We start from the raw sequence: 115,343 nt of genomic DNA, 5'->3' as shown, positions 1-115,343 counted from the left end.
CGAGCATGCCGAGGCCGGTGAGGCGGCCCTCGTCGCTGGTGCGGTACTTGCCGGTGAGGAAGCCGCCGCCGAGCGGCGACCACAGGGCCGCGCCGAGCCCCAGCGCCTCGGCCATCGGCAGCAGCTCGCGCTCCCCGGTGCGCTCGACCAGGCTGTGCTCGATCTGCACGCCCGCGAGCGGGGTCCACCCGCGCAGCTCGGCGATCGCGTCGCCTCGCGCGACCCGCCAGGCGGGGAAGTTCGAAAGGCCGCCGTAGAGGATCTTGCCGGCCCGCGCGAGGTCGTCGAGGCCGCGCACGATCTCATCGATCGGGGTCAGGCCGTCGGGGAAGTGGACCCAATACAGCTCGATGCGGTCGGTCTTGAGCCGGCGCAGGCTGGCCTCGAGCGCGGCGATCATGGTCTTGCGGCTGTTGCCGGTGGCGTGCAGGCCGCCCCCGACGCCGAGGGTGTACTTGCTGGCGACGACGAAGCGGTCGCGCTCGGCCGCGAGGAACTCGCCGAGCAACTGCTCCGACTGGCCGACCTGGTAGGTGTCGGCGGTGTCGATGAAGTTGCCGCCCGCCTCGGCGTAGGCGTCGAAGATCCGCCGCGCCTCGGCGGGCTCGCTGCCGTGGCCCCAACCAGTGCCGAAGTTGCCGGTGCCGAGGGCGAGCTCGGAGACGCGTAAGCCTGTGCGACGACCGAATGTCCTGTACCGCATCGTGTGCTCCTGAGGTGATTTTTAGATTATGGACGTCATATGGAATCGGCAAGGGGATGGCGCGTGAGTTCGGTTGAATCGGGTCGGGCGGATCCGCGCGGCGAGGGCTTGCGATCCGGAAATTATTCGTTCAATGATTGAACGCATGGAGATGCGTCTGTCCCCGTTGGTCGTGGCCAGCCTGGCCGTGTTCGCGGTGTTCCTCGACACGACTGTGCTGTTCGTGGCGTTCCCGTCGATCGCGGCGACGTTCCCGGCGGTGCCGACAGCCGAGCTGTCGTGGGTGCTGAACGCGTACACGATCGTGTTCGCGGCCGCGCTGGTGCCGTTCGGGCGGCTCGCCGATCGCTGGGGGCATCGGGCGATGTTCCTGGCCGGGTCGATCGGATTCACCCTGGCGTCGCTGCTGTGCGCGGCGGCGCCGACTCCGGGGCTGCTGGTGGCCGCGCGCGTGCTGCAGGCGGCCGGCGGCGCGGCGCTGGTGCCTTCGTCGCTGGCGCTGGTGATGCGGGCGACGCCGCGCGAGAAGCTGCCGGTGGCGCTGGCGGTGTGGGGCGCGACGGGGGCGGTGGCCGGGGCGGTCGGGCCGACGCTCGGCGCGGCGCTGATCGAGGCGTGCGGCTGGCGCTGGGTGTTCGCCATCAACCTGCCGGTCGGGCTGGTGACCGTGCTGCTCGGGCGCCGACGACTGGCCGAGTCACGCGACCCCGACAGCGTGCTGCCGGCGCCGCTCGGGGTGGTGCTGCTGGTGCTCGCGGCGGTGTTGATCACTCTGGCGCTGGTGCTCGGCGAGGCGTGGGGCTGGACGTCGCAACGGACCGCGGCGACTCTGGTGGCCGGCCTGGCGACCCTGGCGGTGTTCGTGCTCCATCAGGCGCGCACGCGGGCGCCGACGATCGATCTGTCGCTGTTCGCGGCGAGCAACTTCCGCTGGGCCAACGCGGCGACGCTGACGTTCGGCGCGGCGTTCACTGCGATGTTCCTGGCCAGCGTCCTGTTCCTCACCGCGGTGTGGGACTGGTCGATCCTCGCGGCGGGCTTCGGCGTGGCGCCCGGGCCGCTGCTGGTGGCGGTGCTGTCACCGCGGTTCGGGCGGCTGGCGGCGCGGATCGGCCAGCGACCGCTGCTTATCGTCGGCGGGCTGTCGTTCGCGCTCGGAGGGCTGTGGCGCCTGCTGATGCTGTCGGCCGAGGTCGACTACGCGATCGACTATCTGCCGTCGATGCTGCTGACGGGGACGGGGGTGGCGCTGTGCCTGCCGCAGCTGTCGAGCGTGGTCGGCCAGGCGCTGCCGGCCAATCGCCTCGGGGTCGGCGGGGCGGTCCACCAGGCGCTGCGCCAATTCGCGGGGACGCTCGGGGTGGCGCTGGCGATCGGGCTGACTGCCGGGGCGAGCGGGCCGGCCGACGCGCTGGCGCGGTTCGACCGGGTGTGGTGGGTGATGATCGCCGGCGGCTTGGCGACCGCGCTGTGCTCGCTGCCCCTTCGGACAGGTCCGGCCCGGGCGTGATACAACGGGCCTCGTGCGGCGCAAGCGACTCGACCGGATGCAGTGCTCGATCGCGCGGGCGCTCGACGTCGTCGGTGACCCGTGGACGCTGCTGCTCGTGCGCGACGCGCTGCTCGGGGTGACGCGCTTCGAGGCGTTTCAGGCGCGGCTGCAGATCCCGCGGGCCACGTTGACGGCCCGCCTGGAGCACCTGGTCGCCGCGGGAATCCTCGAGCGCCGGTCCTATCAGGATCATCCGCCGCGCGAGGAGTACGTGCCGACGGCGAAGGGCCGGGGGCTGCGGCCGGTGATCGTGACTCTGATGCAGTGGGGCGACGAGTTCGCCCGCGAAGACCCACCGCCGACAGTGCTCGAGGACGCCGCCACGGGGCTGCCGATCGAGCCGGTGCTGGTCGACCGCGTCAGCGGGGCGCCGCTCACCGCGCTGCGGGTGCGCGCGGTCGGACCGGTGGTGCCGCGGCGAGGTTGAGGGAGCATGCTCGTTCGAGCATGTCCTCGAGTGCATGAAGGATGGGGCATGTCGGAGGAGACATGCGCGAAAGGTCAGGAGACTGCGAGCTCGCGGCCGCGCCAGCGGCGGAGGGCGAGCTCGCCGAGCAGGGCGACGAGGCCGAACAGCAGCAGGCCGAGCAGGGTGGCGGTGAAGATCGCGGCGAACAGGTAGGCGGTCTGCAGGCGGCCGGAGGTCTGGAGGATGAGGGCGCCGAGGCCGAGCTCGTCGGCGCCGAAGCCGGCGAAGAACTCGCCGACGATGGCGCCGATGACCGCGAGGCCGCCGCTGATCTTGGCGCCGGCGACGAAGTAGGGCAGCGAGCCGGGCAGGCGCAGCTTGAGCAGCAGCTGCAGGCGCGAGGCGTCGCTCATGGCGAACAGCTCGAGCAGCTGCGGGTCGACGCGGACGAGGCCGGTGGTGCCGTTGGTGATGATCGGGAAGACGCTGAGGATCGCGGCGGTGAGGACGACGCTCTGCAGGCCGGTGCCGAACCACACGACGATCAGCGGGGCGACGGCGACGATCGGGACGGTCTGCAGGAAGATCGCGTACGGGTAGAGGCTGCGCGCCGCCGTCTGCGACTGCGAGAACAGGACTGCTACCAGGCCGCCGACGACGAGGCTGGCCCCGAGGCCGCCGAGCGCGCCGAGGGCGGTCAGCAGCGCGGCCTGGGCGAGCTCGCCGACGTGGGCTGCGGCCTCGCGTGCGACCTCGGCCGGGGTCGGCACGAGGTAGGCCGGCAGCGCCAGGGCGCTGCAGGCGAGCTGCCACAGGCCGAGGAGGGCGAGGAAGACGAGGAGCGGCGGGAGCGCGGCTCGAGCGGCCGATGCGAGGGACATGCGAGGAGGCAGAGAGGAGAGGAGGAGGCGAGGTGCCGGCGCCAGGCGAGGGAGCGGGGAGATGTGGGGAGGAGGAAGGCCGGCTGCGGCGGCGGGGCGGGGATCGGCCGGGAGAGCTGTCCCGAGGGACTTGTGTGGAGGGACAGGTGCGAAGGGACAGGCGGAGAGGTCAGGTCCGAACAGGCAGGTCCGAAGGGTCAGGCGGGGCGGCGGCGCGCAAGTGGGCGCGGACGTCGGCGGCGATCGCCGCGAACTCGGGGCTGCCGATCAGGGCGGCGCGGCGCGGGCGCGGCAGGGCGATCGGGATGTCGGCGACCACGCGGCCGGGGCGGCCGGAGAGGACGATGACGCGGTCGCCGAGCAGGACCGCTTCGGCGACGCTGTGGGTGACGGCCAGGGCGGTGAAGCGGTCGCGCTCCCACAGGCGCAGCAGCTCGTCGTTGAGCCGCTCGCGCGTGAGCTCGTCGAGGGCGCCGAACGGCTCGTCGAGCAGGAGCAGCTCGGGCCGGGTGACGAGGGCGCGGGCCAGGGAGGCCCGCATCTTCATGCCGCCCGAGAGCGCAGTCGGCGGGGCGGCGGCGAACTCCGACAGGCCGACGAGCGCGAGCGCGGCGTCGGCGGCGGTGGTCTGCTCGGCTTTCGGGGCGCGCGCGAGCTCGAGCGGGAGGCGGACGTTGGCGTGCAGGCTGCGCCACGGGAGCAGGGTCGGATCCTGAAACACGAAGGCGACCGCGCGGCGCGCCCGGGCCCGCTCGGGGGCCTCGCCCGCGACTGTGATGGTGCCCGCGCTGGCGGGCGCGAGGCCGGCTGCCACGCGCAGGAAGGTCGACTTGCCGCAGCCCGAGGGGCCGATGAGGGCGAGCAGCTCGCCGCGGCGGACGACGAGGTCGAGGCCGCTCAGGGCCTGCACGCCGCCCGCGAACTGCACGCCGAGGCCGCGGGCCTCGATGTGCGGGGCTGGGGCCGGCTCGGTCACGCGGCGGACGCTAACACAGCAGCGGACGCGACGCACAGGCAGCCGGACGGCTTCGTGGTGACGGCGATCGGCGACACGGCGCGACGGACGAGCGAGGCGCTCGGCGTCCGGGTGGCGGCGTCAGGCCTTGCGGGGGCGCGAGCGGCGGGCGCGGGCGGGCTTGGCCGGGGGCGCTGGGGGCTCGGGCTCGGGCTCGTCTGCCTCTTCGGGCATGTCCTCGAGGTCCGGTGCTTCCGCACCTGTCGTTTCGGACATGTCCTCGGAGCCCTCCTCGGCCTCGGGCTCGGGCCCGGCCTCGGGCGGGTCGGACGGGGCCGCCTCGAGGCCGCTGTTGCGGAGGGTGCGGGGCGGCAGCAGCTCGGGCTCGCTGACGACCTTCTTGGCCAGGAAGATGGCGGCGTCGATCTGGGAGAAGCTGCGGGCGCGGTAGAACTGGAGCGCGCGCTTGTTGTTGGCGGCGACCTCGAGGACGAGGTGCGTGCAGCCGCGCACGCGGGCGAGGTGCTCGAGCTGCTCGATGACGAAGCTGCCGATCCCGCGGCCCTGGAAGTCGGGGTGGATGGCGATCTCCTCGACGAACAGCGGGCGCATGTCGCGGCTCTCGAAGTAGCGCTCGTTGATCCAATTGTCGGAGCCGATGACCTCGTAGGCGCACTCGGCGTAGCCGACGATCACCGGGGCGTCGCCCTCGTGGATCTCGAACAGCAGCTGCTCGATGCCCTCCTCCTCGTAGATCTCGAGGAAGCGGGTCTTGGTGCGGGGGCGCTGGTACTCGACGGTCTCGCGGTTGACCGAGCGGAACACGCGCTTGAGGAACTCCCACACCTTGTTGAGGTCGCGGCGGTGGATCCGGCGGACACGGATGGTCGGCTCCGTGACGGCGGGCGCGGGCTTGCGGGAGGCCACGGCCGAAGTCTAGCACCGCCGAAGGGCCGCTCGTCCGCCTTGCGTGTCTGCGCACGTGCGTGGCATGCTCGGCCGATGCGTCCCCGCGCCGCTGCGTCCGCTGCCGAGCCCGCGCGCCGGCGTGGCCGACGTCCCGGCGCGGGCCTGCGCCAGATCGGGCTCGGGTGCGTGGCCGTCGCGCTCGCTTGCGGACCGGACGAGCAGAAGTCGCAGAAGGTCGAGGCGAACCCGAACATGCCCGACCGGGTGCAGGCGCCTGCGCCCGCGCCGCGCCGGCCGGAGGTCAGCGACTGCCCCGAGGCGCTCCGCGAGCCGGAGCAGGTCGACCGCGTGATCGGCTCGGCCTGCAAGTCGGTGACGGTCCACCCGGGCTACCGGATCGAGAACGGGTCGCTGACGATCGAGGCAGGGGTGACCCTGCAATTCATGCCCGACGCCGAGCTGGCGGTCGGCTTCGAGCGCCCGGCGACGCTGCACGTGCGCGGCACGCCCGAGTCGCCGGTCCGCTTCACGGCCGCGGGCGATCAGGCCAAGCCGGGGGCGTGGAAGGGGATCGCGCTGTACGACCACGCCGACGGCTCGGAGATCGCCGGGCTCGTGCTCGAGTTCGCCGGTACGGACCTGCGCGGGGCGATCTACGTGCAGGCGACCGACGTGAAGATCGACGGCTCGACGGTGCGCGACAGCCAGAACGTGGCGGTCCACGTCACGTCGAAGGGCCACGTCAGCAGCTTCAAGGGCAACCGGCTCGAGCGCGTGAGCTCGCCGGCGCTGCTGCTGCCGGCCCGCTCGGCCGGGTCGGTGACGCCCGACAACACGTTCCCGCCCGACTCGGTGATCCACGTGCTCGGCGGGATGATCCGCGAACGCGCCCGCTGGGACGTGCCGAAGGTGCCGTTCGTGATCGGCGGGGTGATCGAGATCGAGGGCCCCGACGACAAGCACGAGGCGATGCTCGAGCTGGCCCCGGGGACAGTCCTGAAGTTCGACGACGACGCGTACTTCACGGTCGGCTACGACCACCCGGCGGCGCTCATCGCCGAGGCGGCGGGCAAGGAGCCGATCGTGCTGACGTCGGCGACGCGCGAGACGTCGCACGCGTGGCGCGGGGTCAACCTCTACCGCTCGGCCACCGCGAGCTTCAGCAACGTGGTGTTCGAGTACGGCGGCCAGCGTTCCGACCGCGGGGTGGTCTACGCCAACAACGAGGCGCGCCTCAGCGCGAAGGGCTGCACGTTCCGCGACAACGGCGGCGGGGTGACGCTCCAGGGCGCGAACGTCCGCCTCGGCGAGTTCCGCGACAACACGTTCGAGCGCTCGCACCCGGCCTTCGACGTGAGTCCGCAGCTGTTCGGGATGATCCCGGCCGAGAACAAGCTCGACGCGGCGACGACGGTCCAGGTCGAGGGCGGCGAGGTCAGCAAGGACGCGGTGTGGCACGATTTCGGGGTGCCGATCGAGGTCAAGCGCCCGGTCTCGGTCGACAACCAGGCGACGCTGACGATCCGCGCCGGCGCCAAGCTGCGCGTCCACGACGGCTTCTCGCTCGGGGTCGGCGAGTTCGGCGGCGGCTCGCTGCGCGTCGAGGGCACGGCCGAACGCCCGGTGCAGATCTTCGGGACCACCGATCGCCGCGGGACGTGGGACGCGATCCGCCTGTACGAGAAGGCCCGCGGCAACCTGTTCGAGCACGTGCAGCTGCGCAACGCCGGCGGCGAGGGGGCGATCAACGTCGCCATGGGCGTCGACGCTGTGGTCCGCGACGTGTCCTGCGTGCGCTGCTTCAGCCCGACGCTGACGTGGGCCTGCGGCTCGCGCGTGACGTCCGAGCGCGTCACGGGCGGGGCCGAGACGCCGGCGGCGACGCTGCCGCCGTTCGGCTGCGATCCGTCTTGAGGCGGGCTGTCGACGGGCCGGCGCTCGGCGGCGCGGGTGAGAGCTCGCGAGACAAGAGGTAATTTTTGAGCCGTAAGGGCTGGTTTGGGCGGACAAAGGTACATATATGCACCTTTGTTTCCGGCCGCGAGCGTCGGTGCATGAGCAGGCGAGAGCGCGAGTGGGATGGATGATGAGCGCGCTGGCATGACGCATGGAGCATGTCGACGAGGACATGCTCCGAAGAGCATGCCCATATGGACATGTTCTTCGAGTCATGGCCTCGAGGGCATGTGCGTCCGCGGGCCGGCGCGGGTCAGCAGGCGCTCGCTGGCGGCCAGCGGGCGGGCGAAGCTGGCGCCGGCGCTGCGGTAGAAGGCGAGCGCGGCCCCGAGGTGCGGGCGAGCGGCGGCCACGGCGGGAGGCGTGGCGGTCAGCAGGGCCTCGGCGAGGGTGCGGTGGGCGCGAGCGAGGCGCGGGGCCCAGTGCGGGTCGTCGGCGGCGAGGACGGTGAGCTCGGCGACCGCGGCGGCCAGCGGGACGCGGGCCTCGAGCGGTCGGCCGCGGACGAGCAAGTTCTGGCCGAGGACCAGGCGCAGCTCGGCGATCTCCTCGCTCGACCAGGTGGCGTCCGGCATGCGCGCGAGGGTGGCCTGGAGGTGCTCGACGGCGGTGTTGTCGTCGACCAGACCGGCGAGGCCGCGGTAGCCGGCGAGCAGGGTCGCCTCGGGCCCGAACAGGCGCGTGCCGGACAGCTCCGACAGCTCGGCGGCGGCGCGGAAGACCGAGGCGGCGTCGTCGTCATAGCCGATCTCGGTGGCGGCGCGGCCGAGGTGGAAGAGGCACCGCGTGCGGCGCACGAGGTCGTCGGGCAAGAATCGCTCGAGCGCGACGCAGCCGGTCTGGAGGATCGACCAGGCCTCGCCCGGCTCGGCCAGCTGGGCGGCGGTGATCCGCGCCTCGATCGTGGCGGGGTGGACGACGCCGAGCTCGGCGTCGAAGATCTCGAGGGCGCGCGCGAGGAGGTCGTCGCGCGCGGCGCCCGGCTCGGTGACGGAGGCGAGGTTGAGCAGGGTGTAGCCGACGTCGCGGTGGCCGGCCGACAGGGCGCCCTGGCGCACGCTCAGGGCCTCGGTGAAGTAGCGCCGCGCCTCGGCCGAGTTGCGCTGGGCGAGGTTGGCGACGCCGAGGTTGTGCAGGACGAGGCCGCGCAGGGCCTCGGGGGCGGCGCCGCGAGAGGCGAGGGCGAGGGCGAGGGGCTCGTCGGCGAGGGCGCGAGCGACCATCTCGGGCCGGCGACTGGCGGCGACGATCCGCGAGGCCACGGCCTCGGCCGCGATCGCGTCGCCGCGCGACTCGATGCCGCTGCGCATGGCCCGGGTCAACCACTCGAGCTCCTGGCCGGTCTCCTCGGAGGTGTTGAGCGAGAGCCGCCCGCGCAGCAGCGCGACCTCGGCCCGCAGCGGGGCGTAGCCGATCTGCTCGGCGGCGGCCTCGATGTCGACGGCCTGATCGACCGCGTCGTGGATCCGCCCGAGCTTGGCCAGCGCCTCGGCCCGCGCCATGTGATTGCGCAGGTCGGCGACCCGCTCGCCGAGCTCGGGGTCGTCGGGCGCGGGCGGCTCGGCCTTGAGAAAGGCGAGCTCGTGACAGGCGGAGGGCGGCACGAGATCGCTGGCGGCGCCGAGCGCCCGCGGGGCCATGTCCATGTCGGCGATCGAGAGGGCCTTGACGGTCTCGTCGAAGGCGTCGCGCCGGCGATCGAGGCAGCGGCGCTGGCGATCGAGCAAGGCCTCGGTGTAGCGGCCCTGGTGCTCGGCGAGGCAAGTGTCGCGGTGGTTCTCGGCCCACGAGGCGGCGAAGCGATCGAGCTTGTCGGCGACCCTGGGCCACAGCACCGCGGCGTAGTTGGGCGCCGCGTCGCGCAAGGCGGTGGCGACGGCGTTGCGCTGGGCCGGGCCCCACACGCGGGCGATGTCGGCGTCGGCGTCGGCACACGGGGACTCGGCGGCGGCCTCGGGCACGAAGGCGAGGCCGGCGGCGCCGGCGGTGAGGGCGAGCGCCAGCGCGGCGCCGACGACCCGCCAGGTCCGCCCGCGCGACGGGACGAGCGCGCCGAGCAGCGCCTCCATCGACGGGTAGCGGTCGCGCGGCTCGGTCTTGAGGCCGCGCATGAGGGCAGCGATCAGCCACGCGGGCACGCCGTGGTTGCGCGGTGGAGGCCGCAGGTGGCCGTTGGTGATCGCGTGCGAGAGCGCGAGGATGTCGTTGCCGGCGAACGGCGGCAGGCCGAACAAAGCCTCGTAGAGGGCGACGCAGAAGCTGAACTGGTCGGAGGCCGGCTCGGCCGCGCCGCCGCGCCAGCGCTCGGGCGCGAGATAGGCGGGCGTGCCGAGGATGTCCTCGCCGTCGTCGCCGACGCGGATCCGCATGCTCTGACTGGCGCCCGAGGACAGGTCGAGCAGGCCCGGGCGATCGGGGGTGGCGCGCACGAGCCCGAAGTCGAGGACGCAGGCGCGGCCGGTGGCGTCGATCATGACGTTGCCGGGCTTGAAGTCGCGGTGCAGGAGGCCCACCTCGTGGGCGGCGGCGAGGCCTCTCGCGGCCTGAGTGAATACGTCGTGGATCTCGCGCCAGGTCCGGGGCCCGGCGGCCAGCCAGGCCGGCAGCGCGGCGCCGCGGATCAGCTCCATGGCGACGTAGACCTGGCCCTTGATGACCCCGGCCTCGAGCACGGTGATGACATTGGGGTGGCTGACGCCGGCCATCGCCTGAGCCTCGCGCAGCAGCCGGATCTGGCCCTTCGACCCGGTGTCGGGCAGGACCTTGATCGCGACCTTGCGGTCGAGGAGCTCGTCGTAAGCGGCGTAGACGACCGCCGTGCCGCCGCCGAGGCGCTCGAGGATGGTGAACCGACCGAGCCGCGGAGGCAGGGTCGCAGGGACCGAGATCGCGACACCAGGCAGCGACTGCGTGATGTCCACCGAGATCCCCGACGCGTCCGTATCGGGAATGATGACGCTCATGGGACTCGACCAGTCTTGCACCGACCCGCACACACGCCCCAACCGCGGCGTCGCGAGGCCGATGCGGCGCGTTCAAGCGGCGCCGCCGGCCCGTGGCGCGTGTCCGCCCGACCGCGACGCGCAGCGGGCGCTAAACATCGCCTGTCCCAAAGTTCTAAATTGATGTGGGCGACGAAACGCCGGCAGAAGCGCGCGCAAGGCGGTCAGACCGCCGTTCTTGCGGATCGGTCGAGAGCCCGCGATTGTGCGACGGATCAAGGATCGAGCGGCGATCGTGGCGACGAAAGACCGGGTATTTGCGGGTGCGCCGGGCATGGAAGCGATTGTGGCTCGTAAGCGAGACGGAAGCGGATCACGGACGTCGCGCGACCGCGAATGGCACTTGTGCAATGCGCCACGAATGAGGGGTTATGGAACGGTCGAGCTCGCCGCCGGCGCGTGCGGCCTGCGTGGCGATAGAGCGGACCGCGACGCTGGAGCCGCCGCGCTGGTTCGAGGGCTCCACGACTGCGAACGCGTGAAGGCGGGGCGCGAGGGCGCCGGCGTGGTCGGCGTCACGGTGGCGGCGAGCGAGCGGCGGGCGGGGCTCAAGTCTCGCGCGATTGTCGACGTCGGCGCGGGGACGTCGGCGGCGATGGATGATATGTCTTTATGGACAGGTTGATGATGGGCCAGGCGGCGGTGAGGACGGCGGTGAGACTCGTTGCACAGGTTGCGCAGGATTGCGGCGCGCCGGCGGGAGCGGTGAGGGATTCGCGGTCGGCGCCGGCGAGGTCCGGGCGTGTCGCCGGCGGCTCGCGGGTCGAGGGCGGCGAGGGCGGCGAGGTCGATGGAGGGCGAGTGCGGGTGGCTCGTGGCGTTGCGAGCGGTGCTCGACGATGCGAGTTTGCTGGAACGGGCGGCCTCGTGATCGCGCTCGCGGAGGCACGCAGGACTCGCGGGCGGCGCGAACACGACATCGCGTTCGCGGAGGCTCGCGGGCGGGGCGAACACGGGGTCGAGATCGCAGAGGCGTGCAGGCGAGGGCGCGAACACGGGGTCGCGCTCGCGGGCCGACGCAGGACTCGCGAGCACTTTGGCGCGCGACCGGATTGCGCGCGGCGGCGGCAACGGGCACCTTCGGCCGGATGTCGACGATCACCGACGGCCCCGCGAAGACCCCGTCCCGCGCCCGCGTGCTGCGGGGGCGCATTTTGTGCCCCGATCCGCGGCAGGCGAGGATCGAGCGCATCGCCGACGGCCTGCTGACGATCGGCGAGGACGGACGGATCGCCTCGATCGCGCCGGCGCCGGAGGATTGCCCGCTGCCGCAGTCGTACCCGGGGGCGGTGATCTTGCCGGGCTTCGTCGACACCCACGTCCACTTCCCGCAGACCCGCGTGATCGGCAGCGCCAGCGGGCCGCTGCTCCTCTGGCTCGAGCGGACCGTGTTCCCCGAGGAGCAGCGGTTCCACAGCGTGCGCTACGCGGCGGCGGTGGCGTGGGAGTTCTGCGAGGCGATGATCCGTCAGGGCACCACATGCGCGGCGATCTACGCCTCGAGCCACGAGGCCGCCACCGACGTGCTGTTCCAGGAGCTGAGCCGCTGCGGGCTGCGGGCGCTGGTCGGCATGACTCTGATGGATCGCGGGGCGCCGCCGGGGCTGCTCGTCGGGGCCGACGAGGCGATCGCGGGCTGCGAGAGGCTGATCGCCCGCTGGCACGGCCACGACGGCCGACTCGGGTTCTGCGTCACGCCGCGGTTCGCCCTCAGCTGCACGCCGGAGCTGCTGCGCGCGGCCGGGCGGCTGGCCGAGGCGCACGGGTTACATGTCCAAACGCACCTGTCCGAAAATACTGATGAGCTGGTGCACACCGCGGCGGCGTTCCCGGCGGCCCGCGATTACCTCGAGGTGTACGAGTCGCACGGGCTCAGCGGGCCGCGCTCGTTGTTCGCGCACTGCGTGCACTTGTCGGACGGCGAGTGGGATCGACTGGCGGCGGCCGGCGGGGCGGTGGCACATTGCCCCGACAGCAACTTCTTCCTCGGCAGCGGTTGCATGCGCCTGCGGGCGGCCACCGGGCGGGACATCCGCGTCGGGCTCGGCACCGACGTCGGCGCCGGCCGTAGCTTCTCGCTGCGCCAGGTGGTCGCGAGCGCCTATGACGCGAGCCTCATCGCCGGGGCGCCCGCGACGGCCGAGGAGCTGTTGTGGCTGGCGACGCGGGGCGGAGCTTGCGCGCTGGGGATGGCGGCCGAGCTCGGTTGTCTGCAGCCCGGTTACTCGGCCGATCTGGCGGTGATCGACGCGCCCGAGATCGCGGCCGCCGACGGGCTGTTCGACGCCCTGGCGTTCCGGCGCGACGCGGCGCCCGCCCGCGCGGTGTTCGTCCGCGGGGCGCTGCTGCGGGGCGCGGTCGCTGCCGGTCCCGAGGTGGTGTAAACCGAGGCATGCTCCGCGAGACATATCCCCTGTTCCTCGGCGGCCGCGCGGTGCAGGCCAACTTCGACCTGCCCGTGCTGGACAAGTTCTCCGGCGAAGAGGCGGCCCGCGTGGCCCAGGCCGACCCCGGCACGCTCGACGCGGCGATCGCCGCCGCCGCCGGGACGACGCGGGCGATGGCCGCGCTGCCGCCCTATGCCCGCCAGGCCGCGCTCGAGCACTGCGCGCGCCGGTTCGAGGAGCGCGCGGCCGAACTGGCGCGGGTGCTGTGCATCGAGGCGGGCAAGCCGATCCGCGACGCCCGCGGCGAGGTGGGCCGCCTGATCGAGACGTTCAAGGCCGCAGCGGCCGAGGTGACGCGCCCGGCCGGCGAGGTGCTGGCGATGGCGAGCAGCCCGCGCCTGCAAGGCTACCGTGGCCAGTGGAAGCGGGTGCCGATCGGCGCGTGTTCGCTGATCGCGCCGTTCAACTTCCCGCTCAACCTGGCGGCCCACAAGATCGCGCCGGCGATCGCCGCGGGCTGCCCGTTCGTGCTCAAGCCGGCCAGCGCGACCCCGATCTCGGCGCTGCTGATCGGCGAGGTGCTGGCCGAGACGGACCTGCCCGAAGGGTCATGGTCGATCGTGCCGTGCCCGCGCGCCGGCGCCGACGCGCTGGCCAGCGACGACCGCCTCAAGCTGCTCAGCTTCACCGGCTCGCCGGCGGTCGGCTGGGCGATGAAGGCCCGCGCCGGCAAGAAGAAGGTGGTGCTCGAGCTCGGCGGCAACGCGGCCTGCGTGGTCGACGAGACCGCCGACCTCGAGAAGGTGGTGCCGCGGCTCATCACCGGAGCGTTCTACCAGTCGGGCCAGAGCTGCATCAGCGTGCAGCGGATCATCGCGCACTCGTCGATCTACGCCGAGCTGCGCGAGCGCCTGGTCGCGGCCACCAACAAGCTGCGCGTCGGCGACCCGCGCGACGAGGACACCTTCATCGGGCCGATCATCTCCGAGAAGGAGGCGGGCCGGATCGCCGGGTGGATCGACGCCGCGGTCAAGGCCGGCGCGCGGCTCCTGTGCGGCGGCCAGCGCGACGGGGTGATGGTGGCGCCGACGCTGCTCGAGAACGTGCCGCGCGACCAGCCGATCGCCGCCGAGGAGGCGTTCGGGCCGGTGGCGCTGCTGCAGGAGTTCGCCAGCTTCGACGAGGCGCTGTGGCAGGTCAACGACAGCAAGTTCGGCCTGCAGGCGGGCGTGTTCACCCGCGACATCGACCGCATGCACCAGGCCTGGGACTCGCTCGAGGTCGGCGGGGTGATCATCAACGACGTGCCGTCGTTCCGCGCCGACCCGATGCCCTACGGCGGGGTCAAGGAGTCCGGCCTCGGCCGCGAGGGGCTGCGCTTCGCCATCGAGGACATGTCGGAGATCCGGATGCTCGTGGTGCGGTGACCGGCGGGATGTCCGTTCGAGCATGTCGCAGAGGACATGCTCGAACGGACCTGTCATCGCCGCCCGGGCGGGCTCACACGACCGGGACGGTGCCGCCGTCGATGGTGGTCTCGCTGCCGTGGATCGAGGCGGCGCGGTCGGAGACGAGGAAGGCGACGAGCTCGGCGACCTCCTCCGGCCGGCCGGGGCGGCCGATCGGGATGCCGCCGAGCGAGGTCATGAGGCCGTTGCGCGCGGTGGCCTCGTCGGTGCCGGCCTCGGCGGCCAGGCGGACGACGAGGGCGTGGGCGGCGGCGGTCTCGACGTAGCCGGGGGCGATGCTGTTGACGCGCACGCCCTGGGGGCCGAACTCCTTGGCCAGGCCCTTGCTGTAAGTGCTGAGGGCGGCCTTGGCTGCGGCGTAGGCGAGGGTGGACTCGTAGAGCGGCATGCGCCGCTGGATCGACGAGACGTGGAGGATGACGCCGTAGCGCTGGGCGACCATGCCGGGCAGGAAGGCGCGGTCGAAGCGGACGGCGGCGAGCAGGTTGAGGTCGAGGTCGTGGCGCCACTGCTCGTCGTCGAGGGCGAGGGCGCCGCCGCCGGGAGCGGTCGAACCACCGGCGTTGTTGACGAGGATGTCGAGGCCGCCGAAGGCGTCGGTCACGGCGCGGACGACCCGCTCGGCGCCCTCGCGGGTGGAGATGTCGGCCTGCACGAACAGGGCCGGCTCCTGTCCTTCGGGCAAGGCGGAGCGCGCGGTGGTGGCGACCGAGGCGCCGCCAGCGGCGAGTCGGCGCACCACCGCGGCACCCATACCCTGCGTGCCGCCGGTGACGAGGACGCGCTTGCCGGTGAATTCGCGGGGGTCATAGAAGAGAGGCGTTGCCTGGCTCATGGGTCAGTCTCCGGACGAGCGTACGCGCGGCGCGTCGTTCGCCGCCGCCGATTGCTCGGACCGCGAAGATGGGACTAGTCTGCGGGAGTGACAAGTACGCACGAAAAAGTCAGCCACTCACCCGCAGGTAAGTCCGAGCCGCTGACGCCGGAGACGGCGGCCGAGGCGGTGAGCGAGGCGCTGGCGCTGCTCGAGGGGCGCTGGAAGCTGCGGATCTTGTTCAACCTGTTCGGCGGCAAGGTGCTGCGCTACTCGGAGCTCGAACGCGCCATTCCGGAGGTGTCACAGAAGATGCTGGCGCAGCAGCTGCGCCGGCTCGAGAGCGACGGATTGGTGCAGCGCGAGGTGTTCGGCGAGGTGCCTCCGCGCGTCGAATATCGCCTGACCGATTGGGGCCAGTCGCTGTGCCCGACCCTCGATTCGCTGCTGCGCTGGTCGGCGCGGCGCGAGGCGGCGGGCGTGGAGTGAGCGGGGCGCGGTGAGCCGAGGGTAGCGGCTGTCGCTTCGGACAGGCGCTCTTCGGTCGTGAAGGGGCTGTCGTTTCGGACAGGTGCTCGCGGCTGTGATGGGCTGTCTCTTCGGACAGGTGGTCCGCGCTTGGCTGTCGCTTCGGACAGGCGCTCCGCGCTTCATGGCGGGCTGTCTCTTCAGACAGGCGAGCCGGCGCTACCCGAGATGCGACGTCGGGGCGCGGTCGCGACGAAGCCGCCCGGAGTCGCAGGACGCCGGGCGGACGGGGCTCGGGCGCGGTTCAGCGCAGCGAGTTGCGGAGCCGCGGGATGGTGTCCGGGAGGACGACGCTGACGAGGATGCCGAGCGGCGCCTTGATGCAGTCGACGGCCATGCCCATGCGGTACTTGTCGGTCAGGTCGACGACGATGATCATGACGTTGCCCTCCTCGCCGAGGCGTAGGAGCGTCTGATAGACGAAGTCGGGCACCGGCAGCTGGGACTTCTTGAGCGCCTCCGTGATTCGTTCACAGAGGATGTTGAAGAGGGCGCACGCCTTGGGCGAGCTGCGGATGCCGGCGACCGACATACCGGACGTCTTGCTGAAGACGTCGATGGTGGCGAGGCCGCCCATCAGGCCGTCTTCGATCTCGGTGAGGGTCGAATTCACGTCTTTCAGGTTCATCTCGGTGTGCCTCTCGGGGCCGCGATCAGCGAGCAAGACCACACTACATGGAGCCGGGGTCCGATCGGTGGGGAGTCGGCGAGAAAGCGGTCCTGCCGTTCCACGGGCACGTGTGCGTCGCGGGTTACACGCGTTCCGCGAAAGCGGCCGCAGGGCCACCTCCGCGGCGGTTTGGCGTCGCGCGGGGTTGCGCGAATGGCGCCGGACGGCGAGAAATCCCCCTTGGTCTGGGGGCATCCGGGGGCCTGGGGGGCCGGCGGCCGTAGATCACCCCCGCCCCGGTCCTCGCGGGTCGGGCGGTCAGATGTCCTGCACGTCAGGTGGTGCGGAGGGGGGTGGCGCGCTCGCAAGGGAGGGTCGGCGGCTGTCCTTGAGGGCAGGTCAGGAGCGCTCGCCGCCGCGCGCCGGTCGATCGAAGGCTGTCCTGCGGGACAGGTGATGCGCGGCGGCGGCGGTCTCGAGAGTGGACCGGACGTCGCGACTGCGGCGAGGCCGGGTGAGCCGACCTCGCCGCGCGGGCTGTCCTTGCGGACAGTTTTAGATGTCTCTCAGGCCAGGAGGGCGGCGCACGGGGTGTTGGAGTAGCCGTCGCCGTCGGCGTTGGTGGCGCCGACCTCGGTGGCCTCCGGCACGACCGACTGCAGGCAGGCGAGCAGGATGTCGGAGGTGTTCTCGCTCGACTGCGAGTGGTAGTGCTCGGCGGGGTAGCGCAGGGTGCCGCCGCCGCGGCCGGCGACGATGCACGGCTGGTCGAACACGCTGTGGGTGTAGCCCGAGGCGGCGTCGCTGCCGAGGATCACGCACGAGTTGTCGAGCAGGTTGCCGTCGCCCTCGACCGACTCCTTGAGGCGGTTGAGAAGGACCGCGAAGCACTCGACGGTCTTGATCGTGGACTGGTCGACCGCCTCGTTGTCGGCGGTGTCGTGGGTCATGTCGTGGTGACCCTTGGCGTGGCCGAGGCTCTTGAAGACGTGGTAGCCGACCGAGCCCGAGAACTGGATGCTGACGATCCGTGTCAGGTCGCAGCGGAACGCCTCGATGATGATCTCGACCATGGCCGCGTTGACGAGCTCGATCGGCTCGGCGCCGTCGATGTCCATGTTGGTCTCGATCGGCATGCCCGGCAGGGTGCAGGCCGGCGGCAGGGTCTCGATCTGCTTCTTGATCTGCTCGACGCTGGCGAGGTGGGCGTCGAGGCGGAGCTTGTCGGCGCTGCCGACCCGCAGCTTGAGCGCCTTCACGTCCTCGCGCACTGCGTCGAGGATGTCGACGCGCGGGCCCTTGGTCGGGTCGTCGGGCGGGACGAAGCTCTCGAACAGGGCGGCGAACGCCTCCTGCGGGTTGAAGAACGGCGGCAGCGGCTGGTCCGGGCCCTTGTGCGAGAGGTACTGCAGGGTCGGGCCCTCGCCGGTGATGACCCGCTTCGACACCGCGAGCTGCAGCGACGGCAGGAAGGTCTGACCGCCGACGGCGGCGGCGGCGACCTGGTCGATCGAGGGGCCGCCGAACTTCGACGAGTAGCTGTTCTCGGCGTGCGGCAGCTCGATGAACGGGAAGCCGGAGAAGAAGCCGGCGCAGCCGTCGTGGTGGCCGCGGCGGTGCTTCGAGGAGGCCTTGATGTCGAAGCCGGTGAGCAGGTTGCAGTAGTCGCGCACGCCCTCGAGCGCGGCCAGCTGCGGGGTCAGCGGGTAGCCCGGGCCGGTCTCGGCGGGGGCCCAGCGGTTGCCCTTGCCGACGTCGGCGGGGTCGACGAGGGCGACGCCGTTGCCGAAGTGCCAGGTGATCATGCGCCGCGGCAGGGCGGTGCCATCGGCGTGGGCGGTGCCGTTCGAGTTGAGCATGGCCTCGAGCAGCGGGAGCGCGAGCGCGACGGAGGTGCCCCCGGCGACGCCGCGGAGCAGGGTGCGACGGCTGAGTTGATGGCGCTTCATGACTCGTGCTCCTTTCACTCCGGGGTGCCCACGCGCAGGAAGGCGGGGCTGGCGACGAGCTCGGCGAGGAGCTCCTTCATGCGGTACTCGTTGTCCTCGAACGCCTGGTCGAGGTCCTTCAACGCCTCGGCCTCGCCGGGCACCTCGAGGTGGCCGGTGGCGTGGCGGAACAGGTTGCGCACGAGGCAACGCGTGACGGCCGGGCTCTCGCGCAGGAGGCCGCCGAGCTCGCGGGCGCCGTCGAACTCGCCGAGGCCGTCGAGGTTGCTGACGGTGTCGAGGGTGACGCCGTTCTCGACGAGGCGGAACACGCCGATGCCGTCGAAGTTCTCGAGGCCGAAGCCGATGTCGTCCATGAGCTTGTGGCAGCCCGAGCACGAGGGGTTGGTCTGGTGCTCGGCCAGGCGGTCGCGCATGGTCGGGTAGTCCTCGCCGACCGGCAGCTCGGTGACGACGTCGGGCGGCGGCGCCGGGATGCCCTGACACATCAAGACCTCGCGCACGAACTTGCCGCGCAGGGTCGGCGAGGTGCTGCTGATGTGCGCGTAGGCGGCGAGGAAGCCGCCCTGACCGAGCAGGCCCCCGCGCTTGCTGTCGACCGGGAGGTCGAACTGCTGCCAGGTGTCGCCGAGCACCGCAGGGTCGGGGATGAGGCCGTAGAGCGCGGCGAGCGGGCCGTTGGCGAAGGTGTAGGGGGCGTCGAGGAAGTCGCGGAAGTCGGCCTCGCGCGTGAAGGCGATGTCGTCGATGAGCTTCAACGCCTCTTCGCGCATGGCGGTCCCGAGCGCGGGCGACCAGGCGGGGAAGGTGGCGGGATCCTTCGGCAGGGCCTCGAGGGTGCGCAGGCGCAGGACCTCGGCGAAGAAGCCGCCGAGGGCGCCGCGCGCGGCTGGCGTTTCGAGCATGGTCCAAGCGACAGCCCGCACCGAGTCGGCGGTGGCGAGGCCGTCGCCCTCGCCGAGGTCGATGAGCTCGCGCGTCGGGGTGGTGTCGAGCAAGAAGAAGCTGAGGCGCGTGGCGAGCTCGACGCCGGTCAGCACCCGCTGCGCCGGATCGTCGGGATCGGGCTCGCCGACCTCGACCTGGTAGAGGAAGTAGGGCGACTGCAGCAGGCCGGCGACGGCGTACTCGCGGCCCGACTCCCAGTTGCCGAACGCCAGCGCGGCGTCGCGGCCGACCGCGCCGTAGCGATCGATCTCGGCCTGCGTGAGGCTGCGGCGCCAGGCGACGCGGCCGAAGTTGGCGACGAACTCCTTGTGACAGGCCTCGTCGTCGGCGCCGGTCGGCACACAGGTGTGGTAGCTGGCGAGGATGGCGTCGTCGGCGGCGGACGCGACCTTGCGCGCCGACTTCTCGTAGGTGTCGACGGCCTGGTCGTTGAGCGCGAGCTGGGCGGCGCCGATCGACTCGAAGCCGTTGAGCGCGCTGTCCGGCGGGGTCTCGACCACGGCGGCCGCGGCGTCGCCGAGCAGGTAGGCGACGGAGCTCCGGTACTGGCGCGCGAGCAGCAGGCGCAGGCGCGCGGGGGCCGGGGCGAACTCTTCCCCACCGCCGTCAGTCGGGTCGGTACCTTCGGTCGGATCGCCGTCGGTACCGGCGGAGTTCGGCCCGCCGGTCTCGGTGGGATCCTCGCCGCCGGTCAGGGTGGGGTTGCTGGCGCTCTGTTCCTGGCCGGCGCCGTGATAGCAACCGCTGGCGAGGCTCGCCGTGAGAGTGAGAAGGACCGCGAGTTCACCCGGACCTTGTGGCCTGGATGGTGCGCGGGCGAAACGAGGCTGCCTGGGCATGGGCGGCTCCTTGCTGGGGGATCCACCATAAGGAAGGTCAAGAATTGCGTCCACGGCGCGCACCGTGAGGGGGGCTGTCTACTGAGGTTCCCTGTCCGCAGAAGACCCCACGCGCCGAGGTCGGGCCGTGACGCGCCCGCGAAAGCGTTGTATTACCGATCTTGGAGCGATGAACCTCGTCCCGCCGACGTACATCTGCCTCGACCTGCCGGAGCCGCAGGCGTCGGAAGTGATGGCGCTGCGGCGCCGCTACTGTCAGCGCCTCAAAGACTTCCCGCCCGAGATCACGATCACGGGCTCGAGCGGCGTGGGGGCGATGCTGCCGCAGCTCCACTGGGACCGCGTCGAACCCAAGCTCGAGGCCTTCGCGCAGGAGTGGGCGCCGATCCGCGCGAGCCTCGGCGGGATGGTCCGCTTCCCGGACACCGACATCTTCTGCCTCAGCATGTCGGACCCGATGCCGTTCATGGCCCTCCACGAGGCGCTCAAACACTCGGGTATCGCGTTCGAGGAGAGCCAGTTCCCGTTCTTTCCCCACTGCACGATCCGCATGGCGGGGCCGCTCACCGACGCGGACATCAGCGCGCTGTTCTCGTTGACCGTCCCCGGCGAGTTCACGATCGCCGAGCTGGTCCTGTATCAGCGCACGCCCGACGACCGGATCGTCCGCGTGTGGTCGCGGCCGCTCGCCGGCTCGTAGGCCCGTCGGCCGGCGAGAAGGTGTTGCCGGTCGGGCCCGCGCTCGGGTACTCGGTCGATCGTGCGCAGATCGAGCCTCGTATCCCTCGTCACCGTCGGCCTCGTCGCTTGCCAGGATCCGGCCGTGAGCAGCGCGACCGACGGCGCCTCGACCACCGGGGCGAGCTCCGAGATGTCCGAGACGACAGGTCCGACGGAACCTGTCCCAACGACCTCGTCATCGGGCAGCTCCGGATCTACTGGCGCGCAGGACGGTTGCCCCGAGGGCTGCGCGACGGACGAAGCGTGCGTCGGGGGGAGCTGCGAGGCCGTCGGTCGCGCGGACATCGAGGCCGGTTGCCACCCGCTCGGCGACCCCGCAGGCCGCGGCCAGTGCGTGTACCCGTGGCCGTCGAACTTCTACACGACGTCGTCAGGCGACAGCCCGACCGGCCTGGCAGTGGCGTTGCCGGCGGCGCTGCTGCCGAAGAACACGCAGCAGGCGGAGTTCCCCGCAGACGAGTTCATCAACGGGAAGCCGGGGTTCACTCCCAACGCGCAGATCCGGTTCGCGTCGGCGCAGCCCATCGACGGGTCGTCGCTGCCGCCGCTCGGTGACATCGGAAGTTCGCTGGCCGACGAGGCGCCGATCGTGCTGCTCGAGGTCAGCTCGGGGGAACGCTGGCCATACTTCGCGGAGGTCGATGCGACGGCCGTGGCAGGCGAACCACAGACGATCTTCGTGCGGCCGATGCGACAGCCGCGTGCGGGCGAGCGCTACGTGGTCGCCGTTCGCGGGCTGCGCGATAAAAACGGCGAGGAGATCCCGACCTCGCCGCTGTTCCGCGCGCTGCGCGATGCGCTGACGACCGACGTGCCGCAGCTCGAGGCCGAGCGCGAACGCTACGACGAGATCTTCGCGACGCTGGCCGCCGCGGGGATCGATCGCGGGTCGCTGCAGCTGGCGTGGGACTTCACGACGAACACGCAGGCGGACCTGCAGCGCGACTTCACTGCGATCATGCCGCAGGTCGTGGCGAGCGCGGAGGCCGGGGACCTCGGCTACACGATCGCGGAGGTGAGCGAGTTCCCGGGCACGCAGGTGCCGCTGGTGGTGCGCGGGACGTTCACGGTGCCGAGCTGCCTCGAGGGCAACAGCGGGCCCGGGACTGTGTTCGCCCGCGATCCGGAGGGGCTGCCGGACTGCTCGAACACCGCGACCGCGAACTTCTGGATCGCGGTGCCGCAGGCGATCTACGAGGCGAAGACGCCGGCGCCGGTGGCGGTGTACGGGCACGGGCTGCTCGGCTCGGGCTCGGAGGCGGAGTCGGTGGCGAAGAAGAACGGGTCGCTCATCATGGCAGGGACCGACTTCTGGGGGATGTCGGAGGATGACATCGCGGCGGTGATCGGGATGCTCGGCGGCAACTTCGTCGGCGGCCGGACGCTGGGCGAACGACTGGTGCAGTCGACGGTGAACTTCACGACGCTGGCGTATCTGGCCCAGGGCGAGCTGGCGCAGGAGCCGGCGCTGCAAGGGCTGATCGACCCGTCGTCGGTGTACTACGTCGGCGGGTCGCAGGGCGGGATCATGGGGGCGACGGTGACTGCGATGGCGCCGAACCTGCGACGCGGCGTGCTGGTGGTCGGGGCGTCGAACTACTCGCTGATGGTGTGGCGCTCGACTGCGTTCGAACAGGTGAACTCGGTGTGGGCAGCGACGCAGCCGAGCACGCAGAACCGCGAGTTCCTGTTCGCGCTGTACCAGGCAGTGTTCGACGTGGCAGACCCGGTGACGTACCGCTCGCTGATCGAGGAGGCTGGCGATGCTCTGCTGCTCATCGAGTCGATCGGCGACGCACAGGTGGCAAACATCGCGTCGGAGGCGATGGCCCGCTCGTACGGGATGAGGATGGCAGGACCTTCGGTGTGGCCGGTGTGGGGGATCGAGGAGGCTCCGCCGGGGTTCACGGGGTCGGCGCTGCTGCAGGTCGATACGAAGAAGGGGCCGCTGCCTCCGGTCGAGAACCTGCCTGCGGCCGGGGACAATGGGGCGCACGGGGCGGCGGTCGACGAGCCGGCGGTGCAGGGGATCCTCGGGGCGTTCTTGCTCGAGGGGGTGGTCTCGAACTCTTGCGAGGGGGTTTGCGATCCGGGGTAGGTGCTCTGGTTCGCGTATTGCCGACTGCGCCTCGCGGGGGGTCCGGGGAAGGAGCGGCCGCGAGTTAACCGGCGGGATGGACGCTCGTGCCTCGCGCCCATCTCGCCTCTAATTCGCGGCCGCCCCTTCCCCGGACCCCTGGCACGGCTGCAGCCGTGAGAAGCCGCCACGCCGCCTCGGCTTCGCTGGCGGCAGTCGTCGGGAGCAGAGCTGGGGCGCCTGTTCGGCGGCCAGGGCTGGCCGCCGAACAGACGCTTTCTCGCGTCCTTTCGGCGTGGCATCTCCGCGCGGCGAGGGACTGCGGGTCGTGGCGCGGCGCGGCGTCGTGGCGCGGTGAGGGCTGGCGGTCGTGGGGCGGAGGCGCGTGAGCATCACGGCGCGGCGCGGGCTGGCAATCGGGGGGTGTCGGCGCGTGGGCATCACGGCGCGGCGCCGGCTGGCGGTCGGGGGGCGGCGGCGCGTGGACATCACGGCGCGAGGCGGGCTGGCGGTCGCCGGGCGGTGAGTCGGGGGTCGCTTCCGTGCGCATGGTCTGAAGGGCATGCTTGAAGGCCATGTCGCCGAGGACATGGCCTGTGGAGCATGTCCTTCAGGGCATGGCGTGGAGGGTCGGCTGCAGCATGCCGGCGAGGCAGCCGAGGGCGGGGGTGTAGTCGCTGTCGCAGACGGACTCGATGCAGCAGCGCATGGCGCGTTCGTTGACGGCGGTGTCGGGGTCGTCGGGGATGTCGAGCGACTGGCAGACTTCCTGGATCCGCCCGGGCGGGACGGCCTGGCCGGCGGGGCCGACGCAGCCGGGGCCGATGCCGAACTCGAACTGCTTGTCGGCGGGGGTGTCGCTGTCGCCGGGGAGGATGTCGTCGGGCTGCCAGTCGCGGTAGACGAGGGCGTCGACGCCGCCGACGAGGGGCTCGAACGGAGGGGCTTGGTTGTGCTCGGTGACCTGAGGGACGCCGCCGAGGACGAGCATGACGACTTCTTTGCCGTGGAGCTGGCGCAGGCCGGCGAGGGCCTCGGTGTAGCGGGCGACGGGCTGGAGGACGTGCTTGTCCTCGGACATGCACCACTCGTACTCGCCGTCGTCGTCGTCGTCGGCGCAGGTCATGCCGGCGTTCCAGCACACGGCGCTGGTGGGCTCGGTCCGCTGGCCGCTGCTCGGGTGGGACGGCCAGTACTTGCTGAACTCGGGGTCGTCGTGCAGCTTGGGGTCGAAGTAGGCGAAGTTGAGGGTGGAGCAGTCGGTCTCGTCGGTGACGAGGACGACCGCCAGCGGGGCGCCGGGGCGCAAGAAGGGCCGCTCGCCGATGTTCCACCGCGCCTCGAGGTCGAGCGCGCGCAGCATGGCCTCGAGCGGCGACTCCATGCCGCAGCCGTCGATGCCCTGGGGGCCGATGCAGGCGAGGGCGTCGGCCGCGGGGTCGCCCATGCCGTCAGGGTCGATGATGTTGTGGCTGGTGGGGCTGAAGCGGATGAACGGATCGGTGGGGATCGAGGGGGCGGCCTCGGAGCAGCGCGAGGTGCAGATCTCGGACATCACCGGCGGATCGGCGCCGAGGCCGGTAAACCGCGCCAGCCGGTCGGTGCACGGGGTGTCGATCGGCTGGCCGTCGGCGGCGTCGTAGTCGGGCTTCTCGAACGGCGTGCACAGCGGGTGCGGCACGTCGGTGGTGGTGACCATGATGTGCACGTCGGCGCCGACGAGCTGACCGTTGGCGTCGCTGAGGCCGCGCAGCAGCGAGACGAAGGCAGGGAAGCTGTCGGCGAGCTGGCTCTGCTCCTCGCCCATGGTGCCGGAGTTGTCGATGACGAACAGGACGTCGAGCTGCTCGCAGGCGCCGCCGTCGATGCAGCCGGTCTCCGGCGGCGGATCGTCGCCGGTGGTGACGGGCTCACCGGTGGTGCCGTCGGGCGGGTCGCCGGTGGTGCCCGGCTCGGCGGTGGTGGTCGGCAGCGGACCGACGGTGGTGTCGTCGACGTGCTGCGAGGTGACGACGAGGGTATCGAGCTCGACGGTGTCAGGGCCGTCGGTGTCGCCCGGGAGCTCGCCCAGCGGGCTGGGATCGAGGAGGCAGCCGAGGTGTACGAAAGGACAGGTGAGAACCACGGCGAGGCAGGCCCTCGCCGCGGAGGCGATCGGGCTGCGGTGCGTTCGGGAAGTGGGCACGGGTCGTCTCACCCGCCGCGGGGGTCAGGGCTGCGCGGCCGATCCATTACAGAGGGTGGCCGCCCGGTCGACCAGAGGCGAGCCCGGAAAACGTCGCGGGAAGCTGGCGACCAGCTCGCGGGCGGCGTCGCGCTGGCCGAGGGCGCAGCGGGCCTCGATTTCGAGCAGGCTGCGCTCGGCGGCCAAAATGCCACCGGGGAACCGCCGGGCGTGCTCCTCGATCAACTGCAGGCGCTCGGCGGGCGCGGCCAGCTTGGCCCGCCGCAGCAGGTCGACCTCGGCGGCGACGGTGTCCTCACGCGCAGGGCGGCGCGCCTTGGAGGTGTCCGCAGGGACAGGCTTGTCGGTGGCCTGCGCCTCGGGTGCGACCTCGGGCGCCGGATCGGGCGCGGAGGCGCGGGCGGGATCGGGGCGCTGGACGGGCTCGGCGGTCTGAGTCGCGTCGCCCTCGCGGGCTTGATACGGGGCGGCGACGTGGGTCTGCGGCGCCTCGCCGCCCTTCATGACTGCCCAGGTCAGGGCCAGCAGGACGCCGGCCGCCAAGGCGAAGCCGGCGAGGACCCGCGGGGCGAGGCGCGAGCGAGAAGGTGCTTCGTCGTCGAGATCGTCGCCGCCGCCCTCCTCGACGCGCTGCTCGAGCGCGGCGAGGACTCGGTCGGCGATCGCGCGGTCGGGCGACTCGGCGCTGCGAAATGCGGCCAGGCGCGCCCGCGCCTCCGAACTCAGCGGTTCCATGCTGCTTGCCTCCCATCCGCTCGTTCGGTCTCGGCGATGGCCCGCTCGAACTCAGCCCGAGCGGCCCGCAGACGCGAATAAACGGTGTTCAATTTGACATCGAGGGCCTGGGAGATCTCCGGCGCCGTGAAGCCCTCGAGGTCGGCGAGGATGAAGACCATGCGCTTGTCGTTGTCGAGGCTGTCGAGGAAGCGTTGCACGAAATCGGCGGCCTCGGCGCGCTCGGCGTCGCGTTCGCGCGGTTGATGGGTGTGGACGACGGCGAATGCCTGGATCCGGCGCTCATGGCGCCGAAGACCGCGGCGGAAGTCGCTGGCGACCCGCCGCGCGGTGCCGAACAGCCAGCTCCGCAGCGAGATCTGCGGGTCCAGGCCGGGTAGGCGGCGGTGCAGCACGAGGAACACGTCCTGGGCGGCGTCCTCGAGCTGGTCATAAGGGACCCCGAGGCGGCGAAGGATCCGCCAGACGAGGTCGAAGTAAGCGTAGTACACGGTGGCGAACCCGCGCTGCGCGTGCTCCTCGGGGCCAGATATGGGCGGCTGAAGCTTCAGCACGGCAGTCACTTATTTCTTTGGCCGGGCCGAGGTCGATCCGTCATGCCGCGCGCCGGGCCCGAGACGAATCTCGAGGCCGCCTCCGAAGCGCACGCCGACCGGCCCGGTGATGAAGACGAGTTCGTCGCTGACGGTGAACTGGGCCCGCAGCGGGGCGATGACGAAGTCGGTGCGGACTCCGAGGCCGATCCGCGGGTGCGGCGACCACACGAGGCCGAGTCCGAGCAGGATTGCGAACCAGGGCGGGCGGGCCTGTCGGCGGTCGATGGTGATGCCGGCGCCCTCGGCGAGGAACTGGCCGCCCTCGAGGCCGAGGCACACGGGGATCTCGAGGGCGCCGGGGAGAAACCGGCCGCAACCGCGGACCCCCAGGGCCCAACGGGCGACCATGCCGACCTTGGCGTCCAAGCCGACCTCGGCGTTGAAGTAGTCGAGCGGGCGCGCCGGCATGTAGTGGGCGACGGCCTCGACGCGGAGGCGGTGGTAGAGGAAGCCGAACGCGCCGCCGATGTCGCCGGCGATCGTCGGGGTGATGCCGGCGTCGATCGCCCCGTCGACGCGAAGGAGGACGCTGAGCTTGTGGGCGCGCGCGGCTCGGGGCGGGGACGGACGCGAGGGCGGAGCGGGGGGCGGCGCTGGCGGGGGATCGCTGGCCGGCGGGAGCTCGGGATCGAGGGGCGCGGGCGCGGCGACCTCGGGCGGCGGCGGGACGGGGGTCGGAGGGGTGGGCTCGGGTTCGGGCTGCGGTTCAGGGGCCGGGGGCGCGAGCTGGTTGGCGAACTCGAGCGGGTCGATGGCGATGGCGATGATCAGGGCCGCGGCGCCGTCGAGCGACTCGCAGGCGTCGGCGCGCTCGACCCGGCGCTGGGTGAGGCTCTGCGTGTGGATGTCGAGCCGCAGCTCGTAGCGCCCGGCGACCCGGCGGACGACGCCGCGCACGCGCACGCCCTCGAGGTCGGGCGGCCGGGTGAGGGCGGCCAGAGCTTCGAGGACGTCGTCGCGGGTCGGGCAGCCGGCAGGGGCGCGCCACTCGATCGCGGGCGGTCCGGCCAGCGACAGGAGGAGCAGCGCGGAGGTCGGGCCGAGCATGGACGCAGCAGCCTCGGATGGTAGACGCGAGCCCCGCCGGGACGCCAGGGGGCTGCGGCGGGGCGGCGGTGAGTTTGTTCGGCGTTCGGCGGCGGAGGTGTGAGCTGTCCTTCGGGACATGTGAACAGCGAGCGCGACGCGGCGCCCGGGGCGGAACCGCCCGGCGGTCGCGGCCGCGCCGGGGCGCTCGCGGGGCGTGTCCGCGGGGTGTCAGCGCGGGCACGGCGGCGGCGTTGTGGGGCTGCACGCCGAGGCACGAGGCTGTCAAGCTGGCCGGTGCCCCGGCCCAAGGAGACGCGCATGAACCCGTGGATGAAGTGGATCCTCCTGGCGACCCCGCTCGCGCTGACGCAGTGCCGCTCGAGCTCGGTGACCCCGATCGGCACGGTGACGCCCGACGGCAACAACAACGTGATGCTGGCGCACGGGCAAGGGGACGTGGCTTACGAGGCGGCGCCGCACACGTTCTCGGCGCGTCCGCACCCGCCGCGCAACCGCAGCGACGCGCCGCCGCCGAACCTGGCGGCGCTGCCGAAGATGGTGTCGCGGATCGATCAGTGCTACGGGCCGAGCGGCGGCGCCATCGCGTCCGGTGGCCCCTCGGGCGGGGCGATCCCCAAGCCGATCAAGAAGCCGGCGCCGCCGAAGCCGAAGTACAAGCAGGTGACCTACGGCGGCGGCTCGGCGCCTCCGTCCTCGCCGGCGCCGATCCAGACGACGCCGTCGGCCGGGGCGCTCGGCAAGGGCGCGGCCGGTCGCGGCAGCAGCAGCGGGTTCGATGCCGGCGCAGCGCCGCCGCAGTCTCCTCCGCCGCCGCCGGTGACTGCGTCGAAGTCGGCGAACACTCGCGGCGAGGCGGCGGCCGACGTGCGCAGGGCCGAGAAGGCCGAGAAGAAGAAGGACCGCGGGCGCGACAAGGCGGCCGAGGAGCGGCCGGGAGCGAGCGCGGCGGCGCCGGCCGAGGCGCAGGTGGCCCGCGACGAGGCGGAGGACGACAACTCGGTGGCGTACGAGCCGGTCCAGCAGGTTGGCGACGGCGAGGCGCAGTACAGCGACTGGGGGCAGGCGACGTACCTGTCGAACGACGACACGATGAGCCTGTCGTCGGCGCAGCGGGTGATCTTCGCCATCGACAAGTTCCTGCCGGTGCCGCTCGAGCACATCCGGCCGCACGAGCTTCTCAACTACTTCTCGTTCGAGACGGCCGAGGTGGCGCAGACCGACGACTTCTCGGTGCTGCCCGAGATCGCCAAGGATCCGAAGCAGGACGGGATCTACAACCTGGCGCTGGCGATCCGCGGGCGCCCGGTCGACAAGCAGGCGCGGCGCAACGGCAACCTGACGTTCGTGGTCGACCGCTCGGGGTCGATGAGCGACGAGGGCCGCATGGACTACCTCAAGCGGGGCATGCGGAAGATGATGGGCGAGCTCAAGACCGGCGACCTCGTCAACGTGGTGCTGTTCGATCACGAGGTGTGCGTGCCGGTCGAGAACTTCGTGGTCGGGCGCGACAAGCCGGAGGTGCTCGAGAAGGCGATCGAGCGCATGAAGCCGCGCGGGTCGACCGACGTGCACGCGGGCCTGACCCGCGGCTACGAGCTGGCCGACCGCGGCTACCAGCACACCTACAACAACCGCGTGGTGCTGGTCACCGACGCGCTCGCCAACACCGGCAACACCGACCCGCGGACCATGTCGATGGTCGCCAAGTACTACGACGAGCGGAAGATCCGCCTGTCGGGCGTCGGCGTCGGCACCGAGTTCAACGACGCGCTGCTCGACAAGCTGACCGAGCGCGGCAAGGGGGCCTACGTGTTCCTCGGCTCGGAGGCAGAGGTCGACGCGGTGTTCGGTCCGCGCTTCATCTCGCTGCTCGAGACGACGGCGATGGACGTCCACTTCCAGCTGCACCTGCCGCCGTCGCTGCGCATGAACGTGTTCTACGGCGAGGAGAGCTCGGCGGTGAAGGAGGACGTGCAGGCGATCCACTACTTCGCCAACACGTCGCAGCTGTTCCTGTCCGACCTGATGGCGCGCGGCAAGAAGCTGCGGCCGCAGGACCAGATCATGCTGACCATCGAGTACGAGGACCCGGAGTCGGGGCAGAAGATGGTCGAGGAGCGGGCGTTCCAGCTGGCGGAGATCGAGCGCGAGGCCTACAACATCCGCAAGGGCCGCCTGCTGATCGCGTGGGCCGACCGCCTGGCGCTGATGGCCTCGCGGCCGCAGCCGATCGGCACGGCGCCGATCGCCGGAGCCTGGATCGACGCCGACGGCTGGCAGCAGTGCGAGCAGGGCAAGGCCGACCTGCGCGACATGGCCCAGGGGATGAACGACCCCGAGGTCACCCGCGTGCTGTCGCTGTGGGACAAGTTCTGCTCGCGCTACGAGCAGCCGCGCAACCCGGTGCGCCGCACCCCGGCGTCCGGGCCCGACGCGTGGCCGTCGGCCCGCTGAGGACGGGAGTGACGAAGGCCGCGGGCCGACGCTCGGTGGAGCGGCGGCCGCGGCCTTCGCTTTTTGGGGCGCTCTGCGGTCGGGAGCGGGCGCGGGGCCTGGCCTTGGGAGCATGTCCTGAAGAGCCTGTCCTCCGGAGCATGCCCCGGAGGACCTGCCCTTCAAGTCACATGCAGGGCGGCGAGGCCTCGATGGTGTGGCCGCAGTGGACCTGGGCCTCGGCCGGGCCAGTGGAGGCGATCGTGAGGTGGTAGAGGCGGCAGGCGAGGGTGTTGCCGGCGGCGTCCTCGGTGTTGTACGGCTCGGTGTCCATGAAGTTGGCGCAGGTGGCCATGCAGTCGCCGGGGCTCGGGTGCTCGGTCGGGCAGATCGAGGTGGCGATGGCGCAGAAGCCCTCGCAGCTCTGGCCGCACGCGCCGGCGCCGCTGGGGCCGGCGTGGATGCAGTGGACGCCCGGATCGATCGAGGCCATGCCGGCGTGGTAGGCCCGGCAGGACAGCGAGTTGCCGGAGGTCTCGCCCGGCGAGCCCGGCGGGAGGCCGCCGCAGGCGCCGAGGCAGCTCTCGTTGCTCGGGTACTGGGCGTTGGTGCCGGTGCAGCTGCCCATCATCGCCGCGCAGTACATCTGGCAGCCGACGTTGGTGTCGCCGCCGGTGCTCGAGGTGCCGGTGGTCGGGTCGCTGGTGCTGGTGAGCGGATCGACGTCGCTGGTGGTGGTCGAGGTGGTGGGCTCGCCGGAGGTCCAGTCGGTCGTGGAGGTGCCGGTCGTCGTGGTGGTCGTGACGTCGCCGCTGACCTGGGTCGCGGTCGTGGTCATGACCGTGGTGCTCACGGTCGAGCCGGTGTCGTCACCGCGCGAGTCGTCGAAGCAGGCGGGGAACAGGAGGGTGACGAGGAGGGGAAGGAAGGCGCGAGAGGTCATGCGAGGGCCTTGCGTGGCGGCGTGAACCGGCATGGTTGAAGGGACATGTCTTTACATGCAGGGCGGGGAGCCCTGGAGGGTGTGCGGGCAGTGCACTGCGGCGTCGGCCTCGCCGGTGGCCGCGACGGTGAGGTGGTAGAGGCGGCAGGCGAGGGTGTCGCCGGCGACGTCGCCCACGTCGAACTCCTCGTCGTCGGTGAAGCCGGCGCAGGAGGCCAGGCAGGCGTCGAGGCTCGGGTGCTCGCCCGGGCAGACGGACACCGCGAGGGCGCAGAAGCCGTCGCAGTTGTCGCCGCAGGCGCCGCCGCCGCTCGGGCCGGCGTGCACGCAGTGGGTCGCCGCGTCCATGACGGCGGCGTCGGTGTGGTAGCGGCGACAGGCGTAGCTGTTGCCCGAGACGTCACCGCGCGCACCGGCGGGGAAGCTGGCGCAGGCGCGCTTGCAGCTGTCGGCGTTCGGGTACTGCGCCTGCGGGTCGAGACAGTTCGTCATGACGTCGGCGCAGTAGTCGGCGCACAGCGCCTCGTCGACGCCGGTGGTCGAGGTCTCGGTGTCGACGGAGGTGGTCGACGTGGTGGTGAGCTCGGCGGTGGTGGGCCCGGCGGTGGTGGGCCCCGGGGTCGTGGCAGCGGCGGAGGTCGTGGTCGTGGTCGTGCCGTCGCTGCCGCTGCCGGTGCTCTCGTCCCCGGGCTCCGACTTGCAGGCGGCGAGCACGAGCGCGACGACGAGCGCGGTGGCCGGCTTCCCCATGGCGATCCGCAGTCTGCGGCCCGCGCGATCGCGTTGTCAACCGCGGTCCGTGGGGCCGGGGGGCCGCAGCGGCGGCGCGTGAGGCCTGTCTGAAAGGACAGGTGAACGGAGGAGGCGAGCGCGGGGCCGCAGCGCGGCGCGTGGACGCGCGTCAGCGCAGGCAGACGTGGCTGATCTCCTCGGCCGAGCCGGCCCGCGCGATGCACTCGCGCGCGCCCGGCGGGAGCGAGAGGCCCTCGCAGCGCTGCAGCTCGGGGACGAACCGCCGCGCGAACTCCTGCTGCTTGCGCCGCGTGAGCTCGGGATCGCGGTAGCCCTGCTCGGCGAGCTCGAGGGCGACGATCCGGTCGAGGATGACGGCGCAGTCGTCAGCGCCGGCCCGCTCCGAGCGACACGTGAGCAGCAACAGCGCGACGCCCAGGGGGGCGAGGCGGCGCGGCTTCGGGGTCGGTGGCTGCGGGTCGAGCATGGGCGGCGATGGAGTGGTCTTCAGGACATGTCCCGAAGTGCAGGCGGAATCAGCGGTCGCGGGTGAAGTGGACGCGAATGGCAGGCGAGCGGGCGCGGACCGGGCGGCCGTCGCGGTCGAGCGCGGGGGTGAAGCGGGTCCGGCGGGCGCAGGCGAGGGCGGCGGCGCCGAAGCCGTCGCCGGGGTCGGTGACGAGCTCGGCGGACTCGACGACGCCGCGGGCGTCGACGGCGACGCGGATCGTGGCGACCTGCTCGTCAAGCGCGAGGCCGTCGGCCTCGAGCGGCCAGGGGCAGTTCCACTCGTCGCTGGCGAGGGCGACCGAGCGCGAGCGATCGATGGTGCCGGGGGAGGCAGGCGGGGGGTTCGCGGGCGGCGTGGGCGACTGCGCGGGCGACGGCCCCGAGCTGGCGTTCGGGACAGGTTTGGTGCCGGTGCCGGTCGAGCTGGTGGCGCCGCCGACGTAGGCGCTGGCGTTGCCGACGACGACGACGTCGCCGGTGAGGTCGAGGGCGCCCGGCGGGGCGGCGACGACCTTGCCGGCGCGCGCGGGGGCGGGCCGGGCCGGTCGCGCGGGGGCGGGTGGGGTCGCGGCGACGGCGGGGGCCGGCTCGCTGGTGGGCGGCGGGGGCTCGGAGGGGGTCGGCTCGGGCGGCGGAGGCGTAGGCTCGGTGCGCTCGACGTCGGCGAGCTGCAGGCGGGTCAGCTCGTCGTGGACGCGCGCGGCCATGGTGGCGCTCCAGGTCTCCAGAGTGGGCTGGGCCCGCAAGATCATCACGGCGACGCCGAGGTGCAGGACGACGGCGACGATGATCGCGTGGTGCCGCCGCGAGGCCGGCGGCGCAGCGGCGGCGAACACCTGGGCGGCGATGCCCGGCCGAGTCACGCGCGGACCTCCACTGAGGATTTTTTCAAGGACAGGTGGGGAGCGGCGGCACTCGCTCGCGCGAGGGCTCGCGCGGGCGCCTGAGCTCGCGCGGCGGAGGATGGCCCGAAGGACAGGCGATGAGGCGTGGCGGCGCTCGCTCGGGCGAGGGCTCGCGGCAGAGCTCGTGCGGGCGCGGGGGAGGATGGCCCGAGAGACAGGTGATGAGCCGTGTCGGGCGCGCCGGAGGCTGTCCCGAAGGACATGTGATGCGACGAGCGGGTCACGGCGTCGCCTCCTGGCCGGCGGGGCCTGGCGCGGGGGACAGGGTGGCGAAGGCGACGCGGTAGACGCCGCCGCGCTGGAGGGCGTCGATGGTGGCGATCACGCGGCGGTGGGGGACCTCGCCGTCGGCGTGGATGACGGCGCGGACCTGCGGGCTGCGGGCGCGCACTGCGGCGGCGCGGGTCATCAGCTCGTCGTCGCCGGCGATCGGCTCGCCGTCGACGAGGGTGGCGCCGCGCTCGGGGACGATCACCGACAGGACGACCTGGACCTCGCCGGCGGTGCTGGCCTCCGGCAGGTCCATCTCGACCGCGGGGGTGACGATGATCTTGGCGGTGACGATGAAGATGATGAGCAGCACCAGGACGATGTCGACCATCGGCGTGACGTTGATGCCGACGATCATGCCGCCCGGGTCGCCGCTGCTGTGGCCGGCCATCAGCGCACCTCCGGCTGGCCTTCGGGGCCTGTCGTATCGGACATGTACGCGAGGACGAGGTTGGTGAGCGCCTCGCTGCCCTGGCACAGCGAGGTGATCTTGCGCTGGAAGGCGTTGTAGGCGGCGACTGCGGGGAGGGCCACGAGGAGGCCGACGGCGGTGGCGACGAGGGCCTCGGCGATGCTCGACATGACGGCGTTGGAGGCGACCTGCGAGGCGGCGCCGGTGCCCCCGCCGTGGCCGGGGGCGGCGTGGCCGAGCTCCTCGAAGGCGGCGATGACGCCGATGACGGTGCCGAGCAGGCCGACGAACGGGGCGTTGTTGCCGAGGGTGCCGAGGAAGATAAGGCCGCGCTCGAGCTGGCCGCGCTCGAGGGCGAGGGCGCTCTGCATGGCGTACTCGGCGGCCTTGGGCCCGCGGTCGGCGAGGCGCAGGCCGGCGGCGGCGATCGCCGCGGCGACGCTCGGCGAGGCGGCGAGCAGGCGCAGCGCGCCGTCGCGGTCGCCGGCCTGCAGGAGGGCCGCGACGCGGCCGGCGAGCACGCGCAGGTCGCCGCCGCGGGCGCGCAGGACCAACCAGCGCTCGACGGTGAGGGCGACGCTGACGAGCGAGAGCAGGCCGAGCAGCCACAGCACCCAGCCGGCGCCGGCGCGGAGGAAGAGCTGCTGGAGGGCGTCGATCGGGGTCATGGGGTCATTCCTCGGCGGTCCAGGCGAACCGCGGCGGGACGGCGATCATGGCGAAGCGGACGGCGGCCAGGGCGTCGGCGGCGGGCGAGGCCGGATCTTCGGCGGCCAGGGCGGCGAGGTCGTGCGGGCCGGGGCCGAGCGCGGCGAGGGCGTCGAATTCGACGCCGGCCCACCAGGCGGCGCCGTCGATCGTGACGTCGAGCGCGCCGCCGACGTCGAGGTCGAAGGGGCCGATCCGCAGGCCCTCGATGGTGCGGCTGCCGCGGAGCACGGGGGCGACGTCGAGGTCGGCGGTGAACTCGAAGGACATGTCCGCAGAGACAGCCGTGCCGGCGAACCGGGCGGCGCGCCGGCCCGGCGCGCCGTCCTGAGCGCCCGGCTTGGCCTGCGTCTTGAGCCAGGTGACGCCGTAGTCGAGCATGGCCGAGCGGACCTGGCCGGGCAGGACGTCGAGCTCGCCGAGCGGCTGCGGGCCGAGGTCGAGCAGGTCGACGGGGGCGACCGCTGCGAACTCGGCGGCCGCGGTGGCGCACAGCTCGGAGGAGGCGGCCGCGGTGGCGCACAGGTAGAGCGGGCCGAGGCCGACTTCTGCTCGCGTGAGGGTCACTGTCCAGGCGCCCGCGGTCAGCTCGGCCGCGGCCCCTCGCGCCCGCAGCGGGGCCTGAAAGGCCGGCTCGCCGGTGGCGCCGCAGGCGGCGCAGAGCAGGAGGAGCATGGCTGGTCGGAGGGACATGGGCGAAAGGGCCGGTAACAAGGGACAGGTGCGAGAGGACAGGTGCGAAGGGACAGCTGATGAGGCGAGGCGGGGTGAGGAGCGATGAGGGTCGGTGCGGCGGGCCCGATGGAGAGGGCGGCGACTCATGTGAGGCGTGGAGCGGGCGGCGATGCGCGAGGGGAAGCGACGTTCGGGGACGGGCTCCGAGGGCAGGCGGCGGAGAGGGCGCGGAGTCGGGCGGCGATGCGCGTGGGGAAGCGGTGGTCGGGAACGGGCTCCGAGGGCAGGCGGCGGAGAGGCGCGCGGAGTCGGAAGGCGATGCGGGGCGAAAACTTCGGCTGCGAGCGCGAGTCGCGGGGAAGTCCGAGAGGACAGGCGGCTAGAAGTGCAGGGTGAGGGTGCCCATGACGCTGAGCGGAGGGCCGGCGGCGAAGTGGCGGGCGGGCAGGAGGGAGGGGATCGGGCGGGTGCCCCAGTCGGACACGAAGTTGTACTCGGTGGCGGCCCAGCGACGGGCCAGCAGGTTGAAGGCCTCGACGCCGACCTCGACGACCGACCAACGCACCGCGGCGCTGGCGTCGAGGAGGTGGACGGGGTCGGCGAACTGTCCGTAGGGCAATGGCCGCGGGGACAGGTAGGAGTAGCCGAGGCCGACGCGCAGGCCGAGCGGGCGGCCCTTGAGTAAGGCGAGGTCCTTGTCGATGCCGATGTCGGCGCGCACGACCACGGGCGGGACGTAGGGCAGCAGCTGGCCGGGGACGTAGGGCGGGGAGGGGTTCTCGGCGGTGGCCGGCGGCGGGGCGCGCAGGACGGCGTGGACGTAGGTGACGCTGCCGGCGGCGACCAACCACGGCAGCGGGCGCGCGATCAGCTGGACCGCGGCGCCGGCCCGCCGCGTCGGGCCGACTTTCTCGAGCCGGCCCTCCTCGGGGTCGAAGGCGAGGTCCTGGGCGAGGAAGGTGGCGAAGCCGGCGGCGCTGAGCTGGAGGCGACCGCCGAGCGGGCTCATGCGCACGCCGCCTCGGTGCTGTGGACCTTGGCGAACGGAGCCCGCTCGCCCTCGTCGAGCTGGCGCGCCTGCGGCGAGCGGTAGCCCTGGCCGTAGGCGGCGAACAGGCTGACCCAAGGGACAGGCGCGACCTCGAGGCTGACGCGCGGGCCGGCGGCCACGCCGGTGGCGGTGCGGCGGTGGCCGACGAGGTGGCTCTCGATCTGGTAGGGGGCGATGAAGTTGCCGAGGCGGTCGTCGATGTCGTAGTGGAGGACGTCGGCCCGACCGCCGCCGCGCAAGCGCACGCGCTTGCCGAAGCGGAGGTCGAGGTCGCCGTAGAGGCCGACGTCGCTGGCGAGCACGGTGGCGTCGACGCGCCGGTCCCAGGTCTCGTTCTGCGGCGCTTGCAAGAGGTTCTGCGCCTGCTGGATGTTGTGGATCCGCGCGGCCGCGCCGACCTCGAGGGCGGCGTGGAACCACGGGGCGGGGCGCCAGCCGGCTGTCCGATGGGACAGGCGCATGCCGCCGCCGAAGTCGCGGTTCTGCTGCTCGATGAGGTCGCCGCGGCCGACCCACTGCGGCATGACGACGCCGCGCTGGGTGTAGCCGGTGAAGTTCTCGCGGCTGTGGAAGTCGACGAGGGCGGTCCACACGGCCATGCGGGTGACCGCCCCGCCCTCGCCGCGGCGCTGGAGCTCGAGCGAGAGGTGGCCGCGCGCGGCCGAGGCGGACTGACTGTTGGCCGAGGGGTCGCCGTAGCTGTCGTAGAAGCCGACGGCGCCGGCGGCGACGTCGTCCCGGCGCAGGACGCCGGCGAGGCCGGCCCGCGCGGCGTAGGCGGCGACGTGGACCTTGCCGCGCCAGCCGCCCGCGGCCGAGAAGGCGAACTGGCCCATGGCCATGCCCGAGAGGCCGCCGCGGTTCATGCCGAAGCCGCGGGTGCGGCGGACCGCGGCGGCGGCGAAGGTCTCGTCGTCCTGACCCTTGGGGGCCCACAGGACGAGCTGGCGGAAGGTGGCGAAGGAGCCGCCGGTGCTGCGCAGCTGGATGCCGCGGCGCGGGACGGCGAGGTCGAAGTCGATGCTGCCGGCGACCGCGAAGTCGCCCTGCCGCGGGTCGTAGACGCCCTCGGTGACGCGGATCGATCGCACCGTCTCGGGGACGATCCAGTTGAGGTCGGCGTAGCCCTGGCCGTGCAGGTGCGAGACCTGGTTCAGCGGCAAGGCGCCGGCGGTGATCTCGATGTCCTGGCCGTGCGCCGCGTTGAAGCCGCGCAGGGTGATCTCGTGCGCGACGGCCTCGCCCTCGGCCCGCGCGACGTAGACGCCGGGGGCGCTGCTCAGCATGTCGGCGGCGCTCTGCCGCGGCGGGGCGGCGAGGACGTCGCGCTCGACGACGAAGTCGCTGGCGGCCCGCGGCGGCGGCCGGCGGCTGCGCGCGGCGACGTCGAGCACCGGCTCGGGCTGGCTGGCCGAAGGGGCAGGTTGCGACGGGCCCGGCTGGCTGTCCGAGGGGGCAGGTCGGGTGGGGCTGGCCGAAGGGGCAGGTTGAGACGGGCCTGGCTGGCCGGCTGAAGGGGCGGGTTGAGACGGGCCCGGCTGGCTGTCCGGAGGGGCAGGTTGCGACGGACCTGGCGGGCTGGCCGAAGGGCCAGGTTGTCCGGGTGGGGCCGAAGGGGCAGGTTCACCCGCGGGCGCCTCGGCGGGCTGGGCCGGCGGGGCGAAGTTGAAGGGCACGCGGATCTTGACGGCCACCGCGACGTCGTCGCGGCGCGCCGGGTCGAACCGCCACTGCTTGACCGCGGCGACTGCGGCGTCGTCGAAGGCCGCGCCGCCGCTCTTCAGGACCTCGACGGCGCCGACCCGGCCGTCGGCCTCGACGGTGACGGCCAGCTCGACCGCGACGGCGTCGCTGCGCGCCTCGGCGAGCGGATAGACGGCGTCGACGCGGGTCCGCGGGCTCGGGGGGACCACCGCGGGCGCGGCCTGGCCGGGCGAGGCCCACAGGCACGCCGCGAGGCAGGTGCAGAGCGTGGCGCGAGCGCGTGGCACCGGGATCGAACGGTTAAGAGATCCCGGCCGAGGCCGTCAAGCGAGCGGGCCGCTCTCGCACTCGAGTCGCTGTTGTCAGCCGACTGCAATTGCAATGCGAGTGCATGTGCGTCTGGTGCGCGAACGCGCTTCGGGCGGGCGACAGGGGCATGCACGGGCGTGATGGGGCGATCGACCGCGCGAACGGGCCGCGTCGGAGGCGACCCGGTCGGAGTTAGGTCACGGTCAACCCGGCGGGCGGTCGCCGCCGGCGACGTCGGGCGCGCCGTCCATCAGCGGCCGCGGATCGCCGTCGACGTCGGTCCGCGGGTCGCCCTGCTTCCAGCGGGCGACGCCGGCGAGCGGGCCGCCGTCAGCGAACACGTGCAGGTCGCCGCCGTTCCAGCTCATGAAGATCTGCGGGACGTCCTGCGGCTGGATGACGCTGGTGTTGGTTTCGACGTTCTCCAGCTCCGAGGCGCTGACGACCGAGTTCTCGAGCTGGGCCGCGCTGGAGGCACAGGAGAAGGTGTTGACGACGCCGTGGCTCAAGAGCGCCGAGTTGCGGGCGATGAGGCCGGCGGTGCCGTCGAGGCAGACAAACAGGCCCGACTCGTGCTGGGTGACGTCGCCGAGCGTGGTGTAGAGGAGGTTTGCGGTGCTGGCGTTGCCGATCTCGAGCGCGGCGCCCATGTTGAAGTGGGCGACGAGGCTGTTCTCTAGCCGCAACGTGGTGCCCTCGGCGATGTGGACGGAGTAGACGTTCTGCGCGAGCTGGTTGCGGCGGACCACGGTGGTGCAGTCGGCGGTCGAGATGGCGCGGCCGCCGTAGGCGACGATCCGGACGTCGTCGAGCCATAGCTGGGCGGAGGAGCGGCAACGGACTGCGGCGGCGCCCTGACCGTTTTCGATGCGGATCTGCGAGACGTAGAGCTCGCTGTCGATGGCGAGGTCCTGCATCTCGTCGCCCAGGAGGACTGCGGGCTCGACGTCGACGGTGAAGGTGGTGAGCTCGCTGCCGAGGACGGCGATCTTGCGCCCGCCCTGCACGAGGTGGATGCCGGTCGAATAGGTGCCGGGGAGCAGGTGGACGACGAGGTGCACCGCGTCCTGGTGCTGGTTCATGGCCTGGCCGATCGAGCAGCACGGCTGATCCTTGGCGCAGGACTGCTCGCCGCAGACGAGGGTGGGGTCGATGAAGGCGTGGCTGGTGCTGTCCTCGGGGAAGCAGACGCCGTCGTCGAGCTCACAGGCGGTCTCCGGGCACTCGTCATGCTCGCGGCAGGCGCGACAGACGTGGTCGACGGGGTCGCACACGCGGCCGTTGCAGGTGGCGCTGTCGATGCACTCGACGCACTTGCCCTCGTGACACTGCTGGCCGGGCTGGCACTCGGAGGCGCTGTCGCAGGGGCACACGTCGAGGGTGCAGGGCTCGCCCGTGGTGTCGGTGCCGGTCGAGGTGTCGCCGGTGAGGGTGACGGTGCCCTCCTCACCGCTGGTGGGCCCGGTGGGTCCCGGGCTGGTGCCCGGGCCCTCGCCGCTGACAGTGCTCCCGGTCTCGACCGTGGTGGCGCTGCTGGTGGTGGCGGGGCCGTCGCTGCCGCCGGTGGCGGTCGTGTCGCTGCCGACCGGGTCGAAGCAGGCGGCGAGGAGGAGGGATGACGCGAGGGACAGCTGGGATGTCTTCACGGTCATGCTCTTTCGGTCATGGTGGTTGGGTCATGAAACGCAGGGCAGGTGAGCGGCGGCGGCGCTCATGACCTCGCGGGCAGGGCCGGGCTTCGCGTCGCCGGTGCGCGCGAGATGCCGGCACGGGCGAGGACGAGTGCGCGCGAGCATGCGGACATGACAGCGCCTGTCGCTGGCAGCGGGCAGGGCGCTAGAGATCGATCTTGAGGCCGAGCTTGAGCTGGGGCGCGAATTTGGTGGCCTTGACGGCGTCGGCGAGGCACTTGCCGAGGGCGTCCTGCTGCGAGGGGACCGCGCGGGTGACGGAGCCGTCGCTGCCGGTGGCGTAGTCGACGGTGATCTTGGGGCCCTTCACGGCCTTGTGCGTCTTGCGGCAGCCTTCGGCGGCGCGCCGCAGCTTGGCCATCGGGTCCTGCGGCTTGTCGCCGGCCTTGTCGCCGGTCTTGACGACCGGGTTCTTCTTGCCCTTGGGGTCCTCGACCTTGGGCTCGCCGGCTGTGTCCGAAGGGACAGGTTCGCCGGCGGTGGCGCCGGGGGTGTCCGTCGGGACAGGTTCGACTTTGGGCGGGTCGGGCTGGACCGGCGGGGCGGGCGGCTTGACCGGCTCGGGCGGGTTTGTCTTAGCCACTGGCGGCGCGGCGACGGGGAGCGGCGGCTGGGCCGGGGGGTCGTCGCCGCCGCTGAACACGAACGCGAGCAGCCCCACCAGCGCGGCGGCGCCGACCAGGACCGGCACGAGCAGCTTGTTGCGGCCGGCGCGGGGCTCGCCGGCGTCGAAGTGAATCTCGACGGTGGAGGCCGGCGGGCGGCGGTTGTCGAGGTTGGTGCGGGTGTCGACGCGCGGCAGGCCCGAGGCGGGAGTGGAGCCCGCGAGCACCGTCTTGGCCGCAGGGGTCGAGGCCGTGCTCTGCAGCGTGGAGTCGGGGCCGAAGTGATTGGGGGCCGAGTCCTGGAGGCCGGCGCTCACCGGGGCGGCGATCGGCAGCGGGCCGGTGCTCGGGCGCGGGCCATGGTTGTGGGCCGCGAGCAGGTCGTGGAGGACGGCCTCGATCTCGTCCATCGTCTGCGGACGAGCGTCGCGGTCCTTGGCCAGCATGCGCTGGACGTAGGCGTCGAGCTCGGCCGGCACGCCGGCGTCGGGGTTTATCGCCTGGATGGTCGGCGGCGGCACGTTGCAGTGCTGCATGGCGACCTGGATCGGCTCGCCGATGAACGGCATGCGCCCGGCCAGCGCCTCGAAGAGCACCACGCCGAACGAGTAGATGTCGGTGCGCGAGTCGAGCGCCTGCGCCAGGATCTGCTCCGGCGACATGTAGAACGGGGTGCCGAGGGCCGCGCCGGTGCTGGTCAGCGCGGCGTGGTGGGCGGTCTTGGCGATGCCGAAGTCGAGCAGCTTGACCTGCTCGCCGCCGCCGCGCTTGGCGGTGAGGAACACGTTCGACGGCTTGAGGTCGCGGTGGATCATGCCGGCGGCGTGCACCGCAGCCATGGCGCTGGCGACCTGCTCCATCCAGAGGGTGACCTGCTGCCAGCCGAGCGGCTTGCGGCTGCGCTCGAGCAGGCGCGTCTCGAGGTCCTTGCCGACCAGCATCTCCATGGCGAAGAACACCACGCCGGAGTTCACGTCCTCGCCGAGGTGGTAGATGTCGACGACGTGCTCGTGGTGGATCTGCGCGATCGCCTGGGCCTCGCGCAGGAAGCGTTCGACGCAGTCCTTGTCCTCGGTGAGCTCGGGGAGCAGGACCTTGAGCGCGCAGCGGCGACGCAGCCGCAGCTCGTCGGCCACGTAGACGCGGCCCATGCCGCCTTCGCCGAGGAGACGCTCGACCTGGAAGCGTCCTTCGAGCACGGTTCCGACGAGCGCGTCCTGCTGAGCCTCGACTGGCATGCCTGGTCTCGCTTACCTACACCAGCCGTGGCCGTTCTGCACGCTAGAACGAAGTCCGTTCTGGAGCGAGGCCGGGTGCGGGCGCCGGTGCGCCGGGCGGGCGGATCTGCGCTAAAACGGTGTCTTTTGCCATGTTGGCGGCGAAACGTCGACCTGCTGGGGTGTGCTCGCGGCGATCGATCGCCGTCAGTGCAGGTGTCCGGGATCCTCCCCGGATGTCGGCCGTGATGTGGGTCCCCGGCGCTGCCCGCCGGCTGCGGTTCACGGGCAGCGACCGCCGCGCCGGGCCCATCTTCGTGCACGTGCGCCGACCTCGGGGCTTCGGGCCTCAGGCTCGTCGCACGAGGCTGGCGGACGCGACGGAGATGACAGGGCGAAGGTCGACGCGAGAGCTTGCGACAGCGACCGGGCCGCGACGACGAAGGCGAAGGTGTCGCAGTCAGCCGGACGAGGGCGGCGCGCTGCAGCGAGGTGGCGGTCGGCCTCGAGGGCCCCGGAAGCGGCCCGTGCAGCGGCTGCGAGGGGCCGGCGGCGCGCCGGCGGCGCGGATCAGCGCGACGCTCGGCGGGCGCAGGTGTTGTACACTCGCGCCGGTTTTTCCCCGGATGTCGCGCCGCTTCGCCCGCAACTGGTCGCTCGCCCTCGTCGAGGTCGACCGCGCCTGTGCGGGCCCGGACGGGCCGCCCCCCTCGGCCCTGCCCGCAGCCCGGCCCTCGCCCCCCGAGGCGCCCTGCTGACTGCGACTGCGCCGCGCACCGGTCCGATCTGCCCTGTCCTTTCGGACATCCCCCACACGACATGAAGCACGCCACGCGTCCCTCTCGGGTCCTGTCTCTCCTCACCGCGCTCGCGTTGCTGGCGCCGTCGCCGGCGCTGGCGGCACCCGCTCAGGACGCGAAGGCGCTGGCGGCGTTCGAGGCCGGGTTCACCGAGGGACAGGCCAAGTTCGACCGCGGCGAGAACCTCGAGGCGGCGCGCACGTGGATCGCGGCGGCGGCCAACCTCAAGGAGACGACGGCCCACCGGGACAACCGCGCCGCGGTCTACGAGTACGTGGTCGACGCGTTCACGCGCGGGCTGCAGGGCGAGAAGCGGCCGGAGGCGCTGCGCGAGGCGGCCCAGGCGCTCGACGCCTACTGCGAGGGCTTCACCCGCGCGTACGGGACCGAGACGCCCATCAGCTCCAAGATCGTGGCGGCGCGCGACGACTTCAAGCAGCGGCTGGCCGAGGCCGAAGCGGCGGCCGCGGCCGAGAAGCCATCGGTCCCGGACGCGGTCGAGGGCCCCGAGGAGCTGCCGCCGCCGTCGCCGGACGACCTGCCGGAGCCGAAGCCGTGGAAGGGGCTGGCGATCGGCGGCGGGGTGATGATCGGGCTCGGGGTGGGCGCGGCGGTCGTGGCCGGGGTCGGCGGGGCGCGCGTCTCTTCGATCGAGAAGCAGTTCGACGACCCGGCCAACATGTGCGTGCTCAGCATGCCGTCGCCGTCGTGCCAGGACCTGCTCGACCGCGGCAAGGCGGCCGAGTCGATGACCATCGCCGGAGCGGTGCTGGCCCCGCTGCTGGCGGGCGCCGGCGTGGCCCTGCTGGTCGTCGGGCTCAAGCGCCGCTCGCAGCCCAGCACCGCGTTCGCGCCGGCGCTGGCGCCGGGGTTCGTCGGGCTCAGCCTGCGCGGCTCGTTCTGAGCGGGCCGGCCGAGTCGGGGCGCCGGACGGGCGCGAGACATGTTTGAAAGGGCATGTGCTCACGGACATGCGCTTACGATCATGTCCTTCGGGTCATGTCCGGAAGACCAGGCCGGGTGAGGCGGGGTCCAAAGCGGGCGAGCCCTCGGGGCATGTTCTCGCGGGGAGCAGTCTGCGGGCGGGAGTCTCGAGCTGTCCGAACGAGCATGTCCCGGGGGCCAGCTCGCCGTCCGGCCGCCGGCTGCGGGCGCGACCGGGCGCCCGCTTGCCGGCCCGGGTCGTCGGCATAACACCGTCGTGTGTCTCGCTCGCATGCCCGTGCGCGCCGGCTCCGCGTCCGCGGGGCGGGGCTCGTGCTCATCTGGCTCTCGGGCCAGGCGAGCGCGGCGCCGTTGACGCCGGTGGAGGTGATGAGCGTGGAGGAGGCGGTCGGCGAGGCGCTGGGGCACAACCTGGAGCTCCTGGCCGAGAGATACGAGGTGCCGCTGGCGCGGGCCGAGATCGTCACGGCGCGGCTGCGCCTGAACCCGACGCTCAGCGTCGGCGCCGACCACCTCGACCTGCTCGGCACGCACTACGACAACGTCAACCACGCCGGCCCCGAGGAGTTCTTCGTCCGCACCGACTGGCTGTTCCGCGTGGGCCGCAAGCGCAAGCGCCGGATCGAGGTCGCCGAGACCGGCGTGGCGGTCGCCGAGCAGCGCCTCCGCGACGCGGTCCGCCGGCTGGTCCGCGACGTGCAGCGCGCCTGCGTCGACGTGCAGTACGCGGCCGCGGCGGTCGAGCTCGCCGAGGTGCACCGCGACCTGTACGCCCGCGTGGTCGCGCTCAACGAGGTCCGCGTCGCCAACGGCGACCTCGCCAAGGTCGACCTGACGCGCGCGCAGATCGCCGAGCTGCAGGCGAGCAACGAGCTGCGGCAGGCGGAGGGGGCGCAGCGGGTCGCGAGCAACAACCTGGCGCTGCTGCTCGGCCGCACCGAGGCGGCGGCTGCGATCTCCGTCACGGGCGAGATGCGGGCCGACGTGACGCCGCGGGCGCTGGCGGAGATCCGGGCCCAAGCGCTGCGTGAGCGGCCCGATCTGCGGGCGGCGCACGACGAGCAGCGCTTCACCCAGCTCGACGTGCGCCGCCAGATCGCCGAGGGCAAGATCGACCTGAGCGTCGGCGTGGAGGCGCGGCGCCAGCAAGGTCTGGCCGGCACCGGCAACTCGCTCGGGTTCTTCGTGGTGGTGCCGCTGCGGCTGTTCGACCGCAATCAGGGGCAGATCGAGCGCTCCCGTCAGCAGGCGGCGCAGGCCGATCAGCGGGCGCTGGCGGTCGAACAGGCGATCCGCATCGAGGCGGCGAACGCCCACGTGGCCTATGAGGTGGCGCGCGAGCTGCTGGCGAGCTTCGAGGGCGGGATGCTGGCGCGGGCGGAGCAGGTGCTGGCGACGGCGGAGTACGCGTACCGCCGCGGCGAGGCCAGCCTGATCGAGCTGATCGACGCCCAGCGGGCCCACAACGACACGCGCCGGACCTACAACGAGGCGCGGGCTTCGTTCGCCCGGGCGCTGTACGAGATCGAGGCGGTGACGGCGAGCGGAGGATGGCAGTGAGCGCGCGCGGGTGGTGGATCGCGATGTGGTTGATCGGCTCGCTCGGGCCGTGTCGACCGCGGACGCCGCAGCGCGAGGCCGCGTCGGCGCCGGCGGCGGTGCCGAGCAATTCGCCGCAGATCGAGCTGCCGGCCGACTCGCCGATGCTGTCGAGCCTGAAGATCGGCGGGGTCACTGCGCGCGAGCTGTCGACCGACGAGGTGGTGTCTCCGGCGCAGCTCGAGATCGATCCGGGCAGGTTGTCGCACGTGCTCCTGCCGGTGACCGGGCGCGTGCGCGAGGTCGATGTCCGCGTGGGCGATCGCGTGGCGGCGGGCGACGTGTTGCTGGTGCTCGACAGCCCCGAGGCCGACGCGGCGATCGCCCACTACGAGCAGTCCGAGGCCGACGTGCTGGCGGCGCGGGCCGGGCTGGTCAAGGCCACCGCCGACCGCGAGCGCGTCCACGGGCTCTTCGCCCACGACGCGGTGGCGCGCAAGGAGGTCGACAACGTCGACGCGGCCCACGCCGAAGCCCGGGCGGCGGTGGTGCGGAGCGAGGCCGATCGCAAGCAGGCGCGCCGGCACCTCGGGCTGCTCGGGCTGGTCGCGGGCGATCGGCGCGACACGATCTCGGTGCGCGCGCCGATCGCCGGCAAGGTGCTCGAGCTGCACGTCGCGCCGGGCGAGTTCCACTCCGACACGGCCCAGCCGCTGATGACGATCGCCGACCTCAGCGCGGTGCTGGTGACGGCCGACGTGCCGGAGAACCTGATCCGCTTCGTCGCGCTCGGCGAGTCGATGCAGACCGAGCTGGCGGCCTACCCGGGCGAGACGTTCGCGGCCCGGGTGGTGCGGATCGCCGACACCGTCGAGCCGAAGACGCGGACGATCAAGGTCCAGGCGGCGCTGCCGAACCCCGACGGCCGCCTGCGCCCGGAGATGTTCGGTCGCGTGCGTCACTCGCGGGCGACCACGTCGATGCCGGCGGTGCCGCAGTCGGCGGTGCTGCACCGCGACGGCGGCGACGTCGTGCTGGTCGAGCGCGGCCCGGGCCGCTTCGAGGTGCGGGCGGTGAGGATCGGGGCGCGCAGCGGCGAGTGGCTCGGGCTGGCGGAGGGGGCGAAGGTCGGCGAGCGGGTGGTGGTCGACGGCGGACTGTTGCTGCTGCCGTCGGAGTGAGGATCGATGCTGACGCGGCTGCCGCTCCTCGCCCTGCGCTTCCGCCTCGCGGTGCTGCTGGCCACGGGGGTGTGGAGCGCGGCGGGGGCGTACGCGCTGGCGACGCTGAAGATCGAGGCCTATCCGGACGTGTCGGACACGCAGGTGGTGGTGATCACGACGCTGCCGGGCTACGCGGCGGAGGAGGTCGAGCAGCTGGTCACGGTGCCGATCGAGCGGTCCCTCGGCAGCGTGCCGCACGTGATCGGCCGCCGCTCGCGGACGATCTTCGGCCTGTCGGTGGTCGAGCTGACCTTCGACGACGCGATCGACGATCTGGTCGCGCGCCAGGTGGTGCTCGAGAAGCTGCGCGACGCCGATCTGCCGCCGGGGGTGGAGTCGTCGCTCGGGCCGATGTCGACGGCGATCGGCGAGATGTTCCGCTACCACCTGGTGAGCGCCACGCTGACGACGATGCAGCTGCGCACGCTGCAGGACTGGGTGGTGGCGCCGCGGCTGCTGCAGGCGCCCGGGGTGGCCGACGTCGTCACGTTCGGCGGCGAGGTCCGGCAGTACCAGGTCGAGCTCGACCCGCTCGCGCTCGACAAGTTCCACCTGTCGATCGACGACATCGCGGCGGCGATCGAGGACAACAACGAGAACGCGGGCGGCGGGGTGATCGACAACGGTCAGCAGTCGATCGCGGTGCGCAGCGTCGGCCAGCTGCAGACCGCCGAGGACATCGCATCGACGCTGGTCGGGGTCGACGACGGGGTGCCGATCTTCGTCCGCGACGCCGCCACGGTGCGGATCGGCCCGGCGCCGCCGACCGGGATCTTCGGCCTCGACGCGGCCCAGGGCGGGGTCGAGGGCGTGGTGCTGATGCGACGGTGGGAGAACCCGAGCGAGGTGCTGCGGGGCATCCACGCCCGCGTCGACGCGCTGAACGCCGGCGAGGAGCTGGCCGGGGCCCGCATCGAGGGCTTCTACGACCGCAGCGAGCTGGTCGGTCGGACGCTGCGCACGGTCTCGCGCACGCTGGCCGAGGGGGTGACCATCGTCGTGTTCGTGCTGGTGCTCCTGCTCGGCAGCGTGCGCGCGGCGCTGCTGACTGCGCTGATGATCCCGCTGTCGCTGCTGTTCGCGTTCGTGTGCATGAAGCTGGCCGGGGTCCCGGCCAACCTGCTGAGCCTCGGGGCGCTCGACTTCGGCATCATCGTCGACGGCACTCTGGTGATGGTCGAGGCGATCGTGCACCGGCTGCAGCAGCGGCCCGACCCGCGGGCGCCGGCCGAGCCGAGCGAGTTCGGTGCGGCGGCCCGCGAGGTGGCGCGGCCGATCGGGTTCTCGCTGGCGATCATCATCGCCGCGTATCTGCCGCTGTTCATGCTGCAGCGGGTCGAGCGGCGGCTGTTCACGCCGATGGCGTTCACCGTCAGCACTGCCCTGCTCGGCGCGCTGCTGCTGAGCCTGACGCTGACGCCGGTGCTGGCGAGCTACGTGTTCCGCCGCGGAGTGAAGAGCCGCCCCAGCCGGGTGATGTCGGCGATCGCGGCCGGCTACGCGGGGCTGGTCCGGCGCCTCGTGCGGCGCGCCAGACCGGTGGTGGCAGTGGCGGCGGTAATGACTGTGGCGGCGCTGGTGCTGGTGGGTCGCCGCGTCGGCACCGAGTTCCTCCCGCAGCTCGACGAGGGGTCGATCTGGATCCGCTGCAACCTGCCGCGCGGGCTGTCGCTGTTCAAGTCGGCCGAGATCGCGACGACGATCCGGGGCCTGGTGCTGCAGTCGCCCGAGGTCCGGCGGGTCGCCTCGCAGACCGGGCGCAACGACTCGGGCACCGACCCGTACGGGCCCAACCGCAACGAATTTTTGGTCGACCTGCAGCCGTACGAAACGTGGCCGAAGGGACAGGTCAAGGCCGACCTGGTCGAGGCGCTGGCGCGGCGGCTGCGAGCGGCGATCCCCGGCGCCACGTTCAGCTTCACCCAGCCGATCCTCGACAACGCGACCGAGGCGGCGACCGGGTCGTCGGCCGATCTGGCGATCATCCTCCGCGGCCCCGACCTCGACGAGCTGCGGCGGCTGGCGGTGCAGAGCCGCGCGCTGGTGGCCGGGATCGCCGGGGCGGCCGACACCGCGATCGAGCAGGAGGCGGCGCAGGAGCAGCTGCGGCTGCGCCTGCGGCGGGCCGACATGGCGCGCTACGGGGTCGACGTGTCGGACGTGCAGCAGCTGGTGAGCCTGGCGATCGGCGGGCGGCCGATCGCCACGGTGTACGAGGGCTCGCGGCGGTTCGCGGCGGCGCTGCGGTTCATCCCGGAGGCGCGCGCCAGCGGGGAGGCGATCGGGCGTTTGATGATCACGCCGCGCCGCGGCGGTCGGGTGCCGCTGGCCGAGGTCGCCGACATCGAGTTGGTCGAGGGCGCGACGATCATCGCCCGGCGCGAGAACCACCGCCAGGTCACCGTGCGCACCAACATCCGCGGGCGCGACCAGGGCAGCTTCGTCGCCGAGGCGCAGCGGCGGCTGCAGGCGACGCTGCAGCTGCCGCCGGGCTACCGGGTCGAGTGGGGCGGGCAGTTCGAGAACCTGGCGCGGGCGCGGCGACGTCTGGTGGTGATCTTGCCGCTGACGCTGGGCATCATCCTGTCGCTGCTGTGCTTCACCTTCCGCTCGCTGCGCTGGGCGCTGTTGGTGCTGGCGTGCGTGCCGTTCTCGTTGCTCGGCGGGGTGCTCGCGCTGTGGCTGCGCGGGATCCACCTCAGCGTGTCGGCGGCGGTCGGGATGGTGTCGCTGTTCGGCGTGGCGGTGATGAGCGGGGTGCTGCTGGTCGAGTCGATCCGCGCGGTCGCGGCCGGCGGCGACGCGGGCGAGGACACGGTGCAGGGGGCCGCCCGGGCGGTGCGCCCGTTGCTGCTCATGATCCTGGTCGCGCTGCTCGGGATGGTCCCCGCGGCGCGGGCGACCGGGATCGGCTCCGACGTGCAGCGGCCGCTGGCGACTGTGGTGGTCGGCGGGCTGGTGTCGACGCTGTTCCTGACGCTGCTGGTGCTGCCGTGCGCTGCGTCGCTGGTGCGGCCGAGGCAACGGGATGGCGCAAAGGACATGTCTGAAAGGACATGAGAGCGACGGCGCGCGCCGCTCCGCCGAAGGCGCCGCTTACTCGCCGCCGAGGCAGACGCCGTCGCGGCGGGGGTCGCCGAAGCCCGACAGGCGGCCGTCCTTGGTGCGCTGGACGGTGTGGACGCCGCCGAAGAACATGTTGAGGCCGGGCCAGGCGGTGGTGCGGGCGAACAGGCCGGCGAGGGTCTCGGCGGCGGCGGGGCTGAGGCCGGCCTCGAAGCTGACGTGGTCGTCCTCGACGTGGATCCGCGGGGCCGCGATCGCGGCGGGCAGGGGCAAGCCGAAGTCGAGGACGTTGGAGACGACCTGCAGGACGGCGGTGCGGATCCGCTTCGAGCCGCCGCTGCCGCACACCAGCAGGCTGCCGTCGTCGCCGATGATCGCGGTCGGCGACATCATCGACGCCAGGCGCTGATCGAGCGGCCAGGCGTGCGGGCCCGGCGGGTTGACGTCGTCCTCGCCGAGCATGTTGTTGAGCATCATGCCGGTGCCGGGGACGATCTCGCCGCAGCCCTCGCCGTTGCTGACGGTGGCGGTGGCGGCGTTGCCGGCGGCGTCGATGACGCTGACGTGGGTGGTGCCGCGGCTGCGCAGCGGGCCGGCCAGCGCCGCGGCGTGGGCGGCCAGCAGGTCGCCGCCGAGCCAGGTCGCCTCGACGCCCTCGCGCGGCGGGCCGGCGGTGGCGCGCGCGCGCACCGTCTCGGCCTGGACGCGGGCGAGCAGGGCCGTGTGCTCGGCTGTCTGAAAGCCCATGTCCTTCAGGCCATGTCCCGAGAGCAAGGCGAGAGCGAAGGCGATCATCAGGCCGCCGGCGGCCGGCGGCGGGTTGGTGAGGAGGGTGGCGTCGCGGTAGCGCAGGCGCAGCGGGGCGCGGGCCTGCACGCGGTAGGCGGCGAGGTCGTCGGCGGTGATGTGGCCGCCGGCCTCGCGGCTCTGGCGGACGATCGCGGCGGCGACGTCGCCGCGGTAGAACAGGTCCTCGCCCTCGCGCGCGAGCTGCTCGAGCATGTCCCCGAGGACAGGGTTGACGAGGCGCCCGCCGGCCTTGACCGGCGTCGGCGCGCCGCCCTCCACGGCCGCCGGATCGCCGAAGATCGCGCGGGCGGCCGGCAGCTCGAGGTAGATCGGCGCCACCAGCGTCATGAGGTAGGCCATGAAGGGCGACACTGCGATGCCGTCGCGGGCGGCCTGCACCGCGGGGGCGGCGATGACGGGCATCGGCAGGCGCGCGAGCTCGCGGTGGACCGCGAACATGCCGGCGACGAGGCCCGGCGTGGCGGCGCAGCCGACCCCGATGTGGAAGGCCTGCTGCGCGGTGCCCCAGTCGGTGATCACCTCGCGCGCGTTGGCCTCGGCCTGCGGCCGGCGCACGCGCGGCGTGTGCACGAAGGCGTCGTAGAGCCGCGGCTCGCCGCCGGCCGGGAGCGCGAGGATGAAGCCGCCGCCGCCGGGCGAGGCGAGCACCGGCTCGGCGACACACGCGGCCATCAGCGCGGCGAGCACGGCGTCGAACGCGTTGCCCCCGGCCGCGAGCGCGTGCATGGCGGCCGCTGCGGTGACGGGGTGACCGGCGGCGACGCAGCCGCGGCGGTCGTGATGGAACTCGGGTGCCGTGACCGCTGTGTATCGTGCGTGAGGGGTCGCGCGCAACGGCGCTTGGCGCGTCGGGGGGCCGCCGGTATCCTCGCCGCCGATGTCGACCCCGCATCCTGCTTCGCCCGAGGCCCGTGATCGTCTGGTGCTGGGAGTCGTCGGCGGCTCGGGGCTTTACGAGATCGAGGGGCTCGAAGAGGTCGAGCAGGTCGCGCTCGAGACGCCCTTCGGACGACCGTCCGACGTCTACACCGTGGGGCTCCTGCCGCGGGCGGACGGTCTGCCGCCGGTGCGCGCGGTGTTCCTGCCGCGACACGGCCGCGGGCACGTGCTGCTGCCGTCGGAGATCAACTTCCGCGCCAACGTGCACGGCTTCAAGCAGCTCGGCGTGACCCACCTGCTCAGCGTGTCGGCGGTCGGCTCGCTGCGCGAGGACATCGCGCCCGGCGACGTCGTCATCCCCGACCAGTTCATCGACCGCACCGCCGGCCGCGCCCAGACCTTCTTCGGCGGCGGGCTGGTGGCGCACGTGCAGATGGGCGATCCGGTCGACGCGGGGCTGTCGCGCCGCGTCGCCGGCGCGGCGGAGGCCGAGGGCGCCCGGGTCCACGTCGGCGGCACCTGCGTGGTGATGGAGGGCCCGGCCTTCTCGACCCGCGCCGAGTCCAACCTGTACCGCTCGTGGGGCGCGCACGTGATCGGCATGACCGCGCTGCCCGAGGCGAAGCTCGCCCGCGAGGCCGAGATCGCCTACGCCCTGGTCGCGCTGGCCACCGACTACGACTGCTGGCACCAGAGCGAGGGCGAGGTCAGCGTCGAGGCCGTGATCGCGGTGCTGAAGGCCAACGTGGCGCTGTCGCGCCGGCTCATCGCCCGCGTGGCCGCGGAGCTGCCGGCGTCGACCGCGGAGCTGCCGTACCCGCAGGCGCTGCAGCACGCGCTCATCACCGATAAGGCGCGGATCCCGGCCGAGACGCGCAAGCGCCTCGACCTGATCGCGGGCCACCTGCTGCAGGCGCCGGAGTGAGATGTCCCAGAGGACATGTGCCAGTGCCCATGTCCGTCGATGCCTGTCCTTTCAGGCATGTTTGAACGAACAGCAACGAAGAGAGAGCCATGACCGTCAGTAAGCCCCACCTCGTCGTCGTCGGCAGCGTCGCCATCGACTGGATCATCACGCCCCGCGCCGAGCGGCCCGAGAGCGTCGGCGGGTCGGCGACCTTCTTCGCGATGGCGGCGTCGTACCTGTCCCAGGTGCGGCTGGTCGGCGTGGTCGGGCGCGACTTCCCCGACTACGCGGTGGCCGACCTGAAGGCCGCAGGCGTCGACACCTCTGGCCTCGAGATCGTGCAGGACGGGCTGACCTTCCGCTGGAAGGGCCAGTACCACGAGAACATGAACGACCGGACGACGCTCGAGACGCACCTCAACGTGTTCGAGAAGTTCCAGCCGCGCCTGCCGGACGAGTTCCGCGGCAGCGAGTTCCTGTTCCTGGCCAACATCCAGCCGCGCCTGCAGAGCGACGTGTTCGCGCAGATGCATCGGCCCCGCCTGGTCGGCCTCGACACGATGAACCTGTGGATCTCGATCGCCAACGACGACCTCAAGGCGGTGCTCAAGAACGTGGACGTGCTGACCCTCAACGACGAGGAGGCCCGCCAGCTCAGCGGCGAGCACAACATCGTGAAGGCAGCCCGCGCGATCCGGGCCCTCGGTCCCCGCAACGTGGTGATCAAGCGCGGTGAGTACGGGGCGCTGCTGTTCGACGCGGACGGTGAGATGTTCTCGGCGCCGGCGCTGCCGCTCGAAGACGTGGTCGACCCGACGGGCGCTGGCGACAGCTTCGCGGGCGGCTTCATGGGCTATCTGGCCCGCCCAGGGGTGGAGACCAGCGGGGCCTCGCTGCGCACCGCGATGATCTACGGGTCGGTGATGGCTTCGTTCTGCGTCGAGGGGTTCTCGTACGACCGGCTGAAGGGGCTCGATGCGGCGACGATCCAGAAGCGCTTCGAGACGTTCGCTGCGCTGACGAACTTTGCGCGCGCGAGCTTGACCTGAGGCTCGGGGAGTAGCGCGGGGGCTTCGCTAATTGCCGGCTGCGCCTCGCGGGGGGTCCGGGGAAGGTCCGGCCGCGAGTTGACCGACAGGATGGACGCTCGTTCCTCGCGCCCATCCTGTCTCTAATTCGCGGCCGGCCCTTCCCCGGACCCCGGGCACGGCTGCAGCCGTGAGGAGCCGCCGCGCCGGACTCGGCTCCGTTCGGGAGCGCGCCCGAAAGGCAGGACGTCGGCGTCGATGCGACGGCCAGGGCTGGCCGTCGCATCGACGCTTTCTCGCGAGCTTTCGGCGCGGCCGGGTGCGCGGGGAACTTCGTGGCGCGAGCGCGAGCGTGTTGGACAAGCTTGCAGAACGCCGTGGGCTCGGGGCGTGCTCGAGTAGGGGCGGAGAGACGTGCGCGGCGTCAACCTTCATCGTTGCCGCCCCTGCGACGTGTCGCATATTCGAGGCGCCCGGAGAATCCCATGAACTTCACCACGATCGCGTTGAGCGGCCTATTGTGCACAATCCCCTATCTTCAAAATTGCGAGGTCGATCACGACGATCACGACGACCAGGACGACCACGACGATAACGACGACCACGACGATGACGATGACGATGACGACGGTGGCGGCCCGGAGCCGATGTACTGGGCGGAGGGACCGCAGGCGGACGTGCCCGCGGGCGACCTGGTCGGCTGGACCGAGTGCTTCTCGAATATCTACGGCGAGTCCGAGCCCGACCTCACCGGGACGATCCTCGGCCAGGATTGCACCGGGTCGAAGCTCCTCATGGCCTGTCGCCAGGTCGGCGCGCCCAATTTCCAGCTGCTGGCGATGGGGGAGCGCGCGGACGTTCTGTTCGACGTCGGCACCCAGCTCACCGGCAAGCACGAGGCCAACGGGGTCGCCTGGTACTTCAGCGACAATTGGTCGTGGGGCTTCGCGCAGGCGGGCGATGCGGTGAATCGTACGGAGTGCGACACTCAATTCGGCGGTCCGGAGGCCAACTCCAATATGCGCCTGTGCTGGCACACCCTCGGCAACGAGATCGGCACTGGCTATCGCTGCGGCACGACCGAGAACCTCAACGGGTCGGGTGACTTCGAGCGGGTGATCTTCGAGGCCGATTGACGCGGCGCCTCGATAGACATGGCCCCGGGGGCAGGTCGGATCAGGAGCGCGCGCGCGAGGCCGGGGGCCGGAGGGCGGCGACGACGAGGGCGCGAAAGAACTGCGCGCCGGGGTCGGCGTCGGTGCGCGCGTGCCAGTGCAGGGCGAGCGGGAAGTCGACGATCTCGAGCGGGGCGGCGACGGTGCGCAGGGGGAGGCGGCGGCTGACCTCGGCGGCGAAGCGGCGCGGGAGGCCGGTCATCCAGTCGGTGCGCGAGACGGCGACTGCGGCGGCCATGAAGTGCGGGACGGTGAGGACGACGCGGCGGCGCAGGCCGGCGCGGGCGAGGTTGTCGCGGGCGACGCGGTGGCCGTGGCCGCCCTCGCCGAGGATCTGCACGTCGACGTAGGGAGTGGCCTCGAAGGCGGCGCGGTCGAGGCGACGGCCGACCTTGCGGTTGTCGCGGCGGACGACGAGGACGCCCTGTTCGCTGTAGAGCGGGGTCTGGCGCAGGCCGGGTGCAGTGACCGCGGCGGGGGCGAGGGCGAGGTCGACGAGGCCGGCGGCGAGGCCGTCGCTGGCGATCAGCCGCTCGACCGTGACGACCTGCAAGGAGGCGCGCGGGAGCTGGCGCTCGAAGCGGGCGACGATCCGCGGCAGGTCGGAGACCTCCTGGTTGTCGGTGAGGGCGATGGAGAAGCGGCGCGTGGTGGTGGCAGGGTCGAACTCGCGGCCGGCGGCGAGGGCAGCCCGCAGCTCGTGCAGGCCGGCGGCGATCCGCGGCTGCAGCTGGACTGCCACCGGGGTCGGCGCCAGGCCGCGACCGCGCCGGACCACGAGCGGGTCGCCGACGACCTCGCGCAGCCGCGCCAGGGCGTTCGAGACCGCGGACTGGGTGACGTGCAGGCGCCGCGCCGCCGCGGTGGCGCTGCCCTCGGTGAGCACTGCGTCGAGGACGAGGAACAGGTTGAGGTCGATCGCTGCGAGGTCCACGAGTATCACCGCCAGTGATATATAAGATGAGGAGTTATCACTGGTCGTCATCGCTGACCAGGGCTACTCCGGTCGTATGCAAACCGACGAGGCGGAGATCCGCGGGCATGTGCTGGCGACCTTCGAGGCGTGGAGCCGCGGCGACGCGCGGGCGTTCGCGGCCCTGTTCGCGCCGGAGGTCGATTACGTGACGTTCGACGGCGGCCTGGCGCGCGGGCGGGCGGAGGTCGAGCGGGCCCACGCGGCGCTGTTCGCCACGGTGCTGCGCGGGACGAGCCTGCGCGGGGAGGTCACCGACGTGCGCCGGATCGGCCACGACGTGGCGGTGGCCCACGCGATCGGCGGGGCAGTGTGGCCGTGGCAGCGCGGGATCCCGGCCGACCGGTTGTCCCGGCAGACCTACGTGCTGGTCCGCGCCGGCGAGGGCTGGACGATCACTGCGTTTCACAACACGCGGGTGCGGCCGCTGCCGCCGCCGGAATCGCTCGCGTTCAAGCTGTTCGCGTGGTTCGTGCGGCTGCGGCTGCGGCTGCGCGGGGCGATCGCGTGAGGTGAACGAGCGCACGCGCGTGCAGGGGGCCGCGGGCGGGCCGCCCGCGAGCGCGCGAGAGTTAGGGCGAACGGGGTTCGGCGCAGCACGCGGACGGACGAGAGGGCGCTTCGACGCGCGCGTCGCCGAGCGGGGCCGAGGGGCACGGGCGAACCTGGTGGTTTTCCCCGGCGGGCCACGCCACGGTATCTGCATGGGCGACGCAGGGGCAGCCGACCCGGCGAAGTACCGCGCCACCGGACTGCTCAGTCAGAGCGCAGGCGCGGGCATCTACCGCGCGGTTCGGGTGGAGGACAACCGCGCGGTCGTCATCAAGACGCTCGACCCACGGCTGCGTCCGGCGCGGGAGCTCGAGCGCTTGCGGGCGGAGTACGAGCTCGGGCGGTCGCTCGACATCCCGGGGACGGTCAAGCCGATCGCCCTGGACACGTATCGCGGCATGCCGGCGCTGGTGCTCGAGCACTTCGAGGGGACGTTCCTCGAGCAGCTGCTCACTGCGACGCCGCTGCCGATCGAGCGCTTCCTGTCGCTGGCGATCGGCATCGCCGGGGCGGTCGAGGAGCTCCACCGGCGCGACGTGATCCACAAGGATCTCAAGCCCGACAACATCGTGGTCGACCCGGTGCGCGGCGAGGTCAAGCTGGCCAACCTCGGCGTGGCGTCGCCGCGGCACCGCGAGTCGGGGCTCGCGCCGACGGCCGGGATCCTGACTGGATCGCTGCCGTACATGTCGCCGGAGCAGACCGGGCGGATGAACCGCCCGCTCGACTTCCGCAGCGACCTCTACTCGCTGGGCGTCACGTTCTACCGCATGCTGACCGGACGCCTGCCGTTCCGCGCCAGCGATCCGCTGGAATGGATCCACTGCCACGTGGCGCGCCGCGTCACGCCGCCGGCGGCGCTGCGCCCGTCGGTGCCGGAGGTGGTGTCGGCGATCGTGGTGAAGCTGCTGGCCAAGGTCGCGGAGGACCGCTACCAGAGCGCACGCGGGCTTCGCCGCGATCTCGAGCGGTGCCTGGCGGCCTGGCACGCGCACGGGCGCATCGAGCCGTTCACGCTCGGCGAAGAGGACCTGTCGGAGCGGCCCCGCGTGCCGCAGCAGCTGTACGGCCGCGAGCGCGAGCTGGCGGCGCTCCGCGGGGCGTTCGAGGCGATGGTCGAGACCGGGGGGCCGGGGGTCGTGCGCGTGTCCGGCTATTCAGGGGTGGGCAAGTCGACGCTGGTCCACAAGCTGCAGCGACCGATCGTCCAGGCCCATGGCTTCTTCCTCTCGGGCAAGTTCGATCAGTACCAGCGCGGGATCCCCTACGCGACGATCTCGCAGGCCTTCCGCGCCCTGGTCCGCGACATCCTCGCCGAGCCGGAGGAGCGCGTCACCGAGTGGCGCGGGCGCTTGACGGCGGCGCTCGGCCTGAACGCGCGGCTGATCGTCGACATCATCCCCGAGCTCGCGCTCGTGATCGGCGAGCAGCCGCCCGTGCCCGAGCTGTCGGGGTCGGACGCGCAGAGCCGGTTCCACCTGGTGTTTCGCCAATTCCTCCGGGTGTTCACGGCCCGCGAGCACCCGGTGGCGCTGTTCCTCGACGACGTGCAATGGGTCGATTCGGCCAGCCTGGCGCTGCTCACCCACCTGGTCACGCACCCCGACATCCATTACTTCCTGTGGATCTGCGCGTACCGGGACAACGAGGTGAGCGCGTCGCATCCGTTGATGACGGCGCTCGCCAGGGCGCGCGCGGCCAACGTGGCGGTGTGCGACATCTTCCTCGGGCCGCTGTCCGAGGAGCACCTCGCCGCGCTCGTCACTGCGACGTTCGGCGGGCGCGTCCGCGACGCGGCGGCGCTCGCTCGCCTGATCCACGGCAAGACCGCCGGCAACCCGTTCTTCGCGCTGCAATTCTTGAACATGCTGCATCAGGAGGGGCTCATCGCGCTCGACCTGGCATCCGGGACGTGGGCGGGGGACATCCCGCGGATCCAGGCCAAGACGTCGACGAGCAACGTCGCCGAGCTGGTGGTGAAGACGCTGCAGCGCCTGTCGCCGGCGGCGCGCGAGGCCCTCGAGCTGGCCGCCTGCCTCGGCGGCGTCACCGAGCTCGGCCTGCTCGCGGCGCTGGCCGAGCGGTCGGAGGAGGAGGTGCGGCGCGACCTGTCGGCGGCGGTCCAGGCGGGGCTGGTGCTGCGCGACGGCGACACCTACAAGTTCGTCCACGACCGCGTGCAGGAGGCGGCGTTCAGCCTGATCCCCGCGGCGGAGCGGGCCGCCGTCCACCTGCGGATCGGGCGGGCGCTGCTGGCTCGCCTGGCGCGCGAGGAGCTCGAGGCGCAGCTGTTCGAGGTCGCCGGTCACTTCGAAGCGGGGGCGCACCTGCTCGAGCCGAGCGAGGAGAAGGTGCGGGTCGCAGCGCTCCACCTGGCGGCCGGACGCAAGGCCCAGGCCGCGACCGCCTACGACGCGGCGGTCCGCTACTACTCGGCCGGGAACGGATTGCTCGGGGCCGAGGCGTGGGACGAGCAGCACTCGCTGGCCTTTTCCCTGGGGTTCGGGCGGGCCGAGTGTGAATATTTGCAGGGTCGATTCGACGCGGCGGAGTCGCAATTCGCGGCGCTCTTCGAGCACGCGCAAACCCGCCGCGAGCGCGCGGAGATCCGGCGGGTCGAGGTCGACCTGTTCACCAGCCGGCAGGATCTCCGCACCGCGGTCGAGCGCGGGATCGAGGGCCTGCGGTGGCTCGGGGTCGAGGTGCCGGTCCACCCGACGCGCGCGCAGGTGCAGCGCGAGCTGCAGACGATCCAGGACGCGCTCGGCGAGCGGCGGATCGAAGACCTCGTCGATCTGCCGCCGCTCGTCGACCCCGACATGCGCGCGGCGCTCGGGATCCTCGCGGTGCTGTTCGCGCCGGCGCTCAACACCGACCCCGAGCTGCCGTTCCTCTGCTATTGCCGCATGGTCGAGATCAGCCTGCGCCACGGCAACGGCGAGGCCTCGGCGCTCGGCTACGCGTACTTCGGGATGGTGCTGGGCCCGTCGTTCGGCCGCTATCGCGAGGGGTACCAGTTCGGCAAGCTGGGGTACGACCTGGCGGAGCGGCTCGGGCTGGTGGCGTACCGCGCCAAGCTCCACTGCATCTTCGGCGATTGCATCTGCTTCTGGACGCAGCACCTGCGCGGCGCGCTGCGCTACCTCGAGATCGCGTTCCAGACGGCGCTCCAGACCGGCGACATCACGTTCGCCTGCTACTGCTGCAATCATTACGTGGCTGATTTGCTGGTGCTCGGCGAGCCGCTCGACCAGGTCGACCGGGAGCTCGAGCGCCGGCTGGACTTCACGCGCAACGCGAACTTCGGCGGCTCGTCGCAGGTGCTGGTCGGGATCCAGCGGCTGGTCCGCAACCTCCAGGGACGGACCCGCAGCCGCGCGAGCTTCAGCGACGAGGTGTTCGACGACGAGGCGTACCAGGCGGAGATGACCGCGTCGCCGTGGACGGTGGTGAAGTGCTGGTACTTCATCATGAAGCTGCAGGGGCTGTTCCTCAGCGGCGATTACGCGGCGGCGCTGGCGGCCGGGGACGCTGCGGCGCCGTTGCTGTGGTGCTCGCTGGCGCATATCCAGGAGCCCGAGTACTGGTATTATTACGCGCTGGCGCTGGCGGCCCACGTGTCACCCGCCGCGCCGGTGCGGCAGCGCGAGGCGCTCGCGGTGCTGGCGCGACACGAGGCGAAGCTGGCGGAGTGGGCGGCCTCCTGCCCGCAGAATTTCGGCCACAAGCACGCGCTGGTCTCGGCCGAGATCGCCCGGCTCGAGGGCCGCGAGCGCGACGCCCTGCAATGCTACGACCGCGCGCTCAAGGGGGCGCGCGAGCACGGCTTCGTGCAAAACCAGGCGATCGCCGACGAGCTGCTGGCCCGCTTCTACCGCGACCGCGGGCTCGAGATGCTGGCGGAGACGCACCTGCACGCGGCGCGCGCCAGCTACTTGAGGTGGGGCGCGCACGGCAAGGTCCGCCAGCTCGACGAGCAGGAGGAGGGCCTGTCCGAGGCGCCGCCGGGCGGTTGCGTGGCCAGCGACACGGTCACTGCGGAGCACATCGATCTGCTGGCGGTGACCAAGGCGTCGCAGTCGATCTCGAGCGAGATCGTGCAGGAGAAGCTGCTGCGCCGCTTGCTCAGCGTGGTGCTCGAACAGAGCGGGGCCCACACCGCGCACCTCATCGGGGTCCGGCACGGCGAGCTGACGCTCGAGGCCAGCGCCACGCTCGACGAGGCGGGGATGCGCGCCGATCTGCGCCGCCGCGGGCCCGAGGAGCTCGCCAGGCTGGTGCCGGCGTCGATCGTGCAATACGTCCATCGCACCGGGGAGCGCGTGCTCCTCGACGACGCGCGCGCCGACCCGGGTCGGTTCGGCCTCGACGAGTACGTCGCGCAGGTCCAGCCGCGCTCGCTCCTGTGCTTCCCGATCCGCCGCCGCGGTATGGTGCAGGACGTCCTCTACCTCGAGAACAGCCTGGTCCCGAGCGCGTTCCGCAGCGAGCACCTGACGGTGCTCGAGCTGCTGGCCGCGCAGGCCGCCATCTCGCTCGAGAACGCGACGCTGCTGACGCAGGAGCAGGCGGCGCGGCAGGCGGCCGAGGCGGACCACCGGCGCGCGGCGTTCCTCGGCGACGCGAGCAAGCTGCTCGGCGAGTCGCTCGACTACGAAGAGGTGCTGCATCGCCTGGCCGACCTGTGCGTGGGCTCGTTCGCCGACTGGTGCGCGATCGATGTCGTCGAGGGCCAGGAGATCCGCCGCCGCACGTCGGCGCCGAGCAACCCGATGCAGGCCGCGGTGCTCGAGGAGATGCGCGCTCGCTATCCGCCGCGCCTCGATTCACCGCACCCGTCGTCGACGGCGATCCGCACCAACACGCCGCTCCTCATCGAGATGACCGACGAGAACTTCTCGCGCTACTTCGTCGACGAGGACCACGTCGGGCTGCTGCGCAAGCTCGGGGTCGTGACCACGATCGTGGCGCCGCTCCCGGCCGCCTCGCGGATCATCGGCGCCATCACGCTCGGCGCGGCGCGGCCGGGCTTCCGCTACGCGGCCGCCGACCTCGAGCTGCTGGTGGAGCTCGCCCGCCGCGCGGCCATGGCGATCGACAACGCCAGGCTCTACCGCCAGGCCCAGGCGGCGCTGCGGCTGCGCGACGAATTCCTGTCGGTCGCGTCGCACGAGCTGCGCACGCCGATGACGTCGCTGACCCTCGCGCTGCAGACGATCGTCAAGCCGACCCCGACCGGCAAGCCGCTCGATCCGCAGGTCACGAGCAAGCTGCTCGACCTGGCGATCCGTCAGTCGGGGCGGATGAACCGGCTGATCGGCGACCTCCTCGACGTGTCGCGCATCGAGACCTGGCAGCTCGCGCTGTCGCTCGCCGAGGTCGAGCTGAGCGGCCTCGTGCGCGAGGTCGTGGCCCGGTTCCAGCCCGACCTGGCGCGCGCCGGCAGCTCGGCGACGATCGAGGCCCCGGCGCCGGTGGTCGGACGCTGGGACCGCTCGCGCCTCGAGCAGGTCGTCTCCAACATCCTCTCGAACGCGGCCAAGTTCGGGGCCGGGGGGCCGATCGAGATCGCGGTGGAGCGCACCGGCGACGTGGCCCGGTTGACGATCCGCGACCACGGGATCGGCATCGACCCGGACCGCTTGCCGCGGATCTTCGAACGCTTCGAGCGCGGCGTGTCGGCGGAGAACTACGGCGGGCTGGGGTTGGGCCTCTACATCGCCCGCAGGATCGTCGAGGGCCACTGTGGTACGATCCGCGCCACGAGCACGCCGGGCGAGGGGACGACGTTCATCGTCGAGCTGCCGTGCACGAGCGCGGCGCCGCCCGCGGCGACGGTCGGAGGTCCACAGTCATGACGGTCGAGAACAAGGAGACGGGCGGACTGGTGCTCGTCGTCGACGACGACCCGGACGTCTGCGAGACGCTGCAGACGGTGCTCGAGGTGTCGGGGTATCGCGTCGCGGCGGCGGGCAACGGTCAGGAGGCCCTGGACGCGCTGCGCAGCGGGGTCCGTCCGTGCCTGGTCCTGCTCGACCTGATGATGCCGGTGATGAACGGGCAGGAGTTCCGCGCCGAGCAACGCGAGGACCCGGCGATCGCCGGGGTCCCGGTGGTGGTGGTCTCGGGCGATCACCGCGTGGCCGAGAAGGCGGTCGAGATGGGCCTGGAAGGGCTGAGCAAGCCGATCGACATCGACGACCTGCTGCATCTCGTGGGCCGGTTCTGCGGGCCGCCGGCGTGTACGTGCTGACGGCGGCGAGGTGCCCGCGAGCGCGCGCCCGCGTCACTGCGGGAGGACGAGCTTGAGGCCCTGGCCGGTCATGTCGGAGTAGGTATATGGATTGACGAGGCCGGTGACGACGAGCTTGATCTCATAGGTGTCGGGGTCGACCTTGTAGGCCTTGTTGGCCTTGTCGACGACCCATACGTAGCCCTCGTTGTCGATGCTGACGCCCCACGGCGAGCCGCAGTCGGGCAGGGTGATGTTCTGGTTGGTCCAGGTCTTGGTGTCGCCGTCGAGCTCGATGAGGCGGCACGGGCCGTTGGCGGCGCCCCACACCCGGTTCTCGTCGTCGACGGCGATGCCGAGCGCGCCGCCGCCGTTGTTGCCGCCGTTGCCCATACCCTGCCACTGCTTGGCGACCGGGTCGTAGAAGTACATGTGATCGGTGCCGGAGAAGCTGCCGACCCACATGTTGCCGTTCTGGTCGACGCCCATGCCGTACTTGTACTGGCCGGGGGAGAGGCCGAGCTCCTCGATCGCGAGGGTGGCGGCGTCGATGCGGATCGAGACCTCGTTGTCGTAGCCGATGACGAACAGGTCGCCGGCGGAGTTGACGGCGCCGCCGTAGGGGCCGAACGTGTTGGTGGTCCAGCCGGGGCGCTGGACGTCGTCGAGGATCGCGCCGGTGTTGCCTTCGAGGCGCGCGAAGTGGGCGATGCCGTTGATGTCCTTGTAGCCGACCCACAGCCGCGGGACCGGGGTCTCGCAGGTGACCGGGTCCTGGGCCACGCCCTCCCACGCGGTCGGGCGCGCGCCGCCGTAATAGCCGTCGGCCAGCGGCAGCGCGGTGTGCCACACCACGCATTCGTCCTGACCCCACGGGCGAATGTCGCCAGGGCCCGTCGAGGTGTCGATCACGCCGTTGCCGTTGTTGTCGACGCACTTCTCCGGCAATGCCATGACCTTGGTGACGCTGCCCGGATTGCGGTTGCTGACCGCGACGTCGCCGAACTGGTTGACGGAGGTGCGCGACGGCTCGCCGCTGCCCGGCACCGCGTTGGTGTAATAGCGGCCCTCCTCGACGCCCGTCATCGTGTTGATCTTGGAGACCGTGCCCTGGGTGGTGTTGGCGATCCAGATGTAATCGAAGGTGACGGGCTGATCGTCGGGCGGACAGACCGGCGGGCCGCCCATGTCGAGCTTCATGCCGCCCGTGGTGGTGGTCGTCGTCGCGGTGGTGGCGGTGCCGTCGGTGCTGGTGACCGTGACGCCCTCGGTGGTGGTCGCGGTGGTCGTGCTCGTCGGCGCGGTGGTGGTCGGCGCGGTGGTGGTGGTGCCCTGCGTCTCGCCCTGCGTGCCGGTGCCCGTGGGCACGTCGCCCGAGGTCTCGGTGGCGGTGCCGGTGCCGGTCATCGTCCCGGCGGTGCCGGTCGGGCCCGGGCCCTGGGTGGCAGTGCCGTCGCTCGCCGTGCTGCTGCCCGCGTCGCCGCATCCGTGGATCGCCGCGAGGGTGGCGAGGGTAAATGCGGTGGTTTGGCAGCGAAGACGAGTCGAACTACGCATCGCTCGATGAGAGCAGAAACCCTCGATCGAGACAAGCGCGAGAACGCCCGCAGGGGCTGGGAAGGGCCCAGGCGGGGCCGGCGGGCGCTGGCGGGATAGGGGTCGGGGGATGCCGTGGATGCGACTCGGTGCATCCCTTGCATGGGACCGCGAGTGCGCTGCCAGGCGGGCGTCGCCGTCCGTGTCTCTGCGCGCACGGGAGCACGGCGGCGACGGCCCGGTCGAGGCTCGACGGATCAGCGCGGCGGGAACGGGAGGGTCCAGATGCCCGGCCTGGACGCCTCGAGGTCGAGGTACAGGAGCCCGACACCCTCGACGATCGCCGCTTCAGCTGTCCTTTCGACCAGGACCTCATAATCGCCGGTGTCGGGGTCGACCAGCGCGTACTCGAACTCGTGCTGGATCTCGTCGTCGCTGATGTCGAGCCGCGAGAGGAGCCGGCCGTCCTCCAGAGTGAACCACGAATCGCCGATCCGCGGGATCACGGTGTTGGTCTCGCCCGAGGCCAGATCGACGGCGATTCGTCGCATGCTGCCGTCGCCGTTCGGGCGCTCGTAAAGCACGCGGCCGTCGTCGTGGATCACGCGGAACCGCCAGTCCGGCTCGGGGCCGCGGTAGATCTCGACCATCGCACCTGTCAGCGCGTTCCACACTGCGATCACGTGGTCCTCGGGATCGGGCACGACGAGCGCGAATCCAGGGTAATTACCCTGAATAAAGGACGAGGGGCCGACGTGGTCGGGGATTGCGAGGGGCTCGAGGGTATCGAGTCGGTAGGCCTCGACGAAGCGAGAGTCGGGGCCGTGGAGCGCGAACACTGTGGTGTCCGGGCCGGCCGCAACGCGCCAATAACCGGCGCCCGTCGTCGGGCCGCGGCCCCAGGAGTCGGCCGCGAAGTCGTTGACGGTGACCTCGCGCTCCTCACCGGTGCCGAGGTCGCGGATGCGCACCGACTCGGACGCGTCGTCGCCCATGACCTGGTAGAGCAGGTGGAGGTGGTCGTCGGCGGTCCACACCGATTCGATGTATCGCGCGCCGTCGAGGATGTGCGCGGCCTCGCCGGTCTCGCGGTCGAAGGTGTCGACGCTGCCGTCGTCGCGGAGCATGAAGGCCAGATTGTCGGCCTGGTAGTAACGGACGATGTCGTCGCCGATGAGCACGACCGGCGCGTCGGGGTCGCCGCTGTGGAAGTAGTAGCGCGAGTGCCCGCCGCCGATCCCTGCCACGCCGCGGACCACGGGGTCCGGCTCCGTGCTGGTCAGGTTGAATCCGTACACCGTGCCGAAGTCGCCGCCGCGCCACTCCACCGACAGCACGTCGTCTTCGTCGCCGGGCGGCAGGGAGAATTCACCGACTCGCCGGACCTCGTCGCGGCCCGGGACCTCGAGGCGATCGATCACGTCCAGCGTGTAGTCGCCGAATTTAAAGAGCACCGGGCCTTGCTCGGAGTTCATCACCGAATAGGACATGAACGGGGGGGCCTTCTCGGCGACGAACTCGGGGGCGCCGCCGCAGAGAGGGACGAGATCGAACCGGCCTTTTTGCCCCACCTCGTCGAAGGCGTAGAGAAGGTGATCGTCGGTGACCCACATGTTGAGGCTCGACGATCGCTCGTCCGGATCCCAACCGGCGGGCAGCGGCACGAGGAGGGACGGCTGGTCGAGCGCGCAACCATCCTCGGGCTGGTCCTCGAGCGGGCGATCGCCGCACGCGGAGAGGAAGAGGGTCGATACGGCGAATACTGCGGACAGGCTTCGAGTTCGCATGACAGGCCCGACAGGGCTGCGTAAGCCTGAATCGGCGGCACCGGGTGTTCAAGGGCGGGCCCGCGGAGGGGCGTGCGCGGGCGACCGCGGGCGCGCGTGTGAGCGCGCCACGTTGCCCTCGCCGGCGTTTGATCGTAGGCGTAGGCGGTGGCGGGCCGGCGAGACGAGGAGGGGGCGGAGCTGTCGCGCGCGAAGGGCGAGACGGCGGTGTGCGAGGGGGGTCGGGGCGGGCCGCTCGACGTCCGCCGCTTCCGCCTGAGCGTGATCGAGGGGCCGGCGCGCGGGCTGGTGTGGCAGTCGAGCGGCCCGCGCTGCTCGATCGGGGCCCACCGCAGCAACGACCTGGTGCTCGACGACTCGACGGTGTCGCGCTTCCACTGCGAGGTGGTGGCGGAGGCCGGCGAGCTGCGGGTGCTCGACCTGCAGAGCCGCAACGGGACGGTGCTCGACGGGGTGCAGGTGCGCGACGCGAGGGCCCGCGCGGGCAGCGTGGTGCGGCTCGGCAAGTCGGCGCTGCAGCTCGAGCTCAGCGCCGAGATGAACGAGGTGCCGCTGTCGGAGGCGACGTCGTTCGGCTCGCTGTCGGGGGTGTCGCCGGTGATGCGAGCGACCTTCGCGCTGCTCGAGCGCGCGGCCGAGAGCGACGTGACGCTGCTGCTCGAGGGTGAGACGGGGACGGGGAAGAGCCAGGCGGCGCAGTCGCTGCACCGCGCCGGGGCGCGCAAGAAGGGGCCGTTCGTGATCGTCGACTGCGGGGCGATCCATGGCAACCTGCTCGAAAGCGAGCTGTTCGGCCACGAGAAGGGGGCGTTCACCGGGGCGTCGGAGCGGCGGATCGGGGCGTTCGAGGAGGCATCGGGGGGCACTCTGTTCCTCGACGAGGTCGGCGAGCTGCCGCTCGACCTGCAGCCGAAGCTGCTGCGCGCGCTCGAGGCCCGCGAGGTCCGCCGCGTCGGCGCGAACAGCTACCGACCGGTCGATGTCCGCGTGGTCGCGGCGACCAATCGCGACCTGCGGGCGGACGTCAACGCGGGCCGCTTCCGCGCCGACCTCTACTTCCGCCTGGCGGTGATCACGATCCACATGCCGCCGCTGCGCCGCCGGCCGGAGGACATGCCGGCGCTGGTCGACGACCTGCTGGCGTCGCTGGCGGTCCGCGCCGAGGTGGCCGAGCCGCTGCGCGCGCCCGGGTTCGTGGCGCGCCTGCAGCAGGCGGCCTGGTCGGGCAACGTCCGCGAGCTCCGCAACTACCTCGAGCGCTGCGCGGTGCTGCGGACGATCGGCCCGCTCGCGGAGCAGGCCGGGCCGGTCGCCGAGGAGCTCGTCATCGACGCGTCGCAGCCGTACGCGGCCGAGCGCCAGCGGATCATCGCGGAGTTCGAGCGCGGGTACTTCGAGCGCTTGCTCCGCCTGCACGGAGGCAAGGTGGCGCGCGCGGCGGAGGCGGCGGGGGTCGATCGCACGTACATCTACCGCCTGCTGCGCCGCCACGGGATCGAGCAGCCCTGAGGCTCAGGGGACGTCGAAGGTCGCCACGTCGGTGGGGCTGCCGCTGGCGGGCGGGACGTGGGCGGTGACGCTCCACGAATGATTGGACCACTGCGAGCCGCCGAAGCTGCACGGGTTGTCGGCGGGGGTGAAGCTGCACTCGCCCCAGCCGTCGTCGCCCAGCGGGACGCACTGGATGTCCCACTCGGGCAGGCCGCCGCGGAAGGCGGTGTTGACGACGTAGTCGTAGAGGCCGTGCTGCTGGTGCGTCGCGTTCACGTGGATGGTGAACTGATGCGGGCTGTTCACGTCCTCGGTGGTGGCGGCCCCGGGCGCGCGGAACACCAGCTTCGGGTATTGCTGGCAGTCGAGGAGGACGCCGTCGCGCGGGCGGACGATCACGGGGCCGCCCGACAGCGGCTCGCAGGACGGCCCGGTGGCCTCGCAGTCCTTCCAGATCTCGCCGGCGGCGAGGATGATCTTGATCGCGTCGAACAGCTCGCTGCCGAAGGCCTCCCACCCGAACTCGGCGCCGCCCTCCCAGAAAGCCTGGTTGCAGGTCTCGCAGCCGTCCATGGTGTTGCGCAGGCCGACGGTGGCGAGCGGCGCGACGTAGGGGCCGTCGAGGAAGCCCAGCGTCATGACGAACTTGGCCAGCAAGGTGGCGCTGAGCTCGGGGCCCATGGCGGCGCCGAAGTTGTCGAGGAGGCCGTCGACGTGGGTCTCGAGCCCAGTCCGCCAGCCGGTGTGATCCTTGAAGGCGGTGCCGGTGGCGCTCGCAGCGACGGTGCCGGTGAACTTGTAGGCGGCCTCGACCTCCAGCTCGGGCCGCAGCATGATCGACACCGGGATGGCCAGCGGCAAGGTCCCGAGGTAGAGCTCGCCGAACTCGAAGGCCTGGGTGAGGCCGGCCTTGACGACGATGCTGGCGTGGATGGTCGGCGTGATCGCCACGTCGGCGTGAGGGACGCTGAACCAATCGACGTCGAGCTCGAAGCGCTCGACGTCGAGGCCGGGGGAGAAGTGGAGCTCGCCGTGGTCGCCGAACTTGAACACCAGCCTGGGGCCGCCCGGAGGAGGGATCGGGTCGACGCTCTCGTCGAGCGCGAGCGTCCCGATCTCCGCGGTCTCGCCGGGGCCCGCGGGCAGATCGGGGAGCACGACGATCTCGTCGGGGCACGGCTCGGCGACGCAGGCGACGTCGGAGGTGTCGATCGGGAGGTCGCGGACGCCGAAGAAGCCGCCGGCGAGGACGTCGTCGAGGCCGACCGGCACGCCGAGGAGCACGAGGTCGGCGTCTTCGTAGGTGACGGCTTCGACGCGCAGCATGTAGCCGCGCGCGCCGCCGTGGCCGACGACGACCTCGCCCGCGGCGACGTCGGGGAGCGTCGCCGCGTCCTTGAAGTGGAGCACGACCTGGCTCAGGTCGGGGGCGGGCTCGACTGTGACGTCGGCGCCGAGGAAGTCGGGCCGCTCCTCGAGGAAGTGGACGTCGGGCTTGTAGTCGAGGTGGTTGGCGTAGATGTCGGTGCCGGCCCAGATCCGCCGCTGGCCGTCGCTGACGACGAGCTCGGGCCGGTGCTTGCCGACGGGGTAGGTCCACTGCGGCAGGGCGGCGGTCTTGACGAGCTCGGTGGTGCGGCTGCAGGGCTCGTGGATCACGTCGGGCTGGCCGTCGGCGTCGAAGTCGAACTCGCAGCGCAGCTGGGCTGCAGGGTCGGCGGTGAGCCGCCAGCCGAAGTGAGCGGACACGGGAGCGTCGCCCCAGCCGGCCTCGACCGGATCGAAGCGCTCGACCGCGAGGGGGGCCTCGTCGCAAGTGGTGTCGCCGCCGATCGCGGCGAGGATCAGGCGCGACTGGGCGGCGTAGGAGAGCTGGGGCCGCTGGACCGGGAGCGGCTCGCCGAACGCGAGGTCGAGCTCGTAGTAGCAGTCGGGCAAGCGCACGCGCAGGAGGTAAGTGTCGCCGCCGAGGCGGGTGGTGTGGACGTCGAAGGCGGTCGGCGGGTAGACCGGGTCGAGGCCGAGGTTGATGCCCTGGGTGGTGTAGGCGGCGAGGGTGACGCGCCGGTGGTCGGCGGCGCACTGGGGGGTGACCGCGAAGGACAGCTCGACGAGGTCGCGGGGCCGCGCGAGCTCGGCGAGGCCGGCGGCGAGGTCGGTGGTGACGTCGAGGGTGCCGTCGTCGTGATGCAGGCGCAGCTTGGTGTCGGTGAGGCAGTCGAGCCCGGGCGCGGCCAGCAGGCTGGCCTCGCGCGCGGTGGTTTCCGGTCGCGGCGCGAGCTCGGGGTCGCAAGCGGCGACGACTGCGAGGCTGACGGCAGAGATGAGGAGGCGGCGCGGGGCAGGAGCTTGCATGATCGTTCTCGCCGGCCGCAGTGCAGCCCCTGTGCCACGCGCGTCGACGGGGGCGCAGGGCGGGTGGAGGCGGCTTGTGGTCGGGCGGTCGACAGCCGACGCGCGGGCGTGGTCCGGCGGACGACAGGAGCGGGGAGCGAGGGCGCCGAGTGAGGGGTGAGCCAGGAGCGGCGGGCTTCGGCCTCGCGCCCCCAGTCGGGCCCGGGACTTGCACAGGCGCGGGCATGCGACCTGTCTTGCAGTCCTGGACCCCTGTCTGCCTCCTCCTCGCGTCTCTGCTGGGGACCGCCTGTGCACCCGAAGACGAGGAGGTCGAGCTCCGCGTCCTGCTCACCGGCGGCAATTCGGGCGGCGGCCCCGTGTTCAACACCCACGCCCTCGACGACCACCAGTTCTCCGAGCTCGGGCCGCTCGGGGTGCCGCACCTCGGCGCGGGGCTCGACGGCGTGGCGCTCGCGGGCGACGTCGCGCTCACGGAGCTGGGGGTGGACACCGGCGAGCTCGTCGGTGTGGACGGGGTCGGCGAGGTGCACCGCGGGGCCGCGCTGCTGGGCTCGGAGTGGACCATCGGCTTCAACATGGGGCTCACGTCGCTGCCGATGTTCCTGCTCGACGTGCTCGAGATCGACGGCGTGCCGCACTACCAGTTCTTCCACCACCAGGGCGACGTCGAGGTGCCGAACTGTCCCGAAGGCCAGGACGGCCCCGGCCACGCGCGGGTGCTGTCGGGGCTCACCATCCACGAGGCCACCGGCGAGGTGACGCCCGCGCCGGGGTTGCTCTACCTGGCCTGCGACACCGGCGCGACCGGCAAGGCGGCGGCGCTCGGGTATTATGATTTGGCGCAGACGACGCAAGATCTCGAATTGTTCGAGACTGCGATCCGGGTGGTCCGCGCCGATTATTGCTACGACGGGAGCGCGCACACGCAGGCCGGGGTCTCGGTGGTGCTGGAGGACGTGTGGGGGATCCACGGGACCACCGACGAATACTTCAAGAGCCCGGTGGAGGCCGCGTGGGGCCCGGCGGGGCTGATCTGCCGCGGCAAGGGCCGGCTCGACGACATCCATTGCCACGACAAGATCCCGACGTGCCCGGAGGGGGCGACGTTCGCGTCGCTGCCGGACGCGCTGTTCATCACCCGCCTGCCGTGAACACGCTGTGATGATTCGGCGAGCGAGGACGGGGATGTCCGCGGGGACATGTCACTCGAGGCGGCCGTGCCAGATCGAGCGGTCGCCGACCTGGTACGCGCCGCACACCGCGAACTCGAGCGCGCCGGCCGGGGCGGGCTGGTAGGTCGGCGATTCGACGTAGATCGCGGACGGGGCGGCGAAGCCGGGGTCGGGGCTGGGGACGTCGACGATCTCGGCGGCCGCCCAGTCGACCGGCCCGCCGCGCCGGGTCGGAGACCGCAGCAGCTGGACGCCCTGGCCGCCGGCGCTGCCGCGGACGAGCCACAGGCGGTCGTCTGCGGGCCGGATGAAGCGGGCACGATAGGTGTCGGAGAACACGTGCAGCGGGGCGGTGTGGCTGGCCCAGCTCGCGCCGGCGGGGCGGTGGTAATAGGCGACGACGCCGTCGAAATACGCGAGCACGTGGGTGTCGCCGGCGCTGTCGTGGAACAGGTCGGCGCCGCTGCGGACCTGCGCGGCCGGGTCGGGTGGCTCGAGGGACATGAATGTAGGGACCTGTCCCAACGTGACATCGGCGACCACCGCGGCGTAAGTGCCGTCGGGGTACTGGCCGGTGAAGGTCTGGCCGACCAGCGCCAGCTGGCCGCCGGGCGTGGCCATGGCGTGGACGTAGCCGAGGTCGTTGGCGCCGCCGAGGTCGACCTCGACCGGGCCGTTCCAGCCGCCGCCGAAGTCGTAGGTGTAGACCCAGCGACCGGGGCCGCCGCCCTCGCCGACGACGGTAAACCACACGATGCGCGCGCCGGGGCCGAGCACCGCGGCGCCGACGTAGTTCGAGGCGGGCGGGGTGGTGTAGACCTGGCCGCTGACGAGCACTGCGTTGCAGGCGTGCACCGACGGGTCGGCGGTGTCGAGGTAGCACTCCTCGAGGAAGTGCTGCTGGATGTTGACGCCGTAGGTGAGGATCGTCGAGCCGACCAGCACGCTGGCGGCGTTCTGCTGGATGCCGTCAGTGTGCGGTTGTTCGGCGACGAGGCTCCACGCGGGCTCGCCGGCGCCGCGGCGGAGGTAGCGGATGGTGCGGTTGTGATACACGTCCTCGCCGGCATCGACGTGAAACCACAGGCTGTCGTCGGGCGCGCGCATGAGGCCGCGCAGGTGCGGGCCCCAGCCGCCGTGCATCTCGACGTAGGCGCGGTTGTCGTCGGTGATGAGGGTCAGGGCGACCTCCGGCGGCGGGGCGACCTCGGTGGTGCCGGCGGCGGTGGTGCCCGTGGTCGTGGGGTCGGGCGTGTCGCCGGTGGTCGAGGTGGTGATGGGCTCGCCGGTGGTGGTCGTCGTTGCGACCTCGGTGGTAGCGATCGTGGTGGCTGGATCGGCGGTGGTGGTGCCGGTGGACGTGAGCGGGAGACTGTCGGTGGTGCCGGCGCTGTTCGCCGGGCAGGCGGCGAGCAGCAGCGCAGCTGCGAGTCGCAGGTGCGGGCGGAACGAGCGAGGGACACGCGTGGGGCGGACGCCAGCCTCGGCGGTGGGCATGAGGGCAGTGTGACGCGAGGCCGCGCGTGGGCTCAAGTCGCGGCCCGGCGCGAGCGAGGGGCCCCGGCCTCAGAAGCCGCAGCAGCGCGCGGCGGCGAGGCCGATCTGATTGCCGCTGCAGCCGTCGATGCAGCCGGCGAGGTCGGGCTGGAAGCCGCACTCGCCCCAGCGCTCGCAGTAGGCCTGGCAGGCGCTCAGGGCGTCGGGATCGAGGCCGCCCGTGGTGGTGTCGGCGTCGGTGGTCGCGCCGGTGTCGGTGGACGGATCGCCGGTGGTGACGTCGGTGGTGGCGTCGGTGGTGGTCTCGCCGTCGCTGGCGCTGGTGGTGGGCGTCGCCTCGGTGGTGCTGGTGGGCGACTCGTCGGTGGTGGCGGCGGTGTCGTCCGTCGTCGGTGCGCCCGCAGTCGCGCCGGTGGTGTCCTCGGGGCCGTCGCCGTCGTCGCCGCAGGCGCCGGTGAAGAGGAGCATCGCAAACGCGGGTACGAAGATTCGTGCTGACATGATAATCCTACGCGGTGCTGCGATTCGCGGGGGCCGAAGCCGGCCGCGTCGCCGCGCCACGCCGGAGTAGCTGCGACAGGCACGGCGGCGGGTCACGGCTCCGGATCGGAGAGGCTGTCGCGTCCGCACGCGGAGGCGCGGACGGCGGTGAAACCAATCGGGGCGGCGCCTCGGTGATGCGAAACGCCACATGTTTCACGAACGCTCGGCCGGTGGACACCCACCCTGGGCGCACTGCGGGGATCGGCGCGTTCGTGAGCGGGGGCGGGGACCGGTTGTCCTCGCTCGACGAGGTCGGGCTCTCCGCTCTTGCGAGGACGCGTATGCACGGAATGACCGGGCCGCGCTGTGGACGTGCGGAGGAGGAGGTGCCGCAGCCACGCGAACGTTCGGCGCGTGGATGCACGAATGGACATGTTCTTCAGGTAATGTTTTAATATTAGTGTCCTATTAGACATGTCTATGTGCACATGTCGAATGGAGCACGTCGGCCACGGTCGAGCCCATTAAAGGAGCGCGAACAATGGCCTGCGCTGACTGCGCGTCGGACGGTTGACATGTACGAAAGTGCAGGTCGGAGCGTTTTCGCGCACTCGCTCTGGAAGGCCGCCAGGGGCTGAAAAATCTCGCTTGACGGCTTACTACACCTGTAGTACTACGCTTGTCGTTCATGGGTGAGGTACTCCAGCTCAGCGATCTGCAGCTCGGCCTGCTGCGGATCTTGTGGGACCGCGGGGAGGCGACGGCGCTCGAGGTGCATGCGGCTCTGGTCGAGCAAGATCGGGGGCTCGCGCCGACGACGGTGTCGACGATGCTGTCGCGGCTGGAGAAGAAGGGGACCATCGCGCACCGCACGGAGGGCCGGCAGTTCATCTACCGGGCGCTCGTGTGCGAGGTGGACGTGAGGCGCTCGATGCTGGGCAGGCTCACCGATTACTTCTTCGGCGGGGACGTGGCGGCGCTGGTCAGCCACCTCGTCGAAGGCCGCAGCGTCGAACCGGACGACGTCGCGCGCCTGCAACGACTATTGGCCGAACGATCCGGCGGAGCTGAGGAACACGACGATGTTTGATCTTGCGATCGATCCTGCCGGCCTCGCCGGTCTCGCGGCGCCGGCCGCTCACACGACGGTGAGCTGGCTCGGCACCTACTTCGTCCACTCGACGGTGCTCATCGGCGGCGTGTGGATGTTCAGCCGCTTCCTGCCGCTCGACGCGCTGACCCGCAGCTTGCTGTGGAAGACATCGCTGGTCGGCGGGCTGTTCACGGCGACGCTGCAGACGGGGCTCGGGGTCGAGCCGATGTTCGGCCGCGTCACCGTGGCGGCGAGCAGCCCGGCCGTGACCGCGCCGACGACGGCAGCCCCGCCGCCGCCGGTGATCGAGGAGGAGCCGGCGACGCTGCTGGTGCCGTTCACCCGCGCGTGCGTCGGCTGCGAGTCGCACCTGGTGGTCGTCAGCGACGACGACATCACGGCGGTGTTCGCCTCGCCGCCGCTGTTCGTGGACGCGCCGGGCTGGGCGGTCGCGCCGACGCCGTTGCCCGCGCCGACGACCGCACCGCCGCTGGCGGCCGCGCCGATGCAGATAGCGACTGCGGGCCCGATGGGGGGCGTGAGCGCGGCGGTGTGGGCGTTCGCGGGGCTGTTCGTGTTCGGCGCCGCGGCCTCGCTCGGCCGGCTCGGGATGACGTTCTCCCGTATGCGCCGCGGGCTCCGCGGTCGTCGCCTGCTCGGCTCGGGCTCGCTGCGCGAGCGCCTGACGCGGCTGCTGGCCCACGCGCGGCTGCCCGGCCACAGCGTCACGCTGAGCGAGTCCGCGGACATCAGCTCGCCGATCGCCCTCACCGGCCGCGAGATCGTGGTGCCGGAGCAGGTGCGCGAGCTGGCGCCGCGGCAGCAGGAGGCGATGCTGGCCCACGAGCTGGCCCACGTGCTGCGCCGCGATCCGGCGTGGCAGGTGCTGGCGGGGTTCGTCGAGTCGCTGCTGTTCTTCCAGCCGCTCAATCGAGTGGCCCGCCGCGGCATGCAGGAGGCGGCGGAGGAGCTGTGCGACGACTGGGCGGTCCGCCACACCGGTTCGGAGGTGCACCTGGCGCGCTGCCTGACCGAGGTCGCGGCGTGGCCTGGTCATCGGGACATGTCGGCGTTCGCCAGCCCGATGGCGGGGCACGCCTCGCAGCTGGTGCGCCGGGTGCAGCGCCTGCTCGACGTGCACCTGCGCGACCGCGGCCTGTGGGCCCGGCGCTGGCGGGTGGCCCTCGGCGCGGCGCTGCTGGCGATGGTGACGTTCGGCGCGCCCGGGCTGTCGATCGCGGCCGAGGCGCAAGGTGCCCCGGAGGAGTGGCCGACGGCGCCCGACAACGGGCCGGCGCCGCAGCCGACGCTGTCGTTCGTCCACGTGCCCGAGACGCCGATCGTGGCCGTGCGGACGCCGCACGACCACGCGGTCCACGGGCACGAGATCATCGTCGTCGAGCATGCGCAGGAGCTGACCCGCAAGCAGAAGCGACTGCTGCGCCGCGCCGAGCGGCACGCCCGCAAGGCGGCCAAGCTGCGCGCCAAGAGCGGGCTGTACGCGGTGCCGGCGACGCACGCGGTGTACGTGCCGGTGTCGCACGTGACGCCGCCGACGCCGCCCACACCGCCGACGCCGCCGACTCCGCCGACGCCGCCCAGCTTCAAGGTCGTGGTCGCGCACGACCACGACGACTGCGACGACGACGATCACGACGTGATGGTCCGGCCGATCGCCGTGCCGCACGTGGCCGTCCCCCCGCCCGTGTTCTACGTGCCGGACATCGACGAGGAGGCGATCGCGGCCCAGGCCGAGGCGATCGCGGCCCAGGTCGAAGCCCAGCTCGAGGGCCTCGACGAGCAGATCGAGCGCGAGCTGGAGGGCATCGACTTCGACAAGATCGCCGCCGACGTGCAGCGCGGGGTCAAGGCGTCGCTCCGCGGCGTCGAGAGGGCGCGCGAGCAGGCCGACCGGGCCCGGGAGGACGCCGAGAGGGCGCGCGAGCGGGCGGACCGGGCGCGCGAGCGGGGCGACCGGGCGCGCGAACAGGGCGACCGGGCGCGCGAGCGGGCCGAGCGGGCGCGCGAGCGGGCCTCGCGGCAGGCCGAGAAGGGCCGCAACAAGGCCGAGGCCTCGCGGGCCGCGGCCGCCGTCCGCAGCGCGGTCGACGAGGCGCTGCGCGACGGGGTGATCGACGCCGAGGAGCAGCGCAAGATCAGCGAGGCGGCCCGCCAGGTCCGCGTGAAGTGAGACTGTAGCTTCGCAGGAGTCCGGGGGGACATGCTCGTCCGAGCATGTCCCCTTTTTCATGGTCCGAGGAGCATGGCCTTTCGGGCATGCCCATAAAGACAGCCACCCGCAGGCCAGGCGCGCCCGCGGCCGTGCGGCCGGCGAGCTACGGCGGGTGCGCGGTCAGGGGGCTGCCCAGGTGCAGGGGTCGGGCGTGGCCTCGCCGCCGGCGTCGGGATCGGCGGGCAGGTCGAGGGAGACGACGATGCGGTCCTGCAGCTTGATCGCCCCGGCCAGCGCCTTGTACGGGGCGATGCCCCACTGGGAGGGCACGAGCGTGAATTCGGCGCGCAGGCGGTCGCCCTCGACGCGGACCGGGGCGCGCACCGGGGCTGTCCTTCCGAGCATGACCAATCGGCCATCCAGGACCCCGCCGGGGGTGAGCGCGCCGGTGAAGCTGACCTCCGGGTGCTGCGCGGTCAGCAGGATCTCGTCGGTGATGTTGCGCTGGATCTTGGCCTTGTCGCCGGCGCCGAGGCCATCGACGTCGACGCGCCCGTCCTTGCCGACGACGCCGTCGACCTTCAGCGTGGCCGGCCAGAAGCGGCCGCTGAGCGCGGTGCCTTCGCGGCGGATCTCGAAGCGTCCCAGCGACAGCCGGAGATCGTGGGCGAGCCGCGCGAGCAGGCCGTCCTTGAACGTGAAGACGTGGATCGTGCCTTTGTCCTGCGTGTTCATGGGAATTCCCTCGCGGAGCAAGTTCGTCGCGACGCGCCGGCCGAATCGGATGGGGTCGTCATTGCCGGGATATACCACGAAGACCCGGTGAGGCCGCGAGGGTACGAGACCTGGGGCGTCGGCGGCGAGGGCGTCCATGCACGACAGCTCGCTGTCGAGGCCGGTGAGCGCCGCGCTGGAGGTTCTCGCGCTCCGCGTAGCAGCTCCACTCGTTCGAGACGATGACCACGCCGCCGGCCGCGAGGACTTCGGCGAGAACAGCACCGCGGCGACGTTCGGTGTCGGGCTGCTCGCGCGCTCAATTCACAGGTCCGGACCTCAGGAACTCTTCGAGACTCTGCGCCAGCTGCTCGAGCTGTGCGGCCACTTCCTTGCGCGAGACGAGCCAGCTCTTCTCGCCCGCCGGAGGGCGAATCTGCTTGTATGCCGCTGCCAGCTCCCGCAATGCGTTTGGCGTTTCTCTGGCGAGGCGAAACCGCTGCAGGAAGGGCGCCCCCAAGCTATCCACCCTGGCGTTCCGCGGATGATTGCCCGCGTAGGACAGCACGAGCATGTTCTCATCGAATACGTTCACGAAGAAGCTGCAATGGATCGACGCGTCGAAGTCGCTCCGGAGGCAATCGAGGGCGATCGCGCGGTCGAACTGGACCGTCTTGTCTCGCTTGTCGGCGAAGCCGTAGAGCCTGATCAGGAACTCGTTCAATGCCTGGCTCATCGTCACTCCTCGACATCGACCCTTGGCGAGAATCTGGTCGCGCCGCTTCAGGGTAGCATCGCATGCCATGCACTTGCGCAGGGGCGGGCCTCGCGGCTGATCGGGGACGGGACGCCGTGGCGCCGCGAGTCTGCCGAGTCGCGCGCGGACGGCGGGCGGACAGTGAGCTTCGTCATGCAACCTCCGCGTGGCCGGGCTCGACCCCCCAGATACGACGACAGCGACGGGAACGGCCAGCAGGATATCAAATCGTCGTCGCCGATGCGTCGATCAGCATCGTCGGCGCCTGTGTTTCCACCTGCGCTCCGACGGCGCCGCAGTGATCGTCGCTCGCGAGAGATGGCCGCCGTGCTGCGGCGGCGGTTCGTCCACGGCGAATCGGCGACCTGAAGCTCGAATCACGATTCGCCCTGGCGTCGGACCGACCCTTTCGATTCACTAGGATGGTCCGTAGAAATCGTGCCAGTCGTCACTCGTGGATCGGCGACGAGGGCCCGGTTTTGCGCCCAGTGAACAATCGCAGACCCTATCGCCGTCCGCGCTCGGGCGCGAACGTGCTCGCGTTATCGCCGTTGGCAACAGTGGGAGGGCGGTGGTTCCGATCGGCGGCGAACACGTACACCGCACGGCGGCGGCGCCGCCGCCGCCGTCCGGTGCTCTTGACATATAGCCGCGTCTCGTGGACAAGTGTCTGCGATGATCGGAGGGCCGAGCTTGCTATGAGGCGGGCGCTGTTCGCTCCTGCGTCATTGGCGTGGGAGGCTCTTCCGCATATGCGTACGGGGATTCGTCGACGGGCGGCCCCGCAGCGAGCGCTCGCAGTCACGGCCGCGCAAGGGAGGATTCGGTGCTGAGTTACGAGAAGATGTTCCAGGCCTATGCAGGGCTTCTGGCCACTGTGGACGCGAACGGCCACTTCCGCGCCCTCAATCCGACATGGGAGCGGATCCTCGGCTGGTCCCTCGACGAGCTGAGGAGCAAGCCGTTCATCGAGTTCGTCCATCCGAGCGACCGCGAGGTGACGCTCGCCGAGGTGGCCGGCCTTCTCCAGGGCAACACCGTCGACCGGTTCGACAACCGCTATCTGTGTAAAGACGGCTCGTACAAGTGGCTCGGCTGGGCCGCGCGGGTGGACGCAGGGGACGAGCCGTCGGAGCAGCTCATCTATGCGACGGGAATCGACGTGACGGGCGACCGGGAGCGGCAGTCGCAGCTCGAGCCCACGCTGCAGGACGCCAAGGTCTACGAGAAGTTGTTCCGGGTCTCGGTGGGCCTCCTCGTCACCCTGGACTCGAACGGCTACTTCCGCCACGCCAACCCGGCGTGGCGGCATCTCCTCGGCTGGAGCCCCGAGGAGATGACGGCGAGGCCGTTCATCGAGTTCGTCCACCCCGACGACCGAGCGGCGACGACCGCCGAGGCCGCGGCCCTGTTCGAAGGCAAGATGACCATCCGCTTCGACAACCGCTATCAGTGCAAGGACGGCACCTACAAGTGGCTCGCCTGGACCGCGTACATGGACCCGAACGAGGACGAGTCGACCCGGCTCGTGTACGGCACGGCCCATGACGTCACGCCATACAAGGATCTGCTCGGCGAGTACGAGCGGACGCTCGAGCGGCTGCGCGACACGATGGAGGCGATGTCGACGCCGTTCATCCCGATCACCGAGCGGATCGTGGTCATGCCGCTCGTGGGCCAGATGGACACGGACCGGATCCATCAGGTGATGACTGTCGCGCTCGAAGGCGTCCAGTCGACCCACGTGCAGGTGGTCATCCTCGATGTGACGGGGCTGCGCGACCTCGACACCCGCGTCGCGCGCGCGCTGCTCGACACGGCCAAGGGGCTGCAGCTGCTCGGTGCGAAGACGATCCTGACCGGAATCCGGCCGTCCCTGGCGCAGACGCTCGTCGGTCTCGGGCTCGACCTGGGCAGCATCATCACCAAGGGGACCCTCCAGAGCGCGATCGCGTCGGCGCTGCAGAACGACTTCAATGCAGGCAAGTCCCACCTCGCCTGATCGCGTCGCCTGACATCGGCCGGGGATGGCGGACACGGCCCGCGTCGCCCCGGGCCGTCGGCGCGCTCAGCGGCGCCGCAACACGCTGAACAGCGCTTTCGGCAGCGGGTCGAGCGTGCCCTGGTACTCGGTCTCGGTCGCCGACAGCAGCTCGAAGCGCGACGCGAAGGTCGTGCGGATCTCGTCGGGCGAGAACCGGTGCGGTCCGCTGTCGCCGGGCTGCAGCTTGCTGAAGGTCTTGAGCAGCAGCAGTCCGCCCGACACGAGCCAGCGCGCCACCGCGTCGACGTAGGTGCCGCGCCGCGCCGCGGCGCATGGCATTCATCGGCGACTCGATCACCGTCGGCTCCGGCAACGAGGCCGCGAATAACTCGCCGGAGTGCTCGGCGGACTCCTACGGCAACCCGGGCGGGTGGGGCCAGCCTTATCATAACAATTGGCGGTCCTACGGCGCGGTCGCGGCGCGCAGCCTCGACGCGGAATACCATGTCACTGCGGTGTCCGGTATCGGCCTCGTCCGCAACTACTCGTTCCTGTACGACGCGAGGCCGATGCCCGCGGTCTACGACCTGATGTTTCTCGAGCTGCAGCAGGGCTCGCCGTCGTGGGAGCCGCAGGGGTTCGTCCCGGACGTCGTCGTCGTCGCGCTCGGCACCAACGACTTCTCGCTCGGCGACTCCGAACGCCCGCGGATGACCGAGGCCGAGTTCGCCGCCGCCTACGTCGAGTTCGTCGCCGAGCTGCGCGGCGATTACCCCGAGGCGCACATCATCCTCGCGTCGAGTCTGATGCTCGGCGACGGCTGGCCGACCCCGGCCGACCAGTTCCTCACCGACCAGAAGACCGCGCTCGCCGAGGTCGAGGCCGAGTTCGCGACCGGCGGCGACACGAAGGTGCACGCCTTCTACACGACGAAGCTCATCGGCGATGGCTGCGGCACGCACCCGAGCGCCGCGCAGCACGAGGCGATGGCGGCAGAACTCGCCGAATTCGTGCGCGCGAAGGTCGGCTGGTAAGGCCGCAGTGTGATGTCATGTCGCGCGGTCGCGCTATCCCACGCGGCCGCCGAGTTGAGATGGCTCGCAATCGCGCGCGTTGACACGGTCCACGGAGTGGGCGAAAGATCGCGTGTGGCTTTGGTCCCCGAGACTCAACTGTTCTCCTGCCCCGGATGCGACGAACTGGTACGTGCCGCCGATCCGGTCTGTCCCCATTGCGGGGTGTCGCGGTCCCGCGCGGAGCGCACCGGCTCGTTGGCCGCGCTGGCTGCCGCTCTCGTGGTCGCCGCCTGCACCACCGGCCAGCCCGCATACGGCGGGCCCGACACCGATTCGGAGGGCACGGAGGTGACCCAGACGGCCGCGACGACGACGGACGCGACGACGACGGACGCGACGACGACGGACGCGACGACGACGACGGACGCCACGGGCACGACGGCACCGACGACGGGCACGGGCTCGGAGTCGACCACCGACGCCACGACCGGGTAGCGGCGCCCGCCGAGCGCGACCTCGTGCTCGTCCCTCGCGGACGAGGCCGCGCATTCGCGACGCCCCGGACGACGCGATGCGGGCGTGACCGTCCGGGTCGCACGTCGGCGTGAAATTCCCGAGAAATTCGCGGACCGCGGGGAGCGGGTAGGGTGATTCGGTCTGGACGCCGAATGCAGCGTCGCCCCGCCGGGCCGCCGACGATGTCGGTCCGGTGATTCACGCAATGGATTCATCACGTCATGAATGCCCTGTCTCGCACCCTGCTGATTGTCACCCCCTGGATAGGTCTCGCATGCGATGTTTTGGAGGACCCCGCGTCGCCGGCGGCCGCGGCCGCGGACGACGACGTGGACGAGGAGGCCGCGGAGGCCCTGGAACCGGGCGAGCTGGGCGACCCGGAATGGTTGCAGGACACGGCCCCCGATCCCCAGGCGGGGCTGCTGTGTATCCTCTGCATCCTCGGCGGCGCTGAGCCGGCCTGCGGCGCGGACGGCGAGAGCTACGCGAACGCCTGCTTCGCCGCGTGCGAGGGCGGCGGGGCCGTCCCCGCGGTCACCTACTGGCCCGACGACGACGGCGACGGGTTCGGCGACGCGAGCGCGCCTCCGACGAATGCGTGCACCCTCCCCGAGGGGGCGAGCGACAACGGCGACGACTGCGACGACGCGGACGACGCCGTGTCCCCGGGCAGCCCCGAGGCGTGCGACGGCGTCGACAACGATTGCGACGCGGCGAGCCACTGCGAGGCGACGAGCTGCGCCGACATCGCGCTCGAGGATCCGTCGGCGCTCGACGGCGATTACACGCTGCACGTCGACCTCGACCCGGACCGGCCGTGGACCGCGTACTGCCATGACATGGCCGGCGAGCCGCGGACATACCTGTCGCTGGTGGCGGTCGGGGAGGGGCGTAACTTCGCGCAATACGCCGGCGACGCCTCGGTGCGGACCGCCTTCACGCGGGTGCGTATCGAGCCGACCACGCTGGCCGTCGACATCGACGACCTCACCTTCGCCAGCTCGAGCGGCGGGCTCTACCACGGCCAAGAACTGGTGACGTCGATGCCGTACGGGGTCGCGGAGGGCTGCGGGCATGTGGCGGAGCCGGGCGTCGCCAACGTCGACCTGACGGGCACGCCGTTCAAGATCGCCTCACCGTTCTGCACCCTGGGCTTCAACGCATTCGGCAGTGTGACGTTCAGTCAGGACGACCAGGTCGCGGACGTCGTGGGCGATGGAAATTGCGGCTGGACCTCGCCGACTTGCTCCTACGATCCGCATCAGCTCATGAACACAGTGAACGGGTGGATCCTTCAGCTCGCGTACGTCGAGCCGTAGGAGTCAGCGACGCGGCGCCGCTTCCCGGAGGAGCCGCGGGAGCCTGACGATGAACTCGCTGCCCCTGCCCGGACCGTCGCTGTGCGCGGTGACGGAGCCGCCGTGCAGCTCGACCAGGCGACGGACCAGCGCCAGGCCGATGCCGAGACCGCCTTGGGCCTGGTGGAAGGTGCGATCGGCCTGCGTGAACAGCTCGAAGACCTTCGGCAACACCTCACCAGGGATCCCGGTGCCCGAGTCGGCGACGCGGATCAGCACCCGCGCCTCGCTTGCGGCGAGCTCGACGGTGAGGCGGATCTGCCCGCCCTCGGGCGTGTACTTGGCGGCGTTGTCGAGCAGGTTCCCGACGACCTGGCTCAGGCGCGTGCGGTCGCCTTCGATCCAGATCGGCTCCTCCGGCAGCGTGAGGCGGAGTTGATGGCGCCGCGCCTCGATCCGCGACCGGGTCGTCTCGAGCGCCAGGCCGACGACCACGGCGACGTCGAGCGGAGCGCTCTGCAGCGTGAGCTTGTCCTGGACGAGCCGCGAGACGTCGAGCAGGTCGTCGACGACGCGGTGCAGCTGCCTGGCCTGGCGATCGATCATGTCGCGACACCAGCCCACCTGGGGATCGGCGAGCTCCTTGAGGCCCATCAGCTCGACTGCGCTGTGGATCGGCGCCAGCGGGTTGCGCAGCTCATGCGCCAGCATGGCCAGGAACTCGTCCTTCTGGCGGTCGGCCTGCCGCAGCTGCGCGTGCGTGCGTCGCAGCGCCTCCTCGGCCCGCTGGCGCTCGGTGACCTCTCCGGCGAGGGTGCGGTTGGCCTCGGCCAGGCCGGCGTTGGCCTGCTCGAGCACCGCGTTGAGCTGCTCGAGCTCGCGGGCCTTCTCGGCCTGCAGGGTCGTGTTGGTGAGCGCGAGCAGGGCGTTGGCCTGCTCGAGCTCGCGGTTGGCCCGCACCAGCTCCTGGCGATTGAGGCACAGCTCGACCAGCACCGAGACCTTGCCGCGCAGGATCTCGGGGACGATCGGGACGTAGACGTAGTCGACCGCGCCGAGCTCGTAGCCGCGGAGGGCGTCGAGCTCGGTCATGTCGTGGCCGGTGACGAAGATGATCGGCGTCCGCTCGAAGCGCGGGTGCTGGTGGATCAGCGCCGCGGTCTCGAAGCCGTCCATCTCCGGCATGCTGACGTCCAGGAGGATGACGGCGAATTCCTCGCGCAGGACCCTCTGCAGCGCTTCGGCGCCCGAGGTGGCGCGCACCAGGTTCTGCGCGAGCGGTGCGAGGATGGTCTCGTAGCTGAGCAGCCGGGCCGGCTGGTCGTCCACGAGGAGAATGTTGACTCTTCCAGGCGCGCTCATGACGCCGTCTCCGTCAGCGACAGAACGAAACGATTGTAGGGACCGTGCAAATGTATGGACCGAGCCGGGCGTGCGTGCTGCTTCCACTGGCTCGCCGGTGAGAGGTGCCTTTCTGGCCCCAGGATGTCCAGCGAAATCGATGTCGTCGTTGCCTTGCGATCCGCGGTGAGTTCGACGGAGAACCGTTGCGCGACCCGCAGCGTGGGCTTGCTGTGCCTGCTGTGCCTGCTCGCCGCGCCCGTCGCTCGAGTTCGAAAAAATCGGGTCCGAGCACATCCACGACCCGACCGTCAGGCCGCACGGGACGGAAGGGATCGCGGGTGCGCAGCGTCGACGCGATCCGCTGGCCGCTGCCGCGGGACCTCGGGCCCACCACGATCTGCCGTCGTGCTATTGCAGAGGCCGGCGGTAGCCTCGCCCGGTGCCCGCGGTTGCGCGTGGCGGCCTCGTCGCCATGCCTCCCGGGTTGACATCTCCGGTGTCCGTCTATCGCTCCGTTCGGAGCCCGTAATGCCTTCACAAGCCCTGCGGGAGGGCGGAAATTGCGCGCCAAAGTCGTGGGCCGCTCGCCTCGAGGCGGCGATTCGATTCACGCGACCTGAAGGGCCCATTGGCCGGTGAGTCTGCGCAAGGATTGTCATCCCGGGCGTACCTCGGCTTCGTGATCGGCGCGGTCCTTCTCAGTCGGACTTCGGTGAGGTAATGGGAGAACCATGGTGCTTGACTCGGATGCCTCCGCCGGCCGCTCGGGCAGGATGCACGTGCTCGCCGGTGGCGGCGAGATGGGCGCGCGCATGCGGGAGATCGACTGGGCGAAGACGCCGCTCGGTCCCGTCGACACCTGGCCGCAGAGCCTCAAGACCTGCGTGCGAATCATCCTGACCTCGCTCCAGCCGATGTTCGTCTGGTGGGGCGACGAGCTCATCAACCTGTACAACGACGCCTACAAGTCGATCGTCGGCGGCAAGCACCCGGAGGCGCTCGGCCAGCCCGCCTCCGTCGTATGGCGCGAGATCTGGGATCAGGTCGGGCCGCGCGCCGCGTCGGCGATGCGCCTCAACGAGGGCACCTACGATGAGGCGCTGCTGCTGATCATGGAGCGCTATGGCTACCCGGAGGAGACGTACTACACGTTCTCCTACAGTCCGGTGCCGAACGACCAGGGCGGGACCGGCGGGATCATCTGCGCCAACACCGACGATACGCAGCGGATCATCGGCGAGCGCCAGCTCTCGCTGCTGCGCGAGCTGGCGGCGCGCACGACCGAGGCGCGCACGTGGGAAGAGGTGTGCGTCCGCGGCGCGGCGTCGCTGCAGACCAACCCGAAGGACCTGCCGTTCGCGCTGATCTACATCGCCGACGCCGACCGGCGCCGCGTACAGCTCGCGGGAGCGGCCGGGCTCCCGCGCGGCCACGCCGGCGCGCCGGAGGTCGCGTCGACGCTCGAGGACTCCGTGTGGCCGTTCGCCGAGGCGCTCCACGGGCACGAGCGCGTCGTCGAGATACCGCCTGTCCTCGGGGACATCCCCGCCGGCGCCTGGCCGCGGCCGCCGACGCACGCGGTCGCCCTGCCGATCGCCCCGTCGGGGGAGACCGGTCGCGCCGGGGTCCTGCTCGTCGGCCTGAGCCCGTTCCGCAAGCTCGACGACAACTACCGCGGGTTCTTGCAGCTGGTCGCCGGGCAGCTCGCGGCCAGCATCGCCAACGCGCAGGCCTACGAGGAGGAGCGGCGGCGGGCCGAGGCGCTCGCCGAGCTCGATCGCGCCAAGACGATCTTCTTCAGCAACGTCAGCCACGAGTTCCGCACCCCGCTGACGCTGATGCTCGGCCCGCTCGAGGACGCGCTCTCGGCGGCCAAGCGCCGGCTCGAGGGCGCCGACCTTGACACCGCGTACCGCAACGCAGTCCGCCTGCTCAAGCTCGTCAACGTCCTGCTCGACTTCTCGCGCATCGAGGCCGGCCGGATCCAGGCGTCGTACGAGCCGACCGACTTGGCGGCGCTGACGACCGACCTGGCGAGCGCATTCCGCTCGGCTGTCGAGCGCGCGGGGCTCGTGTTCGACGTCGACTGCCCGCCGCTGTCCGAGCCGATCCACGTCGACCACGACATGTGGGAGAAGATCGTGCTCAACCTGCTGTCGAACGCGCTCAAGTTCACGTTCGAGGGCACGATCGCGGTCGCGTTGCGCCTGCACGGCGACCGCGTCGAGCTGACCGTCCGGGACACCGGCACCGGCATCCCGGAGCACGAGCTGTCGCACCTGTTCCGCCGCTTTCACCGGGTCCAGGGCGCGCGCTCGCGGACCCACGAGGGCTCGGGGATCGGGCTCGCGCTGGTCCACGAGCTCGTGCGCCTGCACGAGGGGACGATCCACGCCACCAGCGAGGTCGGCGTCGGCACGACGTTCACGGTCACGATCCCTCGCGGCCACGCGCACCTGCCCGCCGAAAAGATCAACGTCCGCCGCACGCAGCTATCGTCCGCGGCTGGCGCGGCGCCGTACGTGCAGGAGGCGCTGCGCTGGCTCGCGGGCCCGCAGCAAGGCGACGACGACCTCGCCGCGGACGCGCTGGTGGCGGCCTCCGACCCGGCGCTCGACGCCGGACCGTCGGCGCGGATCTTGCTCGCCGACGACAACGCCGACATGCGCGACTACGTCGGCCGCGTGCTGCAGCAGCGGTGGATCGTCGATGCCGTCCCGGACGGCGCTGTCGCGCTCGCGGCGGCGCTGGAGAACCCGCCCGACCTCGTCTTGACCGACGTCATGATGCCGAACCTCGACGGCTTCGGTCTGCTCCGCGCGCTGCGCGAGGACCCGCGCACGCGGCGGCTCCCGGTGCTGATGCTGTCGGCGCGCGCAGGCGAGGAGTCGCGCGTCGAGGGCCTCGAGGCCGGCGCCGACGACTACCTCGTCAAGCCGTTCTCCGCGCGCGAGCTGGTCGCCCGCGTCGCCACTCACCTGCAGATCGCCCGCCTGCGCGCCGCCGCGGAGCGCGAGCGCGAGAAGCTGTACGACCTGTTCATGCAGGCGCCCGTGCCGATCGCCGTGTTCGTCGGTCCGGAGCACCGCTACGAGGTCGCCAACCCGCCGTACTGCGAGATGCTCGGGCGTCCGGAGCTGGTGGGCAAGACCGTGCGCGAGGTGTTCCCGGAGATCGGCGAGCACGCCCTCATCACGTCTCTCGACGCAGTGCTGGCGACCGGCCAGCCCGTCCACGTGTTCGAGCTCAACATCCCGGTCCTGCGCCAGGGCGTCGTGCGGGAGGCGTACTTCAATTCTGTCGCGCAGCCGATCCGCGACGCGAGCGACGTGGTCACCGGCGCCATGGTCGTCGCCTTCGAGGTCACCGAGCAGGTGCTCGCGCGTCAACGCGTCGAGCGGCTCTCCGAGGAGCTGGCGCTCTCGAACAAGGAGCTCGACCAGTTCGCCTACGTCGCCTCGCACGACCTGAAGGCGCCGCTGCGTGGGATCGCCAGCCTGTCGCAGTGGATCGAGGAGGCGCTCGCCGACAAGCTCGACGAGGAGTCGCAGCGGCACATGCACCTGCTGCGCGGGCGCGTGCTCCGGCTCGAGACGCTGATCGACGGGATCCTCCACTACTCGCGCGCTGGCCGCGTCCGCGTCGATGCGATCACCGTCGACACCGGTCAGTTGTTGGCCGAGGTGGTCGAACTGCTGAGCCCGCCGCCCTCCGCACGGATCACGATCGCCCCGGGCATGCCGACGCTGACCACCGAGCGCGTCCCGCTCCAGCAGGTGTTCCAGAACCTGATCAGCAACGCCCTGAAGCACGCGCGCCGCGACGATGTCCACATCGCTGTCTCGTGGCGCGACGCCGGCCAACTGTACGAATTCTCGTTCCGCGACGACGGGCCGGGGATCGCGCCTGAATTCCACGAAAGGATTTGGGGCCTGTTCCAGACGCTCGAGTCGCGTGACAAGTTCGAGGGCGCGGGGATCGGGCTGTCGGTCGTCAAGAAGATCGTCGAGAGCCGCGGAGGCAGCGTCGCCCTCGAGTCGCAACCCGGCGCAGGAGCGACGTTCCTCGTGCGCTGGCCCAAGCGCTCGGGCTGAGAGCGGGCCCGGCGCGCCTTGCTTTCTTCGCCAGTCGCGTCGAAGCTGACTCTTCATCCCGCCAGAGACGGCCCTGACACGAGCCCTGATGGACAACCGCGAGCTGCACATCCTTCTGGTCGATGACGACGAGGTCGACGTCCTGACCGTCAAGCGCGCCTTCCAGCGCAACCGGCTGACCAACCCGATCCACGTCGCCAACAACGGGCTCGAGGCGCTGGAGAAGCTGCGCGACGGCTCGCTCGGACCGCGCCGGCTGGTGCTGCTCGACATCAACATGCCGAAGATGAACGGCATCGAGTTCCTGAGGGCCCTCCGCGCCGACTCGGCGCTGCAGACCACGGCGGTCGTGGTGCTGACGACCTCGAACGAGGAGCGCGACAAGATCGACGCGTTCAAGCTCAACGTCGCCGGCTACCTGCTCAAGCCGGTCACGTTCGGCAACTTCATCGACCTGATGGCGACGCTCAACAAGTACTGGACCCTGGTCGAGATGCCGTGACCCCGCCTCCCCCCGAGCAGGAGAATGTTTCGAGCCCGCGCCCCGGCGAGCCGGTGCGCGTGCTGGTGATCGACGACGACGAGCTCGACCGCGAGCTGGTCCGTCGAGCCTTTGCCAGGTCCGGCCTCGAGGTCACGCTGGTCGAGGAGGACGACCCGATCGCCGCGCTCGCGCGCCTGCGCCGGTCGCCGGTCGAGGTCGTGGTGCTCGACTATCAATTCCCGCGTCACGACGGCCTGGTCGTGCTCCGCGGGCTGCGAGAGCTCGACGTGTTCATGCCGGCGATCGTGCTCACCGGGCACGAGGACACCGCGCTGGCGGTCGAGCTGATGAAGAACGGGGCCGTCGACTACATCGCCAAGGGCGCGCTGACGCCTCAGCGGCTCGGGCAGAGCGTCCGCCACGCGCTGCGCCTGCGCGCGTCGGAGCTGGCGACCCGCGCGGCGCAGGAGGCCCTGCGCGCGAGCGAGGAGTTCAGCCGGCGGATCCTCGAGTCGAGCCACGACGGCATCGTCGTGCTCGACCTCGAGGGGCGCATGCTGTCGATCAGCCCCGGCGGACTGCGCATGCTCGGCGCCGCCGAGCCCGGCCAGCTCCGCGGCCGCCCGTGGGTCGAGCTGTGGAGCAGCGCGCACCGCCAGGAGGTCGCCGAGGCGCTCGCCACGGCGCGCGCCGGCAAGGTCGGTCGGCTCGTCGGGCGCGGGCCGACGCTCGACGGCGCGCCGGTGTGGTGGGACGTCATCGTCTCGCCGGTGCTCGACGCGAGCGGCAAGCCGGAGCGGCTGGTCGCCACTGCGCGTGACGTCACCGAGCAGCGACGCCAGGCGGAGTTCGAGCAGCAGCTGATCGGGATCGTCAGCCACGACCTGCGCAACCCGCTGTCGGCGATGCTGTACGGCGCCACGTTGATGGCCGAGACCCTGTCGCCCGACTCGCCGCATGCCGACGTCGTGCAGCGGATCGTCCGCAGCGGCGAGCGTGCGAGCCGGTTGATCCGCGACCTGCTCGACTTCACGCAGGTGCGCGCGAGCGGACGGCTCCCGATCGATCCCCAGCCGGTCGAGATCCACGAGGTGTGCCGGCACGTCGTCGACGAGATGGCGCTCAACCATCCCGACCGAATCATCGTCCACCAGGCCGAGGGCGACGGCCAAGGCCGCTGGGACCCCGATCGGCTCGCCCAGGCGGTCGGCAACCTCGTCCGCAACGCGCTCAGCTACGGGCTCCCCGGCACGCCGGTCACCGTCCGCAGCGTCGGCCATGGAACGCGCGCGCAGGTGCTCGTCCACAACGACGGCCCGCCCATCCCGCCGGAGTCGATCTCGTCGCTGTTCCAACCGTTCCGCCGCGGCGAGCAGCGCCTCGATCGCGAGCGAAGCATCGGCCTCGGCCTGTTCATCGTCCGCGAGATCGTCGACGCGCACGGCGGTTACGTGGCCGTACACTCGGCCGCGGGCGAAGGGACGACCTTCAACATCGACCTGCCGCGCCCGTAGGCAACCGCCGCTGGCCCGCGCCAGCTCCGGCCGGGCCGCGTCGAACCGGAGCACGATGTTTTGGCGGCCGCCATCGGCCGCGCGAACGGGTACCTTCGAGGGGTGATGCGCAAGCTTCGCTCCTCGCTCTGCGGTCTCCTCGTGTGCGCCTGCGGCGGCGCCGATCCCGAGCGTCCCGCGGACGTCGCCGACGCGCCGAATCCGGCCGCTACGGCCGGGCCCGTCGAAGCGCCGTGGATCGAGAGCCCCGCGCGCACATTCCCGGCGACCGCGATCGATCGCCGCGAAGCGCCGGTCTTCGGCCACCTGCTCCTCCCGCGACCCGCGGCGTGGCTCGCGGAGCTCGGCGAGCAGGTGCTGCCGCCGCGCATGAGCGGCCTGGCGACGCCGGCCGGGCTGCTCGGGTTCGTCGTGCTGTCGACCGGGCTGCCGCCGGCTCTGGCCGAACATGCCGATCTCGAGCGACCGTTCGGCTGCGTCGTCGGCGAGCTTTCGCCCGCGCCGCGGGTGGCCTGCTCGCTGGGTTACCGCGGCGGGGCCCTCCAGTTCACGACCGACGTCGGGGCCCGCCAGGCCGGCGCGAGCGGTCACGTCGCCGAGTTCGAGGTCGGTGGCTACCCCGTGTTCATCGACGCGATCGGCGGCGACGTCGTCTTGAGCGTCGAGACCGGCTTCTTCGCGGAGGTCGACGAATACATCGAGTCGGCGCTGGTCGGGCGCGCCGACGCGGTCCGCAGCGACCTCGAGTTCGTGGTGTTCTCCGAGCACCTGTACGCGCGCCATGGCGACACGCTCCTGGCGCTCGCCGACGTCCCCGAAGACAAGCTGGCCACCGGCCTGCTGAACGCCACCAGCGAGTCCGAGCGCCGCCTGTGGGAGATGCGGATCGAGGCCGAGCGTCGCAACGACCGCGCGGCGATGCAGAAGTTCGGCGAATACGTGCAGGTGACCGGGTTCGTCGATCTCGACCGCGGCCGGCTCTCTCTCGGCGCGCAGCTGATCCCGCGGGTCGGCGGTCGCTTCCCGGCGGACAGCCTGACGCGCGGGCGCAGCCTCGATCCGGAGCTCCTCGCCGGTCTGCCGCGTGAGGTGGTGGCGCTGGTGGCCTACGACATCGACCCGTGGGCGACCGTCGGCATCAATCGCTACACCTCGGGGCCGATCACCGAGGACGACGTGCGCAACGCGATCGCCAGCCTCGCCGCGCTGTGGGCGGCCGTCAACGACAGCTCGGCCAGCGCGGCCGAGGTCGCGCTGAACCGTCACTTCCTCGAGGATCGCGCGCTGTACAGCGGCTCGGCCGCGTGGGCGATGCTCGATCATCCGGGCACACCCTTGACCGTGGTCGGCATCCGGCGCCTCGCGCCCGGGCAGTCGGGCCGCGCGTCGTGGCTCGCCTGGACCGAGAACATGCAGTCAGGGGTGCTCCGCAGCGACCTGGCGAAGAGCTTCGCGTGGTCGTTCGTCCCGGGTGCATGGAGCCTCGACGGCGCCGAGGTCGATCGCTGGACCATTCGCGCGGTCCATGCCCGGGCGCTCGCCGAGATCGCAGCGATCGATCCGGCGCTCGCCTCGATCGCGCGTGAGGGGGTCGCCATCGACCGCGTCGAGCGCGACGGCTACGCCTACTTCGTCGTCGCCCCCGGCGCCGAGGAGGCGGTGCTGCGGCGGGTGTTCGCGGCGCGAGGCGGCGAGCACCGGCTCGGCGACGAGCCGCGGTTCAAGTCGCTGCGAGCCCGCGACCCCGAGGCGTTCATGCTGTTCGGCTTCGACCTCGCCCGGCTCCGCGGAGCGCTCGCCGCCCAGCCCAACCTGGTCCGGGCGCTCGACATGCAGAAGCTCGTCGAAGCCGACATCGGCGAGGCGCTCGACGACTTTCTGATGTCCTGCGGCGAGACCGAGCAAGGGCTCGCCCGCGGCGAACTGGTCATGGGCCCCGGGTTGCTGCGCGCGCTGCGTGCCCTCTAGATCGCCGGCCTGTCCCCACCGAAAGCACGACAACGAGCGTGCGTTCGAGCGGTGGAGCGGTCGCCGACGACGACCTGGCGTCGATTCGACGCCAGGTCCCGCGGGCATTCAGGCGGCGGCGAGCTGGGGGTCGAGGGCGAGGCGGGAGTGAACGCGCTGCAGCAGCGCGGCTTCGTCGGCGGAGACCTCGCCGTCGGCGCCGGCGATGGCCTCGAGGTAGCGGTAGACGGCCAGCTTCTGCGGCTCGTCGAGGACCTGCGCGAGTACGCCGGCCAGGTCGACCGGGTCCGGGAGGTCCTTCGGCCGCTGCAGCAGGCGCAGCAGCGCGTCGGCCTCGAAGTCTTCGAACAGGTTGGCGCCGATCCGGATCGCCGTGCTCACCTCGTCGCGCTCGATCTTGCCGTCGGCGGCGATCATCGCCGCGGCGAGGCCGTACGCGATGTGCACGATGCTCAAGCCGGCGTCGTCGGGCGGGATGCCGGCCTCCGCGAGCGCCTTGCGGACGGCCGCCGGATCGGGGCTCAGGACGGCGCCGCGGAAGACCCCGTAGACCAGCAGGAACGGGTTTATCACAAGCGCTGTGATGCTGAACCAACCGACCACGGCGGACAGGCCGACCTCCTTGAAGATCGACTTGCGCACGCACGAACGGCAGCCGATGAACTTCTTGGTGCCGATCTGATATGCGATGAGAAACCCGCGGACATAGGGTAGGGTGGCTAGGGTGTCGAGCTCGCGTTCCTGGCACGTGGGGCAGCGGTGGGCCATGTCATCCTCCTGTCTCTCGGACAGCGCCTCGAACTGTACCAGACTGGACCAGGGCGCCGGCATGGCATCAACGGGCGGAACTCCGTGCGAACGACGTTCTGTTCAATTGGGGCGGGGCGCTCGGACCGGAGGGGCCCTGCTGCCGGGGCGGATCATCGGCCCGCCGACGCGGATAGGGTCGGAGGCGCTTCAGCAGGGGCCTCGTACGCTCCGGGTCGCGATTCGCACTGTGAATATCGACCCGGGGCGGCCTTCAATAGACGTACTGCAGCAGATCTGGCCAGCCGTCGAGCTCGAGCTTGACCGGCGAGGGCATGAGCTGCTGCAGGGGCGTCAAGTCGACGACGCGCTGCTCCGTGATGAACGCCTCGCATGCGTCGCCCATGGCGTCGTGGTGGACCCGCACCAGCAGGATGTCGGTGTCGAGCACGATCCCGGCGAAGCACAGGGTGAAGTCGTGCATGGTGCACCCGCCGCAGTAGCCGACGTCGAGCACGAGGTCGTCGCCGACGACCTTCGCCGCGTCGATGGCGAACATGTCGCCCGCGCCGAGGTCGACGCTCGATCGACCCGCGAATCGGCGCAGGGCAGGGCGTGTGCGCCATCGATTCATGGCAACGTGTCCCGTTCATCGGAGATGTCATTGTCAGTAGGACTGGAGTCGGCCGTCGCTCGGCCGGGCGTCCGCGAGCCTGAGCTCGGTGCCTGTCTCGAAGGACGCTCGAGACATTCCTGGTAACGAGGGATTTTACCAAGCGCCCAGGCAGCTTCTCTGCGGAGCTTGCGCGCAAGCGTTTTTGGCACCGTGCTGCAGATGCGCGTGCGTCTTGCGTCGACGAAAGAGTTCAGTCGTCGCGCGCTCGCTTGCCGCGCCCGCGGGCCCGTCCCAAGAGGCCTCCGAGGTCATCATGCGCTCGCTCCTCCCTCGAAACATGTTCCTCACTCTGGCTGGCGCGCTCGTGGCGGTGCAGTTCTCGGGCTGCGCCAAGCGTGGTTCCCAGGACCCCGCCGACCCCGAGGTCGCGCCCGGCCCCGCCGAGCAGAAGATCGCCGGCGGCACGCTGTTCGAAAAACACTGCGCGAAGTGCCACGGCGCGCTCGGCAAGGGCAAGGACGATGTGCCCGCGGTGGTCGGCGAGGCGGCGCTGGCCCGCTTCAACAACGCGCAGGACGTGTTCGACTTCATCAGCAAAGAGATGCCCAAGGACAACCCCGGCAGCCTCAATGAGGGCGAGTACTGGGCAATCGTCGCCTTCGACCTCAAGGCCAACGGGGTCGACGCCGACGAGACAGTCGGCCCGCAGAACGCGTCCACCTTCCTGCTCCACTCGGAAGGCGACAAGGCCGACGACAAGCAGGACGCGGCCAAGGGCGATCACACCGGCGACCGGGTCTCGTCGGACGTCAACGAATAGACGTCCGGCGAGAGCCTCGCACCGTCGGCGACTCACGGGACGTGGACGACGACGTCGCTGAAGTACTGACTGGAGAGCGAATTGTCCTTGCAGATCGTGCCGCTGATCAGGTGTTCGCCCTGGTCGAAGACGATCTGCACGTCGTGGGTGTCGGGGTAGACGACGATGCTCTCCGGCCCCGAGTCGCTCGGGAACGAGGTGATGTTCTGGACCAGCACCGGCGCCTGGTCGGCGACGCCGCTCCACTTGTAGAGGCGGTACGGCCCCGCGGTGCCGTCCTTCGGCCCGCCGAGGATCAGCATCGCCGCGTGAACCGGTGACCACGCCATCCCGCGCACGCGCAGGCCGCCGAGGTCGAGCAGGATCGCCTCGCCGAACTGCGCGACGGCGCCGTTCAGCGCTGCGTCGGCGTTGAGCAGCGTGACCAGGATCGCGTCGGTGCCTTGTAGCGGGTTGCGGAAGCCGATCACCAACTGCTTGGGGCGCTGTGCCGTGGGCAGCCAGGCGAGGCCCTCGATGTTGGCGCCGTTCACCTTGGGCGCGAGGTTGGCGTCGGTGGACTTGCTCAGGTTGGCCGCGGTGCTGAGCGTCGCTATCACGCTCGCGTTCGGCGTCAGCCAGTTGGCGCTCTTGATCATGTCGTCGAGAAGCTTCGAGGTATAGCCGACGGTCGTCAGCGACACGTTCGGTGCGGTCCCGGCGACGTCGACGGCGAAGAAGCGGTAGCGCATCCGCTCGAGCTTGCCGCTCTTGTCGCGCCCGTGCGAGCTGACGACGTAGATCCGGTCGCCGATCCGCGCCGCGTCCTCGAGGTCCGCTTCGTCGGAGCTCGACAGGCCGATGCTGGAGGACACGTCGAAGGTCTTGGCGGCGTTGGCGTCGGCGCCGCGCTGGTAGACTCGCAGGCCCTGGTTTTCGTCGTTGCCGTCGAGGAAGTAGGCGCCGTCGAGGGCGACGCCGAACGAACCGTCGCAGCTCTGCTTGTATTTGCCGGGCGTCGGGTCGAGCACGACCTCGCCGCCGTCGTCACCGGTGGTGCCGCCCTCCTCGGCCTCGTGCCAGGTCACGCTCAGCTTGGGCCGCTTGGCCTTGGTGCCGTACTCGCTGGCGCGGAACTCGAGCCGATTGCTGGTACCCGCACCGTCGAGGAAGAAGCCGCGGTTCTTGCCCGGGTTCGCCACCCACTGCTGCACCAGCGCGACGCCGGCGGCGTTGAGGGAGAAGGTGACGGCGCCGGTGTCGGCCGCGGAGAACGAGCCGAGCGCGGCGGTCCCGCGGTCACTCACGCCGTAGCCGCCGGCCGTCTGCCAGCTGCTGCCGGTGTTCCACACCTTCCAGGTCGCGTTCGCCTCGTTCCACGCGCGCTTGGCCTCGTACAGCGAGAACGTCTCCGGGCTCTTGTCGGAGATCTCGAGGGTGATGCTGACCGACTCGACGACCGCGGTGGTCGGGATCGCGGCGCTCAGGTCCCACGACAGCAGCGCCAGGACCTCGGTGTCCGCCTCGACCGACAGGCTGGTATCGGCGCCGTTCTTGGCGGTGGGCGAGTCGCCGTCGAGCATGGTGTCGCGAGTGCCGGCGTAGCTGCTGGTCGGCGCCTGGCCGTCCTGGAAGCTGACGGTCACCGGCCCGCCGGCGCGCGCGAACACGGCATCGTCGTCGCCGTCTTCGCAACCGTGTGACATGAACGCGAGCGCGCCGCTCGCAACGAGGGACAGGACATGAATGCAGCGAGTGTGATGCATGGGATGACGCGACCATCGGGCCGGACAGGCCCGCGCCGGGCATCCTAGGTATTCTCGATCATGAATGCGGTGACATGTCGGTCACAGCCCGGCGGCACCTCGTGACGACGATTCCGTCGCGGGCGCGCGCGCCGATCGATTGGCTGGCCTCGGTCACGAAGGCCCGCGGCGCGCTCGCGGGCGCGGCCGTGCCGGCGCTCGACTCGAGCGGCTCCCGTGTTCGTCGCGCTGCGAGTCGCAGCCTGAGCCTCGCCAGAGAGGCCGCGCCGATCGCCGCGACGGCCGCGAGAGTCCCGAACACCCAATTTCGCTCCGCGGCTGCCAATCCGCCGAGCACGAGCATCACCAGCAGCGAGCTGGCGAGCATCACGCCGAGCATGGGCGTGGAGTGTTCCTGCGAGCGCAGCGCCATGCGCCTGCGATCACACGCCGAAGTCCCGCACTGGCTGTCGGGTATGCGCAGTCGACGCTCTCCCTACTTCGGAAGCGCCGTGCGCGCAATGTGGTCTTCGGGCCGACGCAGAGCCCGACGTCTCCCGGCGCCGAGGGAACGATGTCGACCAATCCCGCTCGCAGGGCGCCTGCAGGGGCCGACGAGCGCGTTGCGCGTTGTGGCGCATTCAGGAAAACATTTTCTGGCGATGGGTTATTCTGGCCCCAGCATGGACGAGCGTTCGAGTGGCCCCGAGGACGCGTCGGCGACGGCGCTGGCGGATGATTGGTCCGTCCTCCTGGCAGTGACCGAGCAGCTGAACGAGGCGACGGTCCGCGAAGCCACGCTGCAGGCATTCCTCCTGGCGGCGCCGCGGCGCGACGAGGCCGAGGTGGTGCTCTGCACCGTCGAGCACGACGCCGCCGACAAGCCGGAGTGGCTCTCGGTCGCGGTGGTCCGGCCAGCAGCGGTGCGGCCGGCGCGGGCCCACGTCGGCGGCCGCTACCACCTCCCCGACATGCCGTTCTCACGGGTCTGGCTCGAGCAGCCGGGCGTGCCGGTGCTCGTCGGATCTGCCGCGACCGATCCGCGGATCGATCCGGTCCTGCGCGACATGTGGGCGGCCGCCGGCATCAAGGCGGCGCTGATGATCGCGTTGACCCTGCGCGGCCGCGTCGTCGGCGTGTTCTCGATACAGTGGAGCTGCGAGGTGCCGCTCGGCCCGCGGGAGCAGCGGATCTACCAGATCCTCTCGCGCAACGCGGCGCTGTTGCTCGAGAACATGGTGATCGTCGATCGCCTGCAGGCCGCGCTGGCCGAGCGCAGCGCGCCGCTGATCCCGATCACCGACGACATCCTGGTCATGCCGCTGATCGGCACGCTCGACGAGAGCCGCCGCGCGCGGATCCTCGAGGTGGCGCTGCAGGGGTCGTCCGCCGCGCGGGTCACGATCATCGACATCACCGGCGTCCCGTCGCTCGACGTCCACGGCGCCGCGCTCCTCACCAGCACCGCCCAGGCGCTGCGGCTGCTCGGCGTGCTCCCGATCCTGAGCGGCGTGCGTGCGGAGGTCGCCCGGGACCTGATGTCTTTCGGCGATGCGCTGACCGGCATCGTGACCTGCGGGACGCTCCAGGCCAGCGTCGAATACGCCCTGCGGCAGCTCGGCAAGTCGTATTCGCGCGCGATCTAGGCCCGCGCCGCGGCTCGGTCCGGTCGTCGTGGTATATCGCGGCGATGACGACCCCATCCGAGTCGGGCCGGCGCGCCGGGACGAACGTGCTCCGCGAATGGATGCCCGACCGGATCCTTCGCCTCATGGTGTTGCAGCAATTGATCGACGTCGGTGAGGTCGAGCCGATCACCGCCGAGGCGGCCTACCCGGCGGTCCGCGGCGAGCCGTACGACGCGTGGGCGGAAGACGGCCATCGCTTCAACGAGGACATCGCGGCGTACATCGACGACACGCCGGTCGACGAGGCGATGCTGGCGAAGGTGACGCGGTTGCCCACGGACCCGACTGCGGACCTCGTGTTCGTGATCTGGCCGCAATTCGACGGCGAGAGCGACGAGTTCGACGTCACCGATCTGTCCGGCCTCGATCGCTTGCCCGCGCTCGCGGAGCTGTTCGTCGAGGTCCACCGCCAGGCCGACCTCGCGGTCGTGGCGCGTTGCGCCCACCTGACCGCGGCGTCGCTGGACTGCCGCGTGCCTGTCGACCTCTCCCCGCTGGCCGCGGCGCGCGGGCTGCAGACGCTGGATCTGCGGCACGCCGAGAACGTCGCCGACCTCGCCTGGCTGCGCGCGCTGCCGGAGCTGGCCACGCTCCGGCTGCACGGCGATCCGCAGGCGCTCGATCTGCGGCCCCTGCTCGACATGCCCGCGCTCGGCTCGTTCGCCCTGCTGCGCACTGCGTTCGTCGAGGGGACGAACCCGTCCGTGCTGACGTTCGGGGACAACGCGCTGGTCCTCGCCGCCCTGTTCGTCCGCGGCGTCGCGGTGGAGACGCGCTGAGGCTGACCGGCGGTCGCGCGGGTCCGCCCCGGTCGCGGCCGCCGTGGGGTCCTTCGGCTTGACAAATGGTTCACGCGGATGAACCATTTGCTCACGCAAACTATGGTCCGCAGCCCCGACGACCCTGTCAATGCCCGCCTGGGCGGCCTGATCGAGGCGTTCATGAACCGGGTCGCCCATCCTCGCGGGCGCGCGCTGGCGTTCTTGACCCGGTCGTCGGTCACCGTCGACCAGGCGATCCTCGTGAACCACGCGCTGGCCCGGCCCGGCAGCACCCCGACCAGCCTGGCGGCGACGATGAACCTGTCGCTGCCCTCGATCAGCCAGATGCTCGAGCGGCTGGCGCGGCTCGGCATGCTCCGGCGCACCGAAGACCCGGCCGATCGCCGACGCAAGACGATCGAGGTCACGCCGAAGGCGCGACGGTTCCTCCGCGAGCTGCAGGCGGTCCGCTCGCAGGAGTTCTCGGCCGGCGCGGCTGCCCTGTCGCCGGCCACGCAGCAGCGGCTCGTCGCGGCGCTCGAGCGAGCGCTGACCGAGCTCGACGCCGACCCGTCCGGAGGAGAACCGCGATGATTCAGCTCGACCACCTGGCCGTCGAGGCGCGCGACGTCGCCGCCTCGGCGCGATTCCTGGCCGACATCCTCGGCCTCGCGGGGCCCGTGCCCGAGGGCGAGGACGACGACATGTTCCGCATCGACCTCGACCACGGCGTGTTCGTCCTGTTCTCGCCGGCGAGCGAGCCGCGCTTCTCACACGTCGCTTTCCGCGTCGACGCTGCTCGCTTCGAAAGCATCGTCGACCGCCTGCGCGCGCGGGGGGTCGCGTTCGGCAACGATCATGACGACACCCGCAATCACCGGACCGAGGACTTCCTCGGTGGTGCGGGCCGCGTCTATTTTCACGACGCCGACGGTCACCTGTGGGAGGTGACCTGCTGAGGCGCCTTCTCGCAAGGCCCGGGGCTGTTCGCCGCGCGCCTCAGGGCGCGAGGCCGTCGAGCTCGATGCGGAGCGCGCGGACGACGATCTCGCCCGGGAGGGCGCCGTGCAGGCGCAGGCCAACCGCCAGCGAGCTGCCGTACGCCTGCGCGTGCGTGGCGACGAGGGTGTCGCCGAACTCCCCCCAGGCGTCGAACGTCGCCAGCCGGGGGATGGGCAGGGTGAGGACCTCGAGCGGGTCGGTGCCGTCCATGGCCACGCGGAACAGGTGCAGCGTCGAGGTGGTGGCGTCGCTGACCACCGAGGGCTGGCAGAAGCAGCCGATGCGGTCCTGGCAATCGAGGGTGTACTCGTAGGTGGTGTCGAGCTGGGTGGTGATCACGACGGCCCAGGCGAGGCCGTCCGGCGTGCGGGCGAGGGTGGCGGTTTGGTCCTCGAAGCCGGTGGCCGTGGCGCTGCACGACGCCGGGCACGTGTCGTCGTCCTCGGGGAACACGGAACCCTCGCACTGGCCCTCGAGCAGGCCGAAGCCGGGGATCTGGGCGGCGGCGCTGGTCTCGTCGTCGATCGGCCAGGCGACCTCGAGGAGAGCGTCGTCCTGGATGAGCGCGGCGAACGGAGCCCCGACCGGCGGGGTCGGCTGCGCGCTCGGGGCCAGGAAGTAGTGCTGGCTGTCGGACGAGTTGAAGTTCTTGCCGAGGCGCTGCACGGCGCCGTCGACCTCGACGTCGAGCCAGTACAAAGTGTCGTCCTGACGCATGTCGGCGGCGAGGAGGCGCCCCTTCGCGTCGCGTCCGAACTTGGGCGTGCCATAGCCGCCGGTCGGGAAGGCGACGGGCGTGCTGGTCCATGTGCCCTGGTCGTCGCGGACGAGCTCGCGGAAATCCTCGGGCCCCTCGCCGAAGTGCCAGATGTGCGGCCGGCCGTCGGGTAGGACCTGGAACCCGGCCAGCGGCTCGCCGGCGATGCCCACGTGGGCGGTCTCCTCGGCCCAATCATGAGCCTCGGCGACGTAGGCGATGTCCGAGTCGCCGGGATCGAGCGTGCCCTGGACCTCGGCGGCGACGTGCAGATCGCCGCCGGGGCCGGCGGCGAGGTGAATCGTGCTGCGCGCGAAGCGGGCCGGCAGCGTGACTCGCTGGGCCGAGTCGGTCGTGACGCGGAAGAGCATGCTGTCGGAGCCGCTCGCGGTGGCGACCCATGTGACGTCGGGCGTGGGAGCGACGCGGACGCCAGGGCTGCCGAATTCGAGGTCGCCGCATCGAAGCTCGACGTCGGCGGAGATCGGGCACATCCCGGAGGGACAGACGGCAGCGGCGTGGTCGCCCGGGAAGACCTCGACGTCGCACGCGGGCGGCGGCGGATCGACGGTCGTGGTGGACGTGGTGGTCGGCTCGTCGAGCGTGGTCGTGGAGGTCGGGGTGAGGGTGGTGGTGGTGGTGGTCGTGGTCTCGCCGGGATCGGTGGTGCCGTCGGTGGTGGTCTGGGTGCCGCCGTCGGTGGTGGCGTCGCTGGTCGAGGTCGAAGGGCCACACGCGAGGGACAGGGCGCTGGCGTTGGCGAGGAGCATAAGTAGGCTGCGCATGCGCGGGAGGCTATCACAGACCCGGGGCGCGGCGGCGCGAAGTATCGGCAGGTATACCGCCGGTGGTGATAGTCGCCCGAGGCAATGGCGGTAGAGCATTGCATGCACCGCAGGCGCCGGGAGTGTCATGCGCACGCTGCGCGTGACCCGTGCGGGGAGCGTTGCAGCCCCTCGCTACATCGCGCGGAGCGCTTCCTTCCATTTCGACGTGGATCGAGGCGTCGGCGGGATCGGGTATAAGTCCCGCCGCTCCTGGAGAGCGAAGACGGATGAGACATTTACTTGGGTTGGGGATGGTATGGGCCGCTGCGCTGTTCACCGCGTGCGGCAGCGACGGAGGCACGAGCACCGAAACAGGCGGAGGCAGCACGACGTCGTCGTCGTCGACGACGGGAGGAGGCGACACGAGCTCGAGCAGCCAGGGCACGTCCTCGCCCGCGACGACGAGCGATGAAACGAGCACGAGCACTAGCACGAGCGACTCGAGCACTTCCTCGCCCACCACGACGGGCGACGAATCCGCGCCGGACTGGGTCTCGGAGGTGCCTGCGGGCGGCGGCTGGTTCGAGCTCACGGCCTCCGAGCCGTTCGAGCAGTGGGCGGCGGCGAACCTCGAGCCCGCGACCGGCTACTTCGGCTCGGCGCCCATCGGAGCAGTGCGCGACGCGTACTGCAACCCGATCTTCGATCACGCGGGCAAGGCGTTCTACATGTTCGGCGGCGGCCACTTCGATGGCAGCATCAACGCCGTCTTCAAGCTCGATGCAAAGACGTTGCAGTACAGCATCGCGGTGCCGCCGACGCCGCCCTCCGCGTATCCGCCGGCCTATACCGCGCCGAACTCTGCCATCGTCTATCCGTCCGGGGCGTCGAACGGGTTCTTCCAGAGCGCGGAGACGCTGATGGACCCCGCCGATACGCCCTTCGCGGCGCCGTTCGCCGCGCCCCAGTCGAGCCACACCTATTCGGCGATGAGCTTCGTCGACGGCAAGCTGGTCCTGCATTACGGCCCCGTGCGCGACGCCGACGTGGTGAGCGGGACGTGGACCTACCTCGACAAGGACACGTACGGACCGCAGCTCGTGCAGTTCGATCCCAACTACGGCGAAGCGGTGCTCCAGTCGGGTACGCACACCGCCAACGATCCGGAGACCGGCAAGGCGTGGACGACCCTGGTCTCCGGCGATGCCGGCCTGAACTGGCGCACCCGCGTGCTCGTGATCGAACCCGCGACGCACACGATCGAGGAGGTCGTGAACGCCCCGTGGGACGTGAACGGCAGCTCGTCGATCGTGGTCGGCGGGTCACACGTCTACCTGTTCACGCCGACGGTCGCCGACGACATGGCGACCTCGACTCGCGGCTGGCGCATCGACAAGGCGACGCTCGCGGTCGAGCACCTGACGCTCACCGGTGATCTGCCGAGCTGGCCCGACGGCGCGCCGACCCAGGAGAGCGTGGTGGTCTTCTTCGACGGGACCCGGCTGAACTTCTGGAACTACAGCGTGGACGCCGATAGCGACGCGTTCTTCCGCCTCGATCTCGAGCCCGCGAGCGGCTCCGGCACGCAGGAGGATCCGTACGTGCTGACGGCCGAGAGAGACCAGCGCCCGGTCTCGACGATGCCCGCGCCGGCGCTGACGTACGACCTGACCTACATCGACGACTGGGGCGTCGTGCTGTTCCTGCCGAAGGCCAACGCCAAGCTGTGGGCGATCAAGCTCTGAAGCGATCGGGCGCCCTCGTCCCCTTCCGGCAACGGTCGAGGCCGGTGGCGCAAGGACCCGCACCCGTGGACCTTCAGCCGTGTCGCGCGGGCGGTGCACTCTGAGGGTCCCTCCGAGGAGAGACCCATGCGTGGACTCAAAACGCTCGTATGTGCCCTCGCGCTCGCTGCCTGCGAAGGCGGCGATGGTGGAGCCGACAGCAACAACGGTCAGGTCAGCGACGAGCTCGAGGGCTACTGCATCGCCACCTTCACGGGCAGCCACGAGTTCCTCAACCTGAGCGGCGGCGTCGCGCTCAGCGTCGAGGAGGGGCAGCGCTACCTGCTCACCGGTCTGCCGGACTCGCCGGCGATCGTGTACCAGCACAAGGACGGGGCGTTCGACCTCGAGCTCGACGTGGCCACCGCGCCGATCGAGGCGCCGTGCCTCGCCGACGGCGCGGCGCTGACGTGGGAGTACGTCGCGTTCGCCAAGCTCGAGGTGTATTCGGACCAGGCCCTGCAAGACCTGGTGTGCACGATCGAGAAGTTCGCGAGCGGCAGCGGGATGGGCTTCGGCTACGGCTACGTCGCGGACAACGTCTACGAGGTCTTCCCGGGCGGCGAGTTCTGCGACGGCCTGAAGTCGGGCTACGTGCGGGCGTCGCGGATCACGGTCGGCGACATGGGCCACGTCGGGGTGCCCGTCCTGCAGCTCTTCAAGCTCGAGGAGTGAGTCCGGCAGAGAGCGAGAGCGCCGAGCTGACCTCGGCGAGCTCTCGGCGTCGCGGCTGCCGTGCGGCCGCGCCGCGCGATCGATGGTGTCGCGGCTGCGGCTCGCAGGGTATCCTCCGCACCGGGGACGCCATGACGATCGACACCGACCATTCGTGGTCCGAGATCATCGACGAGCAGGACGGCTGGCGGGAGATCCACGTCAATTGCATCTTCGCCGACGAGGTCGACTTGCCGTCGCTGCTGGCGCGGCCCGAGCTCGATGCGACCGGCGAGCTGTGGATCGAGCACTGGATGACCGCCGATACGCTGCGGGACGACTATCGCCCGTGATTCGACGCCCTGGCCGGGCGACCCTTGCCGGCGCTGCGCAGCCTGACTTTCGGCGGCTACTCGGACCGTTCGATCGACGCGCATCTGGGGACGGCGGCCGGGCTCGCCGCGACGCTGGAGACGCTCGATCGCTTGGTGCTCGTCGGCGATGGCTCGCAGCTCGCGCCGATCCGCGCGCCGCGATTGCGCGAGCTGTGGCTCGAGCACGGCGCCTTCCCGGCCGCGGTCGCGCGGGAGGTGCTGGCGACCAGCGTGTTGCCGTCGCTGGTGGCGGCGCGGATCCGGCTGAACAACATGGACGGCAGAGATCCGGACCTGGCGACGTTTGGCCGGATCGCCGCGCTGTTCGAGCGCGACGACATCAAGCTCGAGCATCTCACGCTCTCGGGCGTGGCGTTCGCGCGCGACGACTTCGCTACGCTGCTCGCCTCGCCGGTGACGACCCGCCTGAAGCTGCTCGACCTCGGCCGCGGTTGCACGGTCGAGGGCGGCGCCGAGACGGTGCTGAAGCTGCGCGAGCGGCTCTCGGACGTGCTCGTCGTGCCGCCGATGGGCGTCGAGGCGGCCGCGCTCGTCGCCGGCGGGCTGCGGTCCTGCGCGCGCCACGAGCTCCATGCGATGATCGGCCCGGCGGTCCCGAGTCGCTGGTAGATCGCCGCGGCGCAACAAGCCCGTGCATGCCGCCCGGCGAATATCCACGGTGACGAGGCGGGCGCGCGCGAGGGCAGTGCGCGGCGCGCTTGGAGAGTTGCAGCGGTGCGAACGGGGCTCGCACCGTTGCGACGACGCAGCGGCCCGTGACGCGTACACTGGCCGCATACGCTTACGGGCGCGACTGTGAGCATTGTTCACGGCACGCACGAGTCACCGCTGATTCATCCATCAGCACGAGGAACCAACCATGAAGAAGCTTGCTTTCATTCTGTCCTTCGCAGTCGGCATCATCATCGCCAACACCGCGCTGGCCGCCCAGCCCACCAAGGCCTGCACCGCCAGCAACGAGGGCGAGACCGTGACCACCTGGAACAAGGCGCACACGCGCTCGGAGACTTACCTCTGCAGCTCGGGCTGGCAGTTGATCCGCGTCTGCGCCAACGGCGTCTGCGAAGAATACTGAGGCGTCGCTCCTGCGCTCATTTGGACTCGATCCGCCCGAGCGGGTCGGCGGCGCGGGTGAACGCATGTTGGGCCGCTTGCCACGCGGGGTCTCCGGGATAGAGCTGCGTGCGGAGGTAGGCCGCCGAGAGGCGCTGGACCGCGGCGACGCGGGCGGGGTTCTCGTCGGTGGTCTCGGCGGCGTCGTAGCCCGAGACGCCGCCGAGGCCGTGCCCCGCGTCGAACAGGGTGAGCAGGGATTTGGGGCCAGGCGCGAGGACGTAGGGATCGGCGTGCCAGGCGGCGCCTGCGGTGGTGAGGTGGGGAGACCCGTCCTTGTCGCCGGCGACGACGAGCGCGGGCGTCGTCATCGTCGAGAAGTCGATGGTCGAGAAGAATGGGTAGTGCTCGGCTGCGTACTTGCTGAGGGCGTCGCCTCGGCCCGGCGCGGCGAGCAGCACGCCCGCGCGGATCCGCGGCTCCGCGAGGCTCACCTCGCTGCCGTCGCGTGGATCCCGGAGCCGCGCGCCGAGCAGCACGCTCGCGGTGTGCCCGCCCATCGAGTGGCCGAGGACGGCGACCTTGCTGCGATCGACGCGTCCGGCGAGCGCAGGCGCGGCGCGTTCGATCGCGTCGAGCTGGTCGAGGATCTGCTTCATGTCCTCGGCGCGCGAGCGCCAGAAGAGCGGCGCATCGGGGTGATCGGAGCTGCGGAAGGGCAGCGTCTTCGAGTCGAGGTGGGTGGGCTGGATCACGACGAAGCCGTGAGCCGCGAAGGAGTGGGCGAGGGGGGCGTAGCCGTTCAGGGAGGAGAGATGGTTGGAGGGGCCGTGGCCGTGCGAGAGCAGGAGGATGGGCAGCTCGCCGCCGGTCACGGGCGCCGTGACGCGCAGCTGAAGATCCACCGCGCGGCCGGGGACCGGCAGCACGATGGGGCTGATCGAGAGGACCTGGGTGGGGCGCGCTGCGGGAGTGGGTTCGGTCATGGTGTGGATTCCCTTCGCCTCCGTGGGTAGCTCGGGTGACCGATGTCCGATTGGAAGGACCGGACATTTCCGGAGCGACACTGACGCGCCGGCTTGAACGATCGCCGTCGGCGCGCGACAGTACGTGGGTGCTGCACACGCTGAGCGCCACCGCCGCGACCTCTCCGCTCTCGCGCTTCATCGAGGACGTGCTCGTGCTCGTGCCGGCCGCCGGACGCGCGCGTTACGAGCGACTGCCCGACGGAAGGACGACGGTCGTGTTTCGCGTGCTCGAGGAGGGCCGCAGCGGCGATGTGTGCGTCGTCGGCCCGCGCATGCGCGCGCTGTTCAAGGACGGCGGCGGCGTCGCGCGGGCGATCGTCCTGCAGCTCAAGCCCGGCTGGTCGACGGCGCTGCTCGGCGTGGCAGCGAACGCGCTGACGGATCGGGTCGTGCCGCTGGAAGACATCTGGGGCCGCCCGGGCAGCGAGCTCTGCGACGCGCTGCTGGCGACGCGGAGCCTGCCGGAGGTGCTCGAGCGGGTGTCCAGCGCGATCGCGCTGCGGACGAGCGACAGCTTCGAGACGTCATCGGCACGGCTGGCGCGCCGCGCGGTTCACCTGTTCGAAGCAGGCGAGGCCCGGGTGGAGCGCGTGGCGGAGCAGCTCGGCGTCACTGCGCGGCATCTTCGCCGCACCTTCACGGAGTGCGTCGGCATCGGCCCGAAGGACTTCGCGCGCACGGTCCGCCTGCGACGCGCGGTGCGGATGGCGGCGACGTCGAAGGACTGGGCGCGCATCGCCGCAGACGCGGGCTATTACGACCAGGCGCACCTCATCACCGACTTTCGCGAGCTCGTCGGGCTGACGCCGGGCACCTTCCTCAAGCGTCGCGTCGACTCCGGTGAGGCGGAGGTCGGGCTCCGCGACTGAGCGCCGACGCGGCCGTCAGACTTGCCAGAGGCGGAGGCCGTACGCGTCGGCGGCGACGCAGAGCACGCCGTCGACCGAGAGGGCGAGCCCCTCGGCGTCGATCGTGATGCGCGGGCGCTCGGGGTTCCGTCCGAGGTCGACGCGCTCGAGGAGCGTGCCCTGCTTCGCGTCGTAGAGGCTCACGGTGCTCGTCACTGTCTTGCTGGCCGCGTCGTACACCCGCTCGCTGACGACGAGGCGCGCGCCGTCAGGCGAGAACGCGAGGTGGAAGCCGGCGTCGGGGGTCTCGTCCGGATGGATGGCGCCGCCCTGGAGCTCGTGGAGGACGCGGCCGGACTCGAGCTCGACGATCCGCACCCCCACCGATCGCTTGCCGATCGAGCCGAGAGCCACGAGCGCGCCGTCGGCCGAGGCGGCGAACACCGAGGCGCCGGCCCAGGTCGTCACGAGCGCGCCGGTCTCGAGGTCGAAGAGCTTCACCGCGGACGGGCCGGTGAGCATCATGGTGCCCGCGTCGTAGGCCTGGACGTGGGCGAGCAACCGGTCGCCGGCGGCGCCGAGCCGGCGCACTTGCTTCACGCGGGGCACGGTCTTCAGCGTCCGCTGCGTGGCGAGGTCGAGGACGTGCAGGGTGTCGGCGGTGTCGGCGACGACGACCCGGCCGCCGCCCACACAGGCCAGAGTCGTGAGCGCGTGGCCGGGCCGCCACGGCTCGCGCTGGAGCGGCTTGCCCGTGGCGCACGCGCGCAGCACGAGCCGATCGGCGGGCTCGTTCGCCCGCGATTGCTCGAGCACCGCGACTGTCTGGCCGTCCACGGACAGGTCCATCGCCGCCGCGTGCTTCTGCTTCCACAGGCGCTCGCGTCGGCCCACGTCGTGGACGAAGAGCTCGTAGTTGGCGCCCCAGACCGCGAGGCGCTGGCCGTCGGGGCTGAACGCCACGCGGCGCGGGTATTCCTCGTCGAGGACCGCGGGCGGCTGCTTCAGCGGCGGGAAGGACGGGCGGACGGCCGGCGGATCGCTCGTGGCGGCGAGCACCTGCGGGCGCACGGGGCCGGGCGCTTTCTTCTTCGGCAGGCGCGCGAGGAGGGGAGCCCACTCCTCCGCCGGAACATCCTCGAAGGCGCGCTCGAGCTCTGCGCGGAGATCGATGTTGAGGCTCGCCTCGGCCTTCTTGTCGAGGAAGGCGAAGTACCAGCGCCACGTGCCGAACTTCGAGAACCACGTGACGAATTCGGCGAAGCTGAGGCCCTTCAGCGGGTACGCCGCGTCGGCGCGGTGTACGAGGTAGATCGTCGGTTCCTCGGCGAAGTAGTCGATGGCGAGCTCGTTCGACTCGCCCGCGACGCTGGCGAGCAGCTTGAGCCGCATGCGGAGGTTGAGCGGGTCGATCGACTTCTTGTCGAAGTAGTCCCCGTGCTCGTTGAAGAACTGCTCGTAGAAGGGGAGGTCCGTCCACTCGAGCTCGTCCACGTCGGCCTTCTTGACGACGCGGTGCTCGCGGAACGCCCCCCTCTTGAGCCCGCCGAACATCTCGGCGAGACCGACGAGGACGGCCTCTTCGCCGTTCCAGGACAGCTTCAGGCCGTCGCTCTTGGCGTAGAAGCGGGCGACGTCGCGCGGCAGACCGCCCGGGAGGACGGCGGCGATCGCCGGCTTGAGCTTCGCCAGCTTGCTCGGGGGGGACTTGAGGCGGCGTTCCATGCCGGCGCGAAGACACCACGGATCGGGGCGCGAAGAGAAGCGGAGATCCCCGGATGCTCATGACGCGAGAGAGGGGGGCGCTGCCAGAGGAATACGTGTCGCTGTTTCGAGTGGCTACTTCGCCGCGCTCCCGAGCGGAGCGTTCAGGGGGCGAGATGCAGGGGTCTCCTCGTCGACAGCGATCGGCTCGCCCGTTCTTCGGCGATGGTGGAGGCGGCGATCGCCAGCAGTTGCGGAGAGTCGGCTGTCGCTCCGCGACGTGATGCTGTCACGTTGCCTCGCGGCGGCGCGGAGATCACGAGCTTAGCGAGCCCGAGGTCGAGCTGCCGCTGCGGCCGAGCACGCTCGGCAAGGCGAGAAAGCGGCCGCAAACTGCGCCGGCGGGCTCGTCGGGGGGGTCCGTCGCGCAGCGGTCGGGCGCGCGGGCGGGAGGACGCTGCGGCCGCGCCAGGTCGGGGGCGTCGATCATGGTTCTTGGGTGGTGCGTCTCCTCCGCCTCGCTCCGCTGCTGCTGCTGTGCGCGTGCCCTCTCACCGTGCGCATCGAGGAGCACACGGCGGCCGAACCGGCAGCCGTCGCGCCCGCCCGCGAGACCTGCGAGAACGCGATTCCGGGCGCGTGCGCCACGGAGATGGTGCTGGCGTCCGTCGTCCAGTACATGACGTTCTTCGCCGAGCTGTGCGGGGCCCTGGTGATCGCAGTCGCGGTGCTGCGAGCGCTGGCCCGCTTCGTGCCGCACCTGCCGCGCCGCGCCTCGCCGCACGACACCTACCAGGACGAGATCCGGCTGCAGCTCGGCAAGTCGCTGGCGCTGGCGCTCGAGTTCGAACTGGCGGCCGACATCCTCAAGACCGCGGTGGCGCCGTCGCTGGCGGTGATCGGTCAGCTGGCCGCGATCGTGGTCCTGCGCACGCTGCTGAACTACTTCCTCGAGCGCGAGCTCCGGCAGGCAGAGAGCCGCGGAGCGGGGCGCGAGACGTCCGAGCTCGCGCGCGAGCGGCCGGCGTGAGGCCCCCGCTGGTGGTGTCGCGCGTGCGTCGGGCGAGCGCCGGGAATCACAGCAGCTTGTCGAGGGTGATCGGCAGCTCGCGGATCCGCCTGCCGGTCGCGTGGAACACTGCGTTGGCGATCGCGGCCGCGACGCCGACGATCCCGATCTCGCCGAGGCCCTTGACGCCGAGCGGGTTGACGACGTCGTCGCGCTCCTCGACGAACACTACGTCGATCGCGGGCACGTCGGCGTGGACCGGTACGTGGTACTCGCCGAGGTTGTGATTGACGAAGCGGCCGAGCCCGTGGTCGAGCATGCTGTGCTCCTCGAGCGCCATGCCGATGCCCCACACCACGCCGCCGAGGATCTGGCTGCGCGCGGTCTTGGGGTTCAAGATTCGTCCGCCCGCGACCGCGCTGACCACTCGCCTCACGGTCACGGTGCCGAGCGCCTCGTCGACCGCGACCTCGACGAACACCGCCGAGTGGGCGTTGCTGGTGTAGCGTGATTGACGGGCGAGGTCGGGGATCGCGGTGGTCTGCTCGGCGATGCTGCCGAGGCCGGCGTGGCGCATGATCGCGGCGATCGGCACGGCCGGAGCGACACCGCTGCACAGGCGCAGGCTGCGATCGACGAACTCGACGTCTTCGAGCGCGCGTCCGCCGAAGGGCGAGTCGGGCATGGTCTGCGCCAGCTTCAAGAGGCTGTGCTGCAGCGCCCGACACACCGCCAGCACGGCGGAGCCGACCGAGGAGGCGGTGGCCGAGCCGCCCTGGATCATCGCCGGCGGCAACGCGGTGTCGCCGAGCTCGAAGCGGACCGCGGCGAGCGGCAAGCCGAGCTGCTCGGCGGCGATCTGGGACATGATCGTGTAGGTGCCGGGGCCGATCTCGCCGCTGGCGCTGGCGACGTGCAGCCGGCAGTCGGCGGTCAGCAGCGCCTTGGCCTGCGAGGGGGCCTGCTGCGCCTCCCAGATGCCGGTGGCCATGGCCCAGCCGATCTGCAGCGCGCCCTCCCGCATCGATCGCGCGGCCAGGGAGCGCCGGTGCCAGCCGAACCGCGCCGCGCCCTCGCGGTAGCAGTCGCGCAGGGCCTTGCTCGAGAACGGGCGCCGGTGGTCCTGATCCTCCTCGGCGTAGTTCTTGAGCCGCAGCGCCAGCGGGTCGATGTCCAGCGCGTCGGCCAGCTCGTCGATCGCCGACTCGAGCGCCCACAAGCCGGTGACGGCCCCCGGCGCGCGAGCGTCGATCGGGGTGTAGAGATCGAGCGCGGCCACGCCGTACTCGAGCCGCGTGTTCGGGCACTCGTAGAGCACGCCGGACCAGGGGACCACGTTCTCGCAGTAATCCTCGAAGCGCGAGGTGTTGCCGACTGCCTCGTGGATCAGCGCGCGCAGCCTGCCGTCTCGCTCGGCGCCGAGGGCCACGCGCTGGCGCGTCCACGGGCGGTAGCCGATGGTGAACATCTGCTGGCGGCTCAGCACCACCCGGACCGAGCGCCGCAGCTCGCGGGCGGCCAGCACCGCGAGAAACAATTGATATTGCGGGCGCAGGCCCGAGCCGAAGCCGCCGCCGACGAACGGGGTGACGACGCGGACCTGGTCGCTCGCCAGGCCGAACACCTTGCACACGTAGTCGCGGCTGTTGGTCACGCCCTGGGTCTTGTCGTGGATCGTCAGGCTGCCGTCGGCCTCGACGATCACGGTGGTGGCGTGCGGCTCCATCGGGTTGTGGTGCAGCGGCGGGTGCTCGTAGGTCGCCTCGACGCGCACGGGCGCGGCCGCGAGGGCCTCGTCGGCGCGCCCGCGCGGCTTCGGCGGCGGGGTGTAGCCCTTCTTGCCGCGGGCCGGCTCGTGCGCCTCGGCCTCGACCTCGGCGAGGCGGGTCTCGTGCGGCGCGGCCTCGTAGTCGACCTTGACCAGGCCCGCGGCCTCGCGCGCGAGCTCGAAGCTCTCGGCGACCACGAGCGCGATCGGCTGGCCGCTGAACTGGACCTCGGCGTCGTGGAGCGGGCGCAGCGGCGAGCCGCCGGGGGCGACCATGTCGCGCCAGCTGCGGTCGCGCCAGGCCAGCCGCGGGGCGTTCTCGTGGGTGTATACCTGCAGCACGCCGGGCAGCGCGAGCGCCTCGGCGGCGTCGATGCGGACGATCTTGCCGCGGGCGATCGCGCTGGTGACGACAAAACCGTGGACGAGGTCGGGGGCCGTGAACTCGCCGGCGTAACGGGCCTGACCAGTGACCTTGGCCCGGCCGTCGACGCGATCGTGGGGTGCGCCGGTCTTTCCCGTGGTCATGCGCGTGGCCCTCCGGCGACCGCCTGCTGCAGCGCGCGGACCACCGCGCGGCGGACGAGGGCGATCTTGAAGTCGTTGTGGCCGCAGCCGCGAGCGTCGCGCACGAGGTGCTCGCCGACAGCGGCGAACAGGGCGTCGTCGGGCCTTTGGCCGCGCAGCAGCGCCTCGGCAGTGGGGTCGCGCCACGGCTTGTGGGCCACGCCGCCGAGCGCGAGGCGGGCCTCGGCGATCGTGCCGTCGACCATCCTCAGGCCGACTGCCACCGACACCAGCGCGAACGCGTAGGAGTGACGGTCGCGGACCTTGAGGTAGGTCGAGTGAGCGGCGAAACCCTCGCGCGGCAGCGCGACGGCGGTGACGAGCTCGCCCGGTTGCAAGGTGGTGTCGCGCTCGGGGGCGTCGCCGGGCAGGCGGTGGAACTCGGCGAATTCGATCGCGCGCGCGCCGGCGGGGCCGGTGACGTGCACTGTGGCCGCGAGCGCGGCCAGGGCGACGCACATGTCCGAAGGATGGACTGCGATGCAATGCTCGCTGGCGCCGAGGATCGCGTGGATCCGGTTGACGCCGTCACGCGCCGGACAGCCGCTGCCGGGCGCGCGCTTGTTGCAGGGCAGGGCGGCGTCGTAGAAGTAATAGCAGCGGGTGCGCTGCAGCAGGTTGCCGCCGGTGCTGGCCATGTTGCGCAGCTGCGGCGAGGCGCCGGCGAGGATCGCCTGCGACAGCAGCGGATAGCGGGACGCGACCTCGGGGTGATAAGCGACGTCGCTGTTGCTGACGAGCGCGCCGATCTCGAGGCCGCCGTCCGGCAGCGACTTCACTGCGCGCAGCGGCAGGCGAGTGATGTCGATGAGCCGGCTCGGCGCGGCGATCCGCTCCTTCATCAGGTCGACGAGGTTGGTCCCGCCGGCGATGAACTGGGCCGCGTCATCACCGGCGGCCGCGTGCACCGCCTCGGCGACGTCGCCCGCGCGGGTGTAGCCGAACCGGTTCATGCGTCCCTCCGCGGCCGCATGGCCTGGCCGATCGCGGCGACGATGTTGGGGTAGGCGCCGCAGCGGCACAGGTTGCCGCTCATGAGCTCGCGGATGTCGTCCTCGCTGTGCGCGTGGCCCTCGGCGATCAGACCGACGGCCGAGCAGAGCTGGCCCGGCGTGCAGTAGCCGCACTGGAACGCGTCGTGTTCGATGAACGACTGCTGCAGCGGGTGCAGTGCGTCGCCCTCGGCCAGGCCCTCGATCGTGGTGACGCTGGCGCCGTCGCGCATCACCGCGAGGCTGAGGCAGCTGTTGATGCGGACGCCGTCGACGAGCACGGTGCAGGCGCCGCACTGGCCGTGGTCACAGCCCTTCTTGCTGCCGGTGAGGCCGAGGCGCTCGCGCAGCAGGTCGAGCAGGGTGGTCCAGGGGGCGACCTGCAAGCGCAGCGTGGACCCGTTCACCTTCAAGGTGATGGCGCAGGTGTCGTCGCCCATGCCGGGCAGCATGGGCGCGATGGTCGGGTGCGCGAGCGGTCGCGGCCTGGCACCCCCGCGAGGCGTTCGCCGACCGTCGACACCGGTGCGTGGCGCAAGGCACGCTGGCGAAGCGGCTCGCGACGCGGACCTCCGTCGGGCGCGAAGACGACCGCGCCCGCAGGCGCGAAGAAAGCTCGAACTTTTTTGGATCGCAGCGGAGGGGTCGGCGCTCTTCTCCAGCGTCGAGCAACCACGGCAGCACCGCTGCCGCTTCCTTACTCATCACCGATCCGACGCACCATCATGTCCACCAATCCTCCGACTCAAGTCCAGACCTTCGCGCTGTCGATGTTCACCAACGCCGTCCAGAACGTGACCGGCCAGGACCTCGCCCTGCGGGCGTCCAAGCAGATCAGCCAGGCCCTCGAAAACGCCGCCTCCACCATCGGCCAGTGGCAGCTCGTCTGGGGCCCCGGCGTGCTGGTGGGGAAGGACGGCTACAGCGTCAACACCATGTACGTGTCGCAGAGCGTCGCCGATCCCTCGCAGTACGTGATCTCCATCGGCGGCACCAACTTCAACTCCCCGATCGACACGCTCATCGAGGACCTCCACGTCTACAAGCAGGTGCCCTGGCTGTTCAACATCGGCGCGATCGGAGCCAAGATCGCGCTCGGCACCGCGATCGGTCTGCTCAATCTCCAGAACTTGAGGCCCGCCCCCCGGCTCCCCGGCGAGGGCACCACTCTGGTCGACTTCCTCCGGACCATCGTGAGCAACAAGGTGCACATCACCGTCGCCGGTCACAGCCTCGGCGGCGCCCTCGCGCCCACCGTCGCGCTGTGGCTCGCCGACACTGCGCAGGGGCTGGTGCTGCCCTGGGATCCGGGCAAGAACGCGACGATCGGCGCGCAGTCGTTCGCCGGCCCGACCGCGGGCAACGGCGAGTTCGCCTTCTACTCGGGCGCCAGGCTCGGCGCGTTGCTGCAGCCTGCCTACAACACCCTCGACCTCGTGCCGCACGCGTGGGCGGAGTTCGGCACGCCGTCCCTGTTCGAGATGTGGAAGATCTACGAGCCCAACATCGCCCCGCCCGTGCTGCCCAAGGTCGACCTCTCCTACGCCGCGATCGTGGTGCTGGTCGAGGTGTTCCGGCTGCTGGCCATGGGCGGCGGCTATACGACGCTGCCCAACCTCAAGCCGGTCACCGGCTCGTACACCACGGACGCTTACAAGAGCTCGACCCTCGACTCGCTGCAGAAGTTCCTGGCCCAGGGCGCATACCAGCACATCGAGGGGTACTACGCCCCGTTCGGCTACGACCCGAACTGGATGCCGGCTTCGCCGCCGGAGCCGGTGATCCTGTCGCCGGAGCTCGCGGCGCTGGCGCAGAGCTCCTCGTCGGCGAACGACTTCGTGGCAGCGCTGCAGCAGCGCCCGACGCGGCAGATCCAGGTCGGCGACGTCGTCGTCGACGCGCCCAAGGGCCCCAACGATCCGCAGGCAGATCGCGTCGCCGCCATCGTCCAGGCCGCGTTCGCCAAGCAGGCCGGGGTGAATCCGCCGGCGTGATCGCTCGCGCTCGAGACGGCGTCTCTCGCACCGGCCGGGCCGGTGCGACGAGCCCAGCCGGCGCGCGCGGCCGCAGGGACGCGCGCGCCGGGGTTGTCGGGCCGTGGAGGTCGGGCTAGCGTCTTGTCGATGAAGTCCCTCGCCGATTACGAGCAGAAGTTCGACCGGCTCCACGAGGATTGTCCCGTCCGCGCCGCGCTCGACGTCATCCGCGGGCGCTGGAAGCCCTCGATCTTCTACGAGCTCAAGGACGGCCCGCGGCGCTTCTCGCAGCTGCAAGCGGCGCTCGCGGGCATCACCGCGCAGGCGCTGACGGTGCAGCTGCGCCAGCTCGAGGCCGACGCCGTGGTCGTCCGCACGGTACACGCGGACGAGAGCCCGCTGCGCGTCGAGTACGCGCTCAGCGAGTCGGGCAAGACGCTGTCGAGCGTGCTGGACCAGCTCGAGGTGTGGGGCGCGGCCTATATGGCGCGCCGCGGCACGACGCGATCACGCGTCGCCTGAGCCGCTCACTTTTTGGTGAGCAGCTCAAAAATTTACGACGAGGCATGCAGCGGCGGGCGTCGCTACCTTCCTCGCCATGCACAAGCTCCTCGTCGTCGATGCCAGCGGGCGCGTCACTCGCTCGATCACCCGTCGTCTCGCCCGCCGCTTCGCCGAGGTCTGGCGCGCGCGCGAGCCCCAGGGCGTGGTCCTTCAGCGGGACGTGGGGCTGGAGCCGCCGCCGCCGGTCGACGAGCCGTGGATCGCGGCCGCGTTCGGCGACCCCGAGGCCCGCTCAGAGGCCGGGCGCGCGGCACTGCGGACCAGCGACGCGCTGATCGACGAGCTCGAGGCCGCCGACGCGGTGGTGATCGGCGCGCCCATGTACAACTTCGGGATGCCGGCGCAGCTCAAGGCGTACTTCGATCAGGTGATCCGCGTGAGCCGGACCTTCGGCTTCGACGCTGCGGCGGCCGAGCCCTACCAGCCGCTGCTGCGCGCGCGGCCGGTGGTCGTGATCGTCTCGCTCGGCGACGGGGCCTTGAACCCGGGCGGCGCGCTGGCGCACCTCAACTTCCTCGAGCCGCACCTGAGGACCTGCCTCGGCTTCATCGGCCTGACCGATGTCACGTTCGTCCGCGTCGGCTTCGACGAGTTCCAGGACGGCCGCTTCCGGGCCTCGGTCGCCGCCGCCGAGGCCGAGGTCGACGAGCTCGCCGCGCGCCTCGCCGGTCCGGTCACTCGCCTGGCGTCGTGAGCGGTGACTCCGGCGTCGCTGCGTCGAATCGCGGGGCGCTCCGCGGTCGATGGCGCTGCCGGACTGCGGTAGGATCGGTCCGCGGAGGAGCACATGCGCGTGAGGATGGCAGCGAGACTGACGATCGCCGCGGCGATCGTCGCGGCTCCGGGGACGGCGCGGGCGTGGAACGAGAGCGGGCACCGGATCGTCGCCCGCATCGCCTGGGACGAGCTGACGCGGGCGCAGCAGGTGTTCGCGTCGGAGCTGCTGGTCCGTCACCCGCGCTTTGCCGAGGACTTCGCGGCCCGCATGCCGCCGGAGATCGCGGCGCGCCCGGCCGACGACCCCCAACGGCAGCAGTGGGTGTTCATGCACGCGGCGACCTGGCCCGACCTGCTGAAGGGCGCGAACAAGCAGCTGAACGAGACGATCGCGGCGCTGCCGGCCGGCGCGGAGAAGACCGAGCTCGAGCGCCGCCTCGCCGACGTCAAGCGCCACGACAACCCGACGTGGCACTACGACAACAAGCCGGTCCACGTCGACCCGTACGCGCTGCCGGCGATCGCTCCGCCCGC

92 protein-coding genes (2 of these 92 cut by a window edge) are annotated in these 115,343 nt (G+C 71.5%); 47 read left to right on the top strand and 45 right to left on the bottom strand.

All coding sequences use genetic code 11. The features are described from left to right. Positions 1-703: the 5' portion of an aldo/keto reductase gene (locus OV090_RS03910; protein ID WP_267702112.1), read on the bottom strand. It extends 347 nt beyond the left edge of the window; 703 of the gene's 1,050 nt are visible here — the first part of the coding sequence; it begins with the start codon at positions 701-703; the stop codon falls past the left edge of the window. Between the two features lie 145 nt (positions 704-848). Here OV090_RS03910 and OV090_RS03905 point away from each other — a divergent pair, with 145 nt between their 5' ends. Together OV090_RS03905 and OV090_RS03900 are read left to right on the top strand one after the other, a co-directional pair. Beyond that, on the top strand, positions 849-2,213 hold the full coding sequence (locus tag OV090_RS03905; protein ID WP_267702111.1) for a DHA2 family efflux MFS transporter permease subunit: 1,365 nt from the start codon (positions 849-851) through the stop codon (positions 2,211-2,213). Between the two features lie 13 nt (positions 2,214-2,226). Next, a complete protein-coding gene (locus tag OV090_RS03900) occupies positions 2,227-2,682 on the top strand; it encodes a helix-turn-helix domain-containing protein (RefSeq protein ID WP_267702110.1) in 456 nt (151 codons plus the stop codon). Positions 2,683-2,756: 74 nt separating this feature from the next. Here the strand turns inward: OV090_RS03900 and OV090_RS03895 are convergent, their stop codons facing one another. From OV090_RS03895 to OV090_RS03885, 3 genes are all read right to left on the bottom strand, one after another. Then, positions 2,757-3,545, bottom strand: a complete 789-nt coding sequence (locus OV090_RS03895; RefSeq protein WP_267702109.1) for an ABC transporter permease subunit — start codon at positions 3,543-3,545, stop codon at positions 2,757-2,759. A gap of 169 nt (positions 3,546-3,714) precedes the next feature. Further along, the gene (locus OV090_RS03890; protein ID WP_267702108.1) at positions 3,715-4,521 is read right to left on the bottom strand and encodes an ABC transporter ATP-binding protein; all 807 of its coding nucleotides are present in this window, start codon (positions 4,519-4,521) and stop codon (positions 3,715-3,717) included. A 120-nt stretch (positions 4,522-4,641) separates the two neighbouring features. Beyond that, complete coding sequence (locus tag OV090_RS03885; RefSeq protein ID WP_267702107.1) at positions 4,642-5,427, bottom strand: GNAT family N-acetyltransferase; 786 nt, start codon at positions 5,425-5,427, stop codon at positions 4,642-4,644. A gap of 168 nt (positions 5,428-5,595) precedes the next feature. Between OV090_RS03885 and OV090_RS03880 the strand changes: the two genes are divergently transcribed. Next, positions 5,596-7,323, top strand: a complete 1,728-nt coding sequence (locus OV090_RS03880) for a hypothetical protein (RefSeq protein ID WP_267702106.1) — start codon at positions 5,596-5,598, stop codon at positions 7,321-7,323. Positions 7,324-7,577: 254 nt separating this feature from the next. Here OV090_RS03880 and OV090_RS03875 read toward each other — a convergent pair whose 3' ends face one another. Beyond that, positions 7,578-10,328 carry a serine/threonine-protein kinase gene (locus tag OV090_RS03875; protein ID WP_267702105.1) on the bottom strand — a complete coding sequence of 917 codons (2,751 nt, stop codon included), beginning with the start codon at positions 10,326-10,328 and terminating at the stop codon, positions 7,578-7,580. 1,127 nt (positions 10,329-11,455) lie between these two features. Here OV090_RS03875 and guaD point away from each other — a divergent pair. Next, the gene (gene guaD, locus OV090_RS03870; protein WP_267702104.1) at positions 11,456-12,751 is read left to right on the top strand and encodes a guanine deaminase; all 1,296 of its coding nucleotides are present in this window, start codon (positions 11,456-11,458) and stop codon (positions 12,749-12,751) included. 8 nt (positions 12,752-12,759) lie between these two features. Then, complete coding sequence (locus OV090_RS03865) at positions 12,760-14,181, top strand: aldehyde dehydrogenase family protein (RefSeq protein WP_267702103.1); 1,422 nt, start codon at positions 12,760-12,762, stop codon at positions 14,179-14,181. A 73-nt stretch (positions 14,182-14,254) separates the two neighbouring features. Here the strand turns inward: OV090_RS03865 and OV090_RS03860 are convergent, their stop codons facing one another. Beyond that, positions 14,255-15,058 (bottom strand): SDR family oxidoreductase, encoded by an 804-nt coding sequence (locus tag OV090_RS03860; RefSeq protein WP_267702102.1) that lies wholly within the window; start codon positions 15,056-15,058, stop codon positions 14,255-14,257. 87 nt (positions 15,059-15,145) lie between these two features. Between OV090_RS03860 and OV090_RS03855 the strand changes: the two genes are divergently transcribed. Beyond that, the gene (locus OV090_RS03855) at positions 15,146-15,526 is read left to right on the top strand and encodes a helix-turn-helix domain-containing protein (RefSeq protein WP_267702101.1); all 381 of its coding nucleotides are present in this window, start codon (positions 15,146-15,148) and stop codon (positions 15,524-15,526) included. 283 nt (positions 15,527-15,809) lie between these two features. Here OV090_RS03855 and OV090_RS03850 read toward each other — a convergent pair whose 3' ends face one another. From OV090_RS03850 to OV090_RS03840, 3 genes are all read right to left on the bottom strand, one after another. Then, the gene (locus OV090_RS03850) at positions 15,810-16,178 is read right to left on the bottom strand and encodes a hypothetical protein (RefSeq protein ID WP_267702100.1); all 369 of its coding nucleotides are present in this window, start codon (positions 16,176-16,178) and stop codon (positions 15,810-15,812) included. Positions 16,179-16,741: 563 nt separating this feature from the next. After that, on the bottom strand, positions 16,742-18,124 hold the full coding sequence (locus OV090_RS03845; protein ID WP_267702099.1) for a DUF1552 domain-containing protein: 1,383 nt from the start codon (positions 18,122-18,124) through the stop codon (positions 16,742-16,744). 14 nt (positions 18,125-18,138) lie between these two features. Further along, a complete protein-coding gene (locus OV090_RS03840) occupies positions 18,139-19,911 on the bottom strand; it encodes a DUF1592 domain-containing protein (RefSeq protein WP_267702098.1) in 1,773 nt (590 codons plus the stop codon). A 169-nt stretch (positions 19,912-20,080) separates the two neighbouring features. On the opposite strand from OV090_RS03840, the gene OV090_RS03835 reads away from it, so the two are divergent. Further along, positions 20,081-20,611: a 2'-5' RNA ligase family protein gene (locus OV090_RS03835; protein WP_267702097.1), complete on the top strand. Its 531-nt coding sequence runs from the start codon at positions 20,081-20,083 to the stop codon at positions 20,609-20,611. A gap of 60 nt (positions 20,612-20,671) precedes the next feature. After that, on the top strand, positions 20,672-22,750 hold the full coding sequence (locus tag OV090_RS03830; protein WP_267702096.1) for a hypothetical protein: 2,079 nt from the start codon (positions 20,672-20,674) through the stop codon (positions 22,748-22,750). A 589-nt stretch (positions 22,751-23,339) separates the two neighbouring features. Here OV090_RS03830 and OV090_RS03825 read toward each other — a convergent pair. From OV090_RS03825 to OV090_RS03810, 4 genes are read right to left on the bottom strand one after another with little or no spacing between them, the layout of a single operon-like run. Beyond that, entirely contained in the window at positions 23,340-24,914 is a 1,575-nt protein-coding gene (locus OV090_RS03825; protein ID WP_267702095.1) for a hypothetical protein, read from the bottom strand. A 24-nt stretch (positions 24,915-24,938) separates the two neighbouring features. Then, the gene (locus OV090_RS03820) at positions 24,939-25,649 is read right to left on the bottom strand and encodes a hypothetical protein (protein WP_267702094.1); all 711 of its coding nucleotides are present in this window, start codon (positions 25,647-25,649) and stop codon (positions 24,939-24,941) included. After that, the gene (locus tag OV090_RS03815) at positions 25,637-26,203 is read right to left on the bottom strand and encodes a sigma-70 family RNA polymerase sigma factor (RefSeq protein WP_267702093.1); all 567 of its coding nucleotides are present in this window, start codon (positions 26,201-26,203) and stop codon (positions 25,637-25,639) included. The genes OV090_RS03820 and OV090_RS03815 overlap by 13 nt, the downstream gene beginning before the upstream one ends. A gap of 9 nt (positions 26,204-26,212) precedes the next feature. Continuing rightward, positions 26,213-27,292 carry a hypothetical protein gene (locus OV090_RS03810; RefSeq protein ID WP_267702092.1) on the bottom strand — a complete coding sequence of 360 codons (1,080 nt, stop codon included), beginning with the start codon at positions 27,290-27,292 and terminating at the stop codon, positions 26,213-26,215. A 300-nt stretch (positions 27,293-27,592) separates the two neighbouring features. Between OV090_RS03810 and OV090_RS03805 the strand changes: the two genes are divergently transcribed. Further along, positions 27,593-29,749 carry a VWA domain-containing protein gene (locus OV090_RS03805; RefSeq protein ID WP_267702091.1) on the top strand — a complete coding sequence of 719 codons (2,157 nt, stop codon included), beginning with the start codon at positions 27,593-27,595 and terminating at the stop codon, positions 29,747-29,749. Between the two features lie 166 nt (positions 29,750-29,915). On the opposite strand, the gene OV090_RS03800 is transcribed toward OV090_RS03805, so the two are convergent. The 11 genes from OV090_RS03800 to OV090_RS03750 form a co-directional block, all read right to left on the bottom strand. Beyond that, on the bottom strand, positions 29,916-30,671 hold the full coding sequence (locus OV090_RS03800) for a hypothetical protein (protein ID WP_267702090.1): 756 nt from the start codon (positions 30,669-30,671) through the stop codon (positions 29,916-29,918). Between the two features lie 51 nt (positions 30,672-30,722). Beyond that, a complete protein-coding gene (locus OV090_RS03795; RefSeq protein WP_267702089.1) occupies positions 30,723-31,421 on the bottom strand; it encodes a hypothetical protein in 699 nt (232 codons plus the stop codon). 151 nt (positions 31,422-31,572) lie between these two features. Continuing rightward, positions 31,573-31,890 carry a hypothetical protein gene (locus OV090_RS03790; RefSeq protein ID WP_267702088.1) on the bottom strand — a complete coding sequence of 106 codons (318 nt, stop codon included), beginning with the start codon at positions 31,888-31,890 and terminating at the stop codon, positions 31,573-31,575. Positions 31,891-31,939: 49 nt separating this feature from the next. After that, positions 31,940-32,776 carry an energy transducer TonB gene (locus OV090_RS03785; RefSeq protein WP_267702087.1) on the bottom strand — a complete coding sequence of 279 codons (837 nt, stop codon included), beginning with the start codon at positions 32,774-32,776 and terminating at the stop codon, positions 31,940-31,942. 262 nt (positions 32,777-33,038) lie between these two features. After that, positions 33,039-33,479, bottom strand: a complete 441-nt coding sequence (locus OV090_RS03780) for a biopolymer transporter ExbD (RefSeq protein ID WP_267702086.1) — start codon at positions 33,477-33,479, stop codon at positions 33,039-33,041. Beyond that, the gene (locus tag OV090_RS03775) at positions 33,479-34,168 is read right to left on the bottom strand and encodes a MotA/TolQ/ExbB proton channel family protein (protein WP_267702085.1); all 690 of its coding nucleotides are present in this window, start codon (positions 34,166-34,168) and stop codon (positions 33,479-33,481) included. The genes OV090_RS03780 and OV090_RS03775 overlap by 1 nt, the downstream gene beginning before the upstream one ends. 4 nt (positions 34,169-34,172) lie before the next feature. Beyond that, entirely contained in the window at positions 34,173-34,901 is a 729-nt protein-coding gene (locus OV090_RS03770) for a hypothetical protein (RefSeq protein WP_267702084.1), read from the bottom strand. 361 nt (positions 34,902-35,262) lie between these two features. Beyond that, a complete protein-coding gene (locus OV090_RS03765; RefSeq protein ID WP_267702083.1) occupies positions 35,263-35,892 on the bottom strand; it encodes a TonB-dependent receptor in 630 nt (209 codons plus the stop codon). Continuing rightward, positions 35,889-37,925: a TonB family protein gene (locus OV090_RS03760; protein WP_267702082.1), complete on the bottom strand. Its 2,037-nt coding sequence runs from the start codon at positions 37,923-37,925 to the stop codon at positions 35,889-35,891. The genes OV090_RS03765 and OV090_RS03760 overlap by 4 nt, the downstream gene beginning before the upstream one ends. Before the next feature lie 225 nt (positions 37,926-38,150). Then, the gene (locus OV090_RS03755) at positions 38,151-39,599 is read right to left on the bottom strand and encodes a hypothetical protein (RefSeq protein WP_267702081.1); all 1,449 of its coding nucleotides are present in this window, start codon (positions 39,597-39,599) and stop codon (positions 38,151-38,153) included. Between the two features lie 184 nt (positions 39,600-39,783). Beyond that, positions 39,784-41,481, bottom strand: a complete 1,698-nt coding sequence (locus OV090_RS03750; protein ID WP_267702080.1) for a serine/threonine-protein kinase — start codon at positions 41,479-41,481, stop codon at positions 39,784-39,786. 798 nt (positions 41,482-42,279) lie between these two features. Here OV090_RS03750 and OV090_RS03745 point away from each other — a divergent pair. From OV090_RS03745 to OV090_RS03730, 4 genes are all read left to right on the top strand, one after another. Beyond that, positions 42,280-43,164, top strand: coding sequence for a hypothetical protein (locus tag OV090_RS03745; RefSeq protein WP_267702079.1), 885 nt, complete (start codon positions 42,280-42,282; stop codon positions 43,162-43,164). A 299-nt stretch (positions 43,165-43,463) separates the two neighbouring features. Continuing rightward, positions 43,464-44,765 (top strand): TolC family protein, encoded by a 1,302-nt coding sequence (locus tag OV090_RS03740; RefSeq protein ID WP_267702078.1) that lies wholly within the window; start codon positions 43,464-43,466, stop codon positions 44,763-44,765. Further along, positions 44,762-45,925: an efflux RND transporter periplasmic adaptor subunit gene (locus tag OV090_RS03735; RefSeq protein ID WP_267702077.1), complete on the top strand. Its 1,164-nt coding sequence runs from the start codon at positions 44,762-44,764 to the stop codon at positions 45,923-45,925. Before OV090_RS03740 ends, OV090_RS03735 begins: the two co-directional genes overlap by 4 nt. A gap of 6 nt (positions 45,926-45,931) precedes the next feature. Further along, positions 45,932-49,027 (top strand): CusA/CzcA family heavy metal efflux RND transporter, encoded by a 3,096-nt coding sequence (locus OV090_RS03730; RefSeq protein WP_267702076.1) that lies wholly within the window; start codon positions 45,932-45,934, stop codon positions 49,025-49,027. 36 nt (positions 49,028-49,063) lie between these two features. Here the strand turns inward: OV090_RS03730 and OV090_RS03725 are convergent, their stop codons facing one another. Then, the gene (locus tag OV090_RS03725; RefSeq protein WP_267702075.1) at positions 49,064-50,569 is read right to left on the bottom strand and encodes a gamma-glutamyltransferase; all 1,506 of its coding nucleotides are present in this window, start codon (positions 50,567-50,569) and stop codon (positions 49,064-49,066) included. Between the two features lie 151 nt (positions 50,570-50,720). Here OV090_RS03725 and mtnP point away from each other — a divergent pair, with 151 nt between their 5' ends. From mtnP to OV090_RS03710, 3 genes are all read left to right on the top strand, one after another. After that, positions 50,721-51,647: an S-methyl-5'-thioadenosine phosphorylase gene (gene mtnP / locus OV090_RS03720; protein ID WP_267702074.1), complete on the top strand. Its 927-nt coding sequence runs from the start codon at positions 50,721-50,723 to the stop codon at positions 51,645-51,647. Positions 51,648-51,736: 89 nt separating this feature from the next. Continuing rightward, entirely contained in the window at positions 51,737-52,678 is a 942-nt protein-coding gene (locus OV090_RS03715) for a PfkB family carbohydrate kinase (protein ID WP_267702073.1), read from the top strand. Between the two features lie 464 nt (positions 52,679-53,142). Next, positions 53,143-53,793: a hypothetical protein gene (locus OV090_RS03710; RefSeq protein ID WP_267702072.1), complete on the top strand. Its 651-nt coding sequence runs from the start codon at positions 53,143-53,145 to the stop codon at positions 53,791-53,793. Positions 53,794-53,833: 40 nt separating this feature from the next. On the opposite strand, the gene OV090_RS03705 is transcribed toward OV090_RS03710, so the two are convergent. Beyond that, positions 53,834-54,775, bottom strand: a complete 942-nt coding sequence (locus OV090_RS03705; protein ID WP_267702071.1) for a LysR family transcriptional regulator — start codon at positions 54,773-54,775, stop codon at positions 53,834-53,836. Positions 54,776-54,842: 67 nt separating this feature from the next. On the opposite strand from OV090_RS03705, the gene OV090_RS03700 reads away from it, so the two are divergent. From OV090_RS03700 to OV090_RS03690, 3 genes are all read left to right on the top strand, one after another. Continuing rightward, positions 54,843-55,316, top strand: coding sequence for an SgcJ/EcaC family oxidoreductase (locus OV090_RS03700; RefSeq protein ID WP_267702070.1), 474 nt, complete (start codon positions 54,843-54,845; stop codon positions 55,314-55,316). A 193-nt stretch (positions 55,317-55,509) separates the two neighbouring features. After that, on the top strand, positions 55,510-61,215 hold the full coding sequence (locus OV090_RS03695) for an ATP-binding sensor histidine kinase (RefSeq protein WP_267702069.1): 5,706 nt from the start codon (positions 55,510-55,512) through the stop codon (positions 61,213-61,215). Continuing rightward, positions 61,212-61,610, top strand: coding sequence for a response regulator (locus tag OV090_RS03690; protein WP_267702068.1), 399 nt, complete (start codon positions 61,212-61,214; stop codon positions 61,608-61,610). The genes OV090_RS03695 and OV090_RS03690 overlap by 4 nt, the downstream gene beginning before the upstream one ends. A gap of 33 nt (positions 61,611-61,643) precedes the next feature. Here OV090_RS03690 and OV090_RS03685 read toward each other — a convergent pair whose 3' ends face one another. Together OV090_RS03685 and OV090_RS03680 are read right to left on the bottom strand one after the other, a co-directional pair. Next, positions 61,644-63,146, bottom strand: a complete 1,503-nt coding sequence (locus OV090_RS03685; protein WP_267702067.1) for a hypothetical protein — start codon at positions 63,144-63,146, stop codon at positions 61,644-61,646. 236 nt (positions 63,147-63,382) lie between these two features. Then, complete coding sequence (locus tag OV090_RS03680) at positions 63,383-64,912, bottom strand: hypothetical protein (protein ID WP_267702066.1); 1,530 nt, start codon at positions 64,910-64,912, stop codon at positions 63,383-63,385. A 147-nt stretch (positions 64,913-65,059) separates the two neighbouring features. Between OV090_RS03680 and OV090_RS03675 the strand changes: the two genes are divergently transcribed. Further along, positions 65,060-66,421, top strand: a complete 1,362-nt coding sequence (locus OV090_RS03675) for a sigma 54-interacting transcriptional regulator (protein ID WP_346660349.1) — start codon at positions 65,060-65,062, stop codon at positions 66,419-66,421. A 3-nt stretch (positions 66,422-66,424) separates the two neighbouring features. On the opposite strand, the gene OV090_RS03670 is transcribed toward OV090_RS03675, so the two are convergent. Continuing rightward, a complete protein-coding gene (locus tag OV090_RS03670) occupies positions 66,425-68,758 on the bottom strand; it encodes a hypothetical protein (protein ID WP_267702065.1) in 2,334 nt (777 codons plus the stop codon). A 236-nt stretch (positions 68,759-68,994) separates the two neighbouring features. On the opposite strand from OV090_RS03670, the gene OV090_RS03665 reads away from it, so the two are divergent. After that, on the top strand, positions 68,995-69,912 hold the full coding sequence (locus OV090_RS03665) for an ADYC domain-containing protein (protein ID WP_267702064.1): 918 nt from the start codon (positions 68,995-68,997) through the stop codon (positions 69,910-69,912). Positions 69,913-69,963: 51 nt separating this feature from the next. On the opposite strand, the gene OV090_RS03660 is transcribed toward OV090_RS03665, so the two are convergent. Continuing rightward, positions 69,964-71,430, bottom strand: a complete 1,467-nt coding sequence (locus OV090_RS03660) for a hypothetical protein (protein ID WP_267702063.1) — start codon at positions 71,428-71,430, stop codon at positions 69,964-69,966. Between the two features lie 69 nt (positions 71,431-71,499). Further along, entirely contained in the window at positions 71,500-71,931 is a 432-nt protein-coding gene (locus OV090_RS03655; RefSeq protein ID WP_267702062.1) for a hypothetical protein, read from the bottom strand. 670 nt (positions 71,932-72,601) lie between these two features. Here OV090_RS03655 and OV090_RS03650 point away from each other — a divergent pair. Both OV090_RS03650 and OV090_RS03645 read left to right on the top strand, forming a co-directional pair. Next, the gene (locus OV090_RS03650; protein ID WP_267707062.1) at positions 72,602-73,003 is read left to right on the top strand and encodes a BlaI/MecI/CopY family transcriptional regulator; all 402 of its coding nucleotides are present in this window, start codon (positions 72,602-72,604) and stop codon (positions 73,001-73,003) included. After that, positions 72,996-75,197, top strand: coding sequence for a M56 family metallopeptidase (locus tag OV090_RS03645; RefSeq protein ID WP_267702061.1), 2,202 nt, complete (start codon positions 72,996-72,998; stop codon positions 75,195-75,197). Before OV090_RS03650 ends, OV090_RS03645 begins: the two co-directional genes overlap by 8 nt. 162 nt (positions 75,198-75,359) lie before the next feature. Here the strand turns inward: OV090_RS03645 and OV090_RS03640 are convergent, their stop codons facing one another. Together OV090_RS03640 and OV090_RS03635 are read right to left on the bottom strand one after the other, a co-directional pair. After that, complete coding sequence (locus tag OV090_RS03640) at positions 75,360-75,914, bottom strand: YceI family protein (protein ID WP_267702060.1); 555 nt, start codon at positions 75,912-75,914, stop codon at positions 75,360-75,362. Positions 75,915-76,212: 298 nt separating this feature from the next. After that, complete coding sequence (locus tag OV090_RS03635) at positions 76,213-76,629, bottom strand: hypothetical protein (protein ID WP_267702059.1); 417 nt, start codon at positions 76,627-76,629, stop codon at positions 76,213-76,215. 847 nt (positions 76,630-77,476) lie between these two features. Between OV090_RS03635 and OV090_RS03630 the strand changes: the two genes are divergently transcribed. Next, positions 77,477-78,652: a PAS domain S-box protein gene (locus OV090_RS03630; RefSeq protein ID WP_267702058.1), complete on the top strand. Its 1,176-nt coding sequence runs from the start codon at positions 77,477-77,479 to the stop codon at positions 78,650-78,652. A 66-nt stretch (positions 78,653-78,718) separates the two neighbouring features. On the opposite strand, the gene OV090_RS03625 is transcribed toward OV090_RS03630, so the two are convergent. Then, positions 78,719-78,931: a hypothetical protein gene (locus OV090_RS03625; protein ID WP_267702057.1), complete on the bottom strand. Its 213-nt coding sequence runs from the start codon at positions 78,929-78,931 to the stop codon at positions 78,719-78,721. A gap of 35 nt (positions 78,932-78,966) precedes the next feature. Here OV090_RS03625 and OV090_RS03620 point away from each other — a divergent pair, with 35 nt between their 5' ends. The 3 genes from OV090_RS03620 (at position 78,967) to OV090_RS03610 (ending at position 81,485) form a co-directional block, all read left to right on the top strand. Beyond that, on the top strand, positions 78,967-79,668 hold the full coding sequence (locus tag OV090_RS03620) for an SGNH/GDSL hydrolase family protein (protein ID WP_267702056.1): 702 nt from the start codon (positions 78,967-78,969) through the stop codon (positions 79,666-79,668). A 204-nt stretch (positions 79,669-79,872) separates the two neighbouring features. After that, positions 79,873-80,145, top strand: a complete 273-nt coding sequence (locus OV090_RS03615) for a hypothetical protein (RefSeq protein WP_267702055.1) — start codon at positions 79,873-79,875, stop codon at positions 80,143-80,145. Positions 80,146-80,387: 242 nt separating this feature from the next. Next, positions 80,388-81,485, top strand: a complete 1,098-nt coding sequence (locus OV090_RS03610) for a GON domain-containing protein (protein ID WP_267702054.1) — start codon at positions 80,388-80,390, stop codon at positions 81,483-81,485. Positions 81,486-81,488: 3 nt separating this feature from the next. Here the strand turns inward: OV090_RS03610 and OV090_RS03605 are convergent, their stop codons facing one another. After that, positions 81,489-82,793: a hybrid sensor histidine kinase/response regulator gene (locus OV090_RS03605; protein ID WP_267702053.1), complete on the bottom strand. Its 1,305-nt coding sequence runs from the start codon at positions 82,791-82,793 to the stop codon at positions 81,489-81,491. Between the two features lie 746 nt (positions 82,794-83,539). On the opposite strand from OV090_RS03605, the gene OV090_RS03600 reads away from it, so the two are divergent. From OV090_RS03600 to OV090_RS03585, 4 genes are all read left to right on the top strand, one after another. After that, the gene (locus OV090_RS03600; protein WP_267702052.1) at positions 83,540-86,902 is read left to right on the top strand and encodes an ATP-binding protein; all 3,363 of its coding nucleotides are present in this window, start codon (positions 83,540-83,542) and stop codon (positions 86,900-86,902) included. Positions 86,903-86,990: 88 nt separating this feature from the next. After that, the gene (locus tag OV090_RS03595) at positions 86,991-87,404 is read left to right on the top strand and encodes a response regulator (RefSeq protein ID WP_267702051.1); all 414 of its coding nucleotides are present in this window, start codon (positions 86,991-86,993) and stop codon (positions 87,402-87,404) included. Continuing rightward, positions 87,401-88,900, top strand: coding sequence for an ATP-binding protein (locus tag OV090_RS03590; RefSeq protein ID WP_267702050.1), 1,500 nt, complete (start codon positions 87,401-87,403; stop codon positions 88,898-88,900). The genes OV090_RS03595 and OV090_RS03590 overlap by 4 nt, the downstream gene beginning before the upstream one ends. A 105-nt stretch (positions 88,901-89,005) precedes the next feature. Continuing rightward, positions 89,006-90,868 carry a hypothetical protein gene (locus OV090_RS03585; protein WP_267702049.1) on the top strand — a complete coding sequence of 621 codons (1,863 nt, stop codon included), beginning with the start codon at positions 89,006-89,008 and terminating at the stop codon, positions 90,866-90,868. Positions 90,869-90,976: 108 nt separating this feature from the next. Here OV090_RS03585 and OV090_RS03580 read toward each other — a convergent pair whose 3' ends face one another. Then, complete coding sequence (locus OV090_RS03580) at positions 90,977-91,636, bottom strand: TerB family tellurite resistance protein (protein WP_267702048.1); 660 nt, start codon at positions 91,634-91,636, stop codon at positions 90,977-90,979. A gap of 253 nt (positions 91,637-91,889) precedes the next feature. Next, on the bottom strand, positions 91,890-92,249 hold the full coding sequence (locus OV090_RS03575; protein ID WP_267702047.1) for a hypothetical protein: 360 nt from the start codon (positions 92,247-92,249) through the stop codon (positions 91,890-91,892). Positions 92,250-92,568: 319 nt separating this feature from the next. Between OV090_RS03575 and OV090_RS03570 the strand changes: the two genes are divergently transcribed. Continuing rightward, complete coding sequence (locus tag OV090_RS03570; RefSeq protein ID WP_267702046.1) at positions 92,569-93,051, top strand: cytochrome c; 483 nt, start codon at positions 92,569-92,571, stop codon at positions 93,049-93,051. Between the two features lie 32 nt (positions 93,052-93,083). On the opposite strand, the gene OV090_RS03565 is transcribed toward OV090_RS03570, so the two are convergent. Then, positions 93,084-94,796, bottom strand: coding sequence for a DUF3616 domain-containing protein (locus OV090_RS03565; protein WP_267702045.1), 1,713 nt, complete (start codon positions 94,794-94,796; stop codon positions 93,084-93,086). Positions 94,797-94,854: 58 nt separating this feature from the next. Next, entirely contained in the window at positions 94,855-95,208 is a 354-nt protein-coding gene (locus OV090_RS03560) for a hypothetical protein (RefSeq protein WP_267702044.1), read from the bottom strand. Between the two features lie 250 nt (positions 95,209-95,458). Between OV090_RS03560 and OV090_RS03555 the strand changes: the two genes are divergently transcribed. The 4 genes from OV090_RS03555 (at position 95,459) to OV090_RS03540 (ending at position 98,183) form a co-directional block, all read left to right on the top strand. After that, positions 95,459-96,421, top strand: coding sequence for an STAS domain-containing protein (locus OV090_RS03555; RefSeq protein ID WP_267702043.1), 963 nt, complete (start codon positions 95,459-95,461; stop codon positions 96,419-96,421). A gap of 44 nt (positions 96,422-96,465) precedes the next feature. Then, positions 96,466-97,242: a hypothetical protein gene (locus OV090_RS03550; protein WP_267702042.1), complete on the top strand. Its 777-nt coding sequence runs from the start codon at positions 96,466-96,468 to the stop codon at positions 97,240-97,242. A 78-nt stretch (positions 97,243-97,320) separates the two neighbouring features. Further along, a complete protein-coding gene (locus OV090_RS03545) occupies positions 97,321-97,818 on the top strand; it encodes a MarR family winged helix-turn-helix transcriptional regulator (protein WP_267702041.1) in 498 nt (165 codons plus the stop codon). After that, positions 97,815-98,183: a VOC family protein gene (locus OV090_RS03540; protein ID WP_267702040.1), complete on the top strand. Its 369-nt coding sequence runs from the start codon at positions 97,815-97,817 to the stop codon at positions 98,181-98,183. Before OV090_RS03545 ends, OV090_RS03540 begins: the two co-directional genes overlap by 4 nt. A gap of 40 nt (positions 98,184-98,223) precedes the next feature. On the opposite strand, the gene OV090_RS03535 is transcribed toward OV090_RS03540, so the two are convergent. Continuing rightward, entirely contained in the window at positions 98,224-99,768 is a 1,545-nt protein-coding gene (locus OV090_RS03535) for a hypothetical protein (protein ID WP_267702039.1), read from the bottom strand. 293 nt (positions 99,769-100,061) lie between these two features. On the opposite strand from OV090_RS03535, the gene OV090_RS03530 reads away from it, so the two are divergent. The 5 genes from OV090_RS03530 (at position 100,062) to OV090_RS03510 (ending at position 103,658) form a co-directional block, all read left to right on the top strand. Further along, a complete protein-coding gene (locus OV090_RS03530) occupies positions 100,062-101,495 on the top strand; it encodes a hypothetical protein (protein ID WP_267702038.1) in 1,434 nt (477 codons plus the stop codon). 126 nt (positions 101,496-101,621) lie between these two features. Continuing rightward, positions 101,622-102,209 carry a hypothetical protein gene (locus OV090_RS03525; protein ID WP_267702037.1) on the top strand — a complete coding sequence of 196 codons (588 nt, stop codon included), beginning with the start codon at positions 101,622-101,624 and terminating at the stop codon, positions 102,207-102,209. A 131-nt stretch (positions 102,210-102,340) separates the two neighbouring features. Then, the gene (locus OV090_RS03520) at positions 102,341-102,541 is read left to right on the top strand and encodes a hypothetical protein (protein WP_267702036.1); all 201 of its coding nucleotides are present in this window, start codon (positions 102,341-102,343) and stop codon (positions 102,539-102,541) included. A 24-nt stretch (positions 102,542-102,565) separates the two neighbouring features. Next, the gene (locus OV090_RS03515; protein ID WP_267702035.1) at positions 102,566-103,192 is read left to right on the top strand and encodes a hypothetical protein; all 627 of its coding nucleotides are present in this window, start codon (positions 102,566-102,568) and stop codon (positions 103,190-103,192) included. Between the two features lie 250 nt (positions 103,193-103,442). Continuing rightward, a complete protein-coding gene (locus OV090_RS03510; RefSeq protein ID WP_267702034.1) occupies positions 103,443-103,658 on the top strand; it encodes a hypothetical protein in 216 nt (71 codons plus the stop codon). 16 nt (positions 103,659-103,674) lie between these two features. Here OV090_RS03510 and OV090_RS03505 read toward each other — a convergent pair whose 3' ends face one another. After that, positions 103,675-104,622, bottom strand: a complete 948-nt coding sequence (locus OV090_RS03505) for a chlorophyllase (protein WP_267702033.1) — start codon at positions 104,620-104,622, stop codon at positions 103,675-103,677. Positions 104,623-104,750: 128 nt separating this feature from the next. Here OV090_RS03505 and OV090_RS03500 point away from each other — a divergent pair, with 128 nt between their 5' ends. Then, on the top strand, positions 104,751-105,533 hold the full coding sequence (locus tag OV090_RS03500; protein WP_267702032.1) for a helix-turn-helix domain-containing protein: 783 nt from the start codon (positions 104,751-104,753) through the stop codon (positions 105,531-105,533). A gap of 15 nt (positions 105,534-105,548) precedes the next feature. Here OV090_RS03500 and OV090_RS03495 read toward each other — a convergent pair whose 3' ends face one another. Further along, positions 105,549-107,237 (bottom strand): hypothetical protein, encoded by a 1,689-nt coding sequence (locus OV090_RS03495; protein ID WP_267702031.1) that lies wholly within the window; start codon positions 107,235-107,237, stop codon positions 105,549-105,551. 478 nt (positions 107,238-107,715) lie between these two features. Between OV090_RS03495 and OV090_RS03490 the strand changes: the two genes are divergently transcribed. Then, positions 107,716-108,246 (top strand): DUF1622 domain-containing protein, encoded by a 531-nt coding sequence (locus OV090_RS03490; protein ID WP_267702030.1) that lies wholly within the window; start codon positions 107,716-107,718, stop codon positions 108,244-108,246. A 46-nt stretch (positions 108,247-108,292) separates the two neighbouring features. Here OV090_RS03490 and OV090_RS03485 read toward each other — a convergent pair whose 3' ends face one another. Genes OV090_RS03485 through OV090_RS03475 form a run of 3 tightly spaced genes read right to left on the bottom strand, consistent with a single transcriptional unit; the run spans position 108,293 to position 112,004 of the window. Next, complete coding sequence (locus tag OV090_RS03485; protein ID WP_267702029.1) at positions 108,293-110,521, bottom strand: xanthine dehydrogenase family protein molybdopterin-binding subunit; 2,229 nt, start codon at positions 110,519-110,521, stop codon at positions 108,293-108,295. After that, a complete protein-coding gene (locus tag OV090_RS03480; protein ID WP_267702028.1) occupies positions 110,518-111,513 on the bottom strand; it encodes a xanthine dehydrogenase family protein subunit M in 996 nt (331 codons plus the stop codon). The genes OV090_RS03485 and OV090_RS03480 overlap by 4 nt, the downstream gene beginning before the upstream one ends. Next, on the bottom strand, positions 111,510-112,004 hold the full coding sequence (locus tag OV090_RS03475) for a (2Fe-2S)-binding protein (RefSeq protein ID WP_267702027.1): 495 nt from the start codon (positions 112,002-112,004) through the stop codon (positions 111,510-111,512). The genes OV090_RS03480 and OV090_RS03475 overlap by 4 nt, the downstream gene beginning before the upstream one ends. Before the next feature lie 273 nt (positions 112,005-112,277). On the opposite strand from OV090_RS03475, the gene OV090_RS03470 reads away from it, so the two are divergent. The 4 genes from OV090_RS03470 to OV090_RS03455 all read left to right on the top strand — a co-directional run. Further along, complete coding sequence (locus OV090_RS03470) at positions 112,278-113,546, top strand: hypothetical protein (protein WP_267702026.1); 1,269 nt, start codon at positions 112,278-112,280, stop codon at positions 113,544-113,546. Positions 113,547-113,675: 129 nt separating this feature from the next. Further along, positions 113,676-114,050, top strand: coding sequence for a helix-turn-helix domain-containing protein (locus OV090_RS03465; RefSeq protein ID WP_267702025.1), 375 nt, complete (start codon positions 113,676-113,678; stop codon positions 114,048-114,050). Between the two features lie 76 nt (positions 114,051-114,126). Then, positions 114,127-114,786 (top strand): NAD(P)H-dependent oxidoreductase, encoded by a 660-nt coding sequence (locus OV090_RS03460; protein ID WP_267702024.1) that lies wholly within the window; start codon positions 114,127-114,129, stop codon positions 114,784-114,786. 105 nt (positions 114,787-114,891) lie between these two features. Next, a protein-coding gene (locus OV090_RS03455; protein ID WP_267702023.1) for a S1/P1 nuclease crosses the window boundary here: on the top strand, positions 114,892-115,343 show its 5' portion. 613 nt of this gene lie beyond the right edge of the window; 452 of the gene's 1,065 nt are visible here — the first part of the coding sequence; its start codon is at positions 114,892-114,894; the stop codon falls past the right edge of the window.

Source organism: Nannocystis sp. RBIL2 (assembly GCF_026626745.1).
Classification (GTDB): Bacteria; Myxococcota_A; Polyangia; order Nannocystales; family Nannocystaceae; genus Nannocystis.
Note: the sequence above shows the minus strand (reverse complement) of the source record. Positions and strands in the feature narration are given on the sequence as shown.

Excerpts from the sequence above, each read along its gene's own strand:
- OV090_RS03905 (WP_267702111.1), top strand. The coding sequence starts at position 849 with ATGGAGATGCGTCTGTCCCCGTTGGTCGTGGCCAGCCTGGCCGTGTTC.
- OV090_RS03895 (WP_267702109.1), bottom strand. The coding sequence starts at position 3,545 with ATGTCCCTCGCATCGGCCGCTCGAGCCGCGCTCCCGCCGCTCCTCGTC.
- OV090_RS03875 (WP_267702105.1), bottom strand. The coding sequence starts at position 10,328 with ATGAGCGTCATCATTCCCGATACGGACGCGTCGGGGATCTCGGTGGAC.
- guaD (WP_267702104.1), top strand. The coding sequence starts at position 11,456 with ATGTCGACGATCACCGACGGCCCCGCGAAGACCCCGTCCCGCGCCCGC.
- OV090_RS03865 (WP_267702103.1), top strand. The coding sequence starts at position 12,760 with ATGCTCCGCGAGACATATCCCCTGTTCCTCGGCGGCCGCGCGGTGCAG.
- OV090_RS03860 (WP_267702102.1), bottom strand. The coding sequence starts at position 15,058 with ATGAGCCAGGCAACGCCTCTCTTCTATGACCCCCGCGAATTCACCGGC.
- OV090_RS03845 (WP_267702099.1), bottom strand. The coding sequence starts at position 18,124 with ATGAAGCGCCATCAACTCAGCCGTCGCACCCTGCTCCGCGGCGTCGCC.
- OV090_RS03840 (WP_267702098.1), bottom strand. The coding sequence starts at position 19,911 with ATGCCCAGGCAGCCTCGTTTCGCCCGCGCACCATCCAGGCCACAAGGT.
- OV090_RS03835 (WP_267702097.1), top strand. The coding sequence starts at position 20,081 with ATGAACCTCGTCCCGCCGACGTACATCTGCCTCGACCTGCCGGAGCCG.
- OV090_RS03820 (WP_267702094.1), bottom strand. The coding sequence starts at position 25,649 with ATGGAACCGCTGAGTTCGGAGGCGCGGGCGCGCCTGGCCGCATTTCGC.
- OV090_RS03810 (WP_267702092.1), bottom strand. The coding sequence starts at position 27,292 with ATGCTCGGCCCGACCTCCGCGCTGCTCCTCCTGTCGCTGGCCGGACCG.
- OV090_RS03805 (WP_267702091.1), top strand. The coding sequence starts at position 27,593 with ATGAACCCGTGGATGAAGTGGATCCTCCTGGCGACCCCGCTCGCGCTG.
- OV090_RS03800 (WP_267702090.1), bottom strand. The coding sequence starts at position 30,671 with ATGACCTCTCGCGCCTTCCTTCCCCTCCTCGTCACCCTCCTGTTCCCC.
- OV090_RS03795 (WP_267702089.1), bottom strand. The coding sequence starts at position 31,421 with ATGGGGAAGCCGGCCACCGCGCTCGTCGTCGCGCTCGTGCTCGCCGCC.
- OV090_RS03790 (WP_267702088.1), bottom strand. The coding sequence starts at position 31,890 with ATGCTCGACCCGCAGCCACCGACCCCGAAGCCGCGCCGCCTCGCCCCC.
- OV090_RS03780 (WP_267702086.1), bottom strand. The coding sequence starts at position 33,479 with ATGGCCGGCCACAGCAGCGGCGACCCGGGCGGCATGATCGTCGGCATC.
- OV090_RS03775 (WP_267702085.1), bottom strand. The coding sequence starts at position 34,168 with ATGACCCCGATCGACGCCCTCCAGCAGCTCTTCCTCCGCGCCGGCGCC.
- OV090_RS03770 (WP_267702084.1), bottom strand. The coding sequence starts at position 34,901 with ATGTCCCTCCGACCAGCCATGCTCCTCCTGCTCTGCGCCGCCTGCGGC.
- OV090_RS03765 (WP_267702083.1), bottom strand. The coding sequence starts at position 35,892 with ATGAGCCCGCTCGGCGGTCGCCTCCAGCTCAGCGCCGCCGGCTTCGCC.
- OV090_RS03755 (WP_267702081.1), bottom strand. The coding sequence starts at position 39,599 with ATGACCGTGAAGACATCCCAGCTGTCCCTCGCGTCATCCCTCCTCCTC.
- OV090_RS03750 (WP_267702080.1), bottom strand. The coding sequence starts at position 41,481 with ATGCCAGTCGAGGCTCAGCAGGACGCGCTCGTCGGAACCGTGCTCGAA.
- OV090_RS03745 (WP_267702079.1), top strand. The coding sequence starts at position 42,280 with ATGAAGCACGCCACGCGTCCCTCTCGGGTCCTGTCTCTCCTCACCGCG.
- OV090_RS03730 (WP_267702076.1), top strand. The coding sequence starts at position 45,932 with ATGCTGACGCGGCTGCCGCTCCTCGCCCTGCGCTTCCGCCTCGCGGTG.
- OV090_RS03725 (WP_267702075.1), bottom strand. The coding sequence starts at position 50,569 with ATGCACGCGCTCGCGGCCGGGGGCAACGCGTTCGACGCCGTGCTCGCC.
- mtnP (WP_267702074.1), top strand. The coding sequence starts at position 50,721 with ATGTCGACCCCGCATCCTGCTTCGCCCGAGGCCCGTGATCGTCTGGTG.
- OV090_RS03715 (WP_267702073.1), top strand. The coding sequence starts at position 51,737 with ATGACCGTCAGTAAGCCCCACCTCGTCGTCGTCGGCAGCGTCGCCATC.
- OV090_RS03710 (WP_267702072.1), top strand. The coding sequence starts at position 53,143 with ATGAACTTCACCACGATCGCGTTGAGCGGCCTATTGTGCACAATCCCC.
- OV090_RS03700 (WP_267702070.1), top strand. The coding sequence starts at position 54,843 with ATGCAAACCGACGAGGCGGAGATCCGCGGGCATGTGCTGGCGACCTTC.
- OV090_RS03695 (WP_267702069.1), top strand. The coding sequence starts at position 55,510 with ATGGGCGACGCAGGGGCAGCCGACCCGGCGAAGTACCGCGCCACCGGA.
- OV090_RS03690 (WP_267702068.1), top strand. The coding sequence starts at position 61,212 with ATGACGGTCGAGAACAAGGAGACGGGCGGACTGGTGCTCGTCGTCGAC.
- OV090_RS03685 (WP_267702067.1), bottom strand. The coding sequence starts at position 63,146 with ATGCGTAGTTCGACTCGTCTTCGCTGCCAAACCACCGCATTTACCCTC.
- OV090_RS03680 (WP_267702066.1), bottom strand. The coding sequence starts at position 64,912 with ATGCGAACTCGAAGCCTGTCCGCAGTATTCGCCGTATCGACCCTCTTC.
- OV090_RS03670 (WP_267702065.1), bottom strand. The coding sequence starts at position 68,758 with ATGCAAGCTCCTGCCCCGCGCCGCCTCCTCATCTCTGCCGTCAGCCTC.
- OV090_RS03660 (WP_267702063.1), bottom strand. The coding sequence starts at position 71,430 with ATGCCCACCGCCGAGGCTGGCGTCCGCCCCACGCGTGTCCCTCGCTCG.
- OV090_RS03655 (WP_267702062.1), bottom strand. The coding sequence starts at position 71,931 with ATGTCAGCACGAATCTTCGTACCCGCGTTTGCGATGCTCCTCTTCACC.
- OV090_RS03650 (WP_267707062.1), top strand. The coding sequence starts at position 72,602 with ATGGGTGAGGTACTCCAGCTCAGCGATCTGCAGCTCGGCCTGCTGCGG.
- OV090_RS03645 (WP_267702061.1), top strand. The coding sequence starts at position 72,996 with ATGTTTGATCTTGCGATCGATCCTGCCGGCCTCGCCGGTCTCGCGGCG.
- OV090_RS03640 (WP_267702060.1), bottom strand. The coding sequence starts at position 75,914 with ATGAACACGCAGGACAAAGGCACGATCCACGTCTTCACGTTCAAGGAC.
- OV090_RS03635 (WP_267702059.1), bottom strand. The coding sequence starts at position 76,629 with ATGAGCCAGGCATTGAACGAGTTCCTGATCAGGCTCTACGGCTTCGCC.
- OV090_RS03620 (WP_267702056.1), top strand. The coding sequence starts at position 78,967 with ATGGCATTCATCGGCGACTCGATCACCGTCGGCTCCGGCAACGAGGCC.
- OV090_RS03610 (WP_267702054.1), top strand. The coding sequence starts at position 80,388 with ATGAATGCCCTGTCTCGCACCCTGCTGATTGTCACCCCCTGGATAGGT.
- OV090_RS03600 (WP_267702052.1), top strand. The coding sequence starts at position 83,540 with ATGGTGCTTGACTCGGATGCCTCCGCCGGCCGCTCGGGCAGGATGCAC.
- OV090_RS03595 (WP_267702051.1), top strand. The coding sequence starts at position 86,991 with ATGGACAACCGCGAGCTGCACATCCTTCTGGTCGATGACGACGAGGTC.
- OV090_RS03585 (WP_267702049.1), top strand. The coding sequence starts at position 89,006 with ATGCGCAAGCTTCGCTCCTCGCTCTGCGGTCTCCTCGTGTGCGCCTGC.
- OV090_RS03580 (WP_267702048.1), bottom strand. The coding sequence starts at position 91,636 with ATGGCCCACCGCTGCCCCACGTGCCAGGAACGCGAGCTCGACACCCTA.
- OV090_RS03575 (WP_267702047.1), bottom strand. The coding sequence starts at position 92,249 with ATGAATCGATGGCGCACACGCCCTGCCCTGCGCCGATTCGCGGGTCGA.
- OV090_RS03570 (WP_267702046.1), top strand. The coding sequence starts at position 92,569 with ATGTTCCTCACTCTGGCTGGCGCGCTCGTGGCGGTGCAGTTCTCGGGC.
- OV090_RS03565 (WP_267702045.1), bottom strand. The coding sequence starts at position 94,796 with ATGCATCACACTCGCTGCATTCATGTCCTGTCCCTCGTTGCGAGCGGC.
- OV090_RS03560 (WP_267702044.1), bottom strand. The coding sequence starts at position 95,208 with ATGGCGCTGCGCTCGCAGGAACACTCCACGCCCATGCTCGGCGTGATG.
- OV090_RS03555 (WP_267702043.1), top strand. The coding sequence starts at position 95,459 with ATGGACGAGCGTTCGAGTGGCCCCGAGGACGCGTCGGCGACGGCGCTG.
- OV090_RS03550 (WP_267702042.1), top strand. The coding sequence starts at position 96,466 with ATGACGACCCCATCCGAGTCGGGCCGGCGCGCCGGGACGAACGTGCTC.
- OV090_RS03545 (WP_267702041.1), top strand. The coding sequence starts at position 97,321 with ATGAACCATTTGCTCACGCAAACTATGGTCCGCAGCCCCGACGACCCT.
- OV090_RS03540 (WP_267702040.1), top strand. The coding sequence starts at position 97,815 with ATGATTCAGCTCGACCACCTGGCCGTCGAGGCGCGCGACGTCGCCGCC.
- OV090_RS03535 (WP_267702039.1), bottom strand. The coding sequence starts at position 99,768 with ATGCGCAGCCTACTTATGCTCCTCGCCAACGCCAGCGCCCTGTCCCTC.
- OV090_RS03530 (WP_267702038.1), top strand. The coding sequence starts at position 100,062 with ATGGTATGGGCCGCTGCGCTGTTCACCGCGTGCGGCAGCGACGGAGGC.
- OV090_RS03525 (WP_267702037.1), top strand. The coding sequence starts at position 101,622 with ATGCGTGGACTCAAAACGCTCGTATGTGCCCTCGCGCTCGCTGCCTGC.
- OV090_RS03520 (WP_267702036.1), top strand. The coding sequence starts at position 102,341 with ATGACGATCGACACCGACCATTCGTGGTCCGAGATCATCGACGAGCAG.
- OV090_RS03510 (WP_267702034.1), top strand. The coding sequence starts at position 103,443 with ATGAAGAAGCTTGCTTTCATTCTGTCCTTCGCAGTCGGCATCATCATC.
- OV090_RS03505 (WP_267702033.1), bottom strand. The coding sequence starts at position 104,622 with ATGACCGAACCCACTCCCGCAGCGCGCCCCACCCAGGTCCTCTCGATC.
- OV090_RS03495 (WP_267702031.1), bottom strand. The coding sequence starts at position 107,237 with ATGGAACGCCGCCTCAAGTCCCCCCCGAGCAAGCTGGCGAAGCTCAAG.
- OV090_RS03485 (WP_267702029.1), bottom strand. The coding sequence starts at position 110,521 with ATGACCACGGGAAAGACCGGCGCACCCCACGATCGCGTCGACGGCCGG.
- OV090_RS03480 (WP_267702028.1), bottom strand. The coding sequence starts at position 111,513 with ATGAACCGGTTCGGCTACACCCGCGCGGGCGACGTCGCCGAGGCGGTG.
- OV090_RS03475 (WP_267702027.1), bottom strand. The coding sequence starts at position 112,004 with ATGCTGCCCGGCATGGGCGACGACACCTGCGCCATCACCTTGAAGGTG.
- OV090_RS03470 (WP_267702026.1), top strand. The coding sequence starts at position 112,278 with ATGTCCACCAATCCTCCGACTCAAGTCCAGACCTTCGCGCTGTCGATG.
- OV090_RS03465 (WP_267702025.1), top strand. The coding sequence starts at position 113,676 with ATGAAGTCCCTCGCCGATTACGAGCAGAAGTTCGACCGGCTCCACGAG.
- OV090_RS03460 (WP_267702024.1), top strand. The coding sequence starts at position 114,127 with ATGCACAAGCTCCTCGTCGTCGATGCCAGCGGGCGCGTCACTCGCTCG.